Source organism: Arthrobacter sp. USHLN218, assembly GCF_037144715.1.
In the GTDB taxonomy this organism is placed as follows: Bacteria; Actinomycetota; Actinomycetes; order Actinomycetales; family Micrococcaceae; genus Crystallibacter.
Genome location: NZ_JBBCYT010000001.1, coordinates 568,982 through 684,324, shown reverse-complemented (window position 1 = coordinate 684,324; position 115,343 = coordinate 568,982). Strand labels below are relative to the sequence as shown.

The following is a 115,343-nucleotide window of genomic DNA, read 5'->3' as shown; positions in this document are numbered from 1 at the left end:
CCGCTCGCGGATGGTCACGGCCTGGTCCTCGAGCGTGTCGAAGTCCACCGTGATGCAGAACGGCGTGCCGATCTCGTCCTGCCGGCGGTAGCGGCGGCCGATCGCGCCGGCGTCGTCGAATTCGATGTTCCAGTTCCGGCGCAGCTGCGCGCCGAGTTCCTTCGCCTTGGGCGAGAGGTCCTCGTTGCGGCTCAGCGGCAGCACCGCGGCCTTGACCGGCGCCAGCCGGGGGTCGAGCTTCAGCACGGTGCGCTTGTCCACGCCGCCCTTGGCGTTCGGGGCCTCGTCCTCGGCATAGGCGTCGACGAGGAAGGCCATGAAGGAGCGGGTCAGGCCGGCCGCCGGCTCGATCACGTACGGAGTGAAGCGCTCGTTGGTCGCCTGGTTGAAGTAGCTCAGGTCCGTGCCGGAGTGCTTGGAATGCGTGCTTAGGTCGAAGTCCGTGCGGTTGGCGATGCCCTCCAGCTCGCCCCATTCCGAGCCCTGGAAGCCGAAGCGGTATTCGATGTCCGTGGTGCCCTTGGAGTAGTGGCTGAGCTTGTCCAGCGGGTGCTCGAAGAGGCGCAGGTTCTCCGGGTTGATGCCCAGGTCGGTGTACCACTTCAGGCGGGTTTCGATCCAGTACTTGTGCCACTCGTCATCGGTGCCGGGCTCGACGAAGAACTCCATCTCCATCTGCTCGAACTCGCGGGTGCGGAAGATGAAGTTGCCGGGGGTGATTTCGTTGCGGAAGCTCTTGCCGATCTGGCCGATGCCGAACGGGGGCTTCCGCCGCGAGGTGGTGAGCACGTTGTTGAAGTTCACGAAAATGCCCTGCGCGGTCTCGGGGCGGAGGTAGTGCAGGCCTTCTTCGCTGGCCACCGGTCCCAGGAAGGTCTTGAGCAGGCCGGAGAATTCCTGCGGTTCGGTCCATTCGCCCTTGGTGCCGCAGTTGGCGCAGGCGATGTCCTTCAGGCCGTTCTCGGCCGGCCGGCCCTTCTTCTCCTCGTACTCTTCCTCGAGGTGGTCGGCGCGGTAGCGCTTGTGGCAGCTCAGGCACTCCACCAGCGGGTCGGAAAAGACCTCGACGTGGCCGGAGGCCTCCCAGACCTGGCGGGGCAGGATGACGGAGGAATCGAGGCCGACGACGTCCTCGCGGCCGCGGACCACGGACTGCCACCACTGGCGCTTGATGTTCTCCTTGAGCTCGACGCCGAGGGGGCCGTAGTCCCAGGCCGAGCGGGATCCGCCGTAGATCTCGCCGGCTTGGAAGACAAAGCCGCGGCGCTTGGCCAGCGAGATGATCGGATCAAGCTTGGATTTGGCAGCTGCCATCAGGTGGTTCTCCAGTCTCTGCATGGGCCGCTGGGTGCGGTCCGTGGCGTGTGGTTGGTGCGAAGCGAAACTACAACGTTAGCCTACCGAAACGGCGGCACGGCGCAGGTATGGCGGGCGCCGGATGACGCGCCGGGCGCGTCCGGACGGGGTCGGGCCTACCCGGGGAAAGGCACGACGGCGCCGCGGCCGGTCACGCGGTGGGCCAGGCTCTCCATGGTCAGCGTGTCGCTGTCGATCCCGGTGTGGCTGCGCGCGTCGCTCCGGCTGGCGTCCGGTCCGCTCAGCTGTGGCGACCAGACCGCTTCGGCCAGCGTCCCGCCGGCGAAGAGCGCCGCAAGATCCGGATCGGCCGCCACGTTCTCCTCGAGGCCGAGCAGCGGGGTATCCGGATGCTCCTCCAAGGCGCGGTGGATCAGGTACAGCAGCGACTTGTTGTAGAACCTGACTCCCCGGACTTCGCAGACGTCGTCGAGGGCCCGCTGCCGGCCCAGGCTGAACTGGGACAGGACCCTGATCCGGCTCCCAAGCAGCGGCAGCAGTCCGGTCTTGAAATCTCCCACGGTCAGTGCCGGGTCCAGCAGCGCCAGGGATTCGAAGGCCCCGACGCCCTCCTCGAAGGCCGCCCGCAGGAAGCTGGACTGGAAGATGGCGCCGGCACTGTGGCCGACTGCGTGCAGCCCGACGTCCCCGGCATGGGCCCGGTTGAACGCCGCGAGCCGGCGTGCGACGTAGCGCGCACCGCCTTCGCCGGCGAGGCTGCCGGCCTTGGCCCCGGCCCGGGCGGCGTTGGCCTTGATGTCGGCCCAGACCGCCGGGCCTCCGGCGTGCCTGGCCACCCATTCAACGAACGTGTCGGCGGCTTCCGTTAGCGGCGGCAGTGCCCGCGGCACCAGGGTGGGCACCGGCGGGGCGGCGCCCGTGCCGCCCGCCTTCATCAGGCTCAGCGCCGGAAACAGCCGGTATCGCTGGGCGCCCCGGCGGATCCGGTCGGACAGGACCTGCAGCAGTCCGGTCTCCCAGACGAAGTAGACCGGGTAGACCCCGTTGGCCAGCCACCACTGCACCTGGCTGGCCGCAGCCTCCAGTCCGGTCCGCTCATCCACCAGGCCGCCGTGCGCCCAGAAGAGCACGGGAGCCGGACCAGGCCGCCCGGAGATGAACCGGGGCAGGTGCTCCTCAAAGATCCGGTCCACGTCCGCGGGCGTGGTCGAGACCAGGCCGCCCGGAGACAGCTTGCCGTTGCTGAGGTCCACCAGATGCGGACGCAGCGCGCCGAAATCCGCCACCGGTTCGCTCACCGCTGCCCCTTCCGCCGCCGCAGGACCGCAAAGGAGTTGCGCGGCCACGGCAGCGTGGCGAGCACCACCGCAGCCAGGGTCAGTACCGTGCCCAGGACGGTCGCCGTCGTAATAACGGTGCCGGGTGCGGGAAAAAGCACGTCCAGCAGCAGCGAGCCGAGCACCTGCCCGGCGATCATGCCGAGGCCCGTGAGCAGGACGCCGAGGGACCGGACCAGCACGGTGGCGAAGTTGATGAAGAGGCAGCCGATGGGACCGCCGAGGTAGTACCACCACTCGTCCGGCAGCGGGTTGCCCGGACCGGCCACGGCCACCTTGACCAGCCAGGCGATGTACAGCAGTACGGTCCCCACGATGAAGTTGACCATCGTGGCCGGCAATGGCGAGCCGTAGTGCGCGGACTGGGTGCCGTTGAAGGCCTGCTGGAAGCTTTGCAGGAACCCGGCCACCAGCGGCAGCAGCACCAGAGCGAGCAAGCCGGCCTGGTCCGTGCCGGCAGAAAACTTCGGCGAGACCGCCCAGGCGACCGCGGCCACGGTGAGCAGGGCGCTGAGGACGCGGAGGGGCGTGATGCTCTTCTTTCCCGCCGGCCCGAGGCCGAGGCGGTCCACGAGCAGGCCGCTGACGGACTGTCCCGTGACGGCGGCGACGGTGAAGAGCGCAATGCCGATCAGCGCCACGGTGACGCCCTGGCTCAGCACCAGGATGGCTCCGCTGGCCCCGGCCAGCAGGTACCACCATGGAAAACTCCTGGCCCGGATCGCCGGCAGCACGCGGCGCATCCCGGAGCGGGCGCCGGGCGCGAGGACGCAGATCAGGACCATCAGCACCAGTCCCGTACTGAAGCTGACGACGGCGGCCGCCAGTCCGTCGTCGAGCCTCGCCCCGAGCGCACCGTTGATCCGCCCCTGGACCGGCATCGACAAGCCTGCGAACAGTGACAAGGGCAGGCCGACGGCCAGGGGCATTTTGGGGTTCATCGGCACACATTCACCCTATCGCCCGGCGCGTGGCTCCCCGGCGGCGCCCGACACGGCATGATGGAACCATGGCTGCCGACGATATTGACGGAATTGAAGATGTCCACATCCGCGACGAGATGATCCGCCTGGGCCAGCTGCTGAAGCTGGCCAACCTGGCCGAGGACGGCTTGCAGGCCAAGGAGTTCATCGAGGACGCCCAGGTCCAGGTGAACGGCGAGACCGAGACCCGCCGCGGCCGGCAGCTGCACCCCGGGGACACGGTGAGCTTCGGCGGGCGCACGGTGCGCGTCGCCCGCGGCTAGAAGGGCATCTGCTGCCGCGCGCAGTAGGCCGCCGGTGATTCCCCGATGGTCCTGGTGAAGTCCCTCGTCAGGTGGGCCTGGTCGGAGTACCCGAGACGCTGGGCCAGCCCGGCCCAGTCGACGGCCGTCCCGTCCCGGGCTTCCTCGAGAGCATCGAGCAGGCGGTACCTGCGGATCACCCACATGGGCGGCACGCCGGCGTAGCTCAGGAACGCCCTCTGCAGGGTGCGGACCGTCACTCCGGCCAGCGAAGCAAGGTGCTCGACGCGGACGATGGTTCGGCACCGCTCGGCCGCCGCGGCCACCCCCGCGACCTCGCGCGCGAGGTCGATCCGGCGGCGCGGACGGGACTCAAGCGCGGCCATCATCGCCTCACAGAGCAGCTGCCCGCCGTCGGCCAGGCCGGCCTCGGCGACCCGCCGGGCCACCTCGGGCCCGTCGAGGCCAAGCAGCCCGGACGGGGCGGCAACACGGTCGTTGATGGCGCTGACATCGTCGACCCACGCGCCGAAACCACCCGTCGTCGTCCTGATGGCAAGGTTCCACCCGCTGCTGCGCAGGATGCGTGTCGTCAACCCGGTGGACACGCCGTTGATAACCATGCGGACCTGGTGCGGTCCTTCGGGCGGCGCGTCACCGGCCGGCGGCGCGTTGCCGATGCTGATGTTGACGGCCGGATGCGGAAGGACGTCCTGGCGCCTTGTGGTTCCGTCGGGCAGTTCCCAGGCCACGGACCACAGGAATGCGGCCAAGCCTGCCAGCGGTTCCGGCGGGTCGCTGCGCACGAAGTCGACATGCCGCATCATCTCGCGCGGGGACAGGATTCCGCGCGTGTCGGCTGGAATCGGACGATGCGCCACAGCGACACAGTAGCAAGGGAAACTGTCGCGGATCTTCAATCCCCGGCGGCGGGCCGGTTCCTAGCCTTGATCCATGGAAACCCACGATTACCTCATCTCGACCGTGTCCCGGCTGGCCGACGTCCTCGGCCGCATCCCGGCGGCGGCGGACCACGATCCGACGCCCTGCACCGACTTCGACGTCGCCGGGCTGCGCGGCCATGTCGTCGGCTGGCTGAGTGCGTTCACCGCCGGCTTCGAAGATCCGGACGGTCGGTGTTCGGATCCGGCCGACACCGCCGTGGCCGGCAACGGCGCAGCCCACGTGCGGAAACTGTCCCGCCGGCTGGAGCAGGCCCTGCCCGATGCGGCGGAGCGCCCGCTGTTCATCGGTGCCGACGCCATGCCCGGCCCGATGGCCCTGAGCATGATCCTGTGGGAATACCAGGTGCACGGCTGGGACCTGGCCCGGGCCACGGACCAGGACTGGCAGCCTGAAACCGGCGGCCTGGAGCAGTCCTTGGCCTTCGCGCCGTCCATGCTGACGCCGGATTTCCAGGGCGAGGGCAAGACCTTCGGACCAAGGATCGATGTCGGGAGCGAAGCTTCGCCGCTGCACAAGCTGCTGGGCCTGTCCGGACGCCGCCCTGACTGGCCTGCTGCAGCGGATTCCCGCAAGGCCGGTCAATAACGACGGCGAGGGGACGGTTTGTACCGTCCCCTCGCGTTGGCGCGCGGCTACTTGGCGTTGAGCACCTTGTAGGTCAGGAACTCCTTGACGTGAGCCAGTTCCTGGGCATTGATGCCGTGGCCGATGCCGGCGTAGAGCACCTTGGTCAGGTTGACGTTTTCGTTGAGCCAGGCGTGGGTGTACTCGATCTTGTCCGGCGTGATGACCTGATCCGCCTGGTCGCGGCCCCAGAACACGGCGGGCTTGAGCGACTTAACCGCTTCGTCCTGGAAGAAGACATCGCCGTCGGCCGGGATCACGAAGCCGGACAGCCCGACGACGGCGGCGATCTCGTCCGGCCGGTGGCGCATGACGGAGGTGGCCACGGCCATACCCATGGAGAAGCCGAGGACCGAGACGCTGGAATGCTGGTCCTTGACGGAGTCCAGCCAGCTCCACACGTCCGCCACGGCGCTGGTCACCTTGTCCACGGAGAAGTCGGGCTCATGCATCAGCGGGAACCAGCTGAAGCCCGGGCCCAGCGCCACCGGCGCGCGGACGGCGGCGACGGTAAACTCTTCGGGAAGGCCGGGAACCAGGCCCATGAGGTCCTCTTCGTTGGAGAGGTAGCCGTGGAAGAGCACGAGCAGCGGCGTGCCTGCGCGCTCGGCCTCCGGCTTGGACCAGACAACGACGGGCTTGTAAGTAGTTTCGGTCATGCCGCCATCATCCCACACGACTACTTGAAGCTTCAAGTTAGCCTCGCCGGGTTGCCCCGGCCTTTCGCGGCGGCACTCAGCTTGACCCCGAGGCCGCTTCGATGTGCGCGGTCAGCTCGGCCTGGAATTCGGCCGGGTACTCAAGGTGCGGGGAATGCCCGCAGTTGGGCAGCACCACCTCCCGGGAAGTGCCGCCGGCGGCCGCGTACTCCTCAAGCAGCGCACGGGTCTGGGCGACCATCGGCTGGGGCGGGGCCACGTCTTCGCCGGGCCAGCCCGGAATGATGCCGGCCTTGCCCAGCTGGTTGGCATCGAAGAACGACGCGTCCGAGACAATGGCATCCGAGTCGCCGCGGATCCAGAGGATGGGCGGCTTCACCGCCAGTCCGGCGAGCGCGCCGACATTGAAATACCCGGGCGCCATCGCGTTCGCGATGCCCCGCTTGCCGGCGGCGAAGCCGGGCCAGTTGTCCGACGGCACCGAGTCGCCCGGGTAATGGTCGTCGCCGGTGCGGGTGCTGAGCATCGATTCCACCCAGATGTCCTCGAGCGGGGAGCTGAAGCCGGCGTGGACGTAGGCGGAGCGGTAGACGCTCAGTGGCGACGTTGGCGCCTCGGCGCTCCGGTCGCCGGCCCGCAGCCGCGCCACAAAATCCGGGTTCACTCCCCCGCCGCCGCACCCGGCATCGTCCTCGGTGAGCCGCCGGCCCTCGGGGCCGGCCGTGCCGCCGAAGCCGTAGGGCGGAACCGGGGCCTGCAGCGTGAGCGAGCGCACCGGGTGCTCCAGCGCATACTGCATCACGACTCCACCGCCCATGCTCCAGCCGACCAAGTGCACCCCCGCCAGCCCCAGGACATCGAGCGTGGCGGCGAGATCATCGCTGAAGTCGCCGAGCCCCCGCGTGGCATCCACGGGTGCCGGGTCGGTCTCCCCGAACCCGCGCAGGTCGACCGCGATGACCCGGTAATCCGCCGGCAGGCGGAGCATCAGCTCCTGCCAGAAGAGCGCTGACGAGATGTTGCCGTGGACCAGGACCACCGGGATGCCCCCGGGACTATCCCCCTGCCGCTCCAGCACGTTGACGGTCAGCCGGTCCGTGGGCAGTCGGCGGGCAGTGATGCCGTCCAGCAGCGTCATGGTTCCTCCCGAGGGGTCCGCGGCGACCGCCGTTGGCCGCCATGGACCCCAACATTAGCGCCGCCACAGCCCCGCGCGCCAGCACTTTCTGAAAGCCGATTCAGGTTTTTGGCCAACCGTTTCGGTGGCGAAGTCGGCGGCCGGGAGAGACCATGGTGCTTGTGACCAACCTGAGCCGTGCCGAAGCGTTATCGTCTCCCGACTCCGCTCCCGACCACCCGTGGAGCCGCTTCGTCGCGATCGGCGATTCCTTCACCGAGGGCATCGGCGATCCCGACCCTGGGAGCCCCGGCGGCCACCGCGGCTGGGCGGACCGGGTGGCAGAAGAACTCAGCCGTGGCCACGCCGACTTCGCCTACGCCAACCTGGCCATCCGCGGCCGGCTGCTGCAGCAGATCATCGACGAGCAGTTGCAGCCGGCGCTGGACCTGTCGCCTGACCTGATTTCCATCTGTGCCGGCGGCAACGACGTCATCCGGCGCAGCGGCGACCCGGATGCGCTGGCCGAGAAGATGGACGTCGCCATTGCCAAGCTGGCCGACTCGGGGGCCACGATCGTGCTCTTCACTGCCCCGGACATCGGCGACACGCCCGTCATTGGCAGCGTCCGCGGCAAGGCCGCCATCTACAACGAGAACCTGCGCACCGTGGCCGCCCGGCACGACGCGGTTATCGCCGATATGTGGGCGCTGCGCCAGCTCAAGGATGCGCGGATGTGGGCGCCGGACCGGCTGCATTTCTCCCCGCTGGGCCACCACACGGTGGCTGCGATGGTGCTCGACGCCCTGAATGTCCGGCACACGCTGCACCCCGAGACACCAAAACCGCTGCCGCCGAAGCACTGGCGGACGGCCAGGGCCGAGGACCTGGTCTGGGCTCGGCAGCATCTGGTCCCGTGGGTGCTGCGCAGGCTGCGGCACCGGTCCTCCGGCGACGGCATTTCGCCCAAACGTCCGACGGCGGGCCCCATTTTCGGTCCGGGCATGCCGCCGGGCGCGGCGGAGTAGCGCCGGATGCCGGGCACTCTGACTTCCGCTGCGATTCCGCGCCGGCGGCTGCTGGCCCAGCGGCTCTGGGGCCCCGGAGCCGCCGACGCACCCGCCGCGGTGAAGGCCCTGCTGGCCGTCCAGGCCCAGGAGTACGCGTATGCGCGCTGGTCCCTGGCCCAGCGGTGCGCCGGTCCCGGGAAGGACGACGCCGGGGCCGTCGACTCGGCCATCGAGGACGGAACCATCCTGCGCACCCATGTGCTTCGACCGACCTGGCACTTCGTGCACCGAGGGGACCTGCGCTGGCTGATGATGCTTTCCGCCCCGCGGCTGCGCGCCGGCAACAAGTCGCGGGACGGCCAGCTGGGGATCGAGGCCGAAACGGTGCGCCGCAGCAACGAGGTGGTTGGCGCCGTCGTCGCGGGCGGCCGGCACGCGACCCGGGAGGGCCTCGCCGGCGCCTTGGAACGGGCCGGACTACTGCCGGACACCGGAGAGAAACTCATGGGCTCCCCGCTGCGCAACCAGCGGCTGGCCCATCTGGTCTACCACGCGGAGCTGGACGAGGTGCTGGTCAGCGGCGTGCCCCGGCCGGCCTCCGGCGGCACCGTGCGGCAGACCTATGCCGCCTTCGACGAGCGCGTGCCCCGGCTGCCCTGCGGCTTCGACCGGGACGCGGCGCTCGCGATGCTGGTCCGCCGCTACTTTTCCGGCCACGGCCCGGCCACCGTCAAGGACTGCGCACTGTGGTCCGGCCTGACGCAGGCGGACGTCCGGCGCGGACTCGCGGTTGCGGCAAGCTGCACCGACGGTGCCGCCGCTGTTGAGTCGGCCGCGATCGACGGCCACGAATTCCTCTGGTGCGACGGCGGCGGACCACCCGCGCGGAGTCCGCGCAGCCCGCGGGTGGACCTGATCCAGTGCTACGACGAGTACGTCATGGGCTACACCCCGACCCGCAGCTATCTCGGCGGCGCCGCTCCGGCCCCGGCCAACGCCAAGGTGCCCAGCCACGTGGTGCTTTTGGACGGGCGCATGATCGGGAACTGGCAGCACGCGCTCAAGCCGGGCGCCGCCGTCGTCACTCTCCTGCTGCACCGGACGCTGGAGGATGGCGAAGAGCAGGCGCTGCACAGCGCGCTGGAACGCTACCGGACGTTCCTCGCCAGGCCGCTGAGTGCGGACATCTCCGTGCGCGCCGCCCCAAGGTAGCGGCCGCCGCAGCCGGCGCTGCCGGCGGTGGCGCGAACCTAGGCGCGCGGGAAGAAGCTGGCGGTGAGCTCGTCGTGCAGCTGGTGGATGTCCGTCAGGAAGCCGTCGTGGCCGGTCGGCACCTGGATCATGTGGACCTTCACGGGGTTGGGCAGGGCTGCGGCGAGCTGCCGCGACTGCTCCGGGAAGTACAGCCGGTCCGAGTCGACGGCGGCGACCAGGAACTCAGTGTCCGCACCCGCCAGGGCCTCGGCCACCGAGCCGCGTCCGCGCGCCACGTCGTGGCTCATCAGGGCCTCGGTCATGTGGATGTAGCTGTTGGCGTCGAAACGGTCCGCCAGCTTGCTGGCCTGGTGGTCCAGGTAGCTTTCCACCGCGTAGCGGCCGCGGCCTGCGGCGGTGACGCTGCCGAAGGGCTCCTCGGTGCCCTGGGCGTTGCGGCCGAAGCGGTACTCGAACTCCGGCTCGGAGCGGTAGTTGATGTGCGCGATCCGGCGGGCAATGCCGAGGCCGTCCACCGGGGCCTGGCCCTCGTAGTAGTCGCCGTCGTTGAAGTTCGGGTCGAGCCGGATGGCCAGGACCTGCGCCTGGGCGAAGGCGATCTGCTCGGCCGTGCTGGCGGCGCCGCAGGCAATCACGGCGCAGCGGGCTGTGCGCTCGGGGTAGGTCGCGGCCCATTCGAGCGCGCGTGCCCCGCCCATGGAGCCGCCGAGGACGGCGTGCCAGCGGCAGATGCCCAGCAGGTCCGCCAGACGGGCTTCGGCATGGACCGAATCGCGGATGGTGACCATCGGGAAGCGGGAGCCCCAGGGACGCCCGTCGGGAGCCGGCGAGGCCGGACCGGTGGATCCGTAGCAGCCGCCAACCATGTTGGCGGCCACCACGAAGTACTTGTCCGTATCGATGGTGGCCCCGGGGCCCACCAGCGGATCCCACCAGCCCGGCTCGTCGGAATCTCCACGGGCAACATGCGTGCTGCCGGTCAGGGCATGCTGGATGAGCACGGCATTGGAGGCATCCTCGTTCAAGGTGCCCCAGGTCTCATAGCCGAGGACGACCTCCGGCAGGTAGCCGCCGGTCTCGAATTCCAGGGCTCCGATGGACGCGTGGCGCAAGATGCCGTCCGCTGCCGTGTTCAGCAATTCCTGTGGTTGCAGTGTTGTCAAAGTGATGCCTGTGGTTCCTTCATCTCAAAGCGCCTTAGGCTGCGCCCTTGGCCGCGCGGAAACCGGCTTCCAGGTCCGCGATGATGTCGTCGATGTGTTCAATGCCGACGGCGAGCCGGACGAGGCCCGGGGTGACGCCGGCGGCGACCTGGGCCTCCGGCGACAGCTGAGCGTGCGTGGTCGACGCCGGGTGGATCACCAGCGAGCGTACGTCGCCGACGTTGGCCACATGCGAGTGGAGTTCCAGTCCGTCGACGAAGCGCTTGCCGGCCTCGAGCCCGCCGGAGATCTCGAAGGCGATGATGGCCCCGGTCCCCTTCGGTCCGTACTTGCGGCCGCGCTCGTACCACGGGCTGGAAGGCAACCCCGCGTACGCAACGGACTCGACGGCGTCGTTCTTTTCCAGCCACTGCGCCACCTGCTGCGCGTTGGAAACGTGCCGCTCCACGCGCAGGCTCAGGGTCTCGAGGCCCTGGGCGATGAGGAAGGCGTTGAACGGCGCCACGGAGGAGCCCAGGTCGCGCAGCAGCTGGACGCGGGCCTTGAGGATGTAGGCCAGGTTCGCGCCGAGCGCGCCGCCGACGCCCAGGTCGCGGGCGAAGACCAGGCCGTTGTAGCTCTCGTCCGGGGTGTTGAAGCCCGGGAACCTTTCCGGATCCTTGGCGAAGTCGAAGTTCCCCGAGTCCACGACGACGCCGGCGATGGCGCTGCCGTGGCCGCCCAGGTACTTGGTGGCGGAGTGCACGACGATGTCCGCGCCCCATTCGATCGGGCGGATCAGGTACGGGGTGGCCAAGGTGTTGTCGACGATCAGCGGCACGCCGGCCTCGTGCGCGACGGCGCTGACGCCCTCGATGTCCAGGACATCCTGGCGCGGGTTCGCGACGACTTCGCCGAAGAACGCCTTGGTGTTCGGCTGCACGGCTGCGCGCCACTGGTCCAGGTTGTCCGGGTCCTCCACGAAGGTCACCTGGATACCGAACTTCGGCAGCGTGTTCTGGAGCAGGTTGTAGGTGCCGCCATAGAGGCTCGGGCTCGCGACGATGTGGTCCCCGGCCTCGGCCAGGTTCAGGATGGAGAACGTGGACGCGGCCTGCCCCGAGGAAAGCAGGAGCGCGCCGACGCCGCCTTCGAGGCTGGCGATGCGGGTTTCGACCGCTTCCTGCGTCGGGTTGCCGATCCGGGTGTAGATGGGCGCCAGCTCCTGCAGCGCGAAGCGGTCCGCCGCGCTGTCGGTGCTGGGGAAGACGAACGATGTGGTCTGGTAGATCGGCAGCGCCCGGGCTCCGGTTGCCGCATCCGGCTCCTGGCCGGCGTGGATCTGTCGGGTTTCGAATGACCAGTTGTTGGACATAACTGCAACTCCCTCGCTGATATGAAGGGGTCAGCACTGCGGCCGCCGATGGCGTGGCTGCAGGTTGCGACCCGCGCTTGCTTCGCGCCTGGTGGCGGAAACCAGGTCTTCACCCGGGGCACCCCACCGCGGTTGGAGGGTTGCCGGCCAGCAAGCCGGGGCTCGATGCTGGCGCTCATGACCTGTATCAAGGTTCGGCGAAGGCCTTCGGATCGGCAAGTATGTGACGGTGTATGAATGTCTGTTAGGACACCCTAAGTCGAGAGGCAGATCACAAAATGTCAAGATGAGTTATGCGTTTCGACCACGTTTCCTATGCATGTGAACCCGATGGCCTGGCTGCCACCACCGAGCGAATTGCCTCGGCCCTGGGCATCGAGGCAGTCAAGGGCGGGGTGCACCCCCGCTTTGGTACCCGGAACATGATTTTCCCCCTGACGGACCACCACTATCTCGAGGTCGTCGAGGTCCTGGCCCACCCGGCGTCGGACAAGGCACCCTTTGGACAAGCGGTGCGCGCCCGGTCCGAGGCCGGCGGCGGCTGGATGGGCTGGTGCGTCGAAGTTGACGATCTGACGCCCTTCGAGGAGCGGCTGGGCCGCAATGCTGTCCCGGGCAACCGTAAGTTCCCGGACGGCCGCGAGCTGTCCTGGCAGCAGATCGGCATCAAGGGCCTGATCGCGGACCCGCAGGTGCCGTACATGCTGCGCTGGGACGAGGGCACCGAAGACCTGCACCCCTCCAAGGCTTACGAGGCGACCGCCAAGCTGATCGGCCTGACGATCGCCGGCTCGTCGGCCCGCGTGGCGGACTGGCTGGGCACGCCGGTGGACGCGCTCCTGGACGATGTCAAGGTCGCTTGGACGGCGCCGAACGGCACGCCGGGCATCATGTCCGTGCGGTTCGAGACGCCCAACGGCATCGTCGAGCTCTGATTCCCGGCGCCCCGCGCCCTTTGTTCACCTGCCGCTTCATCAGTTCGCGGTTCTGCTGTATTCGATTTTGCTGCGTTCTGGAAATTCGCCGGGGATTCGATCCATCGGCGTAATTCCGGAACGCAGCATTTTCGTTCTCCCGTCCTCCACATGCCAGCCAGCACCACCGTTATTCACCGGCGTTGGTTCTATCCCAAGAGGGGCGCTGGTTCTATCCACATAGGACGGGTGCCTGATCCCCGCCGACGGGCCGTGCAGTCCACGATCAAAGCATGGCTTCTCCACTGATCTTCGCCCACGACTACGATCACTCCGGGGTCGGACGGCACCACTTGGCCACCCAGGCCAGAGCCGGGACCTTGACCCGCATCCGCAAGGGTGTCTACGTTTCCTCAGAGGTCTGGCGACAACTGGCTTGGTGGGAGCAGTACAGGTTCCATATCGAGGCTGCTGTCGGCAAAGGGCGGAGCGAACGAGTCCTTGCGTGCCAGTCCGCGGCCGCTATTTGGGGCATGCCCGTCATCGGAAGGAGCCCCGAAGTTGTCCTGCTGGCTTCTTTGGGCCAGCACGGACAGCGGCGAGCAGGCATGCATTGGATCGCGTCGGAAATCCTCGAACCGCTCCAATCCCTGGATGGTTTAACGGTGACCTCGCGGGCACAGACGGCGGTGGATGTCGCGGCGCGGCTCCCGTTTGAACAGGCGGTTCCCGCCATGGATCATGTCCTGCGGCGGGATAAGGACCGGGGGCTGCCCGCGCTGGACAAGGACCAGCTGCATGCACTCGCAGAGCGCCTTGCCACGAAGACGAAGGCAGCCCGCGCACACCGGATCATCGATTTCGGAGATCCACAGTCGGGATCCGTGGGAGAGTCGCTCTCACGGGCGCAGATGTACCTCTTCAACCTTCCTGCCCCGATACTGCAGCACCCCTTCTACGCCGCCGACGGCAGCCTTTTGGGTGTTACCGATTTCTTTTGGAAAGAGGCAAGGGTTGCCGGGGAATTCGACGGCTCTGTCAAGTACTCACGCGGCGAGTATCTGAAGGGACGCTCCCCTGCTGAAGCAGTCGAGAAGGAGAAGGCCCGAGAGGACAGGATTCGCGCGGAAAACGTCACGTTCGTCAGGTGGACTTGGCAGGCCGCAATGAATCCCGAGTGCGAGCATCCCCGCGGCCTGGTGCAGCTTCTCCGAGCCGCGGGGCTTCGACAGGATCGGTGGAACCACAGTTGGCCGGGTGTAGGAGCGCCCCGAGCAGGCCGGACCGACCGCGCCTGATTCCGCTGCGAATTGGAAATCCACCGCCGGTCTGAAGCATGAGCAGAATTCCAAATCGCAGCGAAATGGGTGGGCTAGCAGAACGGGGGGGCTGGGCCGGGGGCTGGGTGGGGGTGGAGCGGGGGCGGGCTGGGTGGGTGTGCGGTGCGGGGTCGGCGGGCTGGGTGGTGTGCGGTGCGGGGTCGGCGGGCTGGTCAGGTGCCGATGCCGATGGCGGGTCCGAGGAGGGCGTAGCCGACGAAGCCTGCGATGTCGAGGAGGGCATGGGCGACGACGAGCGGCATAACGCGGCTGGTCCGGGTGTAGGCGTATCCGAAGATGAGGCCCATCAGGAAGTTGCCGATGCCGGGCCCGATCCCCTGGTAGAGGTGGTAGCTGCCACGGATCGCCGCGCTGGTGAGGATCACTGTCCAGGTTCCCCAGCCGAGCTTGGCCAGCCGGTCGAACAGGTAGCCGACCATGACGACTTCCTCCAGGACGGCGTGGCGGAGGGCGGAGAGGATGAGCACGGGAACCGTCCACCAGTACTGGTCGAGGGCAGCCGGGACCACCGCCGTCGTAATTCCCAGGGCCCGGCCCGCAGCGTAGACGCCCAGGGTGCCGGCGCCGATCAGGGCGGCCAGGCCGAAGCCGAGGCCGAAGTCGATGCCCGGCCGGGAAAAGGTGAAGCCGATCTTCCGGAAGGCTGACTTGCCGGGCGAGGTCATCAGGAGCACCACCAGCGCCACCGGCATGAGGGCGAAGAAGATGCCGAGCAACTGGTAGAGCAGGTCGAAGAACTCGCGCTCGTTGAGAACCGGGTTCAGGGACGTGGTCTGCGAGGCCAGCGGGCCGCGGGTCATTTTGTCGGCCAGGTTCACAATGGAGTAGACGGCGGACTGGCCCAGCGATAGACCGAGCACGATCAGGATCTCGTACCTGTAGTACTTGCGGGTGCGGGGCATCGCCTCGGTTGTCACGGTCTCGCTCTGCATGGGTCTATCTTGCCAAGCCGCCGGCCGTGGGGCATGCTCGCGGAGATCCGTTCGGGCGCCCGGGCGGAACAGTCGGGCGGGAACGCGCTCGTTCCGCTCACGGGCCGGGCGTTGAGGCACTCGCGGCGATCCGTTCGGGCGCCCGGGCGGAACGGGCACCCGGGAACGGCGAACTTGTTCCGCCCACGGGCCGGGCGGAGGCACTTGCGGCCCGCGTGGCCCGCGGCCACACTGGAGCAACGGCACGAGCGTCCAGGGAGGCCCCGACATGATCGACCTAGTTCCTGCAGCGCGCGAGGTTGCCATGTTGGCCGTCGGCATCCAGGACCGGCAGCTGCGCGCCGCGACGCCATGCGAAGGGAAGACCGTCGGGGACCTGCTGGACCATTTCATGGGACTCACCGTCGCCTTCCGCGACGCGGCGACGAAGGCCTCCCTGGAAGCCGGCTACGATGACGAACTGCAGGGGACGCCTACGGAAATGTGGGGTCTTGCCGAGCGGCTGGATCCGGATTGGCGCCGGCTGCTGCCGCTGCGGCTGGATGAGCTGACGACGGCATGGGCCGATCCTGCATCGTGGGAGGGCATGGCGCGGGCCGGCGGCGTCACCTTGCCCGCAAATGTGATGGGGCTGGTCGCCCTGGACGAGCTGGTCCTCCACGGGTGGGATCTCTCCCGCGGCACGGACCAGCCGTTCAGCTGCGATCCGGTCAGCCTGAAGGCGGTCCACGGTTTCGCCCTGCAGGCGGCGGAGGATCCGGCCGCCAGGGAGGGCCTCTTCGCGCCGGTGATCGAGGTGCCGGAGGATGCCCGGCTGCTGGACCGCACCTTGGGCCTGGCAGGCCGCGACCCGGATTGGACCCCGTAGGCGGGCCGGAACTCAGACCGCCCGTTCGCCCGCCCGCCAGACGGCCGCGGTAAGCGGCATGCCCGGCCGGTAGGCCAGGTGCGTCGCGGATGGGGCGTTGAGCAGGTGCAGGTCGGCGCGGTGTCCGACGGCGATCGATCCCACCGCGCGCAGCCCGTCCTCGTCCGGGCCCGTGTGCCGGCCCAGCGCGAGCGCGCCGCCGTAGGTTGCCGCGCGGACGGCTTCCTGCACGCTCAACCCCATCTGCAGCACGGCCGTGGCCACGCAGTAGTTCATCGAGCTCGTGTACGAGGTGCCGGGATTGCAGTTGGAGGCCAGCGCGATCTCGACGCCGGAGTCGAGTAGCCGGCGGCCGGGGGCCAGCGGCTGGCGGGTCGACAGGTCGCAGGCCGGCAGGCACGTGGCCACGGTGCCGCGCTCCCCCGTCCCGCCGCCGGCGTCCCAGCCGGACCAGGTGCCCGCGAGCGCGTCCACGTCGTCGTCGTTCAGGTAATTGACGTGGTCGACGCTGGCGGCGCCGAACTCCACCGCCAGCTGCACGCCGGGCCCCTCGCCCAGCTGGTTGCCGTGCACCCGCAGGCCCAGCCCGGCGTCCCGGCAGGCCGCCAGCACCCGGCGCGACTGCGCTTCGGTGAACGCGCCGCGCTCGCAGAAGACGTCCGCCCACTGCACGTAGGGGCGCACCGCCGCCAGCATCCCGCCGCAGACCAGGTCCGCGTACTCGTCCGCGTCCATACCGGCCGGCACCAGATGGGCGCCCAGGTAGGTCACCTGGTCCGCCACGGTGGAGGCGATCCGGGCACTGCGGGCCTCCTGCTCGACGGAGAGCCCGTAGCCCGTCTTGGTCTCCAGGTAGGTGGTTCCGCCGGCGACGGCCTCCGCGGCACGGCCCAGCAGGAGCCGGGTGAGGTCGTAGTCGCTGGCCTCCCGGGTGGCAGCCACCGTCACCGCGATCCCGCCGGCGGCATAGTCCTGCCCCGCCATCCGGGCCTCGAATTCGGCCGTCCGGTCCCCGGCGAAGACCAGGTGCGTGTGTGAATCCACCCAGCCCGGCAGCAGGGCGCGGCCCTCGGCGTCCAACCGCGAGTCCGCGTCCGGTGCGTCCGCGGCGGGGCCGATCCAGCTGATCCGCTCCCCCTCCAGCACGACGGCGGCATTCCGCAGCACGCCCTCCGCGCCGCAGGCGGGGTCCACGGTGGCGAGCTCGCCGATGTTGATGATCAGCGTCGACGTCCCGGTCATGCGGAGACCCCGTCCGCCGTGGAGACCGACGGCTCGCCGTGGGTGCCTACGGCACGCGCGCCGGCGGCATCCACCCGCTCAATGGCCGCGGCGAGCAGCCGTGCCGGGTCGCCCAGCGTGGCGTGTATTCCATGGCGCGCGGCCAGCCGTCCGCTCACGACGACGGCGGTAACGTCCTGCGCGGTGGCGGTGAGGGCGAGCTGGTCGGGCCGGGAGCCGACGGTGCGCACGCTGGCCGGGTCCACCGCCATCAGGTCCGCGTAGCTGCCCGGCCGGAAGCCCGCCGATTTCCGTCCGAGCGACAGGGCGCCGCTGTCCGTGGCCGACTGGTGGAGGTCCTCGGGGCGGAACCAGCCGCGCTGGCCGGAGCGAAGCCGTTCGCCGTGTTCCAGCGCGCGCATCTCCAGCCAGGGGTCGACGACGGCGTGCTGGTCCGTTCCCAGGGCGATCCGGGCGCCCGCGTCGCGCAGCTTTGCGGCGGGGCCGATGCCGTCAGCCAGGTCCGCCTCGGTCGTCGGACACATCACGATGGTGGCGTGGGCGCGGCCGAGCAGCGCGATGTCCGCCTCGGTCAGGTGCGTCGCGTGCACGGCGCTGAGCCGGTCGGTGAGCAGTCCGTGCCGGTGCAGCAGGGCCGTCGGTGTCATGCCGGTGGCCTGCAGGCACGCCTGGTTCTCGGCGGGCTGCTCCGACAGGTGGATGTGCAGCGGCAGGTCCGCCGGCAGCTGTTCGGCGATGTCCGGCAGCGCCTCGGACGGCACCCCGCGGACGGAGTGCAGGGCCGCACCGACCGTGACCTGGTTCGGTCCGAACTTCCGTGCCACCGTCTCGCGCAGCGACTGCAGCCGGGTCAGCCATGCCTGCGCATCGGCGTCCCCGAACCTGGCCTGCTCCGGCGCCAGCGCCTGGCCGATGCCGCCGGCAAGGTAGCAGGTGTCGAGCAGGGTCAGCCGGATCCGCGCGTTCACCGCCGCGCGGGCCAGCGCGAGCTCCATGGCATGTTCGCCGCCGTGGTCCGGGCCGTAGGGGGTGCCGTCCGGCCGGTGGTGGACGTAGTGGAACTCGGCCACGCTGGTGAAGCCGGCGACGACCATCTCGGCGAAGACCGCGGTGGCCAGCTGCTCGTAGACCTCCGGCGTCAGCGCCCCGGCGGCCTTGTACATCTGCTCGCGCCAGCTCCAGAAACTGCCCACACCCATGTCGTGGGTGCGGCCGCGCAGCACCCGGTGGAAGGCGTGCGAGTGTGCATTCGCCGCGGCCGGAAACACCACCCCGGAGAGCCGGACGTCGGCCGGCTCCGGCCCCGCGCCGGTCCTCATCCGGGTCACGATCCCGGTCTCGTCGACTTCCAGCCGGACGCCCTCGAGCACGCCGCGTCCGCGGATCCAGCCGGCCTCGCACCAGACGCCGCTCACAGCAGCGCCTCCAGCACGTCCGCGAGCGCCTCGGCCCCGGCATCGGCGTCCGCGTCCTCCACGTGTTCCTCGGGGGAATGCGAGATGCCGGTCGGGTTGCGGACAAAAACCATGGCCGACGGCGCAAAGCCCGCCAGCACCCCGGCGTCGTGTCCCGCCCCCGTCGCCAGCGCCGGGGCTCCGGGCAGGGCGTTGCCGACCTGCCGCTGCAGTGCCGCATCGAACTGCACCGTCCCGCTGAAGGACTCCTCGGTCAGCGTCGCCGTGCAGCCCTCGAAGGCGGCGATCTTCTGCGCCTTGCCGTGGATGGCCTCCACCAGGCCGGCCGTCACCTCGTCCTCGGGATGCCGGACGTCCAGCCAGAGGTCCACGCGGGAGGCGATGACGTTGGTCCCGCCCGGCACCGGCTGCAGCCGCCCCACGGTGGCCCGCGCGTCCCTGCGGCCGGCGGCGACCTGCCGCACGGCCAGCACGATCTGCGCCGCGGCGACCATGGGATCCTGCCGGTCCTCCATCAGGGTGGTGCCGGCATGGTTGCCCTGGCCGTGCACGCTCAGCTTCCAGCGGCCGTGGCCAAGGATGGAACTTCCGACGGCGATGGCGGGCCCGTCCTCGCCGAGGCCGCGGCCCTGCTCGACGTGCAGTTCGATGAAGTCCCCGATCCGCCCGAGCGCTTCCTCGTCCCGGCCCAGCAGCTGCGGGTCCAGTCCGTTGCGGCGGGCCACGTCGGCCAGGGTGTTGCCGTCATCGTCCCTCAGGTTCCTCGCCCTGTCGGCATCGATGGCGCCGGTGAGCAGCCTCGATCCGAGGCAGGCGACGCCGAACCTGGAGCCCTCTTCCTCGGGAAAGACCGTCACGGCCAGCGACCGGTTCGGCTCCACGCCGCGCGCCCTGAGCACGTCCACGGCCACCAGCGCCGAGGCGACGCCAAGCGGCCCGTCGAAGGCCCCGCCGCCGGGCACCGAATCCAGGTGGCTGCCGGTGACCAGGGCGCCCCGCTGGGGTTCGCCCCACCAGGCCCAGAGGACGCCGTTGCGGTCGGTGTCGACGGCCAGCCCGCGGCGTCCGGCCTGCTCGCTGAACCACGCGCGCAAGTCCAGTTCGGCCGCGGAGTAGACCGGCCGGGTGTAGCCCCCGCGCACCCGGTCCCGTCCGACGTCGGCAATGGAGTCCAGCAACGATGACACGGTGTCCATGGGCACTACCCTACTCACCCATCGGGATGCGCACCCCGCGCTCGGCGGCAACCTCCGCGGCGCGCCCGTAGCCGGCGTCGACGTGGCGGATGACGCCCATGCCCGGGTCGTTGGTCAGCAGGCGCTCCAGCTTCTGCGCGGCGAGCTCGGTGCCGTCGGCGACGGAGACCTGCCCGGCGTGGATGGAGCGGCCGATGCCCACACCGCCGCCGTGGTGGATGGAGACCCAGGTGGCGCCGGAGGACGTGTTGACCAGCGCGTTGAGCAGCGGCCAGTCCGCGATCGCGTCCGAGCCGTCCGCCATCGCCTCGGTCTCCCGGTACGGGCTGGCGACCGAGCCCGAATCCAGGTGGTCCCGGCCGATTACGATCGGCGCCGAGACCTTGCCCTCGGCCACGAGCCGGTTGAACAGCAGGCCCGCCTTGTGCCGCTCGCCGTAGCCGAGCCAGCAGATCCGCGCGGGCAGGCCCTCGAACTCGACGTGTTCGGCGGCCGCGTCGATCCAGCGGTGCAGGTGCTCGTTCTCCGGGAAGAGCTCCTTGATCGCCTGGTCCGTGACCCGGATGTCCTCCGGGTCGCCGGAGAGCGCCACCCAGCGGAACGGGCCCAGGCCCTCGCAGAACAGCGGGCGGATGTAGGCGGGGACGAAGCCGGGGAACTCGAAGGCCCGCTCGTAGCCGCCCTTGCGGGCCTCGTCGCGGATCGAGTTGCCGTAGTCGAACACCTCGGCGCCGGCGTCCTGGAACTCCACCATGGCCTGCACATGCCGGGCCATCGATGCCTGCGCCTTCTTGGTGAAGCCGGCCGGGTCCGCCTCGGCCTCGGCGCGCCAGTCCTCGAACGCGACGTCTTCGGGCAGGTAGCTCAGCGGGTCGTGGGCGGACGTCTGGTCCGTCACGATATCGATCGTCAGCTCGCCCGCCTGGTGCCGGCGCAGCAGCTCGGGGAAGACCGCGGCGGCGTTGCCCACGTAGCCCACGGAGAGCGGACGCTTCTCCTCCTTGGCTTTCAGGACCTTTGCGACGGCGGCGTCCAGGTCCGTCTCTACCTCGTCCAGGTAGCGCTTGCCGGCCCGGCGGCGCAGCCGCGACTCGTCGACGTCGACAATCAGGCAGGCTCCGCCGTTCAGCGTCACGGCGAGCGGCTGCGCCCCGCCCATGCCGCCGCAGCCGCCGGTCAGGGTCAGCGTGCCGGCGAGCGTCGAGCCGAACTTCTTGGCCGCCACGGCGGCGAAGGTCTCGAAGGTGCCCTGCAGGATGCCCTGGGTGCCGATGTAGATCCAGGAGCCGGCGGTCATCTGGCCGTACATCATCAGGCCCTCGGCCTCGAGCCGGCGGAACTCCGGCCAGTTGGCCCAGTCCCCCACGAGGTTCGAGTTGGCGATCAGCACCCGCGGGGCCCACTCATGGGTGCGCAGCACGCCGACCGGTTTGCCGGACTGCACCAGCAGGGTCTCGTCCTTCTCCAGGGTTTCGAGGGTGCGGATGATGGCGTCGTAGGCTTCCCAGCTGCGCGCGGCACGGCCGGTGCCGCCGTAAACCACCAGGTCCTCCGGCCGCTCGGCGACCTCGGGATCCAGGTTGTTCATCAGCATCCGCAGCGGCGCCTCGGTCTGCCAGCTCTTGGCGGTCAGGTCGGTGCCGCGGGGTGCGCGGATGGAGCGGGAGGAATCGTGCCGGGTGAACGTCATGATGTCGAACTCTTTCTGTCCGTGGGGGCTGTCAGGAGGCGAACGGTGCGGTGGCGGCGGCCGGATCGACCACCGTGGGGTTGGCGAACAGGCGGCCGGCTTCAGCGGCGACGAGCTCGCCGAGTGACCGGGCCGCGTCCGCGGTGGTGCGGTAGCTGGGCGCGACGATGCTCAAAGCTGCCACGACCTTGGATCCGGCCAGGACCGGGGCGGCCACCGCGGTGATGTCCGGCTCCACCCCGTTGGCCACGATGGCGAAGGAACCCGGTTCCACGCCGCCCGCCAGGGCCTGGCCGGCGGCGCTGCCGTCCAGCGGGAAGGTGCGGCCCACCCAGTTGACGTGCCGGACCGTGTGCGTGCCCTCTTCGATGGCCAGGTACAGGCCGTGGGCGGGTCCGGTGGCAACGCTCAGGTAGGCCGATTCGCCGGTGCGCTCGACCAAGGCCCGCAGCGAGGCCCGGCTCGTCGCGACCAGCGACTCGTGGCTCAGGGCCTGCACGCCCAGCTGCACCATCCGGAATCCCGGCCGGTAGAGCCCGTCCCCTCGCTTCGCCACGAAGCCGCTGGCCTCGAGGGTGCGCAGCAGCCGCAGCGCCGTGCTGGCCGACAAGTCGACTTCCTTGGCGGCGTCGGCGAGTTTGACGCCGTCGCGCTCGCAGACCACGCGCAGCAGGCCGAGGGCACGGTCTGCTGCGCGGGTGGTGGCATCGGGCCCGTTGGCGGCGGCCATGGTCACGCTCCGGATTCTCGAGGTTTTCGTTGCACTCAGTAAAACATCCATTTCACTGTCCGGCAATACTGTGCATCCAAAAGCATTGACGGAGCGCCGCTGCCTCTGTACCTTTCAGTTAGCAGTCTTGGCGTTTTACAGAACGAAATACCCTTACCGCCCTTCGGCATACCGGGAGCACCCATGTTGACACAGTCCTCGGCCTTCGGGTCCGTCCGCCGCCAACCCGTCAGGACCACGGTGGCCGCCGCAACGGCCGCCGCAGCCACGCTGGTGCTGGCGGGCTGCGGCGCAGGCAGTCCATCCTCCAGCGATTCGGCCCCGGCCGCGGGCGGCGAAGGCTCCGGGAACCTGGAACAGGTCAGCGTCGGACTCATCCCCATCACCGACGTCGCCCCCGTCTATCTGGGCATCCAGGAGGGCTACTTCGAGGATGAAGGGATCGACCTTGAGGTCCAGCTGGCGCAGGGCGGGGCCGCCATCGTGCCGGCGGTCATGACCGGCGAATACCAGTTCGGCTACTCGAACGCCGTCTCGCTGCTGGTCGCCCAGGACAAGGGGCTGCCGATTTCCGTGGTCTCCAACGGCTCCAGTTCCACGAGTGAAGCCGGGGCTGACGTCACGGAGGTCGCCGCCATGCCGGACAGCGGCATCAAGGACGCCGCGGACCTCGCCGGAAAGACGGTGGCCGTCAACGCCCTCAACAACTTCGCCGACGTCACCATCCGCAACTCGATGGAGAAGGCCGGCGCCGACCCGCAGAGCGTCGACTTCGTCGAGATGCCCTACCCGAACATGCCGGCCGCCCTCGAGCGCGGCGACGTGGACGCGGCATGGACAACCGAACCATTCCGCACACAGATCCTCGACGCCGGCGGCACGATCGTAGCCAGCCCGATGACCGATCTGGCGGACAACTTCGACTCCGCGTTCTACTTCGCCTCGCAGGAGACCCTGCAGAAGAACCCGGAACTCGTGGAACGTTTCCGGCGGGCGCTGGCCAAATCCTTCGAGTTCGCCGATGCCAATGACGACGAGGTCCGCACCATCATCCAGGACTACGCAAAGATCACGCCGGAGCTGGCCGGCAAGGTGGAAATGTCCAAGTGGCACGAGGACGTGAACATGGACGCCCTCCAGCAGCTGGGCACCGCCGCCAAGAAGTACGGCGTCCTCGAAAAGGAGCCCGACTACCAGGCCCTGATCGCCGACTGAACATCCCGACCCGGGACCTGGACAACTTCCCCGCACGCAGTATCCGAGCAGCACCCGAAAGGCACCATGAGTACCCCCGCTACCCCTCCGGCCCCCGCCACCCCTTCGGCTCCGGCCGCTGTCACCGTCTCCACCGGCCCGCTCGCCCCCGCCGACGTGGTCTCCGTCGCCCGCCACGGCGCCCGGGTCGAGCTCAGCGACGCTGCGCTGGCGGCGATGGCGGCCTCCCGCGCCGTGATCGAGGCCCTGGTCACGGACGACAAGCCGCACTACGGGGTCTCCACCGGCTTCGGCGCGCTCGCCACCCGGCAGATTCCCATCGAGCAGCGGACGCAGCTCCAGCGCAGCCTGATCCGCAGCCACGCCGCCAGCTCCGGCGCCGAGGTGGACCGGGAGGTGGTCCGCGGGCTGATGCTCAACCGGCTGGCCACCATGGCGACCGGCCGCACCGGGGTGCGTCCCGCCGTCGCGCAGGCCTATGCCGGCATCCTCAACGCCGGCATCACGCCCGTCATCGGCGAATACGGTTCGCTGGGCTGTTCCGGGGACCTCGCGCCGCTGGCCCATTGCGCCCTCGCCCTGATGGGTGAAGGCCAGGTGCGCACGCACGACGGCGGCCTGGCGCCGGCCGCGGAAGCGCTGGCGGCCGCGGGGCTCGAGCCGGTGGAACTGCGGGAAAAAGAGGGCCTCGCGCTGATCAACGGCACGGACGGCATGCTCGGCATGCTGCTCATGGCGGCCGAGGACTTGCACCGGCTGCTGAAGACCGCGGACCTCGCGGCGGCCATGAGCATCGAGGGCCTGCTCGGCACCGACGACGTGCTGGCCGAGGACCTGCACGCACTGCGCCCGCACCCGGGACAGATCAGCGCGGCGTCGAACATGCGCCGGATCCTGGCCGGCTCGGACCTGATCGCGCGGCAGAAGGAAGCCGGCGGCGAGGGACATCGCTTCACCCGGGTGCAGGATGCCTACTCGCTGCGCTGCGCCCCGCAGGTACACGGCGCGGCCCGCTCCACGCTGGCGCACGCCGAGTCCGTTGCCGGCTACGAACTGGCCTCGGCGATCGACAACCCGGTGGTCACCGTGGACGGCCGCGTCGAGTCGAACGGCAACTTCCACGGCGCCCCGGTCGGCTACGTGCTGGACTTCCTGGCCATCGCGGTGGCGGACCTGGCCTCAATGAGCGAACGCCGCACCGACCGGTTCCTGGACGCCGCGCGCAGCCACGGGCTGAACGCCTTCCTGGCCGGCGACCCCGGCGTGGACTCCGGCCACATGATCGCCCAGTACACCCAGGCCGGCATCGTCTCCGAACTCAAGCGGCTGGCCAACCCCGCCTCGGCCGATTCCATCCCGTCCTCGGCGATGCAGGAGGACCACGTCTCCATGGGCTGGGCCGCCGGGCTGAAGCTGCGGCGGGCGGTGGACGGGCTCACCCGCGTGCTGGCCGTCGAGCTGCTGACCTCGGCCCGGGCGCTGGACATGCGCGACGGCGGTGTTGACACCTCCCTCAGTTCGCCGGCCATCGCGGCGGCCCGGCGCCGGATCCGCAAGGCCGTCGAGGGACCGGGACCGGACCGCTACCTGGCACCGGAGATCGAAGCCGTCCGCGTTCTCGTCTCGGGCGGCACGATTCTCGAGGCCGTCGAGCAGGAGCTGGATTCGCCGCTAAACTGATTCCCGTGTCCGGCCGGCGCCCCAACGCCGGCCGTCGCTGCGCGGGAGGGGCGCTTCGTGGAACCAGACCAGTCCGAGCCGGCCGCCGAGGGCGGGCAGATTCCGAGCCGCCGCACGCTGCTGCGGCGGGCCGTGCCGATCATCGCCGTCGGCCTGGGCGCCGGGACCGCCGGCGCGGCCGCGACCCACGCCGCCACGGGCGCCCCGGGGATCGCGGGCAGCGGACTGGCCGCAGCCCCGTCGGACGAGGACATCGCGCGGCTGGTCGCCGATCCTTCCTCGGCCACCCACCGCGCCCTCGCGGAACTCCTCCGCCCGGCGGCCTCGGGCAGCCAGGCTGCCGGCCTCCCCGCCCCGCACAACGGCCGCACCGATCCGCGCAGGGCCGGGGCCGACGTCGTGCTCCTGGTCGGCCAGTCCAACATGCAGGGCGCCGGGCTGCCCTACGATCCCGCACTCGACGCCAGGTTCGAGGGCGTCGAACAGCTCGCCGGCTCGGGACCGCACGCAGGCAAGGTGCTCCCGGCCGAGGACTCGCTCTTCCACGTCACCCAGTACCTGTTCGGTGGATCGCCCGCGGTCGGGCCGGGGATGGAGTTCGGCCGCCAGCTCTGGCTCCGCCAGGAGGCGGACCGCAAGGTCCTGCTCGTGCCGGCCGCCCGCGGCGGCACCGGCTTCACGGGCAACGCGGACTACAGCTGGGACCCGGACAACAAGGCCGCGGCGGTCAACCTCGCCCGCCGCGCCGCGGACGCCTGCGCCCGCGCGCTGGCGCTGAACCCGGCCCACCGGCTCGCGGCGATCCTCTGGCACCAGGGCGAGGCGGATGCCATGGCCCGGGCCGACGAGCGGTGGTACCGGCGAAAGCTGCTGCAGCTGATCGACCTGTTCCGGACGGAGTTCGGCCCGGTGCCGTTCCTGGCCGGCGGGATGGTGCCCGAGTGGGTCGCGGGCAGCCCGTCGGCGCGCGGCATCGACCGCGTGCACCGCTCGATCGCTTCGGAACGGCCGCTGACGGCCTTCGTCGAGGGGCCGCAGGGGGCCGCGACGGCCGGCGACATCATCCACTACGACGCCGCCGGTGCCCGCGAGCTGGGCCTTCGCTACTTCCGCGCCTACGGCAAACTGACCGGCGGCCTGAGCTAGCAGGCCTGCCTGCCCGGGGCCGGGCCGGTGCGGCCGGTGCGGGGCGGGACCGCGCCGACCGTCCGGCGGGGCGTTAGGCGCCGGGACTCAGCGAAGCCGCAAGTGCTTCACCGAGGACCAGGACGGATCCATTTCGGCGCCCACGCCGACCTGCCCCTCCGGCCAGTCCACGCTGCCGGCCTCCAGCTGCCACGCGGCCGAGGTGGTGGAGTCCACGTAGAAGTGCAGGGTCCGGTGGCCGGGCGTCGTCTCCGTCGCCACCAGCCTGCCGTCCGCGCCCAGGCCGGCGGAGAGGGCTTCCTCCAGTTCCTGCAGGCGCTGCGCCGAGGTGCCGCCGGGCTGGCCGCCGCCGAGTTCCGTCAGGTAGGCCAGCCGGATGGCCACGTGCTGGTCGAAGTCCGGCCAGAAGGCGGAGACCAACGGAACCTGGACGACGGCGGTGATCCGCTCCCCGTCCGCGGCCACCCCATGCAGTTCCTCCCAGATCGGCTGCCCGTGCTCGTCCACGGCGCCGGCCCGCAGCCGGTCGACGACCTCGCGCAGGGCGGTCAGCGGGATGTCCTCCGGATGGGGCTGCAGCACCGGCTCGATGATGCCGATCCAGGCCGCGGCGTCGGCCTGCCCGATGGCATGGTCCAGCATCACCGAGACCGGCAGCATCCGCTTGTCCTCGGGCAGCTCGGCGAGGTTGGGGTGGTAGACCGCGATGTCGGCTGAGTAGCGGTTGAGCAACAGCCGCACCCGGAAGTCTTCGGCCGCAAAGTCCTGGCCGGAGATGCCCAGCGTGAGCTCCTCGAAGTCCGCGGCCGCCTGCCGCCGGTCCGAGTATTCCCAGTGCAGGTCCGGGGCCGGGGCCGCCTTCAGCACGCGGCGCGCGAGCGCGGCCTGGGCCGGTTGCTCCGCGAAAATGACCAGTTCGTGCTCGGCCACCGTGCCGGCGCCCAGTTCCCAGGCCAGGCCCCGGCTGATCCGCGAGATCCGCTGGTTCAGCCGCTTGACGTAGGCGTCGGTGAACCCCTCGCCGCCGGTGCAGATTCTCTCCGCCGCCTCGGCCTCCCACCATTGCCAGAACGCCCGCACCATCGCGTCCTGCGACGGCCGCGGCTTCTTGAGCCGGTGCCGCAGTCCCATCAGCCCCCGCCTAACGCCGCACGGGCCGCCACGAAGGCAGCGACGCACTGCTCGACGTCGTCCTTGCTGTGCGCGGCGGACAGCTGCACGCGGATCCGGGCCGCGTCGCGGGGCACCACGGGGAAACTGAAAGCGGTGACGTAGACGCCGCGCCGGAGCATCTCCTCGGCGGTCTTCGCCGCGAGCACGGCGTCGCCGAACATGACCGGGACGATCGGGTGCTCGCCCGGCAGCAGGTCGAACCCCTCCTCGGCCATCCGGCTCCGGAACAGCGCGGCGTTCTCCCGCAGCCGGCCGCGCAGCTCCCCGGAACCGGCGACCAGGTCGAGTGCCCGCAGCGTGGCGGCGACGATCGCCGGGGCCACGGAGTTCGAGAACAGGTAGGGCCGGGCGCGCTGGCGCAGCATCGCGACGATCTCCGACCGGCCGGACACGTAGCCGCCGGAGGCACCGCCCAGTGCCTTGCCGAACGTCCCGGTGTAGATGTCCACCCGGTCCGCGACGCCGGCGTGCTCCGGCGTCCCCGCGCCCGTGTCCCCCATGAACCCGACGGCGTGCGAATCGTCCACCATCACGAGGGCGTCGTATTGCTCGGCCAGGTCGCAGATGGCGCGCAGCGGGGCCAGGTAGCCGTCCATGGAGAAGACGCCGTCGGTGACGATGATCCGCCGCCTGGCCCCGCCGCCGTCGTTCATTTCCGCGGTTTCCCGCAGCCGTGCCTCCAGCTCCGCCATGTCTTGGTTGGCGTAGCGGTACCGCTGCGCCTTCGAGAGCCGGATCCCGTCGATGATCGATGCGTGGTTCAGCGCGTCGGAGATGATGGCGTCCTCCGGGCCGAAGAGCGCCTCGAAGACGCCGCCGTTGGCGTCGAAGCAGGAGGAGAAGAGGATGGTGTCTTCGGTGCCGAGGAACTGCGAGACCCGCCGTTCCAGCTCGAGGTGCCTGTCCTGCGTACCGCAGATGAAGCGCACACTGGCCATGCCGAAGCCGCGCTCGTCCAGCGCCGTCTTCGCAGCCGCGATCAGCTCCGGGTGGTCGGCCAGGCCCAGATAGTTGTTGGCGCAGAAGTTCAGCACAGGCGCCGGCGGCGAGTCGGGGCTGCCGGCGGTGATGTGGCTCGACTGCGGGGACGTGATCGGCCGCTCCGCCTTGAACAGCCCGGCGTCCCGGATCACCTGCAGTTCGGCCGCGAGCTGCTCCTTCATGGCTGCGTACATTGGTCCTCCTTCAGATCCGGGTCCAGTCCAGGACGACTTTGCCGCCGCTGCCTTCGCGCGCCGTCTCGAAACCCGCGTCCCAGTCGGAAGCCGGCAGCACGTCGGTGATTACGCCGGAGACCGCCTCATGCAGCTGCGGGTTGGACTGGAGCATCGCGCTCATCGCATACCAGGTCTCGAACATTTCCCGCCCGTAGATGCCCTTGAGCGTGAGCATGTGCGTGACCACCTTGCCCCAGTCGACGGCGATCTCCTCGGTAGGCAGGCCGAGCAGCGCAATCCGTCCCCCGTGCGTCATGTTGTCGATCATCTCGCGCAGCGCCGACGCGCGGCCACTCATTTCCAGGCCGATGTCGAACCCCTCGGCCAGGTGCAGCTGAGCCTGGGCCTCGTCCAGGTGCATGCGGCTGACGTCCACGGCCATGTCCGCGCCCATCCGCTTGGCCAGCTCCAGCCGCGAGGCGGACACGTCCGTGATCGCGATCTTGCGGGCCCCGGCGTGGCGGGCCACCGCAACCGCCATCAGCCCGATGGGCCCGGCCCCGGTGATCAGCACGTCCTCGCCGACCAGCGGAAAGCTCAGCGCGGTGTGGACGGCATTGCCGAACGGGTCGAAGATCGCCCCCAGTTCCGGCGTGATCGACTCGTCATGGTGGACCCAGGCGTTGGTGTCGGGAATGACGACGTACTCGGCGAACGCCCCGTCCCGCTGGACGCCGACGCTGACGGTGCGGATGCACATCTGCCGCCGGCCGGCCCGGCAGTTCCGGCAGGTCCCGCAGACGATGTGGCCCTCGCCGGAGACCCGGTCCCCGACCTTGATGTCCTGCACCAGCGGCCCGGCCTCCACCACCTCGCCGTAGAACTCGTGGCCGGGAACCAGCGGCGTGGGCACGTTCGCCTGCGCCCACGGGTCCCACGCCTGGATGTGCAGGTCGGTGCCGCAGATGCCTGTGGTCATGACGCGGATCTTCACGTCCCGGTCACCTGGCGCCGGCTCGGGCCGGTCGACGAGCTCGAAACCTGGCTGCGGACCGGACTTGAACAACGCTTTCACGCAATTTCCTCCCGGGAGGTCTGGCCGTGAGGCTGGTCACCCTGTACCCACTCTACGTAAAGACGGCGCCGTCGTGGCCCCTGGAGGCCGGGCCGACGCGGCTGGGCTAGGGTGGAGCCATTCTTCGAAGGCTGGAGGAGCCCACATGGCGGAAGTACTGGACTACCAGGCAGCGGTGTCCTGCAGCGAGGACCCGTATTCGGATGCAAACCTGGCGGACCCGTATCCGCTGTTCGACCGGATGCGGGCGGCGGGACCCGCCGTCTACCTGGAGAAGTACCGCGTCCTCGCGTTCACCCGCTACGCCGAGTGCCGCGACATCCTGGCCGACCCGGCGACGTTCATCAGCGGCGCCGGCGTGGGGCCGCGGAACCTGCACCGGGAACCCTCGTGGAAGCCGCAGGGCATCCTGGACTCCGACCCGCCCGTCCACACCCGGCTGCGCAGGGCGATGGCCTCGGTCATCTCGCCGAAGGGCGTGCGCGCGCTTCGGGACGGGTTCGAGGCGTACGCCGCGGAACTGCTGCCGGAACTGCTGGCCCGCGGCATGATCGACGGGGTCAAGGACCTGGCCGAGGCCTTTCCGCTGCGGGTCTTCGGCGACGCCGTCGGCATCCTGCGCGAGGGGCGGGCGGAGAACCTGGTCAGCCAGGGCGCGATGAGCTTCAGCTACTTCGGGCCCGAGGACGAACGTCAGCGGCGCTTCGTGGAGCAGGGCGCCGGCACCTTCGAATGGGTGATGGACCGCACCGCCCGGCACAACCTGGCGCCGGGCGGGCTGGGTGCCCGGCTGTGGGAGCTCGCTGACGCCGGCGGCATCGGCGAGGACGAGGCGCCGCTGCTGGTGCGCGCGCTGCTCTCCGCCGGGTTGGACACCACGGTCATCGGGATCGGCAACGCCCTGAAGTTGCTGGCCGGGCACCCGGAGGAATGGGCCCGGATCCGCGGGAACCCCCGCCTCGCCAAGTTCGCGATCGACGAGGTGCTCCGCTTCGATTCGCCGTTCCAGTCCTTCTTCCGCACCACCGCGGCGGACACCGAGTTCCGCGGGATGCGCATCCCGGGCGGGACCAAGATCGTGCTCTTCCTCGGCGCCGCCAACCGGGATCCGGCACAGTTCGGCCCGGACGCGGACCGGTTCCGGGTCGAGCGCGACGCCTCGGGCATGATCGCGTTCGGCACCGGGATCCACCGCTGCGTCGGGCAGCCGATCACGCGGCTCGAGATGGAAGTGGTGCTCAACTGGCTCGCCGCGCACGTCGAACGGCTCGAGCCCGCCGGCACACCGGTCCCCTACCTGCACAACACCCTGAAGGGCTGGGAGTCGCTGCCGCTGCGCCTGGTTCCGGCCTGAGCATCCGGCGCAGGCCACCCGGCATGGGCGTTCGACGCCGGCTCCCCCTGCCCGGGGCTTGCTGCCTTCCGCGGTGCCCGGCCGACGCCGGCCGGCGGCCTTGCCATCACGGGTAGACTGTGAGGCGTGCCACTTTAACGATGGTGCGGGGGAACTGTGTGAGTGGAGCGAAGGTGCGTTCTCAACTGCAACCCGGCGCGCGGCCTGCGCAGCGGCAGGCCGACGCCGCCCATGAAGTGCTGGACCAGGCCGTTGGCGGAAGCGCCCGCCGGCTGGTCCGCTATGACGGTGACGAGGCCGGCGCCTTGCTGAACGGCGTCCGCGAGGTGGTCCGCGATTCCTGGCAGCGCTCGCTGACGTTCGCCGACCCGGATTCCGCGCTGGCCCGGATGGACCTGGCCGAGGACGATTTCCGGGAGTACCGGCTGAACCACCCGATGGCCGGCATCATGCCGGTGGTCCGCAAGCTCCTGGTCGAGCCCAGCCACGAATCGGGAATGCTGGTGGCCGTCGGCGACGAGCACGGGCGGCTGCTCTGGGTGGACGGCGACACGGCCCTGAAGCGCCACGCCGAGGCGATGCGCTTCGTCGCCGGCGCCGACTGGTCTGAACGCACCGTCGGCACCAGTGCTCCCGGCACTGCCCTGGCCGTGGGCCGCGGCGTCCAGATTTCCGGGGCCGAGCACTTCAGCCGGATCGTCCACCCGTGGAGCTGCACCGCAGTGCCTGTGCGCGACCCTGACACCGGCACGGTCATCGGCGTCGTGGACATCACCGGCCGGGAGCAGGCCGTCGCCGCCCATACCCTGTCCCTGGTGCAGGCCACCGTGGCCGCCGCCGAGGCACAGCTGCGGATCCACCGGCTCGAGCAGGGCGCGCGCCCTGCTCGAGCCGAAGTCCGGCCCGCCCGCAGCGCCGCCGGCACCGGCAGCCTCCAGCAGCGGCGGCCCTCACCCACGCTGCAGCTGACCGGCCGGGACCAGGGCCTCCTGGACATCGGCGGCCGCAGCATCGAACTGTCGCTCCGGCATACCGAGATCCTGGCCCTGCTGGCGCTCCATCCGGCCGGGCTGAGCGCCGGCGAGCTGGCGGCGCTGCTCTACCCGGATGCCAGCAGCACCACCCTGCGGGCGGAAATGGTGCGGCTGCGCAAGGTACTCGGCGCCGCGGATCCGCAGGCCATCCCGCAGTCCCGGCCCTACCGGCTGCCGGTTCCGCCGCTCCTCGATGCGCGGCAGGTGCTCGACCACCTGCGGCGCGGCGCGCACCGGCTGGCGCTCAACCACTACCGCGGCGCGGTCCTGCCGTCGTCCGAGGCGCCCGGCATCGTCCGCCTCCGCCGGGACGTGAGCGCCAACCTGCGCGAAGCGGTACTCAGCGACGCGTCGCCGGACACTCTGCTGCGGTACCTCGAACTCCCGGAAGCCGAGTACGACGCCGAGGGGTGGCGTGCCGCGCTCCGCCTCCTTCCGCCCCGGTCGCCCAGGCGGTCCGCCGTCGTCGCACACCTGCAGCGGATCGAAGCCGAGCTCGCCTGACCCGCAGCACCGGAACGCGTGATAGGTTCCTGCAGTGGCTACTCCCGTACGCCCCTGGCCGGCCATGTGGTCACTGGTCATCGGCTTCTTCATGATCCTCGTCGACACCACCATCGTGTCCGTCGCCAACCCCGCCATCATGCGCGGCCTGTCGACCGACATCAACTCGGTGATCTGGGTGACCAGCGCCTACCTGCTCGCCTACGCCGTGCCCCTGTTGATCACCGGGCGGCTCGGCGACCGGCTCGGCCCGAAAAACCTGTACCTGACCGGCCTGGTCATGTTCACGCTGGCGTCGGCCTGGTGCGGTTTCGCCAGCGACATCCGGATGCTGATCCTCGCCCGCGTCTTCCAGGGACTCGGCGCCTCAGTCATGACGCCGCAGACCATGGCGGTGATCACGCGGATCTTCCCGCCGGACCGCCGCGGTGCGGCGATGGGCCTGTGGGGCGCGGTGGCAGGCCTGGCCGCGCTCACGGGGCCGATCGTGGGCGGCCTGCTCGTCGACTCGCTGGGCTGGGAATGGATCTTCTTCGTCAACGTGCCCGTGGGTTTCCTGGCCTTCGTGATGGCCTGGCGCTTCGTGCCGTCCCTTCCCCGGCACGCCCACCAATTCGACGTGCTCGGCGTGCTGCTCAGCGCCGCGGGCATGTTCCTGCTGGTATTCGGCATCCAGCAGGGCGAGACCTACGACTGGGGAACCATCGCCGGACCGATCACCGTCTGGACCCTGATCGCCGGCGGACTGATCATCCTGGCGCTGTTCGTGTTCTGGCAGTCCCGCAACCGCAAGGAACCGCTCCTGCCGCTGAAGATTTTCCGCGACCGGAACTTTTCCCTGGCCAACGGCGGCATCAGCACCGTCGGGTTCGCCGTCACTAGCATGTCCCTGCCGCTGATCTTCTTCTACCAGAGCGTCCTCGGCCTCACGCCGACCCAGTCCGCGCTGATGCTCGCCCCCACCGCGGTCATCTCCGCCGGGCTGGCGCCCGTGGTCGGCCGGCTGATCGACCGGTTCAACCCCAAGTACTTCGCCACCACCGGCCTGCTGCTGATGGCCGGCGGACTCACCTGGTACGCGTTCCTGCTGACCCCGCAGACCGCCATCTGGCTGCTCCTGCTCCCCGCCGCGGTGCTGGGCCTGGCCAACGCCTGCATCTGGGGCCCGCTGTCCACCACGGCGACCCGGAACCTGAAGCCTGCCCTGGCCGGTGCGGGCTCCGGCGTCTACAACACCACCCGCCAGATCGGCGCCGTGCTCGGCAGCGCCTCCATCGCCGCCCTCATGCAGGCCCGGCTCAGCGCGGAACTGCCCGGCGCGGCCTCCGGTGCCCCCGCCGAGGGCGGCTCGGCCGTCCTGCCGGATGCCCTGCATGACGGGTTCGCCGCGGCGATGGGCCAGTCCCTGCTGCTGCCAGCGGTTGTCGCAGTTGCCGGGGCGTTCATTACGGTCTTCTTCGCCAAGCCCCAGCCGGTCTCCGGCTGGGACCAGGAGGAAGCGACCGGCGCCGCCCAAGCCGCGCACCCGGCGTCGTCCTCGTCCCCCGGTGCCGCGCACCCGGCGTCGTCCCCGTCCCCCGGTGCCGCGCACCCGCCGTCCTCCCCTGAAGCCGGCACCGGACGGGCGGCCAAGCGGCGCTGAGGTCAACGGTTGCAACGTCTGTGCAACGTTGCCGGTCCTAGGCTTCTGCTACGAGTCCGAGGTCAACGATGCCCGGCTCGAGACTGCTGAAGGAGTAGCAATGACTGTTTACGCACAGCCCGGTCAGGACGGTTCGCCGGTCAGCTTCAAGCCCCGCTACGAGAACTGGATCGGCGGAGAATGGGTGGCCCCGGTCAAGGGCCAGTACTTCGAGAACATCTCCCCCGTGACCGGCAAGCCGTTCTGCGAGGTCGCCCGCGGCACCGCAGAGGACATCGACCTCGCCCTGGACGCCGCGCACAAGGCTGCGCCGGCCTGGGGCAAGACCTCGGTGGCCGAGCGCGCGGCAGTGCTGAACCGGATCGCCGACCGGATCGAGGAGAACCTCGAGCTGCTCGCCGTCGCCGAGACCTGGGACAACGGCAAGGCCGTCCGCGAGACCCTCGCGGCGGACATCCCGCTGGCCGCCGACCACTTCCGCTACTTCGCCTCCGCCGTCCGGGCGCAGGAGGGCCGCCTGTCCCAGCTGGATGACGACACCACCGCGTACCACTACCACGAGCCGCTCGGCGTCGTCGGCCAGATCATCCCCTGGAACTTCCCCATCCTGATGGCCGTCTGGAAGCTGGCCCCCGCGCTGGCGGCGGGCAACGCCGTCGTCCTCAAGCCCGCGGAACAGACCCCGGCGTCCATCCTGGTGCTGATGGAACTCATCGCCGACATCCTGCCCGCCGGCGTGGTCAATGTGGTCAACGGCTTCGGCGTGGAGGCCGGCAAGCCGCTGGCGTCCAGCCCGCGCATCCGCAAGATCGCGTTCACCGGCGAGACCACCACGGGCCGCCTGATCAGCCAGTACGCCTCGCAGAACCTCATCCCGGTCACGCTGGAGCTCGGCGGCAAGAGCCCCAACATTTTCTTCTCCGACGTCGCGGCCGAGAACGACGCGTTCTACGACAAGGCGCTGGAGGGCTTCGCGCTCTTCGCCTTCAACCAGGGCGAGGTCTGCACCTGCCCGTCGCGCGCGCTGGTCCAGGACTCAATCTATGACTCCTTCATGGCTGACGCGCTGGCCCGCACAGGGAAGATCATCCAGGGCAACCCGCTGGACACCGACACCCAGATCGGCGCGCAGGCCTCGAACGACCAGCTGGAGAAGATCCTCAGCTACATGGACATCGGCAAGCAGGAGGGCGCGAAGGTCCTGATCGGCGGCGAGCGCAACATCCTCGACGGCGACCTGGCCGAGGGCTACTACGTCAAGCCGACGGTCTTCGAAGGCACCAACAACATGCGCATCTTCCAGGAGGAGATCTTCGGGCCGGTGGTCTCGGTGACCCGGTTCGGCGACTACGCGGAGGCCATGGAAATCGCCAATGACACGCTCTACGGCCTCGGCGCCGGCGTCTGGAGCCGCAACGGCAACGTCGCCTACCGTGCCGGCCGCGAGATCCAGGCCGGCCGGGTATGGGTCAACAACTACCACGCCTACCCGGCGGGAGCGGCCTTCGGCGGCTACAAGTCCTCGGGCATCGGCCGCGAGAACCACGCGATGATGCTGGACCACTACCAGCAGACCAAGAACCTGCTGGTCAGCTACAACGAGAACAAGCTCGGCTTCTTCTAGGATCGGGGCACGGACATGGAGCCGAATTCCGACGCCGGCCTGCGGGCCGCCGCGGTCATCCCCGGCGAGAACTTCTCCCGGGTCTCGCTGACCCCGGCCGCGGTGGCGCTGCTGGAGCAGCTCCGGGACCGCCACGGGCCGCTGATGTTCCACCAGTCCGGCGGCTGCTGCGACGGCTCCTCGCCGATGTGCTACCCGGCCGGGGACTTCATCACGGCCGAGGCCGACGTGCTGCTGGGGACCTTCGGGATGCCCGGCGGTGACAGCCTGGATTTCTGGATGTCGCGCGAGCAGTTCGAATACTGGAAGCACACCCATCTGACCGTGGACGTGGTGGACGGACGCGGCAGCGGCTTCTCGGTGGAGGCGCCGGAGGGCAAGCGGTTCCTGATCCGCTCCGCGCTGATCGACAGCCGCAGCTGAACCGGGGCGCAGGGAGGGCGGCCGGACCGGAAGGTCCGGCCGCCCTTTTGGTGCGCTGCCTTCCCCGATTCCGCGGCCTACCGCCACGGGCCCTGCCGGTGCCTCCCCCGATTCCGTCAGCACCGTCGTCGTTTTTTCCCCCTTGATTCCTTGCGCCGCCGCCGTCGTTGTTTCCCCCATTCGCGGCACGCGGGCGACGGCGGGTGCGCATCTTTTGCTGTGCTGCTTTTGGTGCTTTTATGTTAGGGGGGCCCTAAACCCGAGACATCGGAGCACGACGTGGCCGGTCAGCTGTTCAGGATTTTTCGTTCCGCTCGCCGCCACGATCCGCCACACATGGGTAGACGTTTCAGCTCCGCTCCCGGGCCCGGGAAGGTCCGGGCATGACCGGCTGGAGCGAGGAGAACACCGCCGGTTCCGCCGGCGAAAGCGCGGTGACTCTGCTGGAAGGGACGTCCTTCTGCATTTCCTTCGCCAACGGCGACATCAATTCCCAACGGCCGCACGGCTTCTTCTACCGCGACACCCGGTTCATCTCGGACTGGCTGCTGACCATTAATGACCGTCCCGTCGAGGCGCTAGAGGCCATTGTCTTCGAGCCCTACCGGGCAATGTTCATCGGCCGCGCACAACGCACCGACGGCCTGGCCGACAGCCACCTGCTGGTGGAGCGGCGCAGGAGCATCAATGTGGGTGTCCACGAGGACGTGACGGTCTCCAACTACTCCCGGGAGCCGGCGGCCTGCAAGCTCGTGCTGACGGTGGGAGCGGACTTCGCTGACCTGTTCGAGGTGAAAGCTGGCCTGACGCAGGTGGCCCATGCCCAAGGCGCGGAGCTGCTGGCGGACAAACTGGTGGTGGAATCCAGGGGCCTGCCAATGCTGGCACGCACCGTTGTGGCGGCGGAGGATGCGCGCGTCGATGGCAACCGGATCTGCTACGACATGGTGATCCCGGCCCAGCAGCGCTGGACGGCCTCGATTACGGCGCTCCCCGGCATGGACACCAGCAGTCCTGTCGATGAGCTCGCCATTCCCCACCAGCAGGTGCATTCGTCCTTGCCCGAAGAGCGGCTGATGGAATGGCGCCGGAACTCTCCGCTGGCCCGCTTCGACAATCAGGACTTTGAGAAGGTTCTCGAGCAAAGCCAATCAGACCTAGGCTCGCTGCGGATTTTCGATCCCGATCATCCCGGCCGTGTGGTGGTTGCCGCAGGATCGCCCTGGTTCATGGCCCTCTTCGGCCGCGACTCGCTGCTGACGTCGTTCATGTGCCTGCCTCTGGACCCGTCGTTGGCTCTCGGAACGCTGCAAACCCTCGCGGAACGGCAGGGCACGGAGGTGGATCCGCGCAGCGAGGAACAGCCGGGCAAGATCCTGCACGAGGTGCGTTTCGGCGCCAGCGTTGGCCGCCTGCTCGGCGGAGACAACGCCTACTACGGTTCCATCGACGCGACGCCCCTCTTCGTCACGCTAGCGGGCGAGCTGACCCGCTGGGGCTTCTGGTCCGAGGTCCAGGCCTCCCTGATGCCCGCCGTCGATCGCGCTTTGGACTGGATCATCCAGTACGGCGACGCTGACGGTGACGGCTTCGTGGAGTACGCCAGGGCCACCGAGAAGGGCCTGCTGAACCAAGGCTGGAAGGATTCCTGGGACGGCGTCAATTTTGCCGACGGCAGCCTCGCCCAAGCACCCATCGCACTCTGCGAGGTGCAGGGTTACGTCTACGCGGCCTACATCAGCCGCGCCCTGATGGCCCAGGCCGCCGGGGACCTCCGGCTCGCCGCCGACTGGGGAGCCCGCGCCGCGGAGCTGAAGAAGGACTTCAACGAGAAGTTCTGGCTGGAAGACCGCGGCTACTTCGCCATCGCCCTGGACAGGGACAAGCGCCCGGTCGACGCCTGCGCGTCCAATATGGGGCACTGTCTGTGGAGCGGCATCGTGGACAATGAGAAGGCGCCGCAGGTGGCCAGGCGGCTGCTGTCCCCCGAGATGTTCTCCGGTTGGGGCGTGCGTACGCTGGCGACGGACATGGGCGCCTACAATCCCGCCAGCTACCACAACGGCTCCGTATGGCCGCACGACAACGCCTTGGTCGCCGCCGGGCTCATGCGCTACGGCTTCATGGACGAGGCCCTCCAGATCACTCGAGGGCTCTTCGCAGCAGCGAACATTTTCGGCGGACGGCTGCCGGAACTGTTCTGCGGCCTGGACCGGCGCACCTACCCGAGGCCGGTTCCGTACCCGACCTCCTGCTCGCCGCAGGCATGGGCGGCCGCGGCCCCCGTGCATCTGATGCGGGTCATGCTCAGGTTCGACCCGTGCATGACCCACAACGGCCTGTGGCTCGCGCCGACCGTTCCGGAGGAGATCGGCGACCTGAAGGTCTCGAACGTCCCGCTGGCCGGCGCCCGCATCTCGATCTCGGTTGCCGACGGGCAAACCGAGGTAGAGGGCGTCCCCGATTCCATCGAACTTCACTACGCACCGCGAAAACCGCTGGCGGACCTGCTGGACGTCTACGCCGCAGGCCACGCCGGTCTCTAGGCAGGAGCAACACCATGCGCATCGGTATCATCGCCCCACCATGGCTCCGGATTCCCCCGTCCGGCTATGGCGGCATCGAATCCGTGGTCGATTCCCTGGCCCGGGAGTTCGCCGCGGCCGGGCATGACGTCCTCCTGGCGGGCGCCGAGGGCAGCACCTGCCCCGTTGACCACGTCCGGGGGCTTCCTGCACAGGAGCTCACCTGCCTGGGGGCCAACATCGACGAACTGGCACACTCGGTGCTGGCCCACGAAGCGCTTGGTGACGTGGACATCATCCACGACCACACCCTCGCCGGCCCCTTATCGCTCCACCGTCCGCCCGGCATCCCGCTGGTCACCACCGCCCATGGTCCCCTTACCGGAGCGTTCCGCACCCTCTACCGCGCCATTGCCATGCATGCGCCGCTGATCGCCATCGCCCGCCACCAGGCGGTGGGGGCTCCGGAGGTGCGGATCCGCCAAGTCATCCACCACGGCATCGACGCCGCCACCGTTCCGGTTGGCAGCGGCGACGGCGGCTACGCCTGCTTCCTCGGCCGGATGCATCCGGACAAAGGCCTGCACCAGGCCATCGAAATAGCCCGCGAAGCCGACGTGCCGTTGCGGATCGCTGCCCGAGTGCAGGGCGGCTGCGAGTGCGAGTACTTCGAATCGGTAATCAAGCCGTTGCTGCAGCCGCCGGTCGAATTCCTCGGCGAGCTGACGGCTCACGAGAAGTACGACCTCCTCGGCGGAGCAGTCGCACTGCTGAACCCTATCCAATGGCCGGAACCGTTCGGCATGGTGATGATCGAGGCGATGGCGGCCGGTACACCCGTCATCGCGACGCTGCGGGGCGCCGCGCCCGAAATCATCGAAGACGGCAGCACCGGTTTCCTCCGGAGCGGCAACCGGCAGCTCGCCGCCGCGCTCCGGCAGGCGGAGTCTTTGGACAGGGCGCGGTGCCGCAAGGTGACCGAGACCTACTTCAGCGCCGAGCGGATGGCGGAAGAACACCTGCGGCTCTTCGCCGAAGTCATCGACCATCAGCCGGGCCGCCGCGGCAGCCCCGTCCCCGCCTCCTGACAACTTCGCACGTCCGCCGCGGTTGTAGGCGTCCAGGCCCCTCCGCGGGCCTCGTCCCGGTGCCCGTCCGCACGAGCCTCTGCGCGGCTCAGCCCGCAAGGACCTGTTCCAGTGCCTCTTCCCCGATCTTGCGGATCACCGGATTATCTTCCGAGGCATCCAGCATTGCGGTGGCCATGTTCAGCGCCCAGCCGCGCGCACGGATCCACGTCGCTGCGTCGATGGCGGCCGCCGCGCCGATGCCCGGCACGCCGGTCTGCGCCGAGCCGAGCCTGTCCCTGAAGTCGCACCGTCCGGCCTCGTCGAAGACCAGCCAGGCCGCCGCGAGGTCCGTAGCCGGGTCCCCCGCTGCCAGGTCGCCGAAATCGATCACGGCCGCGAGCCGGCCATCGCGCAGGACCAGGTTCGCCGGGTGCAGGTCCCCGTGCAGCCATCGAGGCTCCCCGGTCCACGGCGGGGCCGCACTGAGCTCGGTCCACAGCCGGCCAACCTCGGCCGCGTGCGGAACCAAGCCGCCCGCGAGCCGCCGGCGAACCTGCGGATCCCGCGTCGGAAGCGGCACGCCGCGCACCGGATTGCGCGGCGCCTCAGGCGGGGCCGGACGGTGGAAGGCGGCCACGAACTCCGCCAGCCCGCCCGCCGCCCCGCGCCGCTGTCCCGGGGTGGCCCGTGCCGCCGTCGTACCTTCGATCCATGGGACCACGGACCACGGCCAGGGAAAGAACGACGACGGGGCGCCGCACCGTAGTGGTGTCGGCGTTGCGACGGCCAGTCCCGCTGCCAGTTCCGGCAGCCAACGCTGCTCGTGGCGCAGCAGCGGCACGGCCGCTTCCCGGCGCGGCAGCCGCACCGCGAGGTCTTCGCCGAGGCGGAAGACGGCGTTGTCCCAGCCGTTCGCCGCCAGCCGGAGCGGCAGCCCGGCAAGGTCCGGGGCCTGCTCGGCGAGCAACCGGCGCACCAGCGGGGCATCGATCTCCAGGTCGGCTGCGGGCATCAGGGCCATGCACCCTATTAAACCCGGCGGTTAACGCGAACCGCTCCGGTTTGGTTCTTCCGCTCCGCATCGAAGCGGAGCGTGAAATCCAAACCGGAGCGGTAACCCAATCCGGAGCCGCAGCTCAAACCAGAGCACTGTTTCCAAACCGGAGCGGCTTCCCGGACCGCCTGCGCAGCGGATCCCGGTTGCTTAGCCCTTGACGCCGAGGCGTTCGAAGATCAGCTCGCGGACACGGCCGGCGTCGGCCTGTCCGCGGGTGGCCTTCATGACCCCGCCTACGATGGCGCCGGCCGCCTGGACCTTGCCGCCGCGGATCTTCTCCGCCACGTCGGGCTGGGCGGCGAGGGCCGCGTCGATGGCCTCGAGGAGGGGGCCGTCATCCGACACGACGGCCAGGCCGCGCTTGGCGATGACTTCCTCGGGCGTGCCTTCGCCGGCGAGGACGCCGTCGAGCACCTGGCGGGCCAGCTTGTCGTTGATCTTGCCGGCCTGGACGAGCTTGTCCAGCTCCACGATCAGCTCGGGGCTGACGCCCACGTCCACCGGATCAACTTCGGCTTCCTTGGCCCGGCGGGAGATCTCGCCCATCCACCACTTGCGGGCGACGGCGGCGGAGGCACCGGCGGCGATGGTCTCCTCGATCACGTCCATAACACCGGCATTGAGCACGTCGCGGAACTCGGCGTCCGAGTAGCCCCAGGCGGCCTTGAGCTTCTTGCGCCGCTCGACCGGCGGCTCGGGCAGCCGGCTGCGCAGCTCCTCGATCCACTCCGGGGTGGTGACGACGGGGACCAGATCCGGCTCCGGGAAGTAGCGGTAGTCGTCCGCGTCCGACTTGGGCCGGCCCGAGGTGGTGGTGCGGGTGTCCTCGTGCCAGTGCCGGGTTTCCTGCGTGACCTTGGCGCCGGAGTCCAGGACCGCGGCGTGCCGCTGGATCTCGAAGCGGACGGCGCGCTCGACCGAGCGCAGCGAGTTCACGTTCTTGGTCTCCGAGCGGGTGCCGAACGTGGTGGTGCCCTTCGGCATCAGCGAGACGTTGGCGTCGCAGCGGACGTTGCCGCGTTCCATGCGCGCATCGGAAACGCCGAGGTTCTTCACGATCTCGCGGATGGCCGCGACGTAGGCCTTGGCCAGCTCGGGTGCGCGGGAGCCGGCCCCGACGATCGGCTTGGTGACGATCTCGACCAGCGGCACGCCGGCGCGGTTGTAGTCCACCAGCGAGTACTCGGCGCCCTGGATGCGGCCGGTTGCTCCGCCCATGTGGGTGAGCTTGCCAGCGTCCTCTTCCATGTGCGCCCGCTCGATCTCGATGCGGAAAACTTCGCCGTCCTCGAGTTCGATGTCCAGGTAGCCGTCGTAGCAGATCGGGTCCTCGTACTGCGAGGTCTGGAAGTTCTTCGGGGTGTCCGGGTAGAAGTAGTTCTTCCGGGCGAAGAAGCAGGATTCGGCGATCTTGCAGTTCAGCGCCAGGCCGATCATGATCGAGTATTCGACCGCGGCCTTGTTGACCACCGGCAGCACGCCCGGAAGGCCGAGGTCCACCGGGGAGATGGCGGTGTTCGGCTCATCCCCGAAGATGTTCGGGGCGGCGGAGAACATCTTGGTCTTGGTGTTGAGCTCCACGTGGACCTCGAAACCAAGCACCGGGTCGTACTTCTCCATGGCCTCATCGAAGGACAGGACTTCGTCCGTAACAGCGGTCATTAGTTGGCTCCTGACATGGTTTCGGCGGTGCTGGCGCTCAGGTCGGGGACCTTGGCCAGCAGCGGCCCGCCCCACTTCTCCTCGAGCAGCGATTCGAGCACGTGGCCCACCCGGTACAGCCGGGCGTCCTCACGCGCCGGGGCGAGGAACTGGATGCCTACCGGCAGCCCGTCCGCCAGGCCGCCGGGCACGGAGATACCGGGCACGCCGGCCAGGTTCGCCGGGATGGTCGCGACATCGTTCAGGTACATGGCCAGCGGATCGTCGAGCTTCTCCCCCAGCTTGAAGGCGGTAGTCGGCGCCGTCGGAGAGATCAGGACGTCCGCCTGGGCGAAGGCGGCGTCAAAGTCGCGCTGCACGAGGGTGCGGACCTTCTGCGCCGAACCGTAGTAGGCGTCGTAGTAGCCGGCCGAGAGGGCGTAGGTGCCCAGGATGATGCGGCGCTTGACCTCGTCGCCGAAGCCAGCGGCACGGGTCGCGCCCATGACCCGCTCAATCGTCAGCGGGCCGTCCGCCGGCAGCACCCGCTGCCCGTACCGCACGCCGTCGAACTTGGCCAGGTTGGAGGACGCCTCGCTCGGCATGATCAGGTAGTAGGCACCCAGCGCGTAACGGAAGTTCGGGCAGGAAACCTCAACGATCTCTGCCCCCGCGCCGCGCAGCAGCTCGAGGGACTCGTCGAAGCGCTCCTGGACACCGGCGTCGTACCCCTCGCCCTGAAGCTCGCGGACCACACCGATCCGCAGCCCTCGCACGTCGCCGTTCCGCGCTGCCTCGGCGAGGGCGCCCACGGGATCGGTCAAGGACGTCGAGTCGTGCGGATCGTGTCCTCCGATGACCTCGTGCAGCAGCGCCGAGTCCAGCACCGTACGGGAAACCGGGCCGATCTGGTCCAGCGAGGAGGCCATAGCGATGGCACCGTAACGCGAGACCCCGCCGTAGGTCGGCTTGACGCCCACCGAACCAGTCACCGAGGCGGGCTGCCGGATGGAGCCGCCGGTGTCGGTGCCCAGCGCCAGCGGGGCTTCGAAGGCCGCGACGGCCGCCGCGGACCCGCCGCCGGAGCCGCCGGGGATCCGGTCCAGGTCCCACGGGTTGCGGGTCGGGCCGTAGGCGGAGTGCTCGGTGGAGGAGCCCATCGCGAACTCGTCCAGGTTGGTCTTGCCCAGCATCGGCATCTTCGCCGCGCGGATCTTCTTGATCACCGTCGCGTCGTACGGGCTCATCCAGCCCTCGAGGATCTTCGAACCGGCCGTGGTCGGCTGGCCGACGGTGACAATCAGGTCCTTGATGGCAATCGGCACGCCGGCCAGCACCGGCAGGTCCTCGCCGGCGGCCCGGGCCTTGTCCACGTCGGCCGCGACGGCCAGCGCTTCCTCGGTGTTGACGTGCAGGAAGGCATTGACGCTGCCATCCACCTCGGCGATGCGGTCCAGGTGCGCCTGGGTGACCTCGACGGAGGAAACCTCCTTGGCGGCCAGCAGTTCGGCCAGCCGGGCGGCGCTGCTGCGGAAAAGTTCTGTCATGTCTTTACTCCTCGTCCAGGATGGCGGGGACCTTGAAGCGGCCGTCGGCCGAATCCGGTGCACCGGACAGCGCCTGCTCGTTGGTCAGCGTCTCGCCGACAACGTCCTCGCGGAAGACGTTGGTCAGCGGGATCGGGTGGGATGTGGCCGGCACATCGTCGCCGGCGGCTTCCTGGACGGATTTGATCGAGTCAACGATGACATCGAGCTCGCCGGCCATACGGTCCAGCTCAGCGTCGGCCATCTCAATGTGGGCCAGCCGCGCTAAATGCGCCACGGCCTCACGGTTGATCTCAGACATGAGTCTCCTACGCGGATTGATTGGGTTTTCTACCAACCAGTCTACTTGCGCGCCGGAGGGGCCGGGCGCGTGGTTCAGCGGGCCAGCGGCTTCACGAACACCAGCAGCGCAATATCCTCGTCCGGCACCTTCCAGTCGCGCTCGGGCACGCGGACGAACCCGAGCGATTCGTAGAGCCGGTGGGCCCCGCGCATATTGTCCACACTGGTCAGGCTCACCGAGTGGATGCCGGGGAGGGTCTGCGCATAATCAAGGATGGCCTGCACCATCGCCTTCCCCACGCCGCCGCGCTGCAGCTGCGGATCCACCGCAAGCATCCTGAACTCCAGCTCCCCCGGACGCGCGATATCCGAGTACTCCTGGCCCTCCAACGTCAGCGCGACCGAGCCGGCAATCCGCCCGTCCACCTCGGCCACCCACACAATCGCGTGCTCGGCACGGTGGGCAACGTCACCCAAGATCTCGAGGTATTCGTCTTCCTCGCGCAGATGCCCGCCGGAAAGGTACGCCTGCCGGGTAATCCGGGCAACGTCGTCGTAATCGCCAGCAGTAGCGGGACGGATGGTGATGCTCATGAAACGGCAAGGTCCTTCGGCAATCGGGGCAAGTACGACGGCGGCCTGCCGCCGTTCCATTCTGCCTCACCCCAGGCCGCGGCCTGCGCGGCGGCTAAGACGCGCGGGCGCCGTCCGGCCCGTCCCGCAGCGGCGCCAACTCCGGAGCCACCCGCCGCTCGAGCGCGGCCACGGCCTCCGGCGGCAGGGCCAGCAGCCCGTCCAGTTCCTTCCTCGCCCGGCGATAGGCGAGCTGCCGCTCAGCCGAAGTGCCCGCGCTATCCACCGCAATGGTCAGCAAACGCCGGGCCGTATTGAGCCTCTGGCGCTCCGGACCGCTGAAATGCTGGTCCTTGATCCGGCGAGCCTCGCGCTCGGCGATCTCGAAAGCAACCTCGTAGGCGCGCACCGCATCGCGGTACTCCTGCAGCCGTTCTGCCGTCGAGATGTCCTCGGCGACCGCCGGCCTCAGCCCATCCGCGACCCGCTTGGCCCGGAGGAACCCGACCGTGAGAGGCTCCCGCACGTCGGACATCATCGGAAAATCGATCAGCTTGGCCACGTCCAGCTCGTACTCCAGCCAGCGGGCGTTCACAGAAGCGTGGTCCACCATGACTGCTGCCGTGTCACGGCGAAGCTGGTCCAGCCACGCCGCCGCGCTGTCCCTGCGCTCACGCTCCGCGCGCGCCTCCGCCTCCCGACGCGCCTTGTGCTTCAGGTGCTTCCGGCGGGTGCGGTGGAACTTCTGCCCCATGCCTGAGAACACGGCGAAGCCCACCCAGATCATCCACCAGGGAAAACCATCCGAGAAGAGCTCATTCATCGCCGCTCACCATTACATGGTGGCATGCACCCGGCAGGTGCTCAATCCCGCACGCGGCAGTTCATCCATCCCCCGGACAACCGCCACCCTGCCACCACCCCGGACTCAGCTGACCTACTCCCGCGACATGGCTTCCCTAGCCTCCATGGCCACCCCACGCACCCACACGCCCCGTTTCCCGCAGCCTCCCCGGCCACCCACGCACCCGCACGCCCCGTTTCCCGCAGCCACCCCGGCCTCCCCACACATCCGCGCGCCCCACGTCCCTAGCCCTCCCCGGCCACCCACGCATCCGCCCGCCCCGTTTTGCCCTCCACGTGGACATCGATTTGCAACTTCTCCACATCCGAAGAATCCGACCGGATTCTGTCAGTACCCGCTTATAGCGTTGGGACATGGAAAAGGTTCCTGAAGAGCAGCCTGAGGCGTGGATGATCAGTCCTGCGCCCGCGATCGCTCACGAGGGCCGCTTCTCCGTCTTCGAATATCAGCTGCACAAAACCCTGCTCGAGCAGTGGCTGCGCAGCGTGTACCCGAGCAGTGACGCCCACCCAACGAATTCACAAGGCTCTTCGCCGCACCGAAGCACACGCGCCATCGCGGCACGTCGAAACGACGGCGGAATTACTGTCCCCATCGACGGGCCCAATGATGAGGACCCCGAGGTCGCAACGGATTCCACTACATCTGCAGAAGGATCCCAAGTCGACCCTGTTCTACCTCGAACTGGCGCCGAGGCAGATTCGGCCGCAATCCCTGTTCCTTCTCCGCCTGCTAAAGGAACCGAACCCCCAGCCATAGAGTCCCCTGGCGAAGCTGAGCCGAATCCAAAACCCGTTGACGAGCCCCACGATCTGGATGCGGCGGAGCCCGTTTCCGCTGATCCCGAGACTGTCTTCGGGCCGCCGGCGGATGCGGATGCGGATGCGGACGGGGTACCGGATTGGGCGTTGTCGCCAGCGCAGCGGGCCAAACGGGAGCAGGCCAGGGAAGCAGCTAAGCCGAAGCCGCCGGCGTTGGTGGAGCACGGGCCGGTGGAGTGGTTCCAGGCCTGGCGGGACATCGCACCCGCGGACCTGGCCGTGGTGCTGGCCCGGCAGGACCCGGCGGGGCTGGCGGACGGGGTGCTGCTGGAGTACCTGGCCGCGGTGGAAAAGGTGACCGCGTCCTGGCAGGGGCTGCGGGTGTGCGGGCTGGGCGAGTTCGCCTCCCGCCGCACCGAACACGGATCCCCGCTGATGGGTGCGGAGGGCCATGACCGGGGCACGGTGCGGGAACTGGCCGCGCACCTGCACCAATCCCAGAAAACCCTGGTCCCGGAACTCGCCGACGCGGTCCAGCTCTGCGCGCACTTCCCGGACACGATGGCGGCGATGGGTGAGGGGCGGGTGGACCTGGGCCGGGCGACCGCGATCGTGCGCGGCTCCCGCGACCTGCCCGCCGCGGTATTGGGCGAGTATGAGCAGGCGGTTCTGCCCGGCGCCGAGCACGTGGTCCGCGAGACCGTGCAGGACCGCGCCCGCGCTGCCCGGCACCGGCTGCACCCGCAGACCCTTCAGGAGCGGCATGCCCGGGCGATGGAGCACCGCGGCCTGTGGTTCCGGCCGCAGGAGGACGGGATGGCCGAACTGAGCGTGCAGACCGGCGCCGACACCGCGATGAGTGTCTATAACCTGGTGCAGGAGCACGCGAAACACCTCAAAACCCTCGACGGCGAAACCCGCACCCTGGCCCAGCTGCGCGCCGACGTCTTCACCGATCTCTGCCTCCAACCCCCGGCCACCGCCGCTACCGCGGGTACCGGTGACAGCAGCCACGGTGAAGGCAGCATCGGCGCCCCTGTCGAGGCTGCTGCCCACGCCGTCGGCTCTGCCGTCAATGGCGGGAGCCAGGCTTCTGGGCCGGCGTCGGCCGGTGCTGCCGCGGCCGGGCAGGGCGGGCTCTACGGTCCGGCGGCCGCCGGGACCGGGTCCGCCGCCAGCGGTACCGCCGGCACGGCCGACGGGGCAGCGGGTGCGGCGGTGGAACGCAGTGTCGGTGAGGTGTGGGGCGGCGGGAACGTGAAGGCGTTCGTCGCGGTGACAATCCCGCTGGCCACCGCGGCGGGCGGGGACGAGCCGGGCGAGCTGGCCGGGTACGGGCCGATCCCGCCCGGCATGGCCCGCCGGCTGGCCGGCCTGGCGAAATCCTGGCTGCCGGTCATCACCGACGAACACGACCAGGCCGTCATCGTGGCCCGCGAGATGCGCCACCCGCCCGAATGGCTCAAACGCCAAGTCCGGTTACGCGACGAAACCTGCCGCGGGCTCGGCTGCCGTACCCATTGGAAGCACTGCGAACTTGACCACACCCAGGCGTGGGAACACGGCGGCAAAACCGAACTCGATAACCTCGTCCTGCGCTGCAAACCCGACCACCTGGCCAAACACAACGACGGCTGGCACACCACCCAGCACCCCCACGGCCTGATCCGCCACCAAACCAAAACCGGCCAGACCTACACCAGCTACCCCGACGGCTCCTGGATCAGCCACGGCATCACACCACCCCCACCCCCACCACCCGACCCCCTCAACGACACCACACCACCACCCTTCTAAGCGCGCCTGGAACTCCGGTACGCCGGGAGCTCCGGTAAGCGGGGGCAAGATCTGCGGTCTCCTACACTGGCGCACCACAACAGCGGGACCCGCGCCCCGGAGACCGAGCCGAACCGCATCCGAGCGCAAACCCAACAGCCGAACCGCGCGAAAAAGCCGCGCTCCTCAGCGGCCTGTGCGACTCCCAGGTTGGCAGGCCGGTACCGAGTATGCACCGGCGGATCCGTCCGGAAGGCGAGGCGCCAACAGGCCGAGCCGCAACACGCCTCCGAAGTTGGGCGGTTCCGGCCATGTGTGAAGGGACGACGGATGACTAAGGGATGACGGATGACGCTCCCCTACTGGTCCTCCGCGGAAGAACCGTCCCCGCCCGAACACCGCCGATACCAACGCATGCCGAACACCGCCGGCGATTACACCCGCCGGACACCCCCGGCACCTACGCCAGACGCACGCCGCCGGCACCTACACTTTTCGGACACCCCCGGCACCCACACTCCACCGGAGACCGCGGGTACTTACTTCGGCTGGGCGCGGCGGTAGGCGCTGCCGTCCGCTTCGCGCGCCAGGCAGCGGTAATCGACGAGGGCGCGGCGGAGCATCGGGATGTCGTCGGTGAAGTCGGCGAGGCGGCTGTTCACTTCCTTTTCAGTCAGCGTCTGGCCGGGGCCGATTATCCGGTCGCGCACGTAGTGCAGGACCTTCAGCCGGTCTGAGGCGCGGCGGGGCAGCGATTCGATCCGGCCGTCGACGAGGAACCGCTCCGGCCCTGAGGGTTGGGGCCGCCGCGCATTGGCCAGCGCGGCTTTGAAGACGTCCTCATTCGCGACGAGCCGTCCGTCTTCCTCGCGGACGAGGCCGGAGCCGACCAGCCGGCTGCGTTCCTTCGGTGTGAGCTCCGGCTGCTGGCCAAGAACCACCGCCGCGTATAGCTCGCGCAGGCGGTGGCTCGCGAGTGCCGACAACAACTGCTGCCAGCCCGCGGGCGAGGCGGCATGCCCCGCCTCGCCCGGTTCCGGCGTCGTACTTGCGGGCATTACTGGCCTCCGTTCAGGCTTCCCCTGTCTCCAGCAGGCGGACGAAGCCTTCTTCGTCCAGGATGCGCAGGCCCAATTGCTCGGCCTTGTCCAGCTTGGTGCCGGCGCTCTCGCCGGCCACGACGTAGTCAGTCTTCTTGGACACGGAGCCCGAGGCCTTGCCGCCGCGGGTGATGATGGCTTCCTTTGCCTCGTCGCGGCTGAAGTTCTCCAGCGATCCGGTGACCACTACGGTCAGGCCCTCCAGCGTCCGCGGCTTGCTTTCATCCACCTCGTCGGCCATCCGGACACCGTGCTTGGCCCAGGTGTCGACGATCTCGCGGTGCCAGTCGACGGCGAACCACTCGGTGAGCGCTGCGGCAATGATCGGGCCGACGCCGTCGACGTCCGCGAGCTGCTCTTCGCTGGCCGCCCGGATGGCGTCCATGGAACCGAAGGCTGTGGCAAGGGCGCGGGATGCGGTGGGGCCGACGTGCCGGATGGAGAGGGCCACGAGGACCCGCCACAGCGGCTGGCTCCGTGCCTTCTGGACTTCCTTGAACAGCTTCTGCGTGGTGGCCGAGGGCTTCGACGGGGTCTTCGCGGTCGGCTTGGTCCAGAAATACGGGATGAGCTCCCACTCGCCGGTGCCGACGCCCTTGGACCGCTTTTCCCGCCAGACTTTGACGTCGGCCAGCGCGTCGCGCAGTGCCGGGTCTTCGTAGTCCTCCGCGAGCTCGAAGATGCGCGCCTCGTTGGTCAGGACGCCGGGGCCTTCAGGAGCAGGGCGGCCGCCGATCGTCGCGGGGTCCGGGCCGGGTCCCGAGGTCAGCGCGATGGCGGCTTCCCAGCCGAGGGCCTCGATGTCGAAGGCGCCGCGGCCGGCCACATGGAAGACGCGCTCACGCAGCTGCGACGGGCAGGACTTGGCGTTCGGGCAGCGGATGTCGACGTCGCCCTCCTTCGCCGGCTTCAGTGGCGTCCCGCAGGAGGGGCACTCGGTCGGCATGACGAATTCCCGCTCGGAGCCGTCGCGCAAGGCCACCACGGGACCGACGATTTCCGGGATCACGTCGCCGGCCTTGCGGAGCACGACGGTGTCTCCGATCAGCACGCCCTTGGCCTTCACGACGTCCTGGTTGTGCAGGGTCGCCATCTCCACCGTGGAGCCCGCCACCTTGACCGGCTCCATCACGCCGTAGGGCGTCACCCGACCGGTGCGCCCGACATTGACCTGGATATCCAGCAGCTTGGTGTGGACCTCCTCCGGCGGGTACTTGTAGGCAACGGCCCAGCGCGGGACGCGCGAGGTGTGGCCGAGGGCCCGCTGCAGGGCGAAGTCGTCCACCTTGATGACGATGCCGTCGATCTCGTGGAGCAGGTCGTGCCGGTGGTCGCCGAAGTGCTCGATGAACTTCAGCACTTCGTCGTAGCTGTCCAGCACCTTGTAGTACGGGCTGGTCGGCAGCCCCCAGTCCTGCAGCAGCGCGTAGGTCTCCGACTGGCTGGACGCCGCGAGGCCCTCCCGCGCACCGATGCCGTGCACGAACATGCTCAGCGGACGCTGGGCCGTCAGGGCGGGATCCTTCTGCCGCAACGAGCCGGCGGCGGCATTGCGCGGGTTCGCGAACGGCGCTTTGCCGGCCTCCACCATCTGCTCGTTGAGTTCGAGGAACGCCTTCGAGGGGATGAAGACCTCGCCGCGGATCTCCACCTCCGCCGGGTGGCCCGAGCCCTTCAGCGTGCGCGGGATGTCCTTGATGGTCAGCGCATTGTGCGTGATGTCTTCGCCGGTGTGGCCGTCGCCTCGGGTGGCGGCGCGGACCAGCTCGCCGTTCCGGTACAGCAGGTTCACCGCCAGGCCGTCGATCTTGACCTCGCTAAGCCACGTCAGCTCGTCGACGCGGCCCTGCTTCTCCACGGACGCCGTCGCGCGGCCGATCCAGACCTGCAGCTCCTCGAGGGAAAAGACATCCTCCAGCGAGTACATCCGCTGCAGGTGCTCCACGGGGGCGAACGCCGCGGACACCTCGCCGCCGACTTCCTGGGTCGGCGAGTCGTTGGCCACCAGTTCGGGGTGCAGCGCCTCGATTTCCTCGAGCCGACGGTAGAGCTGGTCGAACTCGGCGTCCGAGATGAGCGGTGAGTCCTCGTTGTAGTACGCGTACCGGTAGCGGCGCACGTCCTCGGTCAGCTGCTCATACTCATTCCGGATGCCCTGGGCGGGGATTTCGTCCGTCTGCGGTTCGACTCTGCTCACGGGTTCTATCTTGCCCTAACAGCGCCGCTGCCCCCGAGAACCCGGCGGAAATCGTGCCGGAGCCGTCAGTCCTCCGGGTCGCGCTGCGAGTCCAGCAGGGGCAGGTCCGCCGCGGTGACCAGGTGCGAGGAGACCGCGTGTTCCACCAGCCGGGCACGCCGGTTGGTCGCCAGCCTGCCGCCGCCCCCGCGCAGGCCGGCGACGCCGACCCGGTCCAGCTTGTCGCAGACGTTGTCCAGCTTCCGGTTGAACTTGGTCATCGGCCAGCCCAGCCGCGCGGCGGCCTGGGTCGAGGACGGGATGGAGCTTAGCCCGGTTCCATCGCGCCGCAGCATCGGCTCGGCCAGCGCCACAATGAGCGCCTTCTGCGAGTCCGTGAAGACCACGGGGCCGATGGTGGTGTCCCCCACCGAATCCTGCTCCCGCGCCTGCTGCCGGAATGCCGGCGTCTTGACATGGACGGACAGCTCGTAGGTTGTCGGCCCGGCCGTGAACACCACGTTGGTATGGCTGAAGACCATGGGGATCCGGGCCCCCGGGGCCAGCCAGGCCTGCATCCCCCCGCTGCTGTCCGCGATCGTCGCCGAGATCATCGTTCCGACGTTCGTCATCCACCAGATGCCGTCGTACCGTGCCAGCTCCAGGAATTTCCGGTGCAGGTAGGGATTCTCGTCGATCTCCAGATCGCCCTCGCGGCCGATGCTGAAGACCCCCTCATCCTTGGCCTCGAACCATTCGCCGCAGAACTCAATGCTGAGTTCGGCTCCGGCGGTGTCCCCCATCTTCGTGACTTCCTTCCGTGTCATCGTTCCGGCCGCTGAGACAGCCGGTGGTGCGGCTGGCATGCCGCAAAAATTGTTGCCTGGTCAATCCGCGCACCCGCGGACCGGGTCCGACGACTTTCCATTGGTCCGCAGGACCACGACCTCGATGCATGTGCGGTCGTTCCCCGCGACCGGCACCGTGACCTTGTCCTCGCGCGTGCGTTCCGGCTCGCCCTTGCCGAGCGCCGTCACCGGCGTCCAGATGTACATGTCCCCGTCACGTTCGTCCGGATTGGTCCAGCTGAAGGTGGCCTTGGCGCCGTCGATCTTGCCGGTCAGGTCCTCCGGCGGGACGATGTTGCCGGCCAGGCCGTCGATGGCGTTGGCCGGCGGCTGGCTGACCGGCGGCGGGGCCGCTTCCTTCTCGGGAGCGGGGAGGTTGAGGATGGCAACCGCGCCGGCGGCCACCAGCACGGCCGCGCCTATGGCGCCGGCCACCAGCAGCGGCCGCTTCTTTCCACGTACGACGGCGTGGTCCCCGGTCCGCGGGTCCGCAGACTCCTCCGGAGCGCGGGTTCCGGAGCGCAGCACCGTTGCGTCGTCGGCTCCCAGCGCAGTCTCCCCCGCGGGCAGCGCGGCGGTGGTGCCGGCGCCGGCGGCCGGCACCGTCCGGGTGGTGTTCCTGTCGGGAAAGACCGGCCGACCCAGCGTGGGCGAGCGGGTGGTGCCGTCCGGATCGATCGCCACGATCTGGCGCACCCGGGTGGCGTCTCCGCCCTCGTCGGCGGGCAGGTCGTCGCCGGGGTTCGCCTCTTCGAGCACCTCGAACGGCGTGACGGAGAGGTTGTGCTCCGCCTGGATCCGCTGCAGTGCCAGCGCGAAGGCATGGGCGGAGCGGAATCGCGACGCCGGCGACTTCGCCATCGCGGTGGCCAGAGCCTGCTCCAACGACTCCGGCACATCGGCCCGACGCAGCGAGGGCAACGGGGCGGTGGCGATGCGGTTCATCAGTTCGCGCTGGGAGTTGTCCCCGCCCGGCCGCACGAAGGGAGACCGTCCGGCGAGCAGTGTGTAGAGCGTCGCGCCGAGCGCCCAGATGTCGACCTTGATGCCGTCCGCGTTCGAGCTGTGGAATACCTCCGGCGGGGACCACGGAATCGACATGCCGGCGTCGTCGTCCATGCTGTCCGTGGTGCCGGAGATTCCGAAGTCCGTCAGCGCCGGCCGGTTGTAGTCGGTGACCAGGATGTTGGCAGGCTTGATGTCCCGGTGCACGATGCCGGCCCGGTGGGCGGTCTCGACAGCGGAGGCGACCTGGATTCCGAGCGAGAGGACCTCGTCGACGCCGAGCGGCCCGCGGCGGTACCGGACGTCCAGGCTCGGCCGCGAGCAGTACTCCATCGCCAGGTAGGAGTGGCCATCCGCGGTGATGTCCGCCTCGTAGATCGTGACGATGAACGGGTGCGTGGACAGCTGCGCCATGAGGTTGGCTTCGGACTCGAAGCGGCGGCGTGCGCCCTCCGTCTTCAGGTCGGCGACCAGCACCTTGACGGCGACTTTCCGCGTCGGCCGGTCCTGTTGGTAGAGGTAGACGTCGGAGAAGCCGCCGGAGCCGAGCAGGCTGACGTAGCGGTAGCCGTCGATGGCGGGCGGCGGCGCGGGCGGACGCTTCGAGCTCACAGAAGGTCCTCGAAGCGCAGCGAGACGCCGTCGCCCAGGTCCGCGATGTCGCCGTCGAACAGGATCATGGACTCGCCCTGGCCCAGCCGGCGCGGGGGCTGCCCCTCACGGATCAGCATGGTGCCGTTGGTCGCTTTCAGGTCGCCCAGGATCACGTGCCAGCCCTCCAGCCGTACCTCAAGGTGCGAACGCGAAATGTCGCCGCTGACGCTGCGGACCTGCACCAGCTGGGGCATGACGTTACCCTGCACCCGGGAGGCCGCCGGCTGCCGGCCGACGATCACCGGCCGGTCGAGCTCGATGACCTCCCCCGAGGACAGCCGCATCTTGCCGAGGCTGGGGCGCTTCACCTCGCTCGCGTCGCTGGCCAGCGGCGCGGCACAGCGGGAACAGGCCGAACGCGTCGGCGGATTGGCATGGCCCTGCGGGCAGACCCGGGCCAGCACCATGGGGCCGGTCGTCGCCGGGGGCTCGGCCGGCGTACCCGGCGCCGCACTTCCGCCGGGCAGGTTCTTCAGGTCGCTCCGCACCAGGGTCTGGCCGTCATGGTCGCCCTCGAGCGGGGGCCTGGATGCAGCAGGAGCGGCCGGCTGCGCGGGGGCGGTCGGCACCGCGGGCTGCGCGGGGGTGGGCTGCGCGGGGCTGGGCTGGATCCGTCCAGCGGCCTCGGCGGCCTGCGATTCGGCGGCGCGGGCGCGGGCGGAGGCCGACGGCGTCAGCCATGGCACCGAGTCGATCAGGCTCGCCGTTTGCTTCGCCGGGGCGAGGGCCTGAACGGGCGGGCCGGCGGGGGCACGGGTAACGACGGCGGGTGGCGGGGTCTGCGCCGGAGGCGCCGAGTAGGCGGCATCGCCGGCAGGCGGGTTCGCCGGCAGGTTGGCGCGCTGGGCCTTGGCGTGGACGACGGTCTCCTCGATGTCGCCCTCCCCGTCAGAGTGAGCAGCGTCAATGTGAGCAGCGTCGGTTTCCGCAGCGCGGGAGTCCTCGGCATCGAGGTCCTCGGCATCGAGGTCCTCGGCATCGAGGTCCTCGGCATCGCCGGGCGTCAGGAGGGTGTCGTCGGAGGCCGGGGCGTCGAGGGCGTCCGGCTCTTCGGCACAGGGTTCTTCAACGCGGGGTCCTTCAACGCAGGATTCCGCGACGACGGACTCGGGCGCGAATGCGGGCGGCAGGACTCGTCCGGCGGTGACCTGGTCCTGCGGCTGCGACGCCGCGGGGTTCGCGGGCCCGGCCGGGGCCTGGTCCTGCACGTGTGGCTGCGGCTGCGACGCCGCGGGGTTCGCGGGCCTGGCCGGGGCCTTGTCCTGCACGTGTGGTTGCGGCTGCGAGGCCGCGGTTGGCTCTTGCGCTGCCGCGGCTTCCGCGCGGGCTGCGCGCACGAGGTCCGCCGCATCCTCCTTCGACGTACCGCTCGAGGCGGTTCCGCCGTCGTCGTTCCCCACCCTGATGCCGCCGAGCTGGACCACGCCTTCGGCCAGGGGCAGCCAGCGGCAGGCGCCGTCCTTGCCGGCGTTGATCACGACGTCGAAGGCCTCCTGTTCGGGCAGCAGTCGCTCGGTCCAGGTGGTCACGCCCTGGCCGGAGAGTTCGGCGGCTCCTTCGCTGCCGTCGGTGTTGACCACGACGTCGCCGCGCAGGATGGTGTGCATCTTGCCGTCGAAGGAGATGATGGCGAACTCGGGCAGGGCCGCGAGGTCCGTCCCGTAGCCGCTGACGACGGCGCCGAGCACGGACTGCAGCGTCGGGCGGCCTGCGAGGACTGCCCAGAGATCATGCGCGACGTCTTCCCTTGTCCCGCCGTCCAGCAGCACGATCGTGCCACCGCGGACCAGCCCCAGCCACGGGCCGGGGCGGTAGGAAATCGCTGGCATTAGGGTTCCCCCTCGGTCGGAGCTGCGCCGGGTTGGCCGGCGGCGGGCCGGGGCAGCGTATTCGTTTCTTCGGGCTCGTGCCGCGGGGCCGTGGCTTCCTGCTCGGCCTGGCAGGCCAGGGCGGCGTCGACCACCAGCACGGTGATGTTGTCCCGGCCGCCCGAGCGCAGCGCCGCCTGGATCAGGCCCTGCACCGCGTCCTGGGGGCGCTCGTTCGAATTCAGGATGGCGTAGATGTGCGCGTCGCTGACCTCGGAGGTGAGGCCGTCGGAGCAGATCAGCAGCCGGTCCCCCGATTCCACGGGCAGCATCCAGAAGTCCGGTTCGGCGTCGTCCCCGGTGCCCAGCGCCCGCGTCACCACGTGGCGGCGGGGATGCACCAGCGCCTCCTGCGCCGTGATCCGGCCGGACTCCAGCAGCTCCTGGACCTCGGAGTGGTCGATGCTGATCTGTTCGAGCTTTCCCTGGCTGAGCCGGTAGGTCCGGGAGTCGCCGACGTTGAACACCAGCCAGTAGGCGACTCCGCGTTCCTCGACGAGCGCTGCCCCGGTGACCGTGGTGCCGGCGCGGGAGGCCGCGGCGATGCGGATCCGGCGGTCGGCGTCCGCCAGCAGCTGCTGCATCTGCGCCGCGCCCAGCGGACGTTCGCGGGCATACTCGGCCAGCGTCTCGACGCAGATGCGGCTCGCAACCTCGCCAGCCTCGTGGCCGCCCATCCCGTCCGCCACCGCGAACAGCGGGGTCGCCGCGACGAAGGAGTCCTCGTTCAGTTCCCGGCGCAGCCCGCGGTCGGTGCCGGCTCCGATGGTCAGCTGCATGGAGTCGAGGCGGAGATCCTGGTCGCCCTGCCGCTCCTGGTCCCCGGTCATGCCTGCCCAATGGTGAAGCTGCGGTCCCCGAAGTGCACCGTGTCCCCGATCCGGGCGGCGACGGGGCTGCCCGGGGTGAGCTGGTTGCGGAAGCCGTCCGCGCCCGTGACCGCCGTGCCGTTGGTCGAGTTGCGGTCCGCGACCCACACGGTTCCGCCGTCCACGCGGAGCTGCAGGTGCGTCTTGGAGACGGAACGTCCCATGTCGGCGAAATCGATCAGGTGCTCGACGTCCTCGCCCTCGGCAGCGGCGGGGTTCCGGCCGATCAGCACGGTGCCGTCGACCGGGACTTCGCGTCCGTCATCGAAGCGGATGGCTAGTCTCCGCGGCTGCGGCGCCTGGGCGCGGTCCGCCTGGGCGGGCGCTGCCGTGGCAGGATCGGTGCGAAGCCGGGTGAAGGCCAGCTCGTCCTCCGCCTGCGCGTCGGGTCCCGCGGGGCGGGAAACGTACGACGCCGGTGCCTCCTGCGGTGCGGATGCCACCGAGGTGCCGCCCGCCGTCGTGCTTTGTCCGGACGCCGCGCGCGGGGCCGGTGCCGCAGGCGCGCTGAAACCGGGGATGCCCGAAATAATGCCGGAGGAGCCGGCCTCGGCCGCGTTGGCGTCGAAGGCGGGCCATTGCTGGCCGGCGAAAACCGGTTCGGCAACGGGGGCGACCGGCTGGCCGGTGGGGGCGACGGGCTGGCCGGTGGGGACGGCGCCGTAGAGCCCGCCGGTGGTCAGCGGATCCCGGCCGGCGTTGACGTCCAGCACCAGGGTCTTGGCCACCTTGTCATGCCAGCCCTGGCGCTTGTGGTTGGGGTCCCAGAGGTTGGAGATGACTACGACGATCGGGCCGACTACCGGCACGGTGTTGCTGACCGCAAGGATGAGCCCGCGGATGAAGATCGCGGCCGGGCCCGGGGCCTCGCCGTCCTCGCTGGCGGTGCGCAGACCGAGCAGGACATTGCCCGGGGTCTTGCCCGAGCGGGCTTCCCACAGCCATTTCCAGATGGTGTAGGCAAGGATCAGCACGGAGGCAATGCCTGCGGCGAGGAAGAAGCCGCCCAGCGCGGCCGCCGTCGCGGTTTCGCTGCCGGTCGAGGCCGCCGAGACCACCGACGGGAGGCTAATGCCGTAGGCGATGCCCGCCACGATGGCCGGAGGAATCCTGTCGACCAGCCATGCGCCGAGTCGCTTGCCCGCCGACGCGCTGACGAGGTTCAGTCTTGCCGCCACGTACCGTCCACTCCCTCGTCTTGTTGCCTGCCCGGTGACTCTACTGTACGGGGCGGTTCCCCGCCGCCCGCGCGCAACATACCGGGTGCTGCGGCGCGCCGTTTTGCCATGCGGGACCGCACATCGGCCAGCAGGGACCGCAGCGAGTACCTGGCCCGCTGCCGCTTCCAGAAGCCTGCGCCGGCCGACATCTCCTCCAGCGACTTGTCCACGGTCTCCCAGTACTGCCGGACCTGGACTTCCGTGGGTTCGCCGTGGCCGAAGACCGCGGCGTCGGCCCGCCGCGCCAGCAGCGTGGTGGTGCCGGAGGCGGATGGAAAGGCCTCGGCCAGCTCGGCGGCGTGTTCCCGGCGGGTGGCACGCGGAGTGGCCGCGGCACCCATGTCCATAGCCAGGGAGACGACCTCGCTCCAGCCGCCGCTGACGCGTGTGCTGGGCAGGCCTTCCGACGCGCGCCGCTTGCGCCGGCGCAGTTTGAGCCAGGCAATCAGCAGTAGCGGAATCATCAGGATGACAACCGGAATCAGTGCCACGCCGACGACGGTGAACAGCCAGCCCCACTGCTCCCAGAAGCCTTTGTCGTTCTGCTCCGCGTCCTGCGGTTCCGGGGCCGAATCCGGCGGAAGCTCGGCCGGCTCCTGCGGCGGGGGCGGCGGCTGCAGCACCTGCGGCTTGGGCGTGGACTTCGGCTGCTGCTGCGGGGGCGTCGGTTCGTTGTCTTTGTCCGGCGTCGGGTCGAAGGCCACCCAGCCGGCATTTTCGAACGCCACTTCCACCCAGGCGTGGACGTCCTTGCCCTTGATCTCCACCGGGTCGGCGGCGGTGCGTTCCTTCGCCGGGTCCGGGTAGAAGCCCATGACCACCCGGGCGGGCATGCCCAGCTGCCGGGCCATCAGCGCCATCGCGACGGCGTACTGCTCGTCGTCGCCGATCATCTGTTCGGCGTCCAGCAGGGCGGTGATGCGGCCGGCGCCATGGCCGGAGAGGCTGCGGGCCTCGTCCTCCTTGCCGTTCGAGAAGAAGCCGTTCTCGTGCAGCGCCCGTTCCAGCTGCCGGGCCTGTTCGATGGGTTCGGTGGCATCGCCGACCAGCTCGTTCGCCTTGGTCGCGATGACGGGCGGGACCTGGTCCGGCTCGGGCAGGGACAGCCGTGCGAAGCCGTCCTGGGCCAGCCGGCCGTCTTCCGGCTTCTCCGGGAAGGTCACGTTGACCGAGTATGTGTCCTCAGGGCGGATGTAGGACGTGGCGAGAGCGGTCTCCGAGTCCTCGTTGTAGTAGAGCGACCCGCCGAGTTCCTTGGCGCGCGGCCCATCCATCGCCACCCCGTTGAGCTGGCCGCCGGCCGGCAGCCACACGCCGGTGTAGTCGCCGACGCTGAAGTCCAGCTCGGCCGACTCCCGGTCACCGGCGAGCGTGCCCAGCGAGCTCGCGTCCCCCACCGGAGTGTAGTTTCCGCCGCTTTCGGGATTCACGTTGTAGACCACGCCGTCGTAGGTATCCAGCGCGGCCAGCCGCACCCGTTCTCCCGCCGGCAGTCCGCGCACGGTGAAGAGGGTGTCCTCCGACTTGTCCTTCACGTACTGGCGGAAGTTCATCAGCGGCGACGGGTAGTCGTACAGGTCAACCGGGGGAACGACGACGTCGCGCAGCACCTTGCGGTCCTCGCCCGCGGTGAGTGCCGGAGACGCGAGGGCGGTCGCCGCCGTCGCAACGGCCAGCACGCCGGCTGCCAAGCCGGCGCGGCGCATGGTGGAGGCGCGGCGGGCGGCCGGCTCGGCCGGATTGAGCCCCGCTCCCCCGGCCAGGCCGCCGGTGCGGGCAGCGTGGTGCCGCCACGCCAGCCAGGCGACAGCCGCCGCCACCAGCAGCACGCCGCGCAGGAGCGGCAGCGTCGGGGCGTTGGTGCCGAACGCGATGCCCAGGATGAACAGGGCGGTCACCGGCAGCGCCGCCCAGTAGAGGCCCCTGGTCCGCCAGGCGAGCGTCCCCGCCAGCAGCGCCGCGGCCAGCGAACCGAGGAAGGGAACCACGAGCATCCCGCCGCCGACGCCGACGGGCGCGGCCACCGTCAGGATGTCCTTCCAGGCGAAGATGAAGCCGGTCAGCACCGTGCGCAGCGACTCGAGCGACGGAAGGAACCCGGCGATCGCCTCGGCCGGGGCGGCGAATGTACTGCCCAGGACGAGGTAAGCGACCAGGCCCGCCGTCGCCGTCGCCAGCAGACCCAACCGGTACCAGGCGCAGCCCAACGCCAGCGCGAGGCCTAGCAGGACTCCGCCGATGCCGGCGACCAGGTAGCGGGGATCCCCGCCGAAGACGTTGTGGAAACCGAGGACGCCGAGGGTCAGCAGCAGGGTAAGGACCGCAGCGTCGATGCCGATGCTGCGCCAGGAGCGCGGGATCGCGAGCCGCGGGGCGGCGGCCAATGCGGCCCACCCGAGCGTTCGTGCTGACCCGCCCGAGGCCGGTCCGGGTTGCGTGGCGGGCCGGTCCACTTCCCGCTTCCGGGCCTTGCGCTGGCCCTCGGCGCGGCGCCGCGCGCGGGTAGGTTCGCTGTCCGGGCTGTCCGGGCTGTCGGTGGTGCTCATGCGGCAGCCTTCCTCAAAACAATGCCAAGGTCTTCCAGGTTGCCGAGCGACAGCACGGTCAGGTCGCCGATCGTGGCGCGCGAGGCCTCGGTGCCGAAGGAACAGCGGATCGCGAAGGCGCGGATGCCGGGCGGGATGGTGGACGCCGCGCGGCGCAACTGGGTCGGCGTGGTGTGTGCCCCGGTGACCAGGAAGAAAACGGAGGCGTTGGGTACTGCGTCGGCCGTCGACCGCGCCAGCTCCACGGCGGTCGCCCGCTGCGGCCGGCCTTCGATCCGCGTCATTTCGTCCAGCAGGTTCCGGCCGGTTTCGCTGCGCAGCGGCCCCTGCTGGGTCATCACGCTCAGGTTCCGCTGCTCGCGGATGGCCTGGAGGCCGATGGAAGCACCGGCGGACACGGCCAACTCGAATTCGGCTTCGGAGGCGTATTCCTCGGTATTCGTGGAAACGGCGATGGCTAGGTGGGCGCGGCGGGTTTCCTCGAACTGGCGGACCATGAGCTGGCCGGTCCTGGCCGTGGTCTTCCAATGGATGTGCCGCCGGTCATCGCCGGGCACGTAGTCGCGGAGTGCGTGGAAGGACACATCGGCGCTGGAGAGGTCCTTGGTGGGCAGGCCTTCCAGGTCACGGATGAAACCGGAGGCGGTGCCCACCAGCGCGGTGGTCCTCGGGTGGACGTAGAGGTCCGTCGGTTCGGTCCACATCATCTGCCGGCGCAGCAGGCCCAGGGGGTCGGCACGGACCGAACGCACGGGCCCCACCACGATCACCGCGCGGCGTTGGGTGGGGATTGTGAACAGGTCCTCGTGGACCTGGCCCGGCTGCATGCGCGGCAGCTGGAACACTGCCGTGCCTGCGCCCACCGGAAGCTCCATCGCGGCGGGCAGCAGGGGCTTGGCGGCGATGTTGGTGACGGCGATACTTCCGACGGCGTGGTCCCCCACGGCGACTCGCGTGCGGGCGAGGTCCAGTTCAACTCCGTAGGAGGACCGGCCGAGCACGAAACCGACCGCGATCAGCAGCAGCAGGGCGGCCATGAACCCCGCGGTCCGGGCTTCCGCCCATCCGAAGGCGGCGCCCAGGCCGAACAACAGCACGCACGTGCCCAGCACCATCCAGCCCAGCGGCGAAACGACGGCGAGGACGGGCCGTACGTAGCGCTCCAGCAGCGCTCCCGCTTTCTTCCACCAGGGCGCCACGTACTCGCGGCCCAGCCCGGCGGCCTCCGCCAGGAGGGACCGCGGATGCAGCCGGCTGCTCGCCGGCGGGAAGGCACGAGGGAGAGCCTTGTGGGCGACGCGCGTCAGCGTGCCTTGCGCCGCCGCCAGCCGGCCCCGGACGGTTTTGGTTCTCGACATGCTCGCCTCTGCTGCCGGGACTAAACGGCCGCGGCGCGCTGCTGCGGCGCGGCGACGTCCGCCAGCACGCGGCTGATCACGGCTTCGGGCGTCGCCCCCGCGAACTCGGCCTCGGGGTCCATGACCAGCCGGTGCGTCCAGACCACGGGCGCCAGCTCCTTGATGTCGTCCGGCAGCACGTAATTCCGCCCCTCCGAGGCAGCCCACACCTTCGCCGCGCGGACCATGGCCAGGGCGCCGCGGACGCTGACGCCCAGGCGGGTCTCGTCCACGGAGCGCGTGGCCTCGCACAGGTGCGAGACGTACTCCAGCACCGCCGTGTCTACGTGGTTGCTCGCGGCCAGATCGGCCATGTCCGTGACGGCCTGGGTGGTGATGATCGGCGACAGCGCGGCCGAACGGTCACGCGTGGTGGCACCGCCGAGCAGTTCCACAGTGGAGGCCAGGTCCGGGTAGCCGATGGACGTCTTGACCAGGAAGCGGTCCAGCTGCGCCTCCGGCAGCCGGTAGGTGCCGGCCTGCTCGATCGGGTTCTGGGTGGCGATCACCATGAACGGCCGGCCGGCCTGGTAGGTCACGCCGTCCACCGTCACGCGGGATTCCTCCATGACCTCCAGCAGGGCGGACTGGGTCTTCGGCGACGCTCGGTTGATCTCGTCCGCCAGCACGACGTTGGCGAAGATCGGGCCCTTGTGGAACTCGAAGTTCTGCGTCTTCTGGTCGTAGATCGTGATGCCCGTGACGTCCGAGGGCAGCAGGTCCGGAGTGAACTGGATGCGTGAGTTGGTGCCCTGCACGGTGGCTGCCAGCGAGCGGGCCAGCATGGTCTTGCCGGTGCCCGGGGCGTCCTCGAGCAGGACGTGCCCTTCGGCCAGCATGGAAGTCAGGATCAGCTTGACCACGTGCGACTTGCCGAGCACCGCCTGGCCCACGTTGCCGACGAGTTTCTCAAAGGTCCCGGCGAACCATTCGGCTTGCTCTGCAGTCATCGTCATCGTGGTAGCTGTCTCTTTCTGGCTGATGTTGGCTTCGGAACTGATGCTTGGTCGCGCCGGTGGCCGCGTGCTGCGTGAGGCGGCGCGCAAACGATTAAGTCGTCGGGGCGGCGGCCGCCGGGGATCATTCTACGGACTCCCGCCGACCGGCGCGAAGGGGAGATCTCCCCATCGCGCCGGTCCTGCAAAGGCGCTCACCCGCTCCACCCGTGCATGTGGAAGGTGCCGTAGCCCTCGATCGTGACGAGCAGGTCGTCCGTGTAGGGCGGCGACATGTTGGAGATGCAGTTGGTTTCGCCGGTGATGCCGCTATAGCTGGTGATCCGCAGCGTGGTGCGCCCGTTGTTCGGATCCAGGTTCTCATCCGTGCCGCGGCAGGTCATGGTCACGGAGCCGAGCGGGAAGTTCCGGTAGCCGACCTTCACCCGGTACCAGTTCCTCTCGCCGCGGACGATCACCTCCTCGCCCCGGTAGAGGCCGGTCACGGCCGCCGGGGAGGTCGACTGCGAGCGGCTGAAGCTCTTGCTGCCGTCCGCCCGCGTGACCGTCACCACGATCGTGTGGGTCTTCCCCGGCTCCTCGCCGCTGGTCCAGCTTCCGCTGCCCGCGTTGACGGCCTGGCCGTTCACCGTGACCGAGGATCCCGTGACCTCGCGGCCGTTGCCGTACTGCTGCCAGTTGGTGTTCCAGGTAAAGGTCACCTTCGGCCCGTTGACCGAGGCGCCGATGTTGGACGCATCCGTGATCGGCCCGTAGGCGCTGGTGGCATTGGACGCGGCGCTGGCCGCGCCCGGTCCGCCCGCATTCAGCGCCCGGACCCGCCACGTGTGGTTCTGCCCATTGGTCGGCGAGGCCGCCGTCGCACCCGGACCGGACAGCGGCAGCCAGCCCCCGCCGTCGAACGAATACTCGTAGCCGGAGATGGCGCTGCCGTTGTTGTTGGGCGGGCTGAAGTCGAGGCGGACCTGCTCATTGGTTCCGGTGGCCGCCGCGCGGACGGACGCCACCTGGTGCGGGACGCCATACGGTACGACGGCGGCGGAGCGGCCGCTGAGCTCGCCGGCACCGGCCTTGTTCCGGGCCAGGACGTCGAACGTGTAGCTGCTGGAGGTCTTCAGCCCGGTGAGCGAAATCCCGGTGGTGCCCGCCGACAGTCCATTGCGGGTACCCGCCAGGGCGCCGTTCTCGAAAATCCGCAGGTCGTAGGACTCCACCGCGGCGCCGTTCGTGTTGGCCGGGACGGACCAGGCAACATCGATGGAGCCCTCGTTGACCTGGCTGGTGGTCCGGGTCGCCGTCGGTGTGGACGGGGCGCCGGGCGGCCCGGCCGGGATCTCGGGCGCCGAGTAGCCGCTGAAGTCCGACGGCGTCGTCGCACGGTTGTTGGCCTGGACCCGGACCTTGTAGGCGGTGCCGTTGTCCAGGCCGTTCCAGACCAGCGAGTTCCCGGTGACCTTGGACTTCTGCAGCTCTCCGGCCGGCGGCGCCGGGGAGATCTCCAGATTGAAGGACTCCACCGGGGACCCCTCCGAGGCGGGCGTCTGCCAGGTCACCGTCAGCGAGCCGTCGCCGAACTCCAGCTGCGGCGCGGCGGGGGCCTCGGGCTTGACATCCGGACGGACGGTGCCCGAGGCCGGCGACGGCTCCGAGGTGCCAACGGCGTTGGTCGCGGTGACGGTGAAGTTGTACTCCTGGTTGTTCGTCAGGTTATCCAGCGTGCACGTGTTGGCGGCGCATTCCTGGCTGAAGCCGCCGCCGCTGACGGTGTAGGAAGTGACCGGTTCGCCGTTGTCCGCCGGGACATCCCAGGTCAGGACCGCCGTGCGGTTGCCCTCGCTGACCATGCGGGGCGTAGTCGGCGCATCCGGCTTGCCCTTCACGGTCAGCGTGACCTGTCCCTCGGCCTCGCGGTCCGGGTCCCCGGTGGCGTCCTGGATCCGGTACAGGACCAGCATCGTGCCGACGAAGTCCTTGGCCGGCGTGATCTCCAGCGACTCGCCGCTGACCGCCGCGGTGCCCTGCCCGCGCTCCAACGGACGGGCGCTGAGGATCTTCAGCGGCGTCTCCGGGAAAGGGTTGGAGTCGTTGTCGAGCACCGGCACCGTCACGGTCTCGCCCTGATGCGCGTTCGGCACGGCATCGTCCACGGCGACGGCCGGCTGCCGGTCCGTCGCGACCACGCTGATGGTCACCGCGGCGGAGACCGGGTCATGGTTGCCGTCGGACACGCTGACGGTAACGGTCCCCTCGGTGCCCTTCGCGGTGCTGTCGTCGGCGCGGGCGGTCAGCACGCTGCCGTCCAGGGAGACGTCCACCCCGTCCACGCCGCCGTCGAGGCCGAACTCCAGCGTGTCCTTCGGGTCCGGATCGCTGGCGGCCCCGGCGAGGTCGAGGGTGACGGGCTCGCCGCCCTGCGCCACCTGCAGCGAGTTGGCGCTCAGGACCGGCGGGGAGTTCTGCTCGGGGCCGGGCAGAACGGTGACGGGCACGGTCAGCACGGCCTTGAGCCCGTCCGGGTCGTCCGGGCCGGTTCCGTCGGTCACCTCGAAGGACACCGAGGCAGGGCCCGCATAGCCGTCGTTGGAGGTGAAGGTGACGCCGTCGGCGCCGGTGATCCGTGCCGTGCCGGCCACGGCCGCGACCTTGTTGTCCTGGGTCAGCCGCGGCGTCTTGCCGTCGCGCACCGTGACGAGCTCGCGCAGGTCCAGCGCCAGTGGCTCGCCGGAGCGGACCTCGAGCGGCGTCTGGTTCGACAGCGCCGGCCGCTGGTCCCCGTTGCCGGGCACCACCACGAAGGCGGTGGACGAGAGCCCGTCCATGTCCTCGAGCGTGTAGGGAATGATCTGCGTATCCGCGCGCACCGGGACGGCCAGCGTCCGGTCGTCGGCCACCCTTGCCCCGCCCGCCGGGTCGTCGACGCTGATGGCCAGCGCGGCCAGGTCGCCGTCCGGATCCTCGTCGTTGTTCAGGATCGGCACGCTGACCTCGTCGCGGCCGGTGGTCTCGGCCACCGCGACCCGGTCGTCCCGCGCCACCGGCGGCAGCAGCGGCGCGTCGGCGTCCACGGTGACCGTCACCGTGCCGGTCGCGCTGCCGCCGCGGCCGTCCGTGATGGTGTAGCGGACGACGGCGGTGCCTTCCGTTTCCGGAGCCTGGATCCTGAGGCGTCCCTCGCGGATGCCGAGATCCAGTTCGGCCTCGGTGGTGAGGCCGCCCTCCGCGAAGGCAAGCCGGTCCCCGTCCGGGTCCGAGTCGTTCTTCAGCACGTCGATCGAAAGGCTTCGGCCCGGGCGGACGGCGGCCTCGTCGTCGACGGCATAGGGCGGCTGGTTGGCGTCGGACGTCGGCGCGATGCCGATCGACACCGTAGCGGTGGCGCGGGCGCCGAGCCGGTCCTGGACCACGTAGGTAATGGTGTCGGTGCCGGACGAGGCGGCGCCGGCGCTGTATTCGATGGCGTCAGCCTTGATCACCGCAGTGCCGAGGGAGGGCGCGCGGTCCAGGCCGGCCAGGCCCACGGAATCGCCGTCCGGATCGATGCCCTCGAGCGGGACCGGGATGCGGACGGTCTTGCCCGCCAGCACCCGTGCCGTGAGGTCCTCCGGAACGGGAGCCGAGTTGCCGCTGTCCAGGGGGTTGACGCGGATCCGAACCTGGGCGCTGGCCGTCTGCCCGTCCGGGCCGCTGATCCGGTAGACCAGGGCCACCGTCTTGCCCGCAGTGGCGTCCGGGCCGGCCTTGAAACGCAGCTGGTTACCGGAGATGGCCACCGCGCCGTCGGCAGGATCAGGGCTTTCGGCGAGCTCCGCGTCCAAGGTAAGCGCCGCGCCGTTGGGATGCTCATCGTTGTCCAGGACCGGAATCGTGACCACGTCGCCGGCGCGGACCACCGCCTCGTCGTCATTGGCCCGCGGCGGGAGCAGCTTCTCGGGCGCCGGTACAGGATAGATCCCCACCTCGCCCGTCGCGCTGCCGGAGCCGTTGGAGACGGTGTAGGTAATGGTCAGCGGCGCGTTCAGTCCGCGGGCGTCCTCGACCCGGAGGATCGAGTGGTTCAGCACCGCGACCTTCACGGCCGCGTCGCGCGGAGCGGAGACCGACTGCACTACCAGCACTCCCCCGGCCGGATCCGAGTCGTTGGCCAGCACATCCACGAGCGCCTCGCCGCGGGCCGGCAGCAGCACCGTGTCCCGCACCGCCGTGGGCAGGCCGGCGTCCTGGTCCGCCCCGACTACGTCCACGCGGATCAGCCCGGGAGCGCTGGTGGGCCCGGTCGTCGCCAGGTACTCCAGGTAGTACGTGCCGGGAGTCCCGGAACTGAAGGTGACGGTGCCGGCGTCGTAATTCCCCTGGACCTCGGCGTTGGGCACCTCGCCCACGTTCGCCAGCCGCAGCGAACCGCCGGTAGGATCCACATCGTTGCGCAGCGGGAAGATGGCCGCGTCCTCGCCGGCGGCCACGCGGATGTGGTCCGGGTTGGTGATCGGCGGCAGCTCGCCGCGCGGCTTGACCTGCACGGTTACCTCCCCGGTGGCGGTGGTCCGGCCGTCGGACACCGTGATGGTGACCTTCTTCTCGCCGTCGGACACCCCCACGTCCTGGTAGGTGAGCAGCCCGTCCGCGCGGGTCCGCACGATGTCCCCAGGGTCCTCCGCGACCGCGCCGACCAACAGCAGGTCATCGCCGTCCGGGTCCAGCCAGTCCGTCAGGACGTTCTGGCTGAGGCTCCGCCCCGACTCGACGGCCAGGATGGTCTCGCGCTTCTGCTCCGGCGCCTGGTTGGACCCCGGGGGCACTACCCGCAGCCGGACCCGCGCGGAGTCCGTGCCGCCGCGTCCGTCATCGACCTCGTAGCTGAACGTCGAGCTGCCGGCGGCGGATGCCGGCACCACGGCCTGGAGCCCGGTGTTCTCGTAGATCCGCTGGACGGTTCCCGTGGCGGGCTGGTCGCCGGTGACTTTCACCGTCAGCAGGTCCCCGTCCGGGTCCGAGTCATTGAACAGCACCGGCAGCACGGTGGTCCGGCCGGCCCGCACGCCGAACTCGTCATCCGTGGCGGTGGGCCGCTGGTTTTCTTCAAGGCGCTCCGGCAGCCGGGTCGCCGCGGTGATGTCCGCCGACTCGGTCGTGTCGTTCTCGTCCTCGCCCTTCGGCGGGATCAGGTCCGCCCAGTTGTTGACCAGCTGCAGGTTCTTGTTGACCAGCCAGACGTTGCCCGCGTTGATGTCGTTGAGCACAACGACGTCCCGGTTAGTCCGGAACACCAGTTCGGAATCCGCGCCGAGCGACGGAATGGGCAGCGACAGGTCGAAGGCATCGTCAGCGCAGTCGCGCAGGTACGTTCCGTTGCCGGGCCAGGCGGCGTGGAGGCAGCCGTCCACCTGCACCGGCGCGATGGGCGGGGCCGGATTCGGGACCCGGGTTAGTTGCGCCTCGCCGCCCTCCAGGGGCTGGCTGAGGAGGCCCGCCGGGGTGGCGATGCCGACCCGGTCCCCCGCGTCCCCGGGCTGCTGCAGCTTCGCGTCGCCGCCGCCGTCCAGCTCGACGGCCTTCCCGCCGGGCAAGTAGACGGTGCCGGTGTCCGGGACCAGGACCACGGGCTCGTCGCCGACCGTGGCCAGCTGCAGTTCCGCGGCACCTTCCATGCCCGGCAGCTCCTGCGCCGAGACCTCCTCGAAGGCGCCGCCGTCCGCGCGGTACCCGGTGAGCATGCCGGTGCCGGGCGTCGCCACATAGACCGTATCTTCATCGCTGACGACGGCGACCGCACCCGGCTGGTCCTCGGCCAGCGGCTGGGCACCCTCCGGGGAGAACGAATCGAGGGAAGCCGCGTCGACCGCCCAGACCTGCCCCGCGGCCGGATCGCTGACGGCAGCCACGGCCGTGCCGAGCGACAACCGGGCCGACCCCGGCAGCTGGTTTTCCGCGCCGTGGACCATATCGGCGACGCTGACCCGGCTCACCGCGTTCTGGTCCAGGTTTTGCAGGAGCACGGTGGCTGCGTCCTGCTGTACATCGAAACCAGCGCTGGCGGGCTGGAATCCGCCGTCGAGCAGCTGGGACTGGTAGTTGAGGTGGCCGACCAGGCCCTGGGCCTTGTTGGTGACCCACACCCCGCCGTCGTTCAGGTCCACGTCGGCGGTGTCGGTTCCCGGGTGGAGCAGGATGCCCGCGGCGACCACGGCCAGCGCAACGGAGAACGCCGCTGCGGGCGCGGCTCGGCGGCGTGTGGCGCCGCGGCGCATCCGGCTGGACAGACTCAATTTCACACGGGACCTTCGACTGGTTGGTTTGCCGGCGGCCCGCTTGCCGCCCGGGATAAGTCTAAACGGTGTACTTAATCGTTGCGACGGGGAGAGCTACCCATCCGGCGAGCCGGGCCGCCCCTCGTTTGGCGCGGACCCGGCCGGGCGTGCCGCCCACGAGGCGCCGTCAGGATTCGCTGCGACGGAAATCGTGCAGTTTTGGCGGAAAACGGGCAGTTTTCGGAAGGGCCGCAGGCCGCTGACCAGCGGAAATGTCCCACGGCCCGATTGAAAATCTGCGCCGTTTCCGTCGACCCGCCGGCTGCGTGGCCACGACCAGTCCGAGCCCGGCGTGCAACTCCGGTAGACCCCGGCCTGCCCCTCACCTGACGCGGACCAGGCTGGCACGCCGCCGATGTTGCGCCTCCGGGTACGGAGGTCAGCATCGCTTCATGCCGTCGGGAGCCTGGTTGGCCAAGTGCGTGCTGCCTTCGCGGACGTGCAGACCCTTGACGACCATGCCGTTGTTCTTCGGACGGCCACCGCCAATCTGCTTGTACCAGTTGCCGCTCGGCCACACGACGTAGCACTGGACCGTGATCTTGCTGTTCCAGTCGGCCCAGTGATCGTTCCGGCAGGTGCCGCCGCTGAAGTTATTGCTGCTTCCATCCGCGCTCTCCATGCAGGTGCGGTGATTGGTCTGCAGGTCGGTGTTGCCGCCGCCCACGGTAACCGTCCATTCCGTCTTCTCTGGTGGCGGGGGCGGCGGTTTTGTACCGCTGCGGGCCGTGGCGGACGCGATAGCCCCTTCATCGCCGCGCGAGTTGATCGAGCGGGCCTCGATTTTATGCTGCTCGCTGTAGCCGTTGGTGTTGACGGTGCGGCTGCCGCTGTTGGCGACGTTCTGCCAGCCGCCGCCGTCGATCCGGATCTGGATCTGCTTCACGTCGTGGGTGCCGGTGTTCGGAGCGGACCAGCTGAAGGTCAGCCGCTTCTGCTCCGCGGCGCCGTTCTGGCCCGACACGTTGGGGGTCCCCGGTGCGCCGTACGGCTTGGCCGCATTGGAGCGCGCGCTGGGGGCGCTGTTGTAGGACGCCCCGTCGCTGTTCGCCACTGCCGTGACCTGTGCGGTGACGTTGGTGCCGTTGGCGAAGCCGGAGACGGTCTGGCCGCTGTTGATCGCCATCGAGCGGCCGTCGCTGAATGTGGCGCGGTAGCTGACTTCGCCGGCACGGGCGCCATTGCGTTGCGCGGCCGTGAGCTGGTTGAAGCTGATCGTCACGGAGCGTCCGGCGCCGCCGGTGTCCGCTTCCTTCAGCGAGACCGACGACGGGGCCTCCGGTGCTCCGACGGCCCGGCGTGCGTTGGACTGGGGACTGGTTTCCCCGTCCCCGGCCTTGTTCCGGGCAGTGACTGTGTAGGTGTAGTCCGTCTCCGAGTTCGGCGCCGTGATGGTCTGCGAGGTCCCGTTGACGGGCGGAAGGGTGCGCTTCAAGTTTCCGTCCTGGTACTCCCGCACGGTGTAGTCGTTGATCTCGCCGCCGTTGTTGTCCGGGGCGGCCCAACTGACCTTGAGCTGGCTCTGGTTCCCGACGGACTCCACCCGCTCGGTGGTCGGCGCGGCGGCCGCGGCGGGCGGCCCGGCCGGAACCTCGGCAGCCGAGTATGCGCTGAATTCGCTGGGCTCCGGCGCCTTGTTGTGCGCCTGTACCCTCACCGTGTAGGCCTGCCCGTTCTCCAGCCCCTCCCACTTATAGGAGGTGCCGGTCAGCCCGGTCTTCTGCAGCTGCCCGCTCTGCGGCGCCGGCGAAATCTCCAGGGTGTAGGACTCGATGGCGGACCCGTTGTTCACCGGCGGCTTCCACGAGACGTCCAGCGACTTGTCGCCGAACTTCAGCTGCGGGGCCCCCGGTGTCTCCGGCCGCACGTCCGGCCGCGCGACCGCGGATTCGGCCGACGGGTCGGACTCCCCCACGCCGTTCACGGCGACGACGCTGAAGGTGTATTCGCGGTCGTTGACCAGCCCGGTCAGCGTGCAGGTGGTGCTGCGGCATTCCTGGCTGAACCCGCCGGTCCCAGTGACGCGGTAGGCGGTGATCGGCTCGCCGTTATCCGGCGGTGCACCCCAGGAGAGCACCACGGTCTCGTCGCGGACCGAATCCACCAGCGGAGTGGTCGGTGCCTCGGGCCGGCCCCTCACCACCAGCGACACGGTGCCGGTAGCCTGCCGTGAGCTTTCGCCCGTCTTGTCCTGCACTGTGTACTCCACGGTCATCGTGCCGGAGAAGTCCGCGCCGGGAGTAACGACGACGGCGTCCCCCTCCACGCGGGCGGTACCTCCCGCGCCTGCAGTGGCGCTCACGATCTCCAGCGGGGTGTCCGGGAACGGGTTCACGTCGTTCGCCAGCACCGGCACCGTGACGGGCTCGCCCTGCACGGCCTCGGGCACCTCGTCGTCGTTCGCCACCGGCAGCGGCCTGGTCGACGCCAGGGCCGAGACGGCCACCCGGCTCATCACCTTGTCCGACCGCCCGTCGGTGACGGAGACGTTGACCGCTCCGGAGGCTCCGGTTTCCACCTCGGCGTCCGCCGACACCCGCAGCACGCTGCCGTCCAGGCTGACGTCGAACCCCTGGGGCGCCCCGCCCTCCAGCGCGAACTCCAGCATCCCGGCATCCTCCGGGTTGGCGTCCGTCGCCAGCGGCCGCAGGTCGTACGACACCGCGTCCTCGCCCTTGGCCACCTCCACCGCACCGGTGGTGAACTCCGGCGCGATGTTCTTCTCGGGCCCGGGAATCACGTTGGTCATCACGGTCAGCGTCGACTTCAGGCCCTCCGGATCGTCCGGTCCGGAGCCGTCCGTCACCTCGAACGTGATGGAACCGCGCCCGGCGTAGTCCTCGGCCGCCGCATACCGCAGCGTCGAATCGCCCGCCACCCACTCACGGTCGGCGGTGCCGATCGCGCGGACCTTCTCCACCTCGGTGATCCGGGGCGTGCGGCCGTCCCGGACCTCGACCCGGTCGTCGAGGTCGATGGTGACTTCCTCTCCCGCCACGACGTCCACCGGAGTCGTGTCCGACAACGTCGGGTACTGCTCGCCCAGGGCCGGGACCCATGCCACGGCCGTTGCCTGCAGCCCGTCCACGTCCCGTACGGTGTAGGGAATCAGCTGCGCGCTCTCCGTCAGCTCAACCCGCAGCTCCCCGCCTGCCGTGACGGACGCCGTCGGGTAGTTGCCGTTGACCAGCACGTCCATTTCCTCGGCCACACCGTCCGGGTCCTCGTCGTTCTCCAGCACCGGCACGTCGACCGCGGTCCGGCCCTTCGTCTCCGCCGGCTCCACCCGGTCGTCCCGGGCCACCGGCGCCAGCAGCGGCGCATTCCGGCGCACCTCCGCGGTAACCGTTCCCACGGCCGTGCCGCCGCGGCCGTCACCGACGGTGTAGCGCACGTTGACGGTGCCGTCCTCATCCGGCGCGGTGAAACGGATCCTGCCCTTGTCCGCTGATGCTTCCAGCGACTCCGGCTCCCCGACCACGCGGTTGCCGTCCAGCCTCAGCAAGTCCCCGTCGGGATCCGAGTCGTTCTTCAGGACGTCTACGGCGACGGATCGGCCCGGCCGGATGACGACGCCGTCATCCAGCGCCACGGGGTTCTGGTTCTTTTCCGCCTTCGGGGCGATCCCGACCAGGACGGTGCCGGTGTTCTCGGCCCCCAGGCGGTCCTTCACCACGTAGGTGAACGAGTCCGTGCCGGCGCCCGTCGCCGACGCGGTGTAGTCGATGTAGTTGGGTCCGGCTACCGCCGCGCCCTGTTCCGGCGCCCGGCCGATCCCGTGCAGGAAGACCGAGTCCCCGTCCGGGTCGATGCCGTCCAGCGGCACGGGAATCCGCACCGTGGACCCTGCGATAACCCGTGCCTCCACGTTCTTCGGCGCCGGCTGGGAGTTCGATTCGTCGTCGCGCGGCAGGATGTTGATCCGGAGCTCGGCGGAATCCTTCTGGCCGGCGGAATCCACCACCTCGTACACCGCGTAGACGGTCTTCGCCGTCGGTCCCGCGATGAATCGCACGGCGTTCTCGGACGTGAAGATTTCGCCGTCGGCCTGATCCACGGTCTCGGCCAGCTCCGGCACCAGGGTGATGTCATCGCCGTTGGGATGGGTGTCGTTGCCCAGCACGTCCACGGTCACCACGTCTCCGGCCCGGACCGTCGCCGTGTCGTTCTCGGCCTGCGGCGGCAGCAGTTTGTCCGGGCCCTTGACTGACACGACGCTGACCTCACCGGTCGCCGAGGCAAAGCCGTTGGAGACCGTGTACTTGATGCTGAGCTGCTGGTTCAGCCCCTTGACGTCCGTGATCCGCAGGATGTTGTGGTTGAGCACCTCGACGCTCACGGCGCCGCCGGAGCCGGTCTCCACGCCCTGCACCACGAGCACGCCGCCGGCCGGGTCGGCGTCGTTGGCCAGCACGTCCACCAGCACCTGGCCGTTCTGCGGCAGCATGGCCACGTCCCGCACCGCCACCGGCGCGCCCTCGCTGGCGGAAGCGCCGACGTCGACCCGCGCCAGGCCCGTCGAGCTGGCCGGGCCGTTGGTCACCACATAGGTGAGGTAGTAGGTGCCCGGCGTATCGGAGGTGAACTTGATGGTTCCGGCGTCGTAGTCCGGTACCACCTCGGCCTTGCCCACGCCGTCAGCCTTCGCGAGGCGCAGCCGGCCGCCGTTGGGGTCGAGGTCGTTCTTCAGCGGAGTGATCTGGATCTGCTGGCCCGCGGTCGTGAAGAAGTGGTCCGCGTTGGCCACCGGCGCCAGCGCCCCGGGCGGGCGGACGTCCACCGTGATTTCGCCGTCCACCGTGTCCGTGCCGTCCGAGACCTGGACGGCCACCTTCTTCTTGCCGGCGGTCTTCCCCACGTCCTGGAAGGTCAGGAGACCGTCCGGACGGGTCCGCACCAGGTCCCCGTCCGCCGTGTTCTCCGCGCCGACCAGGAACAGGTCGTCGCCGTCCGGGTCCTGCCAGTCGGTGAGGATGTTCTGGCTGATTTCCTTGCCCTGCTCCAGCAGGATCGTGGTCTTGCGCTTGGCCTGCGGCGGCTCGTTGCTCCCGTCCGCGCGCACGGTGATGGTGGCGGTGGCGGTGTCCTTGCCGCCGCGGCCGTCGTTGACCTCGTACTTGAAGCTGTGCCGGCCCGGCGACGCCCCGGCATCCACCACGATCTGCAGGCCGGTCTTGTCGTAAATGCTTTGTACCTCGCCCACCGGCGGCTGGTCTCCGGCCAGCGAGGCGGTGAGCACATCGCCGTCGGGATCGGAATCATTGTCCAGGATCGGCAGCGTCGTGGTCCGCCCGGCCCGCACGCCGAACGTGTCGTCCTGCGCCACCGGCGGCCGGTTCTCCTTGGTGCGGTCAGGGAGCGTGTTGATCGGATTCTCGTCCGCCGAATCCTCGTCCTCTTCTTCGCTTTCCTGCTCCGGCGGAATCAGGTCGCTCCAGTTGTCCACCAGCTGCATGTTCTCCAGCACCAGCCAGACATTGCCGGCATTCACGTCATTGAGGACGACCACGTCGCGGTTCACCCGGAACACCAGCTCGGCGTTCGAGCCGATCCCCTTGATCTCCTGCGCCAGGTCATCCGACGGCAGTTCGCAGTCGCGGATGTAGTGCGCCGAGCCGGCCCAGGCCGCGTGCAGGCAGCCGTCCAGCTGGACCGGTGCAGCGGGCACGCCGGGAGCCTCCAGGCGCGTCCGGGTCGCGTCGGACCCGTCGAGCGGCTGCGTGATCAGTTCCGTCTCGGTGGCGATGGCCGCGAATCCGCTGGCCTCGCCGGACTGCTGCAGCTTCCCACCGCGCACGTCGCCCAGCTTGGCCGTCTTGCCGCCGGGCAGGAACACCGTGCCGGACTCGGCGTCCAGCACCACGGCCTTGTCGCCCACCGCGGCGATCTGCAGGTCGCCGGCCTGATCCAGGTTTTCGGTACCGTCCTTACCCACCTGCTCGGGCACGCCCTCTTCATTCACGCGGTAGGTGTAGACCGCATTGGCCTGCGGGTTTGCGACGACGACCGTATCGTCCGGCGCGACCGTGGCCACCGCGCCCTTGGCGCCGGTCAGCACGGGTTCAGCGGTTTCCTCGCTGAAGGACCCGAGGTCGGCTGCGGCGCTGACGAAGACCTGGCCCTTGACCTTGTCCGTAATCGCAATCTGTTCCTCGCCGAACGCCACGTCGGCGCTGCCGGGAAGCTGCTGCTCGGCTTCCCTGGACATCCCCGCCACGTCCACCGGGGAGAGCATGGCCTGGTCCAGGTTTTCCATGAATACGGTGGACTTATCCTGGAGGACGTCGAAGCCGGCGCTGTTCGCCACGAAGCCGCCGTCGAGCGTCTTCGACTGGTAGTTGAGGTGGCCCACCAGGCCGGCGCCGTTGTTCGTGACCCAGACGCCGCCGTCGTTGAGGTCCACATCCGCCGTCGGGAAGCCCTCGTAGAAGAGCGCCCCGCCCACCACCAGGGCGCTGGCCACGGAAAACGTCGTCGTCGAAACCAATGCCCGCTTCCGCCGGCCTTGCCCAAAGAGTCCGCTGCCCCAAGCCATATATTTCCCTGTGTGCTGCCTTGTCGCCCGGCTGCCCGCTGGGCCCGCACGGCGCGATGGTGGTGAGTGATCCGCCTACGACTATTCCACGTTTCACCTGCGCCGGTAAACCGCCGGGGATGGGGACAACTGCCCATCTCCGGCGCCTGGATCGGGCGCCAGCGGATGCAGCCGCCCGGCCCATGCAGTGCCGGAATCAGTCCACTATGAGGCCGGTGCCCCGGCCGTGCGCCACGGTCACCGGATGGATTTCGCCGAAGCCGCGGATAGTGCGCACCTTCTGCGGCATCAGGACAAAGCGCTCGTCCCCCGCGAGCGTGGCGGCCGTGGTGGAATCCACCAGCACGGTGCCCGGCTCGGCCAGCGAGGTCAGCCGCGACGCGAGGTTGACGGTGGGTCCGTAGATGTCCCCGAGGCGGGAGACGATCCCGCCCCACACCATGCCGACGCGCGCCGACGGCAGCAGGTCGTCATCCGCCATCGCCTTGGCCAGCGCCAGCGAGATCTCCGCTCCGGCGTGCGGGGTCGAGGCGAGGTACAGGACTTCGTCGCCGACGGTCTTGACCAGGCGGCCGCCGCCGACCGAGATGATCTCGGCGCAGCGGTTCTCGAAACGCTGCACCAGCTGGGCCAGCGTCTTCTCGTTCATCTGGCGGGACAGGCTCGTGTAGGAGACGAGGTCCGCGAAACCCACGGCGCGCAGCAACGGCAGGGAATCGTCGTCGTGCTCCCCCGCCGCGCCCAGCCCCGCCTCCGCGCGCACGGTCAGCCGCGCCACGCCGGCGTTCAGCTGCCGCCGCCACGAATACAGCAGCACCTTCTCCAGCGGCTCGATCAGGTCCGGCAGCTCGGTGACCAGCCGCTTGCGGGCCTCGGCGTCCGTGATGCCGAGCTGGTGCACCATTTCCTCCACCAGCGCCTCGACCTGCCAGACCACCATCCGGTCCGTCATCTGGCCGATGGACCGGGTGATGGAGATGGCCGCTTCCTCGGTCAGCCGCTCGTCGCGGACCAGGTCGATGATGGTGGTCAGCGCCTCCAGGTCCGCCTGGGTGAAGGCCACGTCCTCGTCGCCGAGGTTCGGGAAGCCCAGCGCACGCCAGAGCTTGCGCGCCGAGAGCAGCGACACGCCGGCGCCGGCCGCCACCTCGCGGCGCCGCAGCGTCCGTTCCGAGCCGAGCAGGCGGCGCTCCAGGGCGCGGATGGCCTCGCGGTCCACCTTGGCCGGGTTCGAATCCTCGCGGACCGCGTCCTGGGCCGCCTCGACCTCCGCCTGCGGCACGATGCGCGGCATGGACAGGGTCAGCGGCTCCGGCTCGTGGTGCTCGCTACTGGTCATCCCGCTTTTCCTTCCTCGCCGTACTCGGACTGCTGCCATTTTTCCATGTCTACTCCATCGAACCCGTCAGGAAATTCCGTGCGCGGCAGGTCTTCGATCGCCCGCACCACCAGCGCCCGGAAGCGCGCCACCTCGGGCACGTCCGGCAGCCGCCAGAACCGGCCGTAGCCCAGGTCCGCGTCCAGCCGGCCGCTGCGCAGCATGCGCTGGAGCAGGTCCTGCTCGATGCGCACCGAATAGATGGCCGCCAGCATCACCTGCTGCTCGCTCCGCCGCCCCCAGCCGCGCCGGACCATCAGCCGCCGGCTGGTCAGCAGGTAGCGGGTGGATAACCAGCGCAGCAGCGGCACAACGCAGGCCCGCAGCACCAGCAGCGAAGCCGCCACCAGCACCGCGGCGCGCAGCACCGCCTGCCAAGGCGTGATCCACTCCGGCAGGCTCTCGCGGCTGAGCCAGCCGAGCCCGAAGCCTGCGGCGCCGAGCAACGCCAGCATCAGCACGAACGGCCAGAACAAGCGGCGCGCCTGCGGCCGGGCCAGCACTATGACGCGCTCTCCCGGATCCAGCTTCAGCCGCACCGCGGCCCCCGGAGCCGGTTGGTGATTGGGGGCAAATCAAGACCCTTCGAGCGGCCGCAGGTGGACGACGTCGCCCGCTGCCACCACGTGTTCGGTGCCGTCCGCTTCCCGTACCTTCAGGGCGCCGAAGCTGTCCAGGCCGAAGGCCTCACCGACGATCTCCCGGCCCTGCGGCAACTGCGCGCGCACCTGCTGCCCCAGCGTCGACATCACCCGCTGCAGCCGGCTGAGCAGGCTGGTTCCGTCATTCCACTGAGCCTTGGGGTCCCCGTTCACGTCGCAGAACTGGCGGTACCGCTGGGCGAAAATCCGCAGGTAGGACATGAGCAGGATGTTGCGGTCCGTCGTCGCGCCCTTCTCCAGCGCCACCGACGTGGCCGTAGGCACGGGCAGGTCCTCGGCGCTCATCGTCACGTTGAGTCCAGTCCCAATAACGACGGCGGGCGGCGAGGCATCCCCGTAGCTCGCGATCTGTGCGAGGATGCCGGAGATCTTCTTGCCGCCGACCATCACGTCGTTGGGCCATTTCACCGCGGCGTCCAGCTTGGCGTACTCGCCCAGCGCCTCGGCCAGCGACATCGCCGCCAGCAGCGAGAACCAGGCGTAGCTCTGGGTCGGGACCGGGTTTCCGGCGTGGTTGAACGGGCGCAGCAGCACGCTCACGATCACCGAGGAGCGGGGCGGGGCGGTCCACTGGCGGTCCAGCCGGCCCTTGCCGGCGGTTTGCTCCTCGGCCGCCAGGACGCTCAGGTCCGACCAACCCACCTTGTCCGCGGCAGCCTTCTGCCCGAGGTCGCTGTTGGTCGAGCCCGTGGACTCCACCAGTTCGAGGCGGCGGTACGGACCCAGCGGGGCACAGAGCGCATCGGTGAGACCCTCATAATCCAGCGCCGGGCGGTCAACATCGGAAAAGCTCTGGCTCATGTCATCCATCCTACGCAGAGCCGGCGCATTCTCCACCGGGACGACGCGGCAGAATCCGGGACGGCTTGCGGAAAATGTCGGCAGCCGAAATTGTAGGATTGCTACAGCCGGTGCCGCCGTCCTCCTCACTAGACTTGGTGGAATGACGCCGCCGGCGCCCTGCTTTTTGTGCGAAACCTACTTAAAGGGCAGGTCCTCCACCGCCCGGCTGCGCCGGTAATGCAGAACCCGCCCGAGAATCCGGAGAACCCATGAGCCTCGACACCGATCTTGACCGCTCGACTACCGCCGGCAAGATTGCGGAGTTCCGCCGGCGCCAGGCGGAGGCGATGATGCCGTCCGGTCAGGACGCGGTGGACAAGCAGCACGCCCGGGGAAAGCACACCGCCCGCGAGCGCATCGACCTGCTGGTCGACGAGGGCTCCTTCGTCGAATTCGACGCGCTGGCGACCCACCGGTCCACGGCGTTCGGCATGGAGAAGAAGAAACCGCTCGGCGACGGCGTCGTCTCCGGCTACGGCACCGTGGACGGGCGCCTGGTGGCCGTCTACAGCCAGGACTTCTCCGTCTACGGCGGTTCGCTCAGCCAGGTCAACGGCGAGAAGATCGTCAAGGTCCAGGAGTTCGCGCTGCGCAACGGCTGCCCGGTCATCGGGATCAACGACGGCGGCGGCGCCCGCATCCAGGAGGGCGTGGCCTCGCTGGCCATGTTCGCGGACATCTTCCGCAACAACGTGGCAGCTTCCGGCGTGGTCCCGCAAATCTCGCTGATCATGGGACCGTGTGCCGGCGGCGCCGCCTACTCCCCCGCCCTGACCGACTTCGTGGTCATGGTGGACAAGACCTCGCACATGTTCATCACCGGCCCGGACGTCATCAAGACCGTCACCGGCGAGGAGGTGGACATGGAAACCCTCGGCGGCGCGCGCCAGCACAACTCGACGACGGGCACGGCCGCCTACCTCGGGGTGGACGAAGCCGACGCCATCGAATTCGTCCGCGAGCTGCTCGACGTGCTGCCCTCCAACAACCTCACCGAGGCCCCGGCCACCGCATTCGACGAGGAACTCGAGCCCACGGAAGCGGACCTCGAGCTGGACACGCTCATTCCCGACTCGGCCAACCAGCCCTACGACATGCGCAGCGTGATCGAGCACATCGTCGACGACGGCCAGTTCCTGGAGCTGCAGGCCCTTTACGCGCCGAACGTCATCATCGGCTACAGCCGGGTAGAGGGCCACACCGTCGGCATCGTGGCCAACCAGCCGATGCAGTTTGCCGGCACGCTGGACATCGCCGCCTCGGAAAAGGCCGCCCGGTTCGTCCGCCACTGCGATGCGTTCAACATCCCGATCCTGACGCTGGTGGATGTCCCCGGCTTCCTGCCCGGCAAGGACCAGGAATTCAACGGCATCATCCGGCGCGGCGCCAAGCTGCTCTACGCCTACGCCGAGGCCACGGTCCCGAAGCTCACCGTGATCACGCGCAAGGCGTACGGCGGGGCATACATCGTCATGGGTTCGAAGAAGCTCGGCGCCGACCTCAACCTCGCCTGGCCCACCGCCCAGATCGGCGTCATGGGTGCGCAGGGCGCGGTGAACATCCTGTACCGCCGCGACCTCGCCGCCGTCCAGGCCGAAGGCGGCGACGTCGAAGCGCGCCGGCAGGAGATCATCACGCAGTACGAGGACGAACTGCTCAACCCGTACCAGGCGGCCGAACTGGGCTACCTCGACGCCGTCATCGCCCCCTCCGACACCCGGGTCCAGATTGTCCGCGGCCTGCGCGCGCTGCGCGACAAGCGGGCCACGATGCCGCACAAGAAGCACGGAAACATCCCGCTATGACCAAGACCCAGGCCCAGGCCGAAGCCCGGACCGCCGCCGAGGCGGCGCCGCTGTTCACCGTCGCCAAGGGGAATCCGACCCCCGAGGAACTCGCCGCACTCACCGCCGTCGTACTGGCCCTGCAGCCTTCCCCGGAGCCTGCCGCCGCGGCGGAGCAGCCCCGCCGGCGCAGCCCGCGGCGGCGCGAACTGCTGCGCCCCGTCGTCGCGCACGGCCCCGGCGCTTGGCGGCACACCTTCCGCTAGGGCCCGCCGGACGGGCGCTTAACGCGGAGAGCCGGCAGCCCCCAACGTGCTGCCGGCCTCCTCGAAAGGTCGTCCGCGCCGCCTGGAACGGCCCTCCCCAAGGCCGGCGGAACGAAGTCCCAGCGCTGCGGTTCCGGACTGCGGCCGGCGGAGGACGGAGAGCCCCCGATGGCCCCGGAATATTTGCAGCTGCAAATAAAGTAAGCCGAACCACTATCGCGGTCAAGTGCTCGCTAGAGTGGCTCGTATGCCCGATCCGCAGTGGCTCAGCCCCGAAGAACAGCGTGCCTGGGTTCCCCTGGCGGCCCTGCTGTTCCGGCTGCCCTCGGCGTTCGACTCCCAGCTGCAGCGGGACGAGGGCCTGACGTTCGCCAGCTACATGGTCCTGGCCATGCTGGCCGAGCTGCCCAGCCGCACCATGCGGATGAGCGAACTGGCGGCCGCCACCAGCACGTCGCAGTCGCGGATCTCCCGTGTCGCCGGCGGCCTGGAACGGTCCGGCTTCCTGGCGCGCAGCGTCGACCCCCGGGACGGCAGGGCCGTGCTGGCGCGGCTCACCGACGCCGGGCTGGCCAAGGTCCAGGCCGCCTCCGCCGGCCACGTCCGGACCGTCCGCGCCGCCGTCTTCGACCGGCTCAGCCCGGAACAGGTGGGCCAGCTCGCCGCGATCGGCACCAGCCTGATCGGCGAAGACTGGGGCGAGGCCATTGATTCGGGCAGGCCGGCCGCGTCCCAACGCCGCGGCACCTGATGTGCCGCCGGCGGCGGCCCGGAAAGGGTGCCGCTTTCGGGGAGGCCGCCGAATGCCGGTAGGCTCTGCCTGTGACTCACCAGACAACAGAACCCACCACGGACATCCCCGCCCGTGTCCCGTCGGCCATCGACGCCGTCGCCGACGCTTACACGGAAACCCTGCTGGAGCTGAACCCCTCGCTGGCAACGTCGCTCGGCATCCCGGGGCACGAAACGGAGTACCCGGACTACTCCCCCGCCGGCGTAGAGGCCCTGGCCGAATGCGCCCGCGAGGCGCTGCGCCGGCTCGAAGACCTGGAACCCACGGACGACACCGACCGCGTCACCCTCGACGCGATGCGTGAGCGGCTGGGGCTAGACCTGGAGATCCACGAGGCAGGCCTCGATCTCGCCGAAGTCAACAACCTCGCCTCGCCGGTGCAGGACATCCGTGCCATCTTCGACCTGATGCCGCAGGCCACCATCGAGGACTGGAACCACATCGCCGGCCGCATGGCCCACGTTCCGGACGCCCTCGCCGGCTACGCCAGCTCGCTGCGCGAGGCCAGGAAGCGCGGCCGGATCGCGCCCCGCCGCCAGCTGAAGACCGTGATCGAGCAGGCCACCGCCTACGCGGCCGAGGACGGTTTCTTCCAGGCCACCGCCGCCTCCGCTTCCACGAACGACGGCGATCTTCCGCAGGAACTGCGCGAGCGGCTCGCCGAGGGTGCCGGCGCGGCCCGCGACGCCTACCGCAAGCTCGCCGCCATGCTCGAAGGCGAGCTGCTCCCGGAAGCCCCCGAAAAGGACGCCGTGGGGCGCGAGCACTACGCCCTGATGTCCCGGCGCTTCCTGGGCTCCGCCGTCGACCTGGAGGAGACCTACCGCTGGGGCGTCGAGGAGCTTGACCGGATCATCGCGGAGCAGGAGGCGGTTGCAGCGCTGATCAAGCCCGGCGCCTCCATCGAGGAGGCGATGGCGCTGCTGGATGCGGATGAGTCCCGCCAGCTGCACGGGACCGAGGCGCTCCAGGCCTGGATGCAGCGGCTGTCCGACAAGGCCGTCGCCGACCTGTCCGGCACCCACTTCGAGATTCCGGAGACGATGCGGCGGCTCGAGTGCATGATCGCCCCGACCCGCGAGGGCGGCATCTACTACACCGGACCGTCGGACGACTTCGCCCGGCCCGGCCGGATGTGGTGGTCCGTACCGGAGGGCGAAGACAGCTTCAGCACGTGGAAGGAAACCACCACCGTCTACCACGAGGGCGTCCCCGGCCACCACCTGCAGATAGCGACGGCGACCTACCGCCGGGAGCTGCTCAACACCTGGCGGCGCAACATCTGCTGGGTCTCCGGGCACGGCGAAGGCTGGGCGCTTTACGCCGAGCGGCTCATGGACGAGCTGGGCTACCTTGCCGACCCGGGCGACCGGATGGGCATGCTGGACGGCCAGCGGATGCGCGCGGCCCGCGTGGTCTTCGACATCGGCGTCCATCTCGAACTCGAGGTTCCGGAACGCTGGGGCTCGGGTACCTGGACTCCGGAGAAGGGCTACGAGTTCCTGAAGAAGAACATCGCCATCAGCGAGGGGCAGCTGAACTTCGAGTTCACCCGCTACCTCGGCTGGCCGGGCCAGGCCCCCTCGTACAAACTGGGCCAGCGCCTGTGGGAGCAGATCCGGGATGAGCGGCGCCGCCGCGAGGGCACCGCCTTCGACATCAAGGCGTTCCACACGCAGGCGCTGAACATCGGCTCCGTCGGCCTCGACACGCTGCGCCGCGCCCTGCTCGGCGGGGAGCCGGCGGCCCAAGCCTGACCGGCCGGGGCGCGCCAAACGGTTGGCCTGAAATGGCTGGAATGGGCCGCCTATCCAGCCATTTCAGGCCGCGGATCAACGGACGGCCGCGCCCGGCGGCCAGCTTGGGACCGAGCCCTCGGAATCCGCCCCGGCTGCGGGATTGGTCACATCCGGGGCGGGAATAACTTTCCGCACCCCGCGCCGATACCGGGCACGGGCGCAGGGGCCGCACACCGCCGTCGTTCGCGGCGTAATAATACGCAACAATGCTTTTGGCCTGCTAACTTTCCGCCTCCTACAGTCTTCGGGTGACTACCGCAACCAGCACTGAGAAGAGCGGGCGCAGGCTGCCCCGCTGGGCCACATCGTTCGGCCCCCAGATCATCGCCGCCCTCATCGCCGGCCTGGCCCTGGGCCTCGCCGCCAAGAACCTGGGCGAGCCGGCCCCGGGCGAGCCGAACTGGCTCACCGAGACCCTGACCACGATCGGTTCGAGCTACATCTCGCTGCTGAAGGCGGCCGTCGTCCCGCTGATCTTCACCGCCGTGGTCAGCTCGATCGCCAACCTGCGCGCGGTCTCCGACGCCGCCAAGCTCGCCTGGAACACCCTGCTGTGGTTCGCCATCACCGCCTTCATCGCCGTTGTCATCGGCATGGGCCTGGGCACCATCATGCAGCCCGGCGCCAGCGCCGCCGGCGACGTGCCCGGCGAGTACACCGGCCGCACGGGCGACTGGTGGGCATTCCTGACGGGCCTGTTCCCGACCAACTTCCTCGGCCTCGAGGCCACCACGAAGGCCGGCGAGACGGGCGACCTGACCACCAGCCTCGGTTTCAACGTGCTGCAGATCCTGGTCATCTCGATCGCCGTCGGCGTCGCGGCGCTGAAGGTCGGCAAGGCCGCCGAGCCCTTCCTGCACCTGAACGCCTCCGCGCTGGCCGTGATCCAGAAGGTGCTCTGGTGGATCATCCGGCTGGCCCCCATCGGTACGGTGGGCCTGATCGGCAAGGCCGTGGCGACCTACGGCTGGGACACGATGGGCTCACTGGGCCTGTTCACGCTCTCCATCTACATCGGCCTGGTACTGGTGCTCTTCGTGGTCTACCCGGTGCTGGTCCGCGCCCACGGCCTGTCCGTCAAGCAGTGGTTCTCCGGCGCTTGGCCCGCCATCCAGCTGGCTTTCGTCTCCCGCTCCTCGATGGGCACCCTGCCGCTGACCCAGCGCGTGACGGAGCGCAACCTCGGCGTGCCGCGCGCCTACGCCTCCTTCGCGGTGCCGCTGGGCTCCACCACCAAGATGGACGGCTGCGCCTCGATCTACCCCGCCGTCGCCGCCATCTTCGTGGCGCAGTTCTTCGGCGTGGAACTCGGGTTCGTGCACTACGTGCTGATCGCCGTCGTCTCCGTCCTCGGCTCCGCCGCCACGGCGGGAACCACGGGCGCCACCGTGATGCTCACGCTGACCCTGTCCACGCTGGGCCTGCCGCTGGAAGGCGTCGGCCTGCTGCTCGCCGTCGATCCAATCGTGGACATGGGCCGCACGGCCGTCAATGTCGCCGGGCAGACCCTGGTTCCGACCATCGTGGCCAAGCGCCAGGGGATCCTGGACGAGGCGCTGTTCAACGCTCGCCGCACCGGCGATCCGTTCAGCGACGACACCGAGGCTCCGGAAGCCGGGACTGCCTCCGGAGCGGAGTCAATGGAGCGGCGCCCGGAACCGGCCGCCACGGTCTGACGCCGTTCCCGGCGCGCGGGCAATCCGCAGCACGGGCATCCCGCTGCCGAAGGCAGCCGCACGTAGCACACAGGCCCGGCCGGATCCATCCGGCCGGGCCTGCGTCTAGGCGGTACGGCACGACCCCCAACGTCGGACCGGCCCGCGGCCTGGGCCGCACCCGCCCCTGAAGTGCGAGGCGGGTACTGTTCCGCCCAGAATACCTGAATGTTGATAGATCAACTAAGCGTTTCGGGGCACATTTTCTCCCCGCTAGCCGGGCCCCGATCCGTTCCGGCAGCGCGCGGGCTGCCATAGGCTGCCAAGAGCGGCTCCCCCAGGGGCCGCGCATCCGCCCGTTAGGCTTGGTCCGTGACTGAACTGCACCTCATCCTCGCCTCCGCCTCGCCCGCCCGAACCAAACTGCTGACCGACGCCGGCATCGCGCACTCCGTCCTGGTCTCCGACGTAGACGAAGACGCCGTGACGGCCCGCTACGGTGTGACGGATCCGGCCGACACCGCCCTACTGCTGGCCCGGGCCAAGGCCGAGGCCGTCGCCTCGCTCCCGGACGCCGAGGGAGCCCTGGTGCTCGGCTGCGACTCGGTCTTCGAGCTGGACGGCGAGCCGTACGGCAAGCCCTACGAGGCGGACGTCGCGCGCCAGCGCTGGCAGCGCATGAGCGGCCGGCACGGCGTCCTGCATACCGGCCACTGGCTGATCGACTGCCGCGACGTTCCCGCCGACGCGGGAGAAGAGGACGCGGAGGACGGCGAGGACACCAACGACGGCGGCACCGGCGCGACAGTGGGTGCCATCGCCTCGGCGGGGGTCTACTTCGCGCAGCTCAGCGAAGCGGAGATCGATGCCTACATCGCCACCGGCGAGCCGCTCCAGGTGGCCGGCTCCTTCACCATAGATTCGCTCGGCGGGGCATTCATCGAGAAGGTGGACGGCGACCCGCATGCCGTCGTCGGCCTGTCCGTCTCCACCCTGCGCCGGCTGCTGTCGGACGCGGAGGTCGCCATCACGGACCTGTGGCTGCCGCGGCCGGCGGGCTGATTTGTAGGACTCCTACAAAGAATGCGGCACCAACGCGCAGAATCCGCGAGGTTATTGGGCGATACCCGCTAACGCAGGCTAGGCTCCTCAAGGATAGAAGGAGCTATGAATGACCCAGCGCATCACCAAGGTACTGATCGCCAACCGCGGTGAAATCGCCGTCCGGGTAATCCGGGCGGCACGGGATGAAGGAATTGCCTCGGTAGCCGTCTACGCCGAGCCGGACCGCGATGCGCTGCATGTCAGGCTCGCGGACGAGGCGTTTGCCCTCGGCGGCGAAACCGCTGCCGACTCCTACCTGGTGATGGAGAAGCTGCTCGACGCCGCCCGGTCCTCCGGCGCCGACGCCGTACACCCCGGCTACGGATTCCTCTCCGAGAACGCCGAATTCGCGCGCCGGGTCATCGATGCCGGACTGGTCTGGATCGGCCCCTCCCCCGAAGCGATCGCCAAGCTCGGCGACAAGGTGCGGGCCCGCCACATCGCCGAGAAGGTCGGCGCGCCGCTGGTCGCCGGCACCGCCGATCCGGTCAAGGACGTTGCCGAGGTGCTGGAATTCGCCGACGCCTACGGCCTTCCGCTGGCCATCAAGGCGGCCTACGGCGGCGGCGGGCGCGGCATCAAGGTGGTCCGCGACCGCGAAGACATCCCCGAGGCCTATGAGTCCGCCGTCCGCGAGGCCACCGCGGCGTTCGGCCGCGGCGAATGCTTCGTGGAGCGCTTCCTCGACGCCCCGCGCCACGTCGAAACCCAGTGCCTGGCCGATGCCCACGGCAACGTCGTGGTCATCTCCACGCGCGACTGCTCGCTGCAGCGGCGCAACCAGAAACTGGTCGAAGAGGCCCCGGCGCCGTTCCTGAGCCCGGAACAGGAATACAACCTCTACGAGGCGTCCAAGGCCATCCTGCTCGAGGCCCACTACCAGGGCGCCGGCACCTGCGAGTTCCTGGTCGGCCAGGACGGCACCATCTCCTTCCTCGAGGTCAACACGCGCCTGCAGGTCGAGCACACGGTCAGCGAGGAAGTCGCCGGAGTGGACCTGGTCCGCGAGCAGTTCCGGGTGGCGCGCGGCGAGGAGCTCGGCTACGACGACCCGGAAATCCGCGGCCACTCCTTCGAGTTCCGCATCAACGGCGAGGACCCCGGCCGCAACTTCATGCCGGCACCGGGCACCGTGGAGACCCTGAAGCTTCCGACCGGTCCGGGCGTGCGCGTGGACTCCGGAATCGAGGCCGGCGAGGTCGTCGGCGGCAACTTCGACTCCATGCTGGCCAAGCTCATCGTCACCGGCGCGAACCGGACCCAGGCCCTGGAGCGGGCCCGGCGCGCGCTGGCCGAAATGGAGGTCGGCGGCATGCCCACCGTGCTGCCGTTCCACCGCGCAGTGGTGGCAGACCCGGACTTCGCACCTGCGGACCCTGAAGAACCGTTCAGCGTGCACACCCGCTGGATCGAAACCGAGTTCGTCAACGACATCCCCGCGTTTGCCGGCGTAGCGGCGGCGCAGGAAGACGACGACCGCCAGCGCGTCACGGTCGAGGTCGGCGGCAAGCGGCTGGAGGTCGTGCTCCCGGCAGGGCTCGCCGCTTCCTCGCCGAGCCGCGCCAACGGCAAGCCCAGGCGCACCCGGGGCCGCTCGGCGTCGGCCGCCGGAGCGGCCAGCGGCGATGACCTGTCGTCGCCCATGCAGGGCACCATCGTCAAAGTCGCCGTCAGCGACGGCGACACGGTCGCCGAAGGCGATCTCGTCGTCGTACTCGAAGCGATGAAGATGGAACAGCCGCTCACGGCGCACAAGGCCGGCACCATTTCCGGCTTGAGTGCCAAGCCCGGCGACACGGTGTCCGCCGGAGCCGTGCTGGCCGCGATCACCGACTGAGCCTTACCGCCCGTGCCTTCGAGGCCCGCCGCCCTCCCGGCGGCGGGCCTCGTTTGCATGCCGCGGGAGATTCCGTGGAGATTCCGTCCGGCCGGAAACCCGCTGCGGGCGCTTAACGACGGGCACGCCGCATTCGCGCCCGGCGTTCGCCTTGGGCAGAAAATCCAACCGGATAAATCCATACAATAAGCATGCTTTGTTGTACCGTTGGTCTTGGTAAGGGAAATAACCGGCACCCGCCGGTGGCCATTATCACCGTAAGGAGATATGCACCATGGGATTTCTTGCTTTTCTTATCCTCGGGCTGATCGCCGGAGCCATTGCGAAGCTGATCCTGCCCGGTGACCAGGGCGGTGGCTGGATCGCCACTCTGGTACTGGGTGTCATCGGAGCACTGCTGGGCGGCTGGATCGGAGGCGCAGTTGCAGGCGCCGAGATGAACGAGTTCTTCAGCCTTACCACCTGGCTCTGGGCCATCATCGGCTCGCTGATCGTCCTGGTCATCTGGGGCTTCATCACCAAGCGCCGGGCAACCTAACCCTCGAATCCAGAGCCGTTGCTACGGCCGCGGCTTAACAGATCAAGGCCCGCAGTTCCTTACCGGAACTGCGGGCCTTGGTCTGTTCTGGCGCTGGGCTAGGCGGGAATCAGCTGCTGACGCCCTCGTAGTCCATGTCCTTGGTCTCCTTGCTCAGGAGCAGGGCCACCAGCGTGAGGACAGCGGCGCCGCTGAGGTAAAGGCCCACCAGCAGGGTGCTGCCGCCGGCGGCCTGCCAGAGTGCCACGGCGACGAACGGTGCCAGCGCGGCACCCAGGATCGAGGAGAAGTTGTAGGCGACGGCCGAACCGGTGTACCGGACGTTGGTCGGGAACAGCTCCGGCAGGATCGCACCCATCGGGCCGAAGGTCAGGCCCATGAGGGTGAAGCCCAGGATCAGATGGAACATGGTGCCCGCGAATCCGGCGTTGAACAGCGGAACCCACAGGAAGCCGAAGACGAAGATGCCCAGTGTGACCGCGATCAGGGTCTTTTTCCGGCCGAACTTCTCCGCCAGCGGACCGGCCACCAGCGTGAAGATGCCGAAGAACACCACGCCGACGATCAGCATCAGCAGGAAGTCGTTGCGGGCGTAGCCCAGGCCTTCGGTGAAGGTGGACGGGTCGAACGCCTTGCCCGCGGCCTCGGCCTTCGCGGCCGCTTCCTCGGCGGTCCGTGCGGCGGTGCCGTAGGACAGCGTGAAGGTGGTCATCAGGTAGAAGAGCACGTAGGTGGCCAGCATGATGAAGGTGCCCAGGATGAGCTGGCGCCAGCTGACCTTGAAGACGCGGCCGAGCGGGAGCTTGGTGACCTCGCCCTTGTCCATGACCTTCTGGAACGCCGGCGTCTCCACCAGCTTCAACCGGACCCACAGGCCGATGATGACCATGATGGCGCTGGCCAGGAACGGAATGCGCCAGCCCCACGCCATGAACTGCTCATTCGTCAGGTTGATGCTCAGCACCAGGAACAGGCTGTTGGCGATGATGAAGCCAATCGGGGCCCCGAGCTGCGGGAAGGTTCCGTAGATGGCGCGCTTGTTGGCCGGCGCGTTCTCCGTGGCCAGCAGCGCGGCGCCGCTCCATTCCCCGCCGAGCGCGAGTCCCTGGGCAAACCGCATCAGGACCAGGAGGGCCGGGGCCCAGAAGGCCCAGCCGGTCACCTGGGCCGACGGCAGGCAGCCGATCAGGAAGGTGGCAATACCCATCGTCAACAGGGAGGCAACCAGCGTCCCCTTGCGGCCGTGCCGGTCACCGAAGTGGCCGAAGAGGATGGATCCCAACGGGCGGGCAACGAAGGCCACGCCGAAGACGGCGAAGGAGCTCAGGAGCGCATAGATGCCCTCCGAGTTCGGGAAGAACAGGGCGGGGAACACGAGGACCGCCGCCGTGGCGTAGACATAGAAGTCGTAGAACTCGACGGATGTGCCGATGAGGCTCGCAACGATGACCCGGCCGCGCGAGTTCGCGGGGGCGGTGGCTGCATTCGATGCAGCGGTTGCTGGAGTGGACATAAAGGGTTGCTTTCGATGGAAAAGTATGAATATCGCCCATAATGCTACTCCGGCGCGTCCAGCATCCGGATTTCTGTCTCGAAATATGGACGGCGTTGGCGCGTGCAGCCGTGGTCCGCCTAAGTTGCCCTCCCGCGCCCTGTCCATCGTGCCAGGGGACTACTGTGCCCGCAGCCCGGAGACGGTGCCTAGAGTTGGGGGTGTGGCGGCAGGAGAAGCGGCGCAGAACGACGGCGGGTGGCCGGGGCAGCGTGCCGGGGTGGGTCGTGCCCGCTACGGGCAGGAACCGTACGTCCGCGCGACCGTCGGCGGCGAAACTGTGGACGCCAAGGCCATCTCGTGGACCCGGACCGACGTCCAGCTCAAGTGGGTGGACGCCGGCGGCTCGACGCGGACCGGATGGGTCCCGGCGTCGGCGGTGCGGCGGATCAGCCGGGACGAGTCCGCCTGGCGGGACCCGTACGACGACTACGGCTTCTATTACCCCGAGCCCGGTAACCCTCCCCCGCGCCCCGCCGCACCGCCGGCGGAACCGCCGGATGCGGCACAATAGGTTCAGTGACTGACTTGCCCCGCCCTGCCGCACCCGACGCCCAGCCCGCCGCCGCTTCCGGATCCCCCGCCCTCGATCCGGCCCGCCTGGCCGCCCGCATCTACGCACAGATCGCGGAGGAACTCGGCGTCAAGCCGTGGCAGGTGAAGGCGGCCGTGGAACTGCTCGACGGCGGCTCCACCGTTCCGTTCATCGCCCGTTACCGCAAAGAGGTCACGGGGACGCTGGACGATGCCCAGCTGCGCGACCTTGAAGAGCGCCTGCGCTACCTGCGCGAGCTCGAGGACCGCCGGCAGAGCGTGCTGGAGAGCATTGCGCAGCAGGGCAAGCTGACCGCCGAGCTGGAAGCCAGCATCAACGCCGCCGACACGAAGGCCCGGCTGGAAGACATCTACCTGCCCTTCAAGTCCAAGCGGCGGACCAAGGCCCAGATCGCGCGCGAGGCCGGCCTCGAACCGCTGGCCGACGCGCTGCTGGCCGACCCGGGTCTCGACCCGGAGGCCGCTGCCGGCGGCTACCTGAATGCCGAGCATGCCGTTAACGATCCGGCCGAAGCGCTGGCCGGGGCGCGCGCCATTCTGGTCGAGCGCGTCAGCCAGGACGCCGACCTGGTCAGCGAACTGCGCGAGCGGGTCTGGACTCAGGGCCGGGTCCGCGCGCAGGTCCGTGGAGGCATGGAGGCCGAGGGGCAGAAGTTCGCCGACTACTTCGACTTCGCCCAGCTGCCCTCCGGGCTGCCGTCGCACCGGGTGCTGGCGCTGCTGCGCGGCGAAAAGGAGGGCGTGCTCGAACTGAACATCGCCGAAGCGGATGCCTCCGACCAGGAGGAGTACGCCGCGGCCCGCGCCCGGTTCGAGGGCAGCGTCGCCCGGGCCCTTGGAGTCGCCGACCGCGGCCGGCCGGCGGACAAGTGGCTCATGCAGACCGCCCAGCTGGGCTGGCGCCGCATCCTTGTGAAGCTGGCCATCGACCTGCGCGTGCGGCTCTTTACCGACGCCGAGGACGAGGCCGTGCGGATCTTCGCGGCCAACCTGCGCGACGTGCTGCTGGCCGCACCGGCCGGCAACCGGGCTACCCTGGGCCTCGACCCGGGCCTGCGCACGGGCGTGAAGGTCGCCGTCGTCAATGGCACGGGAAAGGTGGTGGCCACCAGCACCATCTACCCCCACGCCCCGGCGAAGAAGTGGGACGACGCACTGGCCACGCTCGCGCGGTTGTGCGAACAGCACCATGTGGACCTCGTGGCGATCGGCAACGGCACGGCGTCGCGCGAGACGGACAAGCTGGCCACCGAACTGATCAAGCTACTGGCGCCGACGCAGAAGCTGCAGAAGCTCGTGGTGTCCGAGGCCGGGGCCTCGGTGTACTCAGCCTCCGCTTTGGCCTCGGCCGAACTGCCGGAGCTGGATGTCTCGCTGCGCGGAGCGGTATCGATCGCCAGGCGGCTGCAGGACCCGCTGGCCGAGCTGGTCAAGATCGACCCGAAGTCCATCGGCGTGGGCCAGTACCAGCACGACGTCACGGCGAACAAGCTGGAGCGGTCGCTGGACGCCGTCGTCGAAGACTGCGTGAACGCCGTGGGCGTGGACGTGAACACCGCATCGCCGGCGCTGCTGGCCCGGGTGGCGGGTGTTGGCCCGCTGCTCAGCGGGAACATCGTTGCGTACCGCGACGAGAACGGGCCGTTCGCCAAGCGCGCGGACCTGAAGAAGGTGCCGCGGCTGGGCGCCAAGGCCTTCGAGCAGTGTGCCGGCTTCCTGCGGATCACCGGCGGCGCCGAACCGCTGGATTCCTCCAGCGTCCACCCGGAGGCCTACGGCGTCGCGCGCAAGGTGCTGGCCGCTGCTGGCGCCGCAGCGGCCGATGTGCCCCGCGGCCTGGGCTCTCTGGCCACCCTGGATCCGCTCCAGTTCGTCGACGAGACGTTCGGCCTGCCCACGGTCAGGGACATCATGGCCGAGCTGGAGAAGCCCGGGCGCGACCCGCGGCCCGTCTTCACCACCGCAAGCTTCTCCGAAGGCGTCGAAAAGATCTCCGACCTGAAGCCCGGGATGATCCTGGAAGGGACCGTGACGAACGTGGCCGCCTTCGGCGCCTTCGTGGACATCGGAGTCCACCAGGACGGTCTGGTGCACATTTCCGCCATGTCCAGCAAATTCGTGTCCAACCCGCACGAGGTGGTCAAGTCCGGCCAGGTGGTCAAGGTCAAGGTGCTGGAAGCGGACCCGGACCGCAAGCGCATCTCGCTTAGCCTGCGCCTCGATGACGAAGCCCCCGCCGAGGGCGGAGCCCGGCAGGGCCAGCGCAGCGGCGCCCGGCCCGGGGCCGATTCGGGCCGGAACCGCGGGGATGACGCGGGGCGGAGCCGCGGGGGCGACCGGGGCCGGAACCGCGGAGGCGAGCCGCAGCAGGGGCGGCGCGGCAACGGCGGCCGCCAGCAGCGGCAGCAGGCAGGCGGCAACAGCGGCAATACCGCCGACACCGCGATGGCCGAGGCGCTCCGCCGGGCCGGCCTGGGCAAGTAGGAGCCCAGCCATTTTCCATCCTTCCGGGGCTACGTTTGCGGCCATAGCGGGTCCGCCGGACCCGGCGGCAGTGGAGGGGGCTCGGGCCGATGCATCGGATCCTGTGCGGACTACGCGGAGCATTGGGCGGCGCGGCCCTGGTCCTGCTTCTGTCGGGCTGTGCCGGCGGTGTGGCGCCGCAGGACCCGGCGACCGGCCCCGTCACGGCGGTGCGCGGCGACACTGATGCCGCTGCTCCACCCGCTGCCGGCGCCGCTCCACCTGCCGCCACGCGCCTCGAAGCCACCGGCGCGGCATCTCCCCCGCCGGCCACGCCGGAGCGCGCGGAGGCGGCGCCCGCGGCCAGGGCCGTCCCGGGCCCCGTGGTGACCCGCGGCATGGAACGCAACATCGTGCTCGAGGGTCAGGACGTCCGGCTGCACTGCGACGACGGCGGCAGCATCGATATCGAGGCCAGCCACGTCATCCTCGTGGTGACCGGCCACTGCCAGGAGATCGAAATCATGGGTGCCAACGTCACCGTCAAAGCAGAGGTCCTCGACGAGCTCGACATCTCGGGCAACGGCAACACCGTCCACGCCGCGGAGGCCGCCGAGCTGAAGGTCGAGGGCGACGCCAACTCGGTCACGCTCGGTACCGTCGGCGAGGTCGACGCGGCGGGCAGCGCCAACACCATCACCTTCGAATCGGGCGGCCCGGACGTGGAGGACACCGGCCAGGGCAACAGCATCGCGGCCGGCTAAGGCTTGACGGGAGCGGCAACGGCTATGCTCGCACTTCCAACCGGGCTGCTATCCCGGGCTATTCGAGCGCAGCGATGACGCGGTCCGCGATGGCCCGGTGCCCGCGGTCATCCACGTGGATCTGGTCAGCGATCACCATGTCCGGGTTCAGCACGTCCGGTTCCAGCAGGCTCACATAGGTCGCGTCGGCGGCGGCGGCCGCTTCCCTGACGGCCGCGTCAATCGCCAGCACGGTTTGGTCCACGCTGCCGGGTGTCGAGGGGCCGACCGCGACGATTTCCGCCTGCGGCAGTTCCTCCCGCAGCGCCTCGTACAGCCCGGCGATCGCCTGCACCGTCCCGCCCGGATCGACGGCGAAGGTACCGAAATCGTTCTGTCCGCCGGACACGACGACGATCTGCGGTTCGTCGTCGAGCACCTGGCCCACCCGGCCCTGGTACTCCGCGTCACCGGCGCTGGTGTGGTAGCCGGTGCCCGAAACGCCGCGGTTGGCCTCTTCCCACCCGAGCTCCCCCGCCACGAGCGTGCTCCAGCGCCGCTCCGGCACGGACGCCCCGATGCCTTCGGTGTAGGAGTCGCCGAGGAAGACGGCGACCGGCGGCTCCTTCTCCTCCTTCGCCGCAACCGTGGCCGCGGCGGCCGCCTTAGGCGTCCCCGAAACCTGCTGTGCGTTCTGGTTCGCCCGGACGGACGGCGCGGGCGCCGAGCCCGGCGCCACCGGCGGCGGCTTCGGCACGAAGGCATACACAATCGCGCCCAGCGTCAGCAGCGCCAGCACGGCGACCCCGATGTTTTGCCAGACCTTCTTCTGATAAAAGCGCTCGCGCGGCACTTACTCGTCCCCCCTGCGGTCTCGGACCAGGTAGCTCTACCGGCTCTACCCTATGGGCGGAACGCCTAGAGATGCACGTGCAGGCGGCGCGCCGCCTCCGAAATCGACCCAGTGAGCGACGGGTACACGGTGAAAGTGCTGGCAACGTCGTCCACGTGCATCTTCTGCGACACGGCCAGGGCGATCGGGAAGATCAGCTCGGACGCCCGCGGGGCCACCACGACGCCGCCGATCACCGTTCCGGACCCCCGGCGCGCGATGATCTTGACGAAGCCCTCCGTCACGTTCATCATCTTCGCCCGCGGGTTCGTGCTGAGCGAGAGCTTGATGACGTCGCCCTGGTACTTGCCGGCGGCCACGTCCTCTTCGGTGACGCCGACGGTGGCGATCTCCGGGCTGGTGAAGATGTTGGAGGCCACCTGCTTGAGCTTCAACGGCTTGACCACGTCGCCGAGCAGGTGTGCCACGGCGATGCGGCCCTGCATGGCGGCCACCGAGGCCAGCGCGAGCACGCCGGTGCAGTCTCCCGCCGCATAGATGTTCGGCGCGGTGGTGCGGGACACGCCGTCGACCTTGATGTGGCCGCTCTCAGCCAGCGCCACGCCGGCTTCTTCCAGGCCGATGCCGGCCGTGTTCGGCACGGATCCGACGGCGACCAGGCAGTGCGATCCGTCCACGGTGCGCCCGTCCGCCAGCGTGACCCGCACGCCGTCCTCGGTCCGGTCCACCGCGGAGGCGCGGGATTTGGACAGGACCTCGAGGCCATTGTTGGCGAACACGTCCTCCAGGACACCGGCGGCGTCCGCGTCCTCGCCCGGGAGCACGCGGTCCCGCGAGGACACGAGCGTGACCCGGGTGCCCAGCAGCCGGTAGGCCGAGGCGAACTCCGCGCCGGTCACGCCGGAGCCGATCACGATCAGGTGCTTGGGCACCTCGGTCAGGTTGTAGATCTGGGTCCAGTTGAAGATCCGCTCGCCGTCCGGCTTCGCCGTCGGCAGTTCGCGGGGCGTGGCTCCGGTCGCGAGCAGGATCGCGTCGGCGTCCACCGTCTGGATGCCGGATTCGGTGGTCACGGCGATGGAGTTCGGATCGGTCAGGCGGCCCTCGCCGATGATGACCTTCACACCCATCCGTTCCAGCCCGCGGTGGATGTCCGAGGACTGGCTCTCGGCCAGCTTGAGCAGGCGGGCATTGACGGTCTTCAGGTCCGCGTAGGCCGCGTGCGCCTGCTCGTCGAAACGCACGCCGAGGTCGTGCGCGCCGGCCACCCGGCGCATGGCGTCCGCCGTCGCAATCAGGGTCTTGGAGGGAACAACGTCGGTCAGCACGGCGGAGCCGCCGAGGCCTTTGCGTTCGATGACGGTCACCTTCGCCCCGAGGGACGCGGCCACCATGGCGGCTTCGTAACCGCCGGGGCCGCCGCCGAGGATGGCAAGACGCGGAGCACTGAAATCTATTTGGGTCGACACAAGGCCATTCTGTCGTACGCCCCGGACCTGCTCAACCCGAACGGCGGGGTCCGGGCGCCGCAGCGATCCCGCGCCCTGGCCGACCTCGCGCAGGAGCAACGCGCGGCGGGCACGTGTGAAGCGTACGACGGCGGCGCGCGGCGTGCGCTCTGGAGAGGCGGCAGGGCAACGGGTAGGTTAGCTGTGTGACTACAGATCCCTTTGAACTGGCCGCGGAGGCAGCGGCCTACATCGCCGAACAGACCGGAGTGCGCAACCACGAGGTGGCCCTGGTGCTCGGATCCGGGTGGGGCGCGGCGGCCGATCTGATCGGCGAAACCACGCACACCATGGAAGCCTCCGCCATCCCCGGCTTCTCCGCTCCTGCGGTCGAGGGGCACGTCGGCACAGTCCGCTCCGTGCTCACGCCTGACGGCAAGCGCGCGCTGGTGCTGGGAGCGCGCACGCACTACTACGAGGGCCGCGGCGTGCGGGCCGTGGTGCACGGCGTCCGGACGGCGGCGGCGGCAGGCGCGAAGACCCTGGTGCTGACCAACGGCTGCGGCGGCCTCAACCCGGATTGGAAGCCGGGCACGCCGGTCCTGATCAGCGACCACATCAACCTCACGGCCACCTCGCCCCTGGAGGGCGCCACCTTCGTCGACCTGACGGACCTGTATTCCTCCCGGATCCGTGCCCTGGCCAAGGAAGTCGATCCGGATCTGGACGAGGGCGTCTACGCGCAGTTCACCGGCCCGCATTACGAGACGCCGGCCGAGGTGCAGTACGCCAAGCGGATCGGCGCGGACCTGGTCGGCATGTCCACGGCGCTGGAGGCAATCGCCGCCCGCCACGCCGGCCTGGAGGTGTTCGGCATCTCGCTGGTCACCAACCTGGCGGCCGGCATCAGCGCGGCACCGCTCAGCCACCAGGAAGTCATCGAGGCCGGCCGGGCCGCCGGCCCCCGTATTTCCCGCCTGCTGGCCGACATCATCGCCAAGCTCTGACGCCCAGCCGCCCCGCGGCCGCAGTTGCCGCCGACCAGACAGGTACCGGAATTGACTGACACCGCCAACCCCGCTTCGCTGTTCGCCTCCGCCGAGGAGTGGATGGCCCAGGACCCTGATCCGCAGACCGTGCGCGAACTGCAGGACCTGCTTGCCTCGGCCCGCACCGAGGGACAGGCCGCTGCCGGAGCCCGGCAGGAGCTGGCGGACAGCTTCAGCGGCCCGCTGCAGTTCGGCACCGCCGGGCTGCGCGCGGCGCTGGGGCCCGGACCCAACCGGATGAACCGCGTGGTCGTGCGCCGTGCGGCGGCCGGCCTGGCCAGGTTCCTCGTGGCGAAGGTCGGCACCAGCAGCCGGCCCCGCGCCGTCGTCGGTTATGACGCCCGCCGCAACTCGGAGGTCTTCGCGCAGGAAACCGCGGCCATTTTCACCGCCGCCGGCATCGAGACGTTCCTGCTCCCCTCGGCGCTGCCGACGCCGGTGCTCGCCTATGCGGTCCGGGCGCTGGACTGCGACGGCGGAGTGATGGTCACCGCCAGCCACAACCCGCCGCAGGACAACGGCTACAAGGTCTACCTCGGTGGTCGCGCTACGGACGATGCGGGCCGCGGGGCCCAGATCGTGTCGCCGTCGGACGCTCAGATTGCGGCGGAAATCGCTGCCTTCGACGGGATCGAGGGCATCGCGCTGGCCGAAGGCGGCTGGACCGTGCTGCCGCCCACCGGCGAGCCCGGCTCCATCGAGGACGCGTACGTGGACGCCGTCACGGCGCTGGCGGATCCGCGGCTGTTTCCCTCCCGGCGCCTGAAGATCGTGCTCACGCCGCTGCACGGGGTCGGCGGACGGACGGCGCTGTCGGTGCTGCAGCGTGCCGGCTTCGCGGATGTCACGCTGGTGGAACCGCAGGCGGAGCCGGACCCCGCTTTCCCCACCGTGGCCTTCCCCAACCCGGAGGAAGCCGGTGCCCTCGACCTGGCCCTGGAACTGGCGGAGCGGATCGGCGCGGACATCGTGCTGGCCAACGATCCGGACGCCGACCGGGCCGCCGTCGCGGTCCGGCGTCCGGCTGGCGGCAAGTGGGAAATGCTCCGCGGCGACGAGGTGGGCGCGCTCCTCGGCGCACACCTGGCCGCGAGGGTCGCAGCGCACGCCGCACGGACGTCCGTGAACGACGGCGGCGCGAGGGCACATGAGGGCGCCTCGCCTGCCCCGGGGGCCGGCTCGGCGGTCTTCGCCAACTCGATCGTGTCCTCGCGGCTGCTCGGCAAGATCGCCGAATGGCACGGGATCGCCCACCGGCAGACCTTGACCGGCTTCAAATGGATTTCCCGGGTTCCCGGCCTGAGCTACGGGTACGAAGAGGCCCTCGGATACTGCGTGGCGCCGGACCTGGTCAAAGACAAGGACGGCATCTCCGCAGCGCTGCTGATCGCCGAACTCGCCGCGGATCTGCTGGCCAAGGGACGGACGCTGCAGGACGAGCTCGACGAGCTTCAGCTGGCCCACGGCATCCATGCCACCGACCAGCTGGCCGTCCGCGTGGGCAGCCTCGACCTGCTCGACGCCATGATGCAGCGGCTGCGCGAAAACCCGCCGGCATCCTTCGGCGGTTCCCCCGTGGAGTCCAGCCTGGACCTTGCCCACGGCAGCGCGGAGCTGCCCCCTACCGAGGGCCTGCAGTACCTGACCCGCGACGGCTCCCGCGTGATCATCCGGCCCAGCGGCACCGAACCGAAGCTCAAGTGCTACCTGGAGGTGATCCAGCCGGTCGACGGGGCCGACGAACTGCCGTCCAAGTACGCCGCGGCAAGGGAGCGGCTGGACCAGGTGCTCGAAGACATCAACGACGCACTGGGCCTCTAGCCGCCCCGGGCCCAAGAGCCGCCGGCCGGCACGGGCCCGAACCGCTCGCCAATGCCGCGGGCTCGTCCGGCGCGCCCGGTGCGGCCGCTCAAGGGAGGTAGCGATGGCAGGACCGGTACCCGCCAGGATCAGCTGGGCCATGGAGCGGCTCGATCTGCAGCCGGATGACGAGGTGCTGGAAATCGGCTGTGGCCCCGGCGCCGCGCTGCAGCTGGCCTGCCGGATTCTGGACGGCGGACACATCACCGGGATCGACCGGTCCGCTACGGCGGTTGACCGGGCCTCGGCCCGGCTCGCCGGCGAACTGGCCGCAGGCAAAGCAGCCCTGGCGACCACAGCCCTTGCCGCACTGGAGGCACCGCCGTCATCATTCGATAAGGCATTTGCGGTGAACATCAACACGTTCTGGACCGGGCCGGCCGACGCCGAGCTGCTGGTCCTCCGCCGCGTCCTGCGGCCCGGCGGGCTGCTGTTGCTGGTCTATGAAACGCCCGGCCGGCCGGACCGCCAGCTCGAAGGCGCCGCCTCCGCCCTGCGCGCCCACGGCCTCCGGCCTGAAATACTGGCCGGTCCAGGGCCCAAGCTCGGCGCGGTCACCGCCCGGCTATAGCAGGCGGTCGGCCAGTCGCCCCGTTCCAGCTCCCACACCGCCGCATTCCGGCTCCAGCTCCCGCGGCAGCGACGGAAACGGTGCAGTTTTGGCGGAAACCGTGCAGTTTTTGGAAGCAGCTGCCCTGCTGACCTGCGGCTTTGTCCGCGGCGTCCACAAGAGCTGCACCGTTTCCGTCACCGTCCGGGCCCGGAAGGGACCAGTTGCCGGCGCCCAACGGATCAGCCGAGGGGATCAGCCGCGCGCGAACCGGTCCAGCACCAGGTCGACCAGTTCCTTCGGCGGTTCCTCGTCCGGCACCAGCAGCGGACGGGAAACGAGGTCCGCTCCGGAACCGGCGGCGAGCGAGGCGAAGTAGCCCGGTGCCAGCAGGTAGCTGGCCACGACCACGCGGGCATGCCGTCCCGCCAGACGGCGTCGGGCGATGCGCGCCCGCTCGGCGGCGACGGCGGTCTTGAGTTCGGGCTGGGCCGCGGAGATGTAGCCGGCGGCCACGTCCATGCCCAGGAACCCGGACAGCATGCGGGCGGTGGTCTCGCAGTCGGACACAGCGCGGGCATCGGTGGAGCCGGCGCAGGCCAGGACCACCCGGTCGCCGCGGCGCAGCCCGGTCTGCTGCAGCCGCTTCGCCAGCACCTTCACCAGCCGCTGGTCCGGCCCGAGCGCGCGGGTCACCGAGACCCGGTCCGATGATGCAGCGGCTTCGGCCAAATCCACGTGGACGTGGTAGCCCGCCGAGAGCAGCAGCGGAACCACGCGGGTCTCCTCGCGCAGGCCGGCCAGGACCGTCGGCACGTCCGGCTGCTGCACATCGACGAAGGCTTCCCGCACGGCCAGGTCCGGCCGGCGCCGCGCCACGGCCCCGACCAGGCCGCCGATCGCCGCCTGTCCTGCGGGCGAAGCGGTGCCGTGCGAGGCAGCGACCAGTGCTGTGGCAGTCTGTGCCGGGACCATGCCGCCCCACGGTTCGCAAGCGAAGCCGTCGGGCGTCGTGTCCAGCTCCGGTTCCGGCAGACGCGCGCGGACCGGCCGCCGCGGCATCAGCAGCCCCGTCGGGGTGCTCATGCTGCCGCCTCCCCCGCGGCTGCCGCAGGTATTCCGACGGAAACCAGGCCGTCCTCGATCCGCACCGGGAACACCGGCAGCACCAGCTCGGGATCCGTGTAGCACTCGCCCGTGCCCAGGTCGTACACCTGCTTGTGCAGCGGCGAGGCGATGGTCCGGCGCCACCCCGTGCTGCCCAGGATGCCGCGGGCCATCACGCAGGAGCCGGTGGCCGGATCCCGGTGCGCGGCCGCATACACCTCGGTGGCCGAGACCTTGAACAGCGCCACCTGCTCCCCCTGCACCAGGGCGGCCTCGCCCCAGGCAACTTCCAGCTCATCCACGTGGCAGACAGCGTGCCAGCGCAGCGCGAGGCCGTCCAGTCGGGTCTCCTCAGCGGTCAGTACGGTCATCGTGAACCCCGTTCGGTGTCGGTCGGATAAGGATGGCTCCCACGCTACGGAGCCGATGTTTCGGGCTTCGCTCCTGCCCGGTTTCGGCCGCGTAAAACGCTCCTCACCGGCCGGGGAACCGCGCTGTGATGCTGCGCCAGGCCCCGAAAAAAGGCCACTGGACCCGAAAACGCGCCGTCCGCCGTCGTTGTTTCCGGCAGGTTTCCAAACCCTCACCCCCGACCCCCCAAAACCCGGAGGAAACGTCAACTGCGGGAAACAGAAGGGAAATTGCCGTGCAACGGCGCCCGCCTAGCGTGGAACCCATGCAGCGCCGGTCCTTGCCGGCGGAAGCCATTTTGAACCCGAGGTAGGCCCATGAACCAGAACAGTTCCCCAGCCGCACGCCGGATTGTCGTCGTCGGCGGCGGGCCCGCGGCGCACCGTTTCACGGAAGCGATGTGCGCCCGCGGCACCGCCGGCCTGGCCATCACCGTCCTGACCGAGGAAACGCACCTCCCCTACGACCGGGTGGCCCTGAGCCGGGCCCTCACCGAAACCGGTGTGGACCTGACCCTGGGTGACCGGGAACTGTGGAACAACGACGCCGTCAGCCTGGTTACCGGCGCGCGTGCGGTGGATCTGGACCTGGCCACCAAGGAAGTGATCACCGCCGACGGCGGGCGGTTCGGCTACGACGAGCTGGTCCTGGCGACCGGTTCGAACGCCGCCCGGCTGCCGATTCCGGGCAACGAGCACACCCACGTCTACCGGACCCTGGAGGACGTGTGGGAGATCAACCGGCGCGTCGCCGAACTGGGCGAACGGCTCGGGCGGCCGGTCAACGCCGTCACGATCGGCGGCGGGCTGCTCGGGCTGGAAGCCGCCGCCGGGCTGCAGCAGCTCGGGGCCAACCCGGTGGTGATCGACGGCGGCCCCTGGCTGATGGGCACGCAGCTGGACGAGGGCGCGGGCCAGGCAATGGGCCGGCTCATCGCGGCCAAAGGGCTGGAGGTCCACGGCGGCGTGTATCCGGCGGCCGTGCTCACCGAAGAAGGACCGGACGGCGCGGCGACGGTCACCGGCGTCGAAATGGCGGACGGGCGGATCATCGAGGCGGACATGGTGGTCGTCTCGATCGGCGTCCGGCCGCGCGACGAGCTGGCCCGCACGCTGAACGGCCGGGCCAAGGAGGAGGCCGCGGCGGCCGCCGGGAAGGCACCGGAAGAGCTGGGCGACGAGGACTTCGTCCCGGTCTTCCGGATGGGCGCCCGCGGCGGCATCGTCATTGACGAGTCCTGTGCCACGGACGTGGAGAACGTCTGGGCGGTCGGCGAGGTGGCCAATTTCGGCGGCCTCTGCGTGGGGCTGGTGGCCCCCGCCAACACGATGGCGGAGATCGTCGCTGACCGGCTGCACGGCGGCAGCGCGGCCTTCGCCGGGTTCGACACCGCCACCAAGCTCAAGCTTTCCGGCGTGGACGTGGCCAGCTTCGGCGACGGCTTTGCCAAGACCGCCGGCGCGCTGGAGATCGTGTACGCCGACCCGGCCCGCGGTGTCTACCAGAAGGTGGTCACCAGCAACGACGCGAAGACCCTGCTGGGCGGCATCTTCGTCGGCGACGCCGCACCGTACCAGAGCCTGCGCCCGCTGCTCGGCCGGGAGCTGCCGGCCGAACCCGGGGCGTACCTGTCGGCCGCGGGCGGTGCGGAGGCCCCGGACTCGGACCTGCCGGACGACGCGATCCTGTGCTCCTGCAACAACGTCGCCGCCGGATCCATCCGCGACGCGGTCAACGGCTGCGGCAGCTGCGAAGGCCAGGATCCCGTCCAGGAGCTCGCCGGACTCAAGGCGTGCACCCGCGCCGGCACCCAGTGCGGCTCCTGCGTCCCGATGCTCAAGAAGCTGCTGGAAACCGAGCTGGCCAACAACGGCATCGCCGTCTCCAAGGCGCTCTGCGAACACTTCGCCCTCTCGCGCGCCGAGCTCTTCGAAGCGGTTCGGGCCACCGGGCTGCGCAGCGCCGGCGAGGTCTTCGCCCGGTTCGGCGTTCCGGTGGAGCTGGAGCACGACGACGGCACGGTGGAAGCGGTCCCGCCGCTCGGCTGCGACATCTGCAAGCCGGCCCTGGGCTCCATCCTGTCCTCGCAGCACGCCGAGTACCCGCTGGACGGCGGCCGCGGAACGCTGCAGGACACCAATGACCGCGCCCTGGCCAACATGCAGAAGAACGGCACCTACTCCGTGGTCCCGCGCATCCCGGGCGGCGAGATCACCCCGGACAAGCTGGCCGTGATCGCCCAGGTCGCGCAGAAGTACGGCCTGTACACGAAGATCACCGGAGCCCTGCGAATCGACATGTTCGGGGCCCGCCTCGAGCAGCTGCCGGACATCTGGAAGGAGCTGGTGGACGCCGGCTTCGAATCCGGACAGGCCTACGGCAAGGCGCTGCGCAACGTGAAGAGCTGCGTCGGCTCCACCTGGTGCCGCTACGGCGTGCAGGATTCCGTGGCGATGGCCATCAGCATGGAGCTGCGCTACCGGGGCCTGCGCGCGCCGCACAAGTTCAAGATGGGTGTCTCCGGCTGCGCCCGCGAATGCGCCGAGGCCCGGGGCAAGGACGTCGGCGTCATCGCCACCGCGGACGGTTGGAACCTCTACGTCGGCGGCAACGGCGGCGCCAACCCGGCGCACGCCCAGCTGCTCGCCAAGGACCTGGATGACGAGACGCTCGTCCGTTACGTGGACCGGTACCTGATGTACTACATCCGCACCGCCGACCGGCTGCAGCGCACCGCCCGCTGGATGGAGGACCTGGACGGCGGCATCGGCCACGTGCGGGACGTCGTCGTCGACGACTCCCTCGGCATCGCCGCAGACCTCGAGGCCGCGATGGCCCGCCACATCGAGAACTACGAGGACGAGTGGGCGGCCACGCTCAAGGACCCGGAGCGGCTGCGCCGCTTCCGATCCTTCGTCAACGCCCCGGACCAGCGGGACGACTCGATCGCCAACGTGGCCGAGCGCGGCATGATCCGCCCTGCCACCGAGGCCGAGAAGGCCGCCGCTGCCGCCGGCGAAGGACCCGTCCTGCTCGGCGCCACCATTCCCGTCCGACAGTCCTCCGAAGGAGCCTGACATGCAGCTCACCGCAGACCTGACCGGCCGGCACGTCCTCGTCGCCGGCGCCCATGACGAGGCCCGCCGCGCGGTCCGCCGCTTCGCCGCCGCCGGGGCCATCGTCCGTCCGGTGTCCCGTCCGGAACACTTCACCCCGGAAATGCTCGACGGCGCCGTGCTGGCCGCGGTGGTCTCCGCGGACGACGGCGGATGGCCGGATTTGTCAAAGGCCTGCGGTGATCGCGGGGTGCTGCTGGTGCGCGAGGCTCCCGCGCTTTCCGGCGGGCGCGTGACGCTGGTCGGCGGCGGGCCCGGGACGCAAGACCTGCTCACGGTGGGCGCCCAGGAGGCACTGCGGGAGGCCGACGTCGTTTTCTTCGACCGGCTCGCCCCGCACGACGACCTGCCCCGGCTCGCCCCCGGGGCGGAACTGGTCGACGTGGGCAAGCAACCCGGCCACCACAAGGTCACCCAGCGGGACATCGAGCGGCTGATGATCGAGTCGGCCAAGGCCGGCAACAATGTGGTGCGGCTCAAGGGCGGCGACCCGTTCGTGTTCGGCCGCGGCGGGGAGGAAGCCGCAGCCTGCGCGGAAGCCGGCATCCCCGTCAGCGTGATCTCCGGCGTGACCAGCGCGATCTCCGTCCCGGCGGCGGCGGGCATCCCGGTGACGCACCGCGGCATCAGCCACATGTTCACCGTGGTCTCCGGGCATCAGCCGCTGACCGAGGCCGAGCACGAGCACCTCGCCGGCCTCGGCGGCACCGTCGTGGTGCTGATGGGCGTCGGCACGCTGCCCCAGCTCACCGCCGGACTGCGCCGCGCGGGGATGCGCCCGGACATGCCGGTGGCCGTGGTGGAGCGCGGCTTCAGCGACTCCCAGCGGACCACGGTCTCCACCCTGGCCGGCATCGTCACCGCGGCGGGCGCGGCCCGGGTCAAGTCCCCCGCCATCCTCGTGATCGGCGAAGTAGTACGGCTCGCCGACGGGAACGGCGCCGGGCAGCTCGCCAGCCTGGCCGAAACGGTGGGAGCCTGATGGCCGGGACCGCCACGGGCCGGCCGCCCGGCCACGGCACGGCCGAATCCCTGGAGGAAGTGCGGGCCCTGGTCGAGGCAACCAATGCGGAGGCCCTCGCCGGCTTCCGCATCGGGGTCACCTCGGACCGGCGCTCCGACGACCTGATCTCCGCGCTGGAACGGCGCGGCGCCCAGGTCCTGCATGCCCCGGCGCTGAGGATCGCCCCGGTGGCCGAGGACCGGGCGCTGCTGCAGGACACCGCCGCCGTCCTGCATGCCCGTCCGGATGCCACCATGATCACCACCGCCTACGGCATGCGCCGCTGGACCGAGGCTGCGGACGTCCACGGCCTCGGCGAAGAGCTGATGGATGCCCTCGAGGCGTCCCGGATCTTCGTGCGGGGCCCGAAGGCCCGAGGGGCCGTCCGTGCCGCCGGCCTCAACGATGCCGGCATCAGCCACGACGAACGCACCTCCAGCCTCGTGGACCTGCTCCTGGCCGAGGGCGTGTCCGGCGCCACCGTCGCGGTCCAGCTGCACGGTTACACCGACACGACGCAGCTCGCGAGGCTCCGCGACGCCGGGGCCCGGGTCCTGACCGTCACGCCGTACCGCTGGGTCAAGCCTGAAGGGTCGGAAGAGAAGGTCGGCCGGCTTATCGAGGCGGTCGTCGCGCGGCAGCTGGACGTGGTCACTTTCACCAGCGCTCCGGCGGTCGACGCGCTGCTCAGCACCGCGCATGAGATGGGCCGGTATGACGCCCTGGTGGAGGCGTTCGGGAACGACGTCGTCGCGGCCGCCGTCGGGCCGGTCACCTCGCGCCCGCTGGAGGATGCGGGAATCCGTCCCCTCATGCCCGAGCGCTACCGGATGGGCGCCCTCATCCGGCTGGTCGTCGAGCACCTGTCCGAAAACCGGATCCAGCGCGTTGGCACGGCGCTCGGCGAAGTCCAGATCCGCGGCCGCTCGGTCATCCTCGGCGGACGGCGGACGGACCTCTCCCCCACGCCCATGGCCATCTTCCGAGCCCTCGCCACGGCCGGCGGGGCGGTGCTGCCGCGCGAATCACTCCAGCAGTGCCTGCCGGACGCCCCCGGCGAACACGCGCTGGACATGGCCGTGAGCCGGCTCCGCCAGGCCCTGCCGGATGCGTCGCTCGTCGCGACCGTGATCAAGCGCGGATACCGCCTCAACGTGTAGCGGCCGTCCCGGAGACGGGGCGGGCTGCCCCGTCGGCAAGGGTCAGGCGACGATTGCGCCGCCGGCCGGCACCGCGGCGGCATACAGCCAGAACAGGGCCAGCAGGGCGAGCGGCAGCAGCAGGGAGCAGACTCCGGCGCCCCGGCCGCGTCCGGTAAAGACGGCGACGGCTCCCAGCACCATGCCCGGCAGCACCCCGAGCAGGCCGATCTGGGCCAGCATCGCCCCGGCGGCGGACGCCCGTGCCTCGGCCGCGGTGCAGGCGTTGTCCAGCGCGCACAGTCCCTGCAGGAGCAGCGGGAAGCCGACGACGATCAGCGCGACGGCGGCCGCGCAGAGTCCAAGCGCCAGCCAGCCGGGCCAGCGGGGCTTGGCCGCATCGGCGGCGGGCAGGACCATCTCCTCAAGATACTCCCGGCGGGAACCGGAGGGAACGCCGCAGCGGCAGGCCGGCCCCAGGCGGGCGGCCGGTTCCGGACGGGCCCTAGCTGCAGGTGGGCAGGCGCACTGCGGCCGGGGCGCATTCCCCGCCCGCCGGCGCCGCTGCCGAGATGCCGAGCACGGTGGCCCCGACGTCTTCCAGCGCAACCTGCATGAAGGTCAGCGAGAGCAGGTTCTCTTCGCGCTGGCGCGCGCTGACCCCGGTGGAGGAATTGAGCCAGGTGAAGCGGGTGAGCTTGCCCTCCAACTCACCGAGGAGGGCCTGGATCTCGGCCTCCAGCACGGCCGACTGCTGCCCGGCCACGGCGGAGGCGTCCGCGGCAGCGGATACGGGTTCAAAACGGCGCAGCGTCGAGGGCTCGTGCGGCATGGGTCGGCCTTTCCGGGGAGGAGTGCGCCACCGTCTTCCGATGGCAACAGGCACATCGTAACGTTTCATCCCCGCGGCCAACAGACCCCGTCGGCGTGTCCCGGCGCACACACCGGTGAAGTAGGTCACAATATGCCCGGACGGGTCGCTGCGTCAGATCGGGTACTGCGCGTGGCCGTACTGCTGGATCGTCACCCACCGCTGCTCGGTGAAGGAATCAATGCCGGCCTGGCCGCCGAATTTGCCATAGCCGGAGTTCTGGATTCCGCCGAACGGGGCCATGGGCTCGTCCGCCACCGGCTGGTCGTTCACGTGCACGATCCCGGTCCGCAGCCGCTGCGCCACCTTCAGTCCTTCGTGGATATTCTCGCTGATCACGCCGGCGGTCAGGCCGTACTTCGTGTCGTTGGCCAGCTCCACCGCATGCTCAGCACTTCGAGCCGGGAGCACGGTGGTCGCCGACCCGAAGATCTCCTCGTGGAAGATCCTCATCTCGGGCGTGGTTCCGGTCAGCACCGTCGCCGGCACGATCGAATGGTCCAGCTTGTGCCCGCCGGCCACCGCCGTCGCGCCCTTCCGCACAGCATCGTCAATGAGCTCATACTGCCGGTGAGCGGACTTCGCGTTCACCGCCGGGCCGATCACCGTGGCCGGATCCGCCGGGTCGCCGGTCGGCAGCACGGAGACCCTCCGCGCGAACTTCTCGGTGAACTCCTCGGCCAGGCTCTGGTCCACCACCACGCGGTCCACCGACATGCAGATCTGCCCGGCGTTCATGAAGGAGCCGAAGACGGCAGCATCCACCGCGTAGTCCAGGTCCGCGTCCTTGAGCACCACCAGGCTGTTCTTGCCGCCGAGCTCCAGCACGGCCGGTTTGAGGTTTTCGGCCGCCATGACGCCGATCTTCCGGCCCACTGCGGTGGACCCGGTGAAGTTGACGATCCGGACGCGTTCGTCAGTGATCATGGCGCTAACGACGGCGGCGGCGTCCTCGGGCGCGTTCGTCACCACGTTGAGCACTCCCGGCGGCAGCCCGGCGTCCAGCAGTGCATCCGCAAGGTAGAGCCCGCAGGCCAGCGGCGCGTCCTCGCTCGGCTTGAGCACCGCCGTATTGCCGACGGCCAGTGGGACGGCGATCGCGCGGATGCCCAGGATAAACGGCGCGTTCCAGGGCGACATGGCCCCCACCACGCCGAACGGCTGGCGGATGGAGAGCGAGTAGGCGCCGGGCATGTCGGAGGCCAGCACGTCACCGCGGGTGGCGGTCGTGGCCGCGGCCGCCTCGCGCAGCATGTTGGCGGCCAGCCCGGTGTTGAACAGCGACCACGGCTTGACGCCGCCCACTTCACCGGCCATCAGTTCGGCGCCCCGTTCCGCCCGTTCCTCCAGCAGGTCCGCGGCCTTCAGGAAGATCTTCCGGCGGGCGCTCGGGGCCATGGCCACCCAGTCGTCGAAGGCGGCGGCCGCGGCGTCCACCGCCTTCGTCATGTCCTCCGCCCCGGCGGCTGCCACGGTCGCGAAGGCCTCGCCGGTGTAGGGATTGATGTCCTCGGTGGTCTTGCCGGAGGCGGCCGGGACATGCTTGCCGCCGATGATCAGGTCACGCGTGATTGCCACTGAAGCCTCCTAGGTCCGGCGGCTCCCCGCCTCGGGCGGAGGGCCCGTCTTGACACTCCTTTGCTACCACCGACCAGCGCCGAAAGATAGGGAAGGGACCGCCGTCGTTGGCCGGCGCCGCGCTTGCACCGCGCAGGGAACTAGGGCCGCGCAAACCGTGGAGTCCGCCGCCCGGACCCCCAAAATTCGCCGTCCGGCCCCTCAAAATCCGGTCCGGCCACTCCCTTGATTTCGGCGTTGCCCCGCTTCCGCCCTCCGGCGACGATTGAAGTCCATCCATAGTTTCGCGGGCATGGCTGGTGTGGGGCGCTGGTCCATGCCCGTTCCTCGAGAGGACACTCGACATGAGGAAAATTCCAGCCGCCCTGCTCACCTGCGTCCTGGCGCTCGGCGCCCTCCTCCCGGCTGCCCAGCCGGCGACGGCAGCCACCGCCACCACCGTCGTCGCCGCCGGCAGCACCAACGCCAAGGCCCTCTTCAGCAACGCCGGCGGCTACGTCGCCTCGAACAAGAGCTTCGGCCAGAGCTACTACCTGAAGAACATCAAGTCCAACCGGACCGGCGTGCTGCAGGAAAGCCGTGGGGGCAAGTGGGTCACGCTGCGAAGTCTCAGCTGGCGCAAGCAGGCCGGCTCGGTCAATTCCACGGCGGTGACCGTCCGGACCACCAAGACCACGGCCACCGTGGTCAAGAAGTACCGGCTGGTCGTCAACGCCACGAAGCTGGAGAAGCAGTGGGTTTCGGCGACGGCCACGCTGCGCCACCAGAATCCGCGGCACTACACCGGCTACAAGCGGACGGTGTACAACACGATCAAGAAGTACTGCCCCAACGTCATCATCCTGGAGGAAAGCCGCACGCGCAGCTACACGTACAGCACCTCGCTGCGGATGAACGTGGCACGCCGCCCGGCGGGCCAGCTGCTGAAGTATGCGGCCCTGCACGAGTGCGCGCACGTGCGGCAGTTCAGCCTCTACGCACCGTCCCAGCAGCCGACGCTGCACAAGAAGCTGAATGCCATCTACAAGACCACCCGAGGCGTGGAAATGGCCGCGGACTGCATGGCCTTCCGCATGGGTGTGGACAGCAAGCTCATCTTCGGCACGTACACCAAGAACTGCGCCGGCGCACGGGGAACGGCGGCCGCGAAACTGCTGGCCGGGCGGAAGCTCTGAGCCGTCCACAGGGCGCCGCGGCCCCCTTTTCCGCCACCCGCGATTGTGCGACGATGCCCTCATGAGGCACGGATACAGCCACGGCCACCACGAGGACGAGGACCTGCCGGCGAGCGATCCCCGGGCCATTGCCGAACGCCGCCGGGAAGCGGAGGAGAAGCTGGAGCAGCACCAGAAAGAGGCCCGCGAGAAGGAAGCCCACGAGCATCCGAAGGCCTGAGCCTTAGGGCCCGGCCGGCTCTGGTCCTGGCCGGTTCCGGGCCTGAACGTTGCGGGTCTGTCCGGCCTTGGACCGGAGGTCCGCGGGTCCGGCCGGCCCCGCACTCTGGCTGGCCGCGGGCCGGGTTAGCCGAGCGCGCGCAGCGCCGCGAAGTAGCCCGGGATCCGTTCGGTCGAGCCGCCGGACTTCATCGGCACCGCCTCGATGACTGCCGGGCCTTCTGCGAGCAGCTCCCAGGCCGCCGGGTCGAAGACGCGCCGGCATTCGCGGCGCCCGAAGTGCCCCGGCATCGGCAGCCCCTCGATCGCGCGCCGCAGCGGTCCCGGGATGCCCCGCCGGTCCGCGCCGAGGTGCGCCACGTACTGGAACCTGTTGCCCTGGAAATCCGTCTCCGCCAGGAACACGCGGCCGCGCCGGCCCACCAGGGCGTGCAGATTCGCCGCCAGCCGGGCCTGCTCCGCCGGGTCCAGCACATGCAGCACGCCGCGCAGGAACACGTTCGCGTCGCCGCCGGCCTCCTCGCGCAGCAGTCCGGCAGCGCCGTCGGCCGTGGCGTCCACGGCGAGGAACCTGGCATTGGTCGCCGCACCGCTTTCGGCGCCCGCCCGTGCCACGGCGCTGCCGGACACGTCCACGCCGATCGCCTCGGGAAACATCCCGGCCAGCCACCGCGTGAAGGTGCCGTTGCCGCAGCCGACGTCGATCACCGGCAGCGCTGGATCCAGCTGGGCGCGGATCTGCTCCTCGTACCGCTCCCGCTCGGATGCAGCGCCGGCGTCCCAGAGCACCTGGCCTCCCCGCCCGGTATGGCTGATCCCGGCCCAGTACCGCTCCCACGCCGTGTGCGGATTCTTCGGCACGCGGGACGAGAGCTTGGCCAGGGTCGGCAGCAAGACAAGGGAATCCCAGAGGTTACGCATAAACCAACCTTAGGCAGGCGGAAAGTCCGCATTGAACAAGAACACGACGGCGTCGGCCGGCACCGGGCGGCTGAAATGGAAACCCTGGCCGTAGAGACAGTCGAGTTCCCGCAGCCGCGCGGCCTCTCCGGACGTCTCGATGCCCTCGACAATGGCCTGCAGCCCGGCCGACCTGATCAGCTGCAGGACTGCGGCCACGAAGTCGCGCTGGCCCTGGTCCGCGTCGATGCCCTTGATCAGCGACTGGTCCACTTTCACGGTGTCCGCCGGCAGCGAGCGCAGGTAGCTGATCGAGGAGTAGCCGGTGCCAAAATCGTCGATCTGCAGGCCCACGCCCAGCCCGCTGAGCTTAGCCAGCACCTGGGCCTCTTCGGTCTCACGGGTCATCAGGACGGTCTCGGTAATTTCGAAGACCAGCTGCGCCGGCGCGATGCCGCAGCGCGTCAGGGTTCCGGCGACGTCGTCCAGCAGATCCTTCCGCAGCAGCTCGGCGGCGGACAGGTTTACATGCAGCTTGACGTCCTGCATGCCCGGCACGACGGCGTTCCACGCCTTCAGCTGCGGCAGCGCCTCCGCCAGTGCCCACCTGCCGATGTCCACGATCAGCCCGGTTTCCTCGGCAAGCGGGATGAAGGTGTCCGGCAGGACCATGCCGCGTTCCGGGTGCCGCCACCGAACCAGGGCCTCCAGGCCAATGATCCTGCCGGTCGCAAGGGCGACGACGGGCTGGTAATAAAGCGACAGCTGACCCGTTTCCAGGCCGCTGCGCAGCTCCGCGGCCGTCCGGGAACGCTCCTGGGTGGCCTCGAGCATGGACGGGACGAAGAGCTGCACATTGTTCCGGCCACGGGACTTGGCCACATACATGGCCACGTCGGCGTCGCGCTGCAGGGCGGCCGCGGTGTCCTCTTCGGAACCGATGCTCACACCGATGCTGCCCATGGCCCATACGGAGGCCGAGCCCACGGTGATGCTTCGCTGCAGGGAGCGCAGCACGCGGTGTGCGATCGCACGCACGTCGTCTTCGTTCGCGTTGGGAACGAGGATCGCGAATTCGTCGCCGCCGAGCCGGGCCACAGTGTCCGTCTCACGGACCGAGGCCCGCAGCCTGCCGGCCACCTCGACCAGCACTTCGTCTCCGGCGCCATGGCCCAGGTTGTCGTTAATGGTCTTGAAACTGTCCAGGTCCAGCATCATCAGCGCTGGCGGGCGGCCTCCATGCTGCACCGCTTCGAGGGCCTCGATGATGCGTTCCCGCAGGCGGGACCGGTTGGCCAGCCCGGTGAGCGCGTCGGTCATCGCCATCCGGCGCAGCTCGGCCTGGGCCTGGATCAGCTCCGCCGTCCGTTCCGCGACCCGCTGCTCAAGGTCGGAGTAGATGTAGTGCAGTTCCTCGGCCAGCAGGTTGACGCCGGTGATGACGGCGTCGATCTCGTCCCGGGCCTCCGAGGGCGGGATCCGCGCCGAGAGGTCGCCGGACGCCAGCTTCACAACTCCCTCGACGAGTTGCTGCAGGCGGGGGTCCTTCGGCCCGGCCGCGGTCACCGCTGCACCGGAAGTTCAACGGAGACTGTCGTGCCCTCGCCCAGGCGGGACTGCACCAAGAGCTCCCCGCCGTGCTGATGCACCAGGTCCTGCACGATGGCCAGGCCAAGGCCGGTCCCCTGGATGGCGGCGGCCGTGGCGTTGGATCCGCGGAAGAAGCGCTGGTACAGCTTGGGCACCTCGTCCTCCGGTATCCCGATCCCGGTATCGGCAACCCTGACGCAGGCCCGCTCCACGCCGTCGCCGTCCGTGCTGGACAGCGTCACCGTGACGCTGCCGCCGGACGGCGTGAACTTGACGGCGTTGGAAATGATGTTCGTGAAGACCTGCTCCAGCTGCGCGCGGTCACCCTCGACCTGGACCGGCTCCCGATCCTCAAGCTGGAGCCTCAGGTCTCCGGCCGCCGCGGCCGGAGCCATCGTCGCCACCACGGACCGGAGCACCGTATTGAGGTTGAACTTTTCGATCGACTGCCGGATCTGCTGCGCATCGCTGCGCGAAAGCATCAGGACGTCCTCGATGAGCTGGTGCAGGCGGTGGGCGTTGCGCGCGACGACCTGCAGCATGCGGGACGTTTCCTCCGAGAGGCGCCCCTCGCCGTCGTCAATAATCAGGTCCAGATAGCCGATGATGGAGCTCAACGGTGTCCGCAGCTCATGGTTAACGGTGGCGACGAACTCATTCTTGGCCCGGTCCAGGTCCCGCAGCCGCTCCAGGACCTGCCGCTGCGCCGTGATCAGCTGGCCCTGCACCAGCCCGTGCGCCAGGTTGCCGGCCACGTGCTGGACCAGCGAGGCCTCCACCGGCGTCCACGTGCGCGGGGCGTGGGCGCCCAGCCAGAGCAGGCCGAAGGCACTCGCCCCGTGGCCCAGCGGCACGATCAGCGAGGAACCCAGTCCGTCCCGGGCCGCGGACTTCGCCAGCGGATCGCACGACGGCGCCAGGGCCGGGTCGTGGTGGTCCGGCACGGCGAGCACGGTGGCGTCTTCCCACAGCTGCGCCGCCAGCGGCCGCGCATCCTCCTCGGCCAGGGCCGGCGCCGTGCCGCGGATCCCGTCCGCGCTCCAGCCCAGGGCCTGCTCCGGCACCCTCTCGTCCCCGAAGGTCAGGATCCAGCTGTGCTCGACCCCGAAGACTTCCCCGAGGCCGGCAATCACGTTGCGGGACATCGCCTGCGGATCGTGCGAGCCCCGGATGGCTTCCGATATCCGCCGGGTGCGGCTGCGCAAAGCTTCGGTTTTTTCGCGGCGCTCGGCCCGTTGGCTGCTGCGGGCCAGCGCGGCTCGGACCCGCAGCACCAGTTCCTCCGGCTGCAGGGGCCGCAGCAGGAATTCCGACGGGTCCCACTGGGCGATCCGCTCGGGCGGGACGCGGCCGCCCGTCACCAGGACCACCGGCAGCCGTCCGCGGAGGCCGGTCCGCGCCAACTGCTCCAGCCAGTGGTCGCCCTCCGACTCGCAAGCGGCCAGGATGATGACGGCACCGGGCTGCTCCGGAGCATTCGGGGCGTCCGGGGCCAGCAGCTTGACCAGCGATTCCCCGTCCGCAGCCTCCCTGATCGGGAACCCCGCGGCACGCAGCACCGAACAGGCCTCCGCCCGTTCTTCGGGCCTGTCCCCCGCGACCGCGACGGGCGCTTGCGCCGCCGGCACCGTGGCTGTTTCCATGAATCCTTTTCCCGGCGCCTGCGCTGCTGCGGGCGTCGTCATTTGCAAGGGCGAGCCCCACAATCAATCATTTCACCATCGCGGCCGCCGCTGCGCCAGCATCCTGCCCAACCCGGTCCGGCTGCGCCGCGCGGGGCGACTAGGCCCAATGCAAGCCCGCACCCTTCTATGCAAAGATGGAGGCTCCAGAGCACGTAGTCGAAAGGATGCCAATGTCCGGGATCGCCGCCTATATTGACCACACATTGCTCAAGCCGGAGGCATCGCGCGAGGACATCCTGAAAGTCTGCGAGGAGGCGGTCAAGTACAAGTTCGCCTCGGTCTGCACGAACCCGGTCTGGACGGCGCTCGTGCACAACACGCTGAAGGGCTCGGGCGTCAAGACCTGCGCCGTCGTCGGATTCCCCTTTGGAGCGACGCCGACGGACGTAAAGGTCTACGAAGCCCGCGGCGCGAACCTGGACGGCGCGGACGAAGTGGACATGGTCATCAACGTCGCCGCCGCGCGCGCCGGTGACCGCAGCTCGCTCTTCACGGACATCGCGGCCGTGGCCGACGCGGTCCACGCAGGGGGTGCGCTGCTGAAAGTCATCCTGGAGACCCACTTCCTCACGGACGAGCAGAAAGTGCTTGTCTGCGAGGTGGCTGCCGAAGCCGGTGCCGACTTCGTCAAGACCTCCACCGGATTCACCGGCGGCGGCGCCACGGTCGAGGACATCAAGCTGATGCGCGGCACCGTCGGATCCGCGTTGGGCGTCAAGGCCTCGGGCGGAGTGCGCTCGATCGAGGACGCCAAGTCCATGCTTGAAGCCGGCGCAACACGGATCGGCGCCAGCTCGTCAGTAGCTATTGTTAACGGCGAGACAACTTCTTCCGGATACTGACGTCCGGACCACCACCCGCATTTCGAGGAGAGAAAATCCCCCATGGCAACCCCTAAGC

At 69.8% G+C, this 115,343-nt stretch carries 88 protein-coding genes and 1 riboswitch (2 of these 89 running past the window's edge); of the genes, 39 read left to right on the top strand and 49 right to left on the bottom strand.

Translation table 11 applies throughout. The features are described from left to right. The 3 genes from WFH44_RS02965 to WFH44_RS02955 form a co-directional block, all read right to left on the bottom strand. On the bottom strand, positions 1 to 1,314 hold the 5' portion of the coding sequence (locus tag WFH44_RS02965) for a glycine--tRNA ligase (protein WP_336711817.1). Its footprint begins 75 nt before the window's first position; the window shows 1,314 of its 1,389 coding nt (coding positions 1-1,314); its start codon is at positions 1,312 to 1,314; the stop codon falls past the left edge of the window. Positions 1,315 to 1,472: 158 nt separating this feature from the next. Then, positions 1,473 to 2,615 carry a hypothetical protein gene (locus WFH44_RS02960; protein WP_336711599.1) on the bottom strand — a complete coding sequence of 381 codons (1,143 nt, stop codon included), beginning with the start codon at positions 2,613 to 2,615 and terminating at the stop codon, positions 1,473 to 1,475. After that, on the bottom strand, positions 2,612 to 3,595 hold the full coding sequence (locus tag WFH44_RS02955; RefSeq protein ID WP_442892854.1) for a DMT family transporter: 984 nt from the start codon (positions 3,593 to 3,595) through the stop codon (positions 2,612 to 2,614). The genes WFH44_RS02960 and WFH44_RS02955 overlap by 4 nt, the downstream gene beginning before the upstream one ends. 68 nt (positions 3,596 to 3,663) lie before the next feature. On the opposite strand from WFH44_RS02955, the gene WFH44_RS02950 reads away from it, so the two are divergent. Then, on the top strand, positions 3,664 to 3,900 hold the full coding sequence (locus WFH44_RS02950; RefSeq protein WP_262104071.1) for an RNA-binding S4 domain-containing protein: 237 nt from the start codon (positions 3,664 to 3,666) through the stop codon (positions 3,898 to 3,900). On the opposite strand, the gene WFH44_RS02945 is transcribed toward WFH44_RS02950, so the two are convergent. Then, the gene (locus WFH44_RS02945) at positions 3,897 to 4,760 is read right to left on the bottom strand and encodes a helix-turn-helix domain-containing protein (RefSeq protein WP_336711596.1); all 864 of its coding nucleotides are present in this window, start codon (positions 4,758 to 4,760) and stop codon (positions 3,897 to 3,899) included. The two genes, WFH44_RS02950 and WFH44_RS02945, sit on opposite strands and share 4 nt — an antisense overlap. 73 nt (positions 4,761 to 4,833) lie before the next feature. Here WFH44_RS02945 and WFH44_RS02940 point away from each other — a divergent pair, with 73 nt between their 5' ends. After that, on the top strand, positions 4,834 to 5,430 hold the full coding sequence (locus WFH44_RS02940; protein ID WP_336711594.1) for a TIGR03086 family metal-binding protein: 597 nt from the start codon (positions 4,834 to 4,836) through the stop codon (positions 5,428 to 5,430). Between the two features lie 47 nt (positions 5,431 to 5,477). Here the strand turns inward: WFH44_RS02940 and WFH44_RS02935 are convergent, their stop codons facing one another. Beyond that, positions 5,478 to 6,128 (bottom strand): alpha/beta hydrolase, encoded by a 651-nt coding sequence (locus tag WFH44_RS02935; RefSeq protein WP_336711593.1) that lies wholly within the window; start codon positions 6,126 to 6,128, stop codon positions 5,478 to 5,480. 76 nt (positions 6,129 to 6,204) lie between these two features. Then, a complete protein-coding gene (locus WFH44_RS02930) occupies positions 6,205 to 7,266 on the bottom strand; it encodes an alpha/beta hydrolase (protein WP_336711592.1) in 1,062 nt (353 codons plus the stop codon). Between the two features lie 152 nt (positions 7,267 to 7,418). Between WFH44_RS02930 and WFH44_RS02925 the strand changes: the two genes are divergently transcribed. After that, positions 7,419 to 8,273, top strand: coding sequence for an SGNH/GDSL hydrolase family protein (locus WFH44_RS02925; RefSeq protein WP_442892853.1), 855 nt, complete (start codon positions 7,419 to 7,421; stop codon positions 8,271 to 8,273). A 6-nt stretch (positions 8,274 to 8,279) separates the two neighbouring features. Further along, complete coding sequence (locus tag WFH44_RS02920; RefSeq protein ID WP_336711591.1) at positions 8,280 to 9,467, top strand: winged helix DNA-binding domain-containing protein; 1,188 nt, start codon at positions 8,280 to 8,282, stop codon at positions 9,465 to 9,467. Positions 9,468 to 9,505: 38 nt separating this feature from the next. Here the strand turns inward: WFH44_RS02920 and metX are convergent, their stop codons facing one another. Both metX and WFH44_RS02910 read right to left on the bottom strand, forming a co-directional pair. After that, the gene (gene metX / locus WFH44_RS02915) at positions 9,506 to 10,633 is read right to left on the bottom strand and encodes a homoserine O-acetyltransferase MetX (protein WP_336711590.1); all 1,128 of its coding nucleotides are present in this window, start codon (positions 10,631 to 10,633) and stop codon (positions 9,506 to 9,508) included. 34 nt (positions 10,634 to 10,667) lie between these two features. After that, positions 10,668 to 11,987 (bottom strand): bifunctional o-acetylhomoserine/o-acetylserine sulfhydrylase, encoded by a 1,320-nt coding sequence (locus tag WFH44_RS02910; RefSeq protein WP_336711589.1) that lies wholly within the window; start codon positions 11,985 to 11,987, stop codon positions 10,668 to 10,670. A gap of 68 nt (positions 11,988 to 12,055) precedes the next feature. Further along, a riboswitch (SAM riboswitch) is annotated at positions 12,056 to 12,170 on the bottom strand. Between the two features lie 110 nt (positions 12,171 to 12,280). Here WFH44_RS02910 and WFH44_RS02905 point away from each other — a divergent pair. Both WFH44_RS02905 and WFH44_RS02900 read left to right on the top strand, forming a co-directional pair. Next, positions 12,281 to 12,922, top strand: coding sequence for a VOC family protein (locus tag WFH44_RS02905; RefSeq protein WP_336711588.1), 642 nt, complete (start codon positions 12,281 to 12,283; stop codon positions 12,920 to 12,922). Between the two features lie 272 nt (positions 12,923 to 13,194). After that, a complete protein-coding gene (locus tag WFH44_RS02900; protein ID WP_336711587.1) occupies positions 13,195 to 14,199 on the top strand; it encodes a hypothetical protein in 1,005 nt (334 codons plus the stop codon). Positions 14,200 to 14,393: 194 nt separating this feature from the next. Here WFH44_RS02900 and WFH44_RS02895 read toward each other — a convergent pair whose 3' ends face one another. Beyond that, positions 14,394 to 15,173 (bottom strand): CPBP family intramembrane glutamic endopeptidase, encoded by a 780-nt coding sequence (locus WFH44_RS02895; RefSeq protein ID WP_336711585.1) that lies wholly within the window; start codon positions 15,171 to 15,173, stop codon positions 14,394 to 14,396. 268 nt (positions 15,174 to 15,441) lie between these two features. On the opposite strand from WFH44_RS02895, the gene WFH44_RS02890 reads away from it, so the two are divergent. Next, complete coding sequence (locus tag WFH44_RS02890) at positions 15,442 to 16,041, top strand: TIGR03086 family metal-binding protein (RefSeq protein ID WP_336711583.1); 600 nt, start codon at positions 15,442 to 15,444, stop codon at positions 16,039 to 16,041. A gap of 12 nt (positions 16,042 to 16,053) precedes the next feature. Here WFH44_RS02890 and WFH44_RS02885 read toward each other — a convergent pair whose 3' ends face one another. The 5 genes from WFH44_RS02885 to WFH44_RS02865 are packed head-to-tail and all read right to left on the bottom strand — an operon-like array spanning position 16,054 to position 22,314. Further along, positions 16,054 to 17,283: an amidohydrolase family protein gene (locus tag WFH44_RS02885; protein WP_336711582.1), complete on the bottom strand. Its 1,230-nt coding sequence runs from the start codon at positions 17,281 to 17,283 to the stop codon at positions 16,054 to 16,056. Next, positions 17,280 to 18,698, bottom strand: a complete 1,419-nt coding sequence (locus tag WFH44_RS02880; RefSeq protein ID WP_336711581.1) for a formimidoylglutamate deiminase — start codon at positions 18,696 to 18,698, stop codon at positions 17,280 to 17,282. Before WFH44_RS02880 ends, WFH44_RS02885 begins: the two co-directional genes overlap by 4 nt. Next, on the bottom strand, positions 18,695 to 19,894 hold the full coding sequence (locus WFH44_RS02875; RefSeq protein ID WP_336711580.1) for an allantoate amidohydrolase: 1,200 nt from the start codon (positions 19,892 to 19,894) through the stop codon (positions 18,695 to 18,697). Before WFH44_RS02875 ends, WFH44_RS02880 begins: the two co-directional genes overlap by 4 nt. A 10-nt stretch (positions 19,895 to 19,904) precedes the next feature. Continuing rightward, positions 19,905 to 21,584 (bottom strand): urocanate hydratase, encoded by a 1,680-nt coding sequence (hutU, locus tag WFH44_RS02870; protein ID WP_336711578.1) that lies wholly within the window; start codon positions 21,582 to 21,584, stop codon positions 19,905 to 19,907. Between the two features lie 31 nt (positions 21,585 to 21,615). After that, positions 21,616 to 22,314, bottom strand: coding sequence for an IclR family transcriptional regulator (locus tag WFH44_RS02865; RefSeq protein WP_336711814.1), 699 nt, complete (start codon positions 22,312 to 22,314; stop codon positions 21,616 to 21,618). Positions 22,315 to 22,497: 183 nt separating this feature from the next. Here WFH44_RS02865 and WFH44_RS02860 point away from each other — a divergent pair, with 183 nt between their 5' ends. The 3 genes from WFH44_RS02860 to WFH44_RS02850 all read left to right on the top strand — a co-directional run bounded on the left by WFH44_RS02860 (position 22,498) and on the right by WFH44_RS02850 (position 26,355). Further along, positions 22,498 to 23,529, top strand: a complete 1,032-nt coding sequence (locus WFH44_RS02860) for an ABC transporter substrate-binding protein (protein WP_336711577.1) — start codon at positions 22,498 to 22,500, stop codon at positions 23,527 to 23,529. A 66-nt stretch (positions 23,530 to 23,595) separates the two neighbouring features. Continuing rightward, positions 23,596 to 25,209, top strand: coding sequence for a histidine ammonia-lyase (hutH, locus tag WFH44_RS02855; RefSeq protein WP_336711575.1), 1,614 nt, complete (start codon positions 23,596 to 23,598; stop codon positions 25,207 to 25,209). Positions 25,210 to 25,266: 57 nt separating this feature from the next. Further along, complete coding sequence (locus WFH44_RS02850; RefSeq protein WP_336711574.1) at positions 25,267 to 26,355, top strand: sialate O-acetylesterase; 1,089 nt, start codon at positions 25,267 to 25,269, stop codon at positions 26,353 to 26,355. A gap of 87 nt (positions 26,356 to 26,442) precedes the next feature. On the opposite strand, the gene WFH44_RS02845 is transcribed toward WFH44_RS02850, so the two are convergent. The 3 genes from WFH44_RS02845 to tdh are packed head-to-tail and all read right to left on the bottom strand — an operon-like array spanning position 26,443 to position 29,760. Beyond that, a complete protein-coding gene (locus WFH44_RS02845) occupies positions 26,443 to 27,486 on the bottom strand; it encodes a DUF695 domain-containing protein (RefSeq protein WP_336711573.1) in 1,044 nt (347 codons plus the stop codon). Further along, positions 27,486 to 28,703 (bottom strand): glycine C-acetyltransferase, encoded by a 1,218-nt coding sequence (locus tag WFH44_RS02840; protein ID WP_336711571.1) that lies wholly within the window; start codon positions 28,701 to 28,703, stop codon positions 27,486 to 27,488. The genes WFH44_RS02845 and WFH44_RS02840 overlap by 1 nt, the downstream gene beginning before the upstream one ends. Before the next feature lie 10 nt (positions 28,704 to 28,713). Continuing rightward, complete coding sequence (gene tdh, locus WFH44_RS02835) at positions 28,714 to 29,760, bottom strand: L-threonine 3-dehydrogenase (protein WP_336711569.1); 1,047 nt, start codon at positions 29,758 to 29,760, stop codon at positions 28,714 to 28,716. A 145-nt stretch (positions 29,761 to 29,905) separates the two neighbouring features. On the opposite strand from tdh, the gene WFH44_RS02830 reads away from it, so the two are divergent. The 7 genes from WFH44_RS02830 (at position 29,906) to WFH44_RS02800 (ending at position 39,954) form a co-directional block, all read left to right on the top strand. Beyond that, positions 29,906 to 31,114 carry a cytochrome P450 gene (locus WFH44_RS02830; protein ID WP_336711567.1) on the top strand — a complete coding sequence of 403 codons (1,209 nt, stop codon included), beginning with the start codon at positions 29,906 to 29,908 and terminating at the stop codon, positions 31,112 to 31,114. Between the two features lie 173 nt (positions 31,115 to 31,287). After that, positions 31,288 to 32,652 (top strand): GAF domain-containing protein, encoded by a 1,365-nt coding sequence (locus WFH44_RS02825; protein WP_336711566.1) that lies wholly within the window; start codon positions 31,288 to 31,290, stop codon positions 32,650 to 32,652. 34 nt (positions 32,653 to 32,686) lie between these two features. Beyond that, positions 32,687 to 34,294: a DHA2 family efflux MFS transporter permease subunit gene (locus WFH44_RS02820; RefSeq protein ID WP_442892852.1), complete on the top strand. Its 1,608-nt coding sequence runs from the start codon at positions 32,687 to 32,689 to the stop codon at positions 34,292 to 34,294. A gap of 100 nt (positions 34,295 to 34,394) precedes the next feature. Continuing rightward, positions 34,395 to 35,918, top strand: coding sequence for an acetaldehyde dehydrogenase ExaC (gene exaC, locus WFH44_RS02815; protein WP_336711564.1), 1,524 nt, complete (start codon positions 34,395 to 34,397; stop codon positions 35,916 to 35,918). Positions 35,919 to 35,933: 15 nt separating this feature from the next. After that, positions 35,934 to 36,341, top strand: a complete 408-nt coding sequence (locus tag WFH44_RS02810; protein ID WP_336711563.1) for a DUF779 domain-containing protein — start codon at positions 35,934 to 35,936, stop codon at positions 36,339 to 36,341. 383 nt (positions 36,342 to 36,724) lie between these two features. Beyond that, the gene (locus tag WFH44_RS02805; RefSeq protein WP_336711561.1) at positions 36,725 to 38,887 is read left to right on the top strand and encodes an amylo-alpha-1,6-glucosidase; all 2,163 of its coding nucleotides are present in this window, start codon (positions 36,725 to 36,727) and stop codon (positions 38,885 to 38,887) included. Positions 38,888 to 38,901: 14 nt separating this feature from the next. Beyond that, positions 38,902 to 39,954, top strand: a complete 1,053-nt coding sequence (locus tag WFH44_RS02800) for a glycosyltransferase family 4 protein (RefSeq protein WP_336711559.1) — start codon at positions 38,902 to 38,904, stop codon at positions 39,952 to 39,954. Between the two features lie 88 nt (positions 39,955 to 40,042). On the opposite strand, the gene WFH44_RS02795 is transcribed toward WFH44_RS02800, so the two are convergent. The 6 genes from WFH44_RS02795 to WFH44_RS02770 all read right to left on the bottom strand — a co-directional run bounded on the left by WFH44_RS02795 (position 40,043) and on the right by WFH44_RS02770 (position 45,859). Further along, positions 40,043 to 40,957, bottom strand: a complete 915-nt coding sequence (locus WFH44_RS02795) for an aminoglycoside phosphotransferase family protein (protein WP_336711557.1) — start codon at positions 40,955 to 40,957, stop codon at positions 40,043 to 40,045. A gap of 183 nt (positions 40,958 to 41,140) precedes the next feature. Beyond that, positions 41,141 to 42,655, bottom strand: coding sequence for an Asp-tRNA(Asn)/Glu-tRNA(Gln) amidotransferase subunit GatB (gene gatB, locus WFH44_RS02790; RefSeq protein ID WP_336711555.1), 1,515 nt, complete (start codon positions 42,653 to 42,655; stop codon positions 41,141 to 41,143). Continuing rightward, positions 42,655 to 44,181, bottom strand: a complete 1,527-nt coding sequence (gene gatA / locus WFH44_RS02785) for an Asp-tRNA(Asn)/Glu-tRNA(Gln) amidotransferase subunit GatA (protein ID WP_336711554.1) — start codon at positions 44,179 to 44,181, stop codon at positions 42,655 to 42,657. Before gatA ends, gatB begins: the two co-directional genes overlap by 1 nt. A 4-nt stretch (positions 44,182 to 44,185) precedes the next feature. Further along, entirely contained in the window at positions 44,186 to 44,482 is a 297-nt protein-coding gene (gatC, locus tag WFH44_RS02780) for an Asp-tRNA(Asn)/Glu-tRNA(Gln) amidotransferase subunit GatC (RefSeq protein ID WP_336711553.1), read from the bottom strand. 74 nt (positions 44,483 to 44,556) lie between these two features. Continuing rightward, the gene (locus tag WFH44_RS02775; RefSeq protein WP_336711551.1) at positions 44,557 to 45,057 is read right to left on the bottom strand and encodes a GNAT family N-acetyltransferase; all 501 of its coding nucleotides are present in this window, start codon (positions 45,055 to 45,057) and stop codon (positions 44,557 to 44,559) included. A gap of 94 nt (positions 45,058 to 45,151) precedes the next feature. Further along, positions 45,152 to 45,859: a hypothetical protein gene (locus tag WFH44_RS02770; protein ID WP_336711549.1), complete on the bottom strand. Its 708-nt coding sequence runs from the start codon at positions 45,857 to 45,859 to the stop codon at positions 45,152 to 45,154. 950 nt (positions 45,860 to 46,809) lie between these two features. Here WFH44_RS02770 and WFH44_RS02765 point away from each other — a divergent pair. After that, the gene (locus WFH44_RS02765; protein ID WP_336711547.1) at positions 46,810 to 48,459 is read left to right on the top strand and encodes an HNH endonuclease signature motif containing protein; all 1,650 of its coding nucleotides are present in this window, start codon (positions 46,810 to 46,812) and stop codon (positions 48,457 to 48,459) included. Positions 48,460 to 48,977: 518 nt separating this feature from the next. Here WFH44_RS02765 and WFH44_RS02760 read toward each other — a convergent pair. From WFH44_RS02760 to WFH44_RS02690, 15 genes are all read right to left on the bottom strand, one after another. Then, positions 48,978 to 49,496: a DUF2087 domain-containing protein gene (locus WFH44_RS02760; RefSeq protein ID WP_336711545.1), complete on the bottom strand. Its 519-nt coding sequence runs from the start codon at positions 49,494 to 49,496 to the stop codon at positions 48,978 to 48,980. A gap of 13 nt (positions 49,497 to 49,509) precedes the next feature. Next, the gene (gene ligA / locus WFH44_RS02755; RefSeq protein ID WP_336711544.1) at positions 49,510 to 51,735 is read right to left on the bottom strand and encodes an NAD-dependent DNA ligase LigA; all 2,226 of its coding nucleotides are present in this window, start codon (positions 51,733 to 51,735) and stop codon (positions 49,510 to 49,512) included. A gap of 65 nt (positions 51,736 to 51,800) precedes the next feature. Next, on the bottom strand, positions 51,801 to 52,541 hold the full coding sequence (locus tag WFH44_RS02750) for a hypothetical protein (RefSeq protein ID WP_442892851.1): 741 nt from the start codon (positions 52,539 to 52,541) through the stop codon (positions 51,801 to 51,803). A 60-nt stretch (positions 52,542 to 52,601) separates the two neighbouring features. Beyond that, entirely contained in the window at positions 52,602 to 54,179 is a 1,578-nt protein-coding gene (locus WFH44_RS02745; RefSeq protein ID WP_336711543.1) for a serine/threonine-protein kinase, read from the bottom strand. Beyond that, complete coding sequence (locus WFH44_RS02740; RefSeq protein WP_336711542.1) at positions 54,176 to 56,050, bottom strand: FHA domain-containing protein; 1,875 nt, start codon at positions 56,048 to 56,050, stop codon at positions 54,176 to 54,178. Before WFH44_RS02740 ends, WFH44_RS02745 begins: the two co-directional genes overlap by 4 nt. Then, a complete protein-coding gene (locus tag WFH44_RS02735; RefSeq protein WP_336711541.1) occupies positions 56,050 to 56,919 on the bottom strand; it encodes a PP2C family protein-serine/threonine phosphatase in 870 nt (289 codons plus the stop codon). Before WFH44_RS02735 ends, WFH44_RS02740 begins: the two co-directional genes overlap by 1 nt. Continuing rightward, positions 56,916 to 58,136 (bottom strand): RDD family protein, encoded by a 1,221-nt coding sequence (locus WFH44_RS02730; protein WP_336711539.1) that lies wholly within the window; start codon positions 58,134 to 58,136, stop codon positions 56,916 to 56,918. The genes WFH44_RS02735 and WFH44_RS02730 overlap by 4 nt, the downstream gene beginning before the upstream one ends. After that, positions 58,121 to 60,724 carry a transglutaminase-like domain-containing protein gene (locus WFH44_RS02725; protein ID WP_336711538.1) on the bottom strand — a complete coding sequence of 868 codons (2,604 nt, stop codon included), beginning with the start codon at positions 60,722 to 60,724 and terminating at the stop codon, positions 58,121 to 58,123. The genes WFH44_RS02730 and WFH44_RS02725 overlap by 16 nt, the downstream gene beginning before the upstream one ends. Then, entirely contained in the window at positions 60,721 to 62,082 is a 1,362-nt protein-coding gene (locus WFH44_RS02720) for a DUF58 domain-containing protein (protein WP_336711537.1), read from the bottom strand. The genes WFH44_RS02725 and WFH44_RS02720 overlap by 4 nt, the downstream gene beginning before the upstream one ends. A gap of 20 nt (positions 62,083 to 62,102) precedes the next feature. Beyond that, the gene (locus WFH44_RS02715; protein ID WP_336711536.1) at positions 62,103 to 63,077 is read right to left on the bottom strand and encodes an AAA family ATPase; all 975 of its coding nucleotides are present in this window, start codon (positions 63,075 to 63,077) and stop codon (positions 62,103 to 62,105) included. A gap of 194 nt (positions 63,078 to 63,271) precedes the next feature. After that, positions 63,272 to 69,346: an Ig-like domain-containing protein gene (locus WFH44_RS02710; protein WP_336711535.1), complete on the bottom strand. Its 6,075-nt coding sequence runs from the start codon at positions 69,344 to 69,346 to the stop codon at positions 63,272 to 63,274. A gap of 415 nt (positions 69,347 to 69,761) precedes the next feature. Then, the gene (locus tag WFH44_RS02705; RefSeq protein ID WP_336711533.1) at positions 69,762 to 75,869 is read right to left on the bottom strand and encodes an Ig-like domain-containing protein; all 6,108 of its coding nucleotides are present in this window, start codon (positions 75,867 to 75,869) and stop codon (positions 69,762 to 69,764) included. Between the two features lie 244 nt (positions 75,870 to 76,113). Beyond that, entirely contained in the window at positions 76,114 to 77,256 is a 1,143-nt protein-coding gene (locus WFH44_RS02700) for an adenylate/guanylate cyclase domain-containing protein (RefSeq protein ID WP_336711532.1), read from the bottom strand. Beyond that, on the bottom strand, positions 77,253 to 77,834 hold the full coding sequence (locus tag WFH44_RS02695) for a PH domain-containing protein (RefSeq protein ID WP_336711530.1): 582 nt from the start codon (positions 77,832 to 77,834) through the stop codon (positions 77,253 to 77,255). Before WFH44_RS02695 ends, WFH44_RS02700 begins: the two co-directional genes overlap by 4 nt. Positions 77,835 to 77,870: 36 nt before the next feature. Next, the gene (locus WFH44_RS02690) at positions 77,871 to 78,758 is read right to left on the bottom strand and encodes a biotin--[acetyl-CoA-carboxylase] ligase (RefSeq protein ID WP_336711528.1); all 888 of its coding nucleotides are present in this window, start codon (positions 78,756 to 78,758) and stop codon (positions 77,871 to 77,873) included. Between the two features lie 251 nt (positions 78,759 to 79,009). On the opposite strand from WFH44_RS02690, the gene WFH44_RS02685 reads away from it, so the two are divergent. From WFH44_RS02685 to WFH44_RS02650, 8 genes are all read left to right on the top strand, one after another. Continuing rightward, positions 79,010 to 80,605 carry an acyl-CoA carboxylase subunit beta gene (locus WFH44_RS02685; RefSeq protein ID WP_336711526.1) on the top strand — a complete coding sequence of 532 codons (1,596 nt, stop codon included), beginning with the start codon at positions 79,010 to 79,012 and terminating at the stop codon, positions 80,603 to 80,605. Next, complete coding sequence (locus WFH44_RS02680; protein WP_336711525.1) at positions 80,602 to 80,850, top strand: acyl-CoA carboxylase subunit epsilon; 249 nt, start codon at positions 80,602 to 80,604, stop codon at positions 80,848 to 80,850. The genes WFH44_RS02685 and WFH44_RS02680 overlap by 4 nt, the downstream gene beginning before the upstream one ends. Before the next feature lie 247 nt (positions 80,851 to 81,097). Further along, positions 81,098 to 81,601 (top strand): MarR family winged helix-turn-helix transcriptional regulator, encoded by a 504-nt coding sequence (locus WFH44_RS02675; RefSeq protein WP_336711523.1) that lies wholly within the window; start codon positions 81,098 to 81,100, stop codon positions 81,599 to 81,601. A gap of 71 nt (positions 81,602 to 81,672) precedes the next feature. Further along, positions 81,673 to 83,400 carry a DUF885 domain-containing protein gene (locus WFH44_RS02670; protein WP_336711521.1) on the top strand — a complete coding sequence of 576 codons (1,728 nt, stop codon included), beginning with the start codon at positions 81,673 to 81,675 and terminating at the stop codon, positions 83,398 to 83,400. Positions 83,401 to 83,690: 290 nt separating this feature from the next. Continuing rightward, positions 83,691 to 85,118, top strand: coding sequence for a dicarboxylate/amino acid:cation symporter (locus tag WFH44_RS02665; RefSeq protein ID WP_336711520.1), 1,428 nt, complete (start codon positions 83,691 to 83,693; stop codon positions 85,116 to 85,118). A 351-nt stretch (positions 85,119 to 85,469) separates the two neighbouring features. Beyond that, positions 85,470 to 86,159: a Maf family protein gene (locus WFH44_RS02660; RefSeq protein WP_336711518.1), complete on the top strand. Its 690-nt coding sequence runs from the start codon at positions 85,470 to 85,472 to the stop codon at positions 86,157 to 86,159. A 109-nt stretch (positions 86,160 to 86,268) separates the two neighbouring features. Continuing rightward, positions 86,269 to 88,038 carry an acetyl/propionyl/methylcrotonyl-CoA carboxylase subunit alpha gene (locus WFH44_RS02655; RefSeq protein ID WP_336711517.1) on the top strand — a complete coding sequence of 590 codons (1,770 nt, stop codon included), beginning with the start codon at positions 86,269 to 86,271 and terminating at the stop codon, positions 88,036 to 88,038. A gap of 274 nt (positions 88,039 to 88,312) precedes the next feature. Then, complete coding sequence (locus WFH44_RS02650; protein ID WP_005275018.1) at positions 88,313 to 88,576, top strand: GlsB/YeaQ/YmgE family stress response membrane protein; 264 nt, start codon at positions 88,313 to 88,315, stop codon at positions 88,574 to 88,576. Between the two features lie 109 nt (positions 88,577 to 88,685). Here the strand turns inward: WFH44_RS02650 and WFH44_RS02645 are convergent, their stop codons facing one another. Further along, on the bottom strand, positions 88,686 to 90,089 hold the full coding sequence (locus WFH44_RS02645) for an MFS transporter (protein WP_336711515.1): 1,404 nt from the start codon (positions 90,087 to 90,089) through the stop codon (positions 88,686 to 88,688). Positions 90,090 to 90,291: 202 nt separating this feature from the next. Here WFH44_RS02645 and WFH44_RS02640 point away from each other — a divergent pair, with 202 nt between their 5' ends. The 3 genes from WFH44_RS02640 (at position 90,292) to WFH44_RS02630 (ending at position 93,910) form a co-directional block, all read left to right on the top strand. Further along, positions 90,292 to 90,642 carry a hypothetical protein gene (locus WFH44_RS02640; RefSeq protein ID WP_336711514.1) on the top strand — a complete coding sequence of 117 codons (351 nt, stop codon included), beginning with the start codon at positions 90,292 to 90,294 and terminating at the stop codon, positions 90,640 to 90,642. A 5-nt stretch (positions 90,643 to 90,647) separates the two neighbouring features. Beyond that, positions 90,648 to 93,167 carry a Tex family protein gene (locus WFH44_RS02635; protein ID WP_336711512.1) on the top strand — a complete coding sequence of 840 codons (2,520 nt, stop codon included), beginning with the start codon at positions 90,648 to 90,650 and terminating at the stop codon, positions 93,165 to 93,167. A gap of 89 nt (positions 93,168 to 93,256) precedes the next feature. Next, the gene (locus tag WFH44_RS02630) at positions 93,257 to 93,910 is read left to right on the top strand and encodes a DUF3060 domain-containing protein (RefSeq protein WP_336711510.1); all 654 of its coding nucleotides are present in this window, start codon (positions 93,257 to 93,259) and stop codon (positions 93,908 to 93,910) included. Positions 93,911 to 93,968: 58 nt separating this feature from the next. On the opposite strand, the gene WFH44_RS02625 is transcribed toward WFH44_RS02630, so the two are convergent. Together WFH44_RS02625 and WFH44_RS02620 are read right to left on the bottom strand one after the other, a co-directional pair. After that, positions 93,969 to 94,742: an SGNH/GDSL hydrolase family protein gene (locus WFH44_RS02625; RefSeq protein WP_336711508.1), complete on the bottom strand. Its 774-nt coding sequence runs from the start codon at positions 94,740 to 94,742 to the stop codon at positions 93,969 to 93,971. Positions 94,743 to 94,807: 65 nt separating this feature from the next. Further along, on the bottom strand, positions 94,808 to 96,211 hold the full coding sequence (locus WFH44_RS02620) for an NAD(P)H-quinone dehydrogenase (protein ID WP_336711505.1): 1,404 nt from the start codon (positions 96,209 to 96,211) through the stop codon (positions 94,808 to 94,810). 185 nt (positions 96,212 to 96,396) lie between these two features. Between WFH44_RS02620 and WFH44_RS02615 the strand changes: the two genes are divergently transcribed. The 3 genes from WFH44_RS02615 to WFH44_RS02605 all read left to right on the top strand — a co-directional run bounded on the left by WFH44_RS02615 (position 96,397) and on the right by WFH44_RS02605 (position 99,670). Beyond that, positions 96,397 to 97,197, top strand: coding sequence for a purine-nucleoside phosphorylase (locus WFH44_RS02615; RefSeq protein ID WP_336711504.1), 801 nt, complete (start codon positions 96,397 to 96,399; stop codon positions 97,195 to 97,197). A 102-nt stretch (positions 97,198 to 97,299) separates the two neighbouring features. After that, positions 97,300 to 99,060 carry a phospho-sugar mutase gene (locus tag WFH44_RS02610; RefSeq protein ID WP_336711808.1) on the top strand — a complete coding sequence of 587 codons (1,761 nt, stop codon included), beginning with the start codon at positions 97,300 to 97,302 and terminating at the stop codon, positions 99,058 to 99,060. 103 nt (positions 99,061 to 99,163) lie between these two features. Further along, positions 99,164 to 99,670, top strand: coding sequence for an SAM-dependent methyltransferase (locus WFH44_RS02605; RefSeq protein ID WP_336711503.1), 507 nt, complete (start codon positions 99,164 to 99,166; stop codon positions 99,668 to 99,670). Between the two features lie 234 nt (positions 99,671 to 99,904). On the opposite strand, the gene WFH44_RS02600 is transcribed toward WFH44_RS02605, so the two are convergent. Both WFH44_RS02600 and nirD read right to left on the bottom strand, forming a co-directional pair. Continuing rightward, entirely contained in the window at positions 99,905 to 100,735 is an 831-nt protein-coding gene (locus tag WFH44_RS02600; protein ID WP_336711502.1) for a sirohydrochlorin chelatase, read from the bottom strand. Continuing rightward, complete coding sequence (gene nirD, locus WFH44_RS02595) at positions 100,732 to 101,127, bottom strand: nitrite reductase small subunit NirD (protein ID WP_336711500.1); 396 nt, start codon at positions 101,125 to 101,127, stop codon at positions 100,732 to 100,734. Before nirD ends, WFH44_RS02600 begins: the two co-directional genes overlap by 4 nt. Positions 101,128 to 101,484: 357 nt before the next feature. Here nirD and nirB point away from each other — a divergent pair, with 357 nt between their 5' ends. Genes nirB through WFH44_RS02580 form a run of 3 tightly spaced genes read left to right on the top strand, consistent with a single transcriptional unit; the run spans position 101,485 to position 106,446 of the window. Continuing rightward, positions 101,485 to 104,244, top strand: coding sequence for a nitrite reductase large subunit NirB (nirB, locus tag WFH44_RS02590; RefSeq protein ID WP_336711499.1), 2,760 nt, complete (start codon positions 101,485 to 101,487; stop codon positions 104,242 to 104,244). Between the two features lies 1 nt (position 104,245). Beyond that, on the top strand, positions 104,246 to 105,265 hold the full coding sequence (cobA, locus tag WFH44_RS02585) for a uroporphyrinogen-III C-methyltransferase (protein WP_336711498.1): 1,020 nt from the start codon (positions 104,246 to 104,248) through the stop codon (positions 105,263 to 105,265). After that, the gene (locus WFH44_RS02580) at positions 105,265 to 106,446 is read left to right on the top strand and encodes a uroporphyrinogen-III synthase (RefSeq protein WP_336711496.1); all 1,182 of its coding nucleotides are present in this window, start codon (positions 105,265 to 105,267) and stop codon (positions 106,444 to 106,446) included. Before cobA ends, WFH44_RS02580 begins: the two co-directional genes overlap by 1 nt. A 42-nt stretch (positions 106,447 to 106,488) precedes the next feature. Here WFH44_RS02580 and WFH44_RS02575 read toward each other — a convergent pair whose 3' ends face one another. The 3 genes from WFH44_RS02575 to WFH44_RS02565 form a co-directional block, all read right to left on the bottom strand. Then, positions 106,489 to 106,845, bottom strand: coding sequence for a hypothetical protein (locus WFH44_RS02575; protein WP_336711494.1), 357 nt, complete (start codon positions 106,843 to 106,845; stop codon positions 106,489 to 106,491). 85 nt (positions 106,846 to 106,930) lie between these two features. Continuing rightward, positions 106,931 to 107,257 carry a hypothetical protein gene (locus WFH44_RS02570; protein ID WP_336711493.1) on the bottom strand — a complete coding sequence of 109 codons (327 nt, stop codon included), beginning with the start codon at positions 107,255 to 107,257 and terminating at the stop codon, positions 106,931 to 106,933. A gap of 153 nt (positions 107,258 to 107,410) precedes the next feature. Then, complete coding sequence (locus WFH44_RS02565) at positions 107,411 to 108,874, bottom strand: aldehyde dehydrogenase family protein (RefSeq protein WP_336711491.1); 1,464 nt, start codon at positions 108,872 to 108,874, stop codon at positions 107,411 to 107,413. Positions 108,875 to 109,218: 344 nt separating this feature from the next. On the opposite strand from WFH44_RS02565, the gene WFH44_RS02560 reads away from it, so the two are divergent. Continuing rightward, the gene (locus WFH44_RS02560) at positions 109,219 to 110,049 is read left to right on the top strand and encodes a hypothetical protein (RefSeq protein WP_336711489.1); all 831 of its coding nucleotides are present in this window, start codon (positions 109,219 to 109,221) and stop codon (positions 110,047 to 110,049) included. A gap of 61 nt (positions 110,050 to 110,110) precedes the next feature. Continuing rightward, a complete protein-coding gene (locus WFH44_RS02555) occupies positions 110,111 to 110,269 on the top strand; it encodes a hypothetical protein (RefSeq protein ID WP_262103305.1) in 159 nt (52 codons plus the stop codon). A 125-nt stretch (positions 110,270 to 110,394) separates the two neighbouring features. Here WFH44_RS02555 and WFH44_RS02550 read toward each other — a convergent pair whose 3' ends face one another. From WFH44_RS02550 to WFH44_RS02540, 3 genes are read right to left on the bottom strand one after another with little or no spacing between them, the layout of a single operon-like run. Beyond that, a complete protein-coding gene (locus tag WFH44_RS02550; RefSeq protein ID WP_336711488.1) occupies positions 110,395 to 111,189 on the bottom strand; it encodes a class I SAM-dependent methyltransferase in 795 nt (264 codons plus the stop codon). A 9-nt stretch (positions 111,190 to 111,198) separates the two neighbouring features. After that, a complete protein-coding gene (locus tag WFH44_RS02545) occupies positions 111,199 to 112,734 on the bottom strand; it encodes a bifunctional diguanylate cyclase/phosphodiesterase (RefSeq protein WP_336711487.1) in 1,536 nt (511 codons plus the stop codon). Continuing rightward, positions 112,731 to 114,401 (bottom strand): ATP-binding protein, encoded by a 1,671-nt coding sequence (locus WFH44_RS02540; protein WP_336711485.1) that lies wholly within the window; start codon positions 114,399 to 114,401, stop codon positions 112,731 to 112,733. Before WFH44_RS02540 ends, WFH44_RS02545 begins: the two co-directional genes overlap by 4 nt. A 212-nt stretch (positions 114,402 to 114,613) precedes the next feature. On the opposite strand from WFH44_RS02540, the gene deoC reads away from it, so the two are divergent. Both deoC and WFH44_RS02530 read left to right on the top strand, forming a co-directional pair. After that, the gene (deoC, locus tag WFH44_RS02535) at positions 114,614 to 115,285 is read left to right on the top strand and encodes a deoxyribose-phosphate aldolase (RefSeq protein WP_336711484.1); all 672 of its coding nucleotides are present in this window, start codon (positions 114,614 to 114,616) and stop codon (positions 115,283 to 115,285) included. Between the two features lie 42 nt (positions 115,286 to 115,327). Then, positions 115,328 to 115,343, top strand: the 5' portion of a protein-coding gene (locus WFH44_RS02530; RefSeq protein WP_336711482.1) for a hypothetical protein. 218 nt of this gene lie beyond the right edge of the window; the window shows 16 of its 234 coding nt (coding positions 1-16); it begins with the start codon at positions 115,328 to 115,330; its stop codon lies beyond the right edge, outside the window.

Bases quoted from the DNA above. Each gene is read 5' to 3' on its own strand.
- WFH44_RS02955 (WP_442892854.1), bottom strand. From the start codon at position 3,595: ATGAACCCCAAAATGCCCCTGGCCGTCGGCCTGCCCTTGTCACTGTTC.
- WFH44_RS02950 (WP_262104071.1), top strand. From the start codon at position 3,664: ATGGCTGCCGACGATATTGACGGAATTGAAGATGTCCACATCCGCGAC.
- WFH44_RS02940 (WP_336711594.1), top strand. From the start codon at position 4,834: ATGGAAACCCACGATTACCTCATCTCGACCGTGTCCCGGCTGGCCGAC.
- WFH44_RS02935 (WP_336711593.1), bottom strand. From the start codon at position 6,128: ATGACCGAAACTACTTACAAGCCCGTCGTTGTCTGGTCCAAGCCGGAG.
- WFH44_RS02930 (WP_336711592.1), bottom strand. From the start codon at position 7,266: ATGACGCTGCTGGACGGCATCACTGCCCGCCGACTGCCCACGGACCGG.
- WFH44_RS02925 (WP_442892853.1), top strand. From the start codon at position 7,419: ATGGTGCTTGTGACCAACCTGAGCCGTGCCGAAGCGTTATCGTCTCCC.
- WFH44_RS02920 (WP_336711591.1), top strand. From the start codon at position 8,280: ATGCCGGGCACTCTGACTTCCGCTGCGATTCCGCGCCGGCGGCTGCTG.
- WFH44_RS02910 (WP_336711589.1), bottom strand. From the start codon at position 11,987: ATGTCCAACAACTGGTCATTCGAAACCCGACAGATCCACGCCGGCCAG.
- WFH44_RS02905 (WP_336711588.1), top strand. From the start codon at position 12,281: ATGCGTTTCGACCACGTTTCCTATGCATGTGAACCCGATGGCCTGGCT.
- WFH44_RS02900 (WP_336711587.1), top strand. From the start codon at position 13,195: ATGGCTTCTCCACTGATCTTCGCCCACGACTACGATCACTCCGGGGTC.
- WFH44_RS02895 (WP_336711585.1), bottom strand. From the start codon at position 15,173: ATGCAGAGCGAGACCGTGACAACCGAGGCGATGCCCCGCACCCGCAAG.
- WFH44_RS02890 (WP_336711583.1), top strand. From the start codon at position 15,442: ATGATCGACCTAGTTCCTGCAGCGCGCGAGGTTGCCATGTTGGCCGTC.
- WFH44_RS02885 (WP_336711582.1), bottom strand. From the start codon at position 17,283: ATGACCGGGACGTCGACGCTGATCATCAACATCGGCGAGCTCGCCACC.
- WFH44_RS02875 (WP_336711580.1), bottom strand. From the start codon at position 19,894: ATGGACACCGTGTCATCGTTGCTGGACTCCATTGCCGACGTCGGACGG.
- hutU (WP_336711578.1), bottom strand. From the start codon at position 21,584: ATGACGTTCACCCGGCACGATTCCTCCCGCTCCATCCGCGCACCCCGC.
- WFH44_RS02865 (WP_336711814.1), bottom strand. From the start codon at position 22,314: ATGGCCGCCGCCAACGGGCCCGATGCCACCACCCGCGCAGCAGACCGT.
- WFH44_RS02860 (WP_336711577.1), top strand. From the start codon at position 22,498: ATGTTGACACAGTCCTCGGCCTTCGGGTCCGTCCGCCGCCAACCCGTC.
- hutH (WP_336711575.1), top strand. From the start codon at position 23,596: ATGAGTACCCCCGCTACCCCTCCGGCCCCCGCCACCCCTTCGGCTCCG.
- WFH44_RS02845 (WP_336711573.1), bottom strand. From the start codon at position 27,486: ATGGGACTGCGGCACCGGCTCAAGAAGCCGCGGCCGTCGCAGGACGCG.
- WFH44_RS02840 (WP_336711571.1), bottom strand. From the start codon at position 28,703: ATGTACGCAGCCATGAAGGAGCAGCTCGCGGCCGAACTGCAGGTGATC.
- WFH44_RS02830 (WP_336711567.1), top strand. From the start codon at position 29,906: ATGGCGGAAGTACTGGACTACCAGGCAGCGGTGTCCTGCAGCGAGGAC.
- exaC (WP_336711564.1), top strand. From the start codon at position 34,395: ATGACTGTTTACGCACAGCCCGGTCAGGACGGTTCGCCGGTCAGCTTC.
- WFH44_RS02810 (WP_336711563.1), top strand. From the start codon at position 35,934: ATGGAGCCGAATTCCGACGCCGGCCTGCGGGCCGCCGCGGTCATCCCC.
- WFH44_RS02805 (WP_336711561.1), top strand. From the start codon at position 36,725: ATGACCGGCTGGAGCGAGGAGAACACCGCCGGTTCCGCCGGCGAAAGC.
- WFH44_RS02800 (WP_336711559.1), top strand. From the start codon at position 38,902: ATGCGCATCGGTATCATCGCCCCACCATGGCTCCGGATTCCCCCGTCC.
- WFH44_RS02795 (WP_336711557.1), bottom strand. From the start codon at position 40,957: ATGGCCCTGATGCCCGCAGCCGACCTGGAGATCGATGCCCCGCTGGTG.
- gatB (WP_336711555.1), bottom strand. From the start codon at position 42,655: ATGACCGCTGTTACGGACGAAGTCCTGTCCTTCGATGAGGCCATGGAG.
- gatA (WP_336711554.1), bottom strand. From the start codon at position 44,181: ATGACAGAACTTTTCCGCAGCAGCGCCGCCCGGCTGGCCGAACTGCTG.
- gatC (WP_336711553.1), bottom strand. From the start codon at position 44,482: ATGTCTGAGATCAACCGTGAGGCCGTGGCGCATTTAGCGCGGCTGGCC.
- WFH44_RS02775 (WP_336711551.1), bottom strand. From the start codon at position 45,057: ATGAGCATCACCATCCGTCCCGCTACTGCTGGCGATTACGACGACGTT.
- WFH44_RS02770 (WP_336711549.1), bottom strand. From the start codon at position 45,859: ATGAATGAGCTCTTCTCGGATGGTTTTCCCTGGTGGATGATCTGGGTG.
- WFH44_RS02760 (WP_336711545.1), bottom strand. From the start codon at position 49,496: ATGCCCGCAAGTACGACGCCGGAACCGGGCGAGGCGGGGCATGCCGCC.
- WFH44_RS02750 (WP_442892851.1), bottom strand. From the start codon at position 52,541: ATGACACGGAAGGAAGTCACGAAGATGGGGGACACCGCCGGAGCCGAA.
- WFH44_RS02740 (WP_336711542.1), bottom strand. From the start codon at position 56,050: ATGCCAGCGATTTCCTACCGCCCCGGCCCGTGGCTGGGGCTGGTCCGC.
- WFH44_RS02735 (WP_336711541.1), bottom strand. From the start codon at position 56,919: ATGACCGGGGACCAGGAGCGGCAGGGCGACCAGGATCTCCGCCTCGAC.
- WFH44_RS02725 (WP_336711538.1), bottom strand. From the start codon at position 60,724: ATGAGCACCACCGACAGCCCGGACAGCCCGGACAGCGAACCTACCCGC.
- WFH44_RS02720 (WP_336711537.1), bottom strand. From the start codon at position 62,082: ATGTCGAGAACCAAAACCGTCCGGGGCCGGCTGGCGGCGGCGCAAGGC.
- WFH44_RS02715 (WP_336711536.1), bottom strand. From the start codon at position 63,077: ATGACGATGACTGCAGAGCAAGCCGAATGGTTCGCCGGGACCTTTGAG.
- WFH44_RS02700 (WP_336711532.1), bottom strand. From the start codon at position 77,256: ATGACCAGTAGCGAGCACCACGAGCCGGAGCCGCTGACCCTGTCCATG.
- WFH44_RS02690 (WP_336711528.1), bottom strand. From the start codon at position 78,758: ATGAGCCAGAGCTTTTCCGATGTTGACCGCCCGGCGCTGGATTATGAG.
- WFH44_RS02685 (WP_336711526.1), top strand. From the start codon at position 79,010: ATGAGCCTCGACACCGATCTTGACCGCTCGACTACCGCCGGCAAGATT.
- WFH44_RS02680 (WP_336711525.1), top strand. From the start codon at position 80,602: ATGACCAAGACCCAGGCCCAGGCCGAAGCCCGGACCGCCGCCGAGGCG.
- WFH44_RS02675 (WP_336711523.1), top strand. From the start codon at position 81,098: ATGCCCGATCCGCAGTGGCTCAGCCCCGAAGAACAGCGTGCCTGGGTT.
- WFH44_RS02655 (WP_336711517.1), top strand. From the start codon at position 86,269: ATGACCCAGCGCATCACCAAGGTACTGATCGCCAACCGCGGTGAAATC.
- WFH44_RS02650 (WP_005275018.1), top strand. From the start codon at position 88,313: ATGGGATTTCTTGCTTTTCTTATCCTCGGGCTGATCGCCGGAGCCATT.
- WFH44_RS02645 (WP_336711515.1), bottom strand. From the start codon at position 90,089: ATGTCCACTCCAGCAACCGCTGCATCGAATGCAGCCACCGCCCCCGCG.
- WFH44_RS02630 (WP_336711510.1), top strand. From the start codon at position 93,257: ATGCATCGGATCCTGTGCGGACTACGCGGAGCATTGGGCGGCGCGGCC.
- WFH44_RS02610 (WP_336711808.1), top strand. From the start codon at position 97,300: ATGGCCCAGGACCCTGATCCGCAGACCGTGCGCGAACTGCAGGACCTG.
- WFH44_RS02605 (WP_336711503.1), top strand. From the start codon at position 99,164: ATGGCAGGACCGGTACCCGCCAGGATCAGCTGGGCCATGGAGCGGCTC.
- WFH44_RS02600 (WP_336711502.1), bottom strand. From the start codon at position 100,735: ATGAGCACCCCGACGGGGCTGCTGATGCCGCGGCGGCCGGTCCGCGCG.
- nirD (WP_336711500.1), bottom strand. From the start codon at position 101,127: ATGACCGTACTGACCGCTGAGGAGACCCGACTGGACGGCCTCGCGCTG.
- nirB (WP_336711499.1), top strand. From the start codon at position 101,485: ATGAACCAGAACAGTTCCCCAGCCGCACGCCGGATTGTCGTCGTCGGC.
- cobA (WP_336711498.1), top strand. From the start codon at position 104,246: ATGCAGCTCACCGCAGACCTGACCGGCCGGCACGTCCTCGTCGCCGGC.
- WFH44_RS02580 (WP_336711496.1), top strand. From the start codon at position 105,265: ATGGCCGGGACCGCCACGGGCCGGCCGCCCGGCCACGGCACGGCCGAA.
- WFH44_RS02575 (WP_336711494.1), bottom strand. From the start codon at position 106,845: ATGGTCCTGCCCGCCGCCGATGCGGCCAAGCCCCGCTGGCCCGGCTGG.
- WFH44_RS02570 (WP_336711493.1), bottom strand. From the start codon at position 107,257: ATGCCGCACGAGCCCTCGACGCTGCGCCGTTTTGAACCCGTATCCGCT.
- WFH44_RS02560 (WP_336711489.1), top strand. From the start codon at position 109,219: ATGAGGAAAATTCCAGCCGCCCTGCTCACCTGCGTCCTGGCGCTCGGC.
- WFH44_RS02555 (WP_262103305.1), top strand. From the start codon at position 110,111: ATGAGGCACGGATACAGCCACGGCCACCACGAGGACGAGGACCTGCCG.
- WFH44_RS02550 (WP_336711488.1), bottom strand. From the start codon at position 111,189: ATGCGTAACCTCTGGGATTCCCTTGTCTTGCTGCCGACCCTGGCCAAG.
- WFH44_RS02540 (WP_336711485.1), bottom strand. From the start codon at position 114,401: ATGGAAACAGCCACGGTGCCGGCGGCGCAAGCGCCCGTCGCGGTCGCG.
- deoC (WP_336711484.1), top strand. From the start codon at position 114,614: ATGTCCGGGATCGCCGCCTATATTGACCACACATTGCTCAAGCCGGAG.